This window comes from Sphingomonas sp. DC4900 (assembly GCF_049896485.1).
In the GTDB taxonomy this organism is placed as follows: Bacteria; Pseudomonadota; Alphaproteobacteria; order Sphingomonadales; family Sphingomonadaceae; genus Sphingomonas; species Sphingomonas aquatilis.
Window position 1 is genome coordinate 1 of the sequence record NZ_JAFCUK010000013.1, and the last position, 88,741, is coordinate 88,741.

Genomic DNA, 88,741 nt, shown 5'->3' on the forward strand with positions numbered 1-88,741 from the left:
AGTGGCGATGCGATCATAGCCCATGACGAGGTACGCGACACGTCACGTAAGCTCAGTGAAGGGATAGCTTGATTGCATATCTAAAAAATGCTTTCCTTCAAAGCACATCAATGGAGTGCAAGCAGTGGCATCCATCACAATCCGCAACGTCCCCGACGAAGTGCATCGCGCGCTGCGGGTGCGCGAGGCCAAGCATGGCTGAAGTGCCGAGGCCGTAATCCGCGTCATCCTGGAACAGGCCGCCAAACCGGAAGGCCGGATCAAGCTCGGCTCCTTGTTGGTGTCCATCGCCCGCGAGGCGGGTGGGCTGACCGATGCAGAGCATGCCCTCTTCGAGCGCGACAAGACGCTGGCCGAACCCATGAGCTTCGATGAATGATCGTTCTCAACACCAACGTGCTTTCCGAGCTGTGGAAACCCACACCCGAGCCAAAGGTGCTGGCCTGGATCGACGCCCAGCTCGTTGAAAGCCTCCACTTGTCCGCGATCACCGTGGCCGAAGTGCGCTTTGGTATGGCGGCTTTACCGGCCGGCAAGCGACGCACGGTCTACCAAGATCGCCTGGAGCGTGAAGTGCTGCCAGCTTTCAAGGGTCGCGTGTTGCCCTTCGACTTGGACACCTCGCAAACCTATGGCGAGCGCGCGGGCCGCCGGCCAGGCCATCAGCAAGGAAGATGGCTACATCGCCGCCACCGCCGTAGCACATGGCTTTGCCGTGGCCATGCGCGACACCAGCCCTTTGGAGGCGGCGGGTCTGACCGTCCTTGGAAAGCGGCATGATGCCGAAGGAAAGGCCATGGACACCGTTGGTTAGGAGAACCCCGTGATGTGTGTGCGTAACCTCGGCCTCGTTCTGGCCCTTTCCAGAGTCAGCTTGGCCAGCAGATGTTGCGCGAGAACGGCGATAAACTACCGGCGTGCATGATGCGCTGACCTACAGCCATGATGATCACAAGCGTAAGAACAACAACATAGTCCCTGTGGTACTTGATTTACTGACATTATTCTATTTGGTATCTTGATGCATAAAGTTTTGGCCAAATATATGTTGGATCAAGATCGTAATAATGAATGATATACTCGTGAGGCTACGGCTAAGGACTGATAAACAGCTATGGCAGTCACAATCGCTGAAATGCTGGTACGGACGCTGGCGGATGCCGGCATCGAACGGATATGGGGGGTGACCGGCGACAGCCTCAACGCGGTCAACTGGCAGCTCGGCAAGGACGGCCGCATTATCTTCATGCATGTTCGCCACGAAGAGGCAGGCGCGTTTGCGGCAGGCGCCGATGCGGCGGCGACGGGCAAGCTCGCCGTCTGCGCGGGAAGTTGCGGGCCAGGCAATCTCCATCTCATCAATGGTCTGTTCGATTGCCAGCGCAACCATGTGCCGGTGCTTGCCATCGCCAGCCACATCCCATCGAGCGAGATCGGCCTCGGTTATTTCCAAGAGACCCACCCGACCGAGCTGTTCCGCGAGTGCAGCCATTTCTGCGAGATGGTGACCAACCCGAAACAGATGCCCGAACTGCTCCACCGTGCCATGCGGACCGCCATCGGGCGGCGCGGCGTGGCGGTACTGGTGCTGCCGGGGGATGTATCGCTGCTCGAGGTGGATACGGACAGCGTGCCGGCCTTTGCCCTGCCCACGGTCACGGCACCCGAGCCCATGGCCGAGGATGTCGCGCAGGCTGCGGAGATTTTGTCCGGCGCCAAGCGCGTCACCATCCTTGCTGGATCGGGCTGCGCCGGAGCGCATGACGAACTGGTGGCATTGGCCGATCGGCTCGCAGCCCCCATCGTCCATGCCTTTCGTGGCAAGGAGCATGTCGAGTGGGACAACCCCTGCGATGTCGGCATGACCGGACTGATCGGCTTCTCGTCGGGCTATCATGCGCTCAAGGAATGCGACACACTGCTGATGCTGGGCAGTGATTTTCCCTATCGCAATTTCTATCCGACGGGGGCGAAGGTGATCCAGGTGGATCGTGACCCAGGCGCGCTCGGGCGGCGGGTGCCGCTCGATCTGGCGGTGGTCGCCGATGTTGGCCGGTTTGCGGCGGCGCTTGCACCGAAGATCGCGGAAGGCCGCAGTCGCACCTTTCTCGACAAGGCGCGCCAGCATTATGCGAAGACGCGGGCCAGCCTCGACGATCTCGCCCAGCCCCGCAAAGCGGGGCAGCCGCTCCATCCCCAATATGTCGCGGCCACGCTCGACAAGGTGGCGGCGCAAGATGCGATCTTCACCGCCGATGTCGGCACCCCGGTGATCTGGGCGGCGCGCTACCTCACGATGAACGGGATGCGACGCCTGCTCGGTTCGTTCAACCATGGCTCGATGGCGAACGCCATGCCGCAGGCACTGGGCGCGCAGGGGGCGTTCCCCGGCCGGCAAGTCGTCTCGCTCTCCGGCGACGGCGGGCTGTCCATGCTGATGGGCGAACTGCTGACCGCCGTGCAGCTCAAGCTGCCGATCAAGATCGTCGTCATCAACAATGGGACGCTGGGCTTCGTGGAGATGGAGATGAAAGCGGGCGGCTATCCCGGCACCAATGTTTCACTGGAGAATCCCAACTTCGCCGAGGTCGCAAGGACGATCGGACTGTACGGCGTTCGCGTGGAGGATTCAGCCGCTCTGGAGCCGGCCTTGCGCGCGGCCTTCGCGCATGATGGGCCGGCGCTGGTGGATGTCGTGACGGCACGCCACGAAATCTCGATGCCGCCGACGATCGCAGCGGCGCAGGCAAAGGGCTTCAGCCTCTACATGCTGCGCGCCATCATGTCCGGGCGGGGCGACGAGATCACTGATCTCGCCACCACCAACCTCTTCCATTGAAAGGTGGCGCCATGCGTGTCGCGTTGTTTGTACCCTGTTATGTCGATGCCTTCGAACCCGAGGTCGGAATCGCGACACTGAACCTGCTACGCCGGTTCGGTGTCGATCCCGAATACCCCTTCGACCAGACCTGTTGTGGGCAACCCATGGTCAATTCGGGCTGCCACACCGAGGCGAAGGCGACCGAGGAACTGTTCGTCCGCAACTTCTCAGGCTTCGATTATGTCGTCGTGCCCTCGGGAAGCTGCGCGCATCAAGTCCGGCGCAACATGACGGCCATCGAGCAGACCGAGGAGGTGCGCCACGTCCGCGAGCGAACCTATGAGCTGGTCGAGTTCCTCCACGACGTGCTAAAGGTGGATGGCTTCCCCTGGGCCGAATTTCCGCACAAGGTGAGCTACCACAACAATTGCAACGCACTGCGTGGTCTCTTCCATGGCAGCATGTCCGAACGGCGCGAGCCGGCACACTCCAAGCCGCTTGACCTGCTGCGCATGGTAAAAGGGCTGGAGCTGGTCGAAAAAGCCCGACCCGACGAGTGTTGCGGGTTTGGCGGCACGTTCAGCGTGTTCGAGCCGGCCGTCTCGGTCAAGATGGGGCAGGACAAGGTCCACGACCATGCCAAAGCCGGTGCTGACTATGTCGTCTCGGCCGACAGCTCCTGCATGCTGCATCAAAAGGGTTGCGCAGATCGGCTCGGACTTCCGCTCAAGTTCCGCCATATCGCCCAGGTACTGAACGGAGATGCCGCATGACCGGACCGGATGAACCGCGCCGCGCAGAGGATGGTCTGCCGGCCCTGCTCCATGAGGAATTGCACACGGCCGATGACGGCGCGGCACGCAGCGCCAGTGGCGAGCGGCTGAGCCACGGTGAGGGAACATCCCGGCCGTTGAGCCCGCCCGCAGCCGAGCCCCAACCACGCGGAGCGAAGCTTTACCACCGCAAGCCCGTCGATCACAACGAGGCGGCGATGCGTTTCATCGATGCGCCGCGCCATGCGGAGATGCATGACGAACGCCTCTGGGACCTGCGCCAGAAGCGTGACCGGCAAATGCACGGCCTTGTCGAATGGGAGGAGCTGCGCGAGCTGGCATCGGCCATCAAGCAACACACGCTCTCGAACCTTGGCGACTATCTCGAGCAGTTCGAGGCGCAGGCGCGGGCCAACGGCATCCACGTCCACTGGGCGCGGGATGGGGCCGAGCACAACCGCATCGTCCATGGCATCCTTGCCGATCATGGGGCGAAGAATCTCATCAAGTCCAAATCGATGCTGACCGAGGAAACCGGCCTGCGTGATTACATGGCCGGCGTCGGCATCGAGGTGGTGGAGACCGATCTCGGCGAGCGCATCCAGCAGCTCGACGACGAGGCGCCGAGCCACATCGTCGTGCCGGCCGTCCACAAGCTGCGCAGCGATGTGGCGCAAGTGTTCGCCGACAAGCTCGGCACCGATCCCGCCAACGACGACGTCCACTATCTCGCCGAGCAGCAGCGCGAGAAGACGCGCCCCCTGATTCTCGATGCGGATGCCGGCATGACCGGCGCAAACTTCGCGGTGTCCGAGACGGGGACCTTTGTCGTCTGCACCAACGAGGGCAATGCGGACCTGTCGGCCAACGTGCCGCCGCTCCACATCGCCTCGATCGGGATCGAGAAGCTGATCCCGCGCATCGCCGACCTGGGCGTGTTCATCCGCCTGCTTTCACGCTCCGCGCTAGGTTCGCCGATCACCCAATATACCTCGCATTTTCGAGGACCCCGCAACGGCGGTGAGATGCATATCGTGCTGGTCGATAATGGCCGCTCCGCACGGCTCGGCGAGCCGGAATTCTGGCAGAGCCTCAAATGCATCCGTTGCGGTGCCTGTATGAACACTTGTCCGGTCTATCGCCGCTCGGGCGGGCTTTCCTACGGCGCGACCTATTCCGGGCCGATCGGCCTGATCCTCGATCCGACCTTCAACCGGAAGCGCTATTCGACTCTTCCCTTTGCCTCCACTCTCAACGGCTCGTGCACCAATGTCTGTCCGGTGAAAATCAACATCCACGAGCAGATCTTCGCGTGGCGCAAGGCATTGGCGGAAACGCACGATATCGGCCTGGGCAAGCAGGCGCTGATGAAAGCGGCAGGCACACTCCTGTCACATCCCTCTCTCTACCGCACGGCCGTCGCGGCGGCCGACGGTGCGCTCAAGGTGCTGCCCAGCTTCGCGCTCGCCAATCCGCTCAACAGCTGGACCGCGCGCGGACGTGACATGCCGGATGCCCCGAAGGAAACCTTTCATCAATGGCATAAGCGAACCAATGGCGGAAAGGAGGGCCAATCATGAGCGCGCGCGAGAACATTCTGGCGGCGGTGCGGGCGAACCGGCCACTGGGCGATCATCCATTGCCCGAGCTGCCGATTTTTCCTTTCGAGGCGGGTGAGGGACTGGTTGCATCGTTCCTCCGTAACCTCGAAGCGATGGGTGGACACGGTATCGAGGGGCAGAGCATCGATGCCTTCCTGCAGGAGCAGTTCCCGCAGGCCAAGGTGATCGCCTCTGCTGTTCCCGAATATCGCGGCAACCGCGATCTTATGGGTGTTGCAGCCCCGCGTGATCTCGCCGATGTGGACATTACGATTGTGCGGGCCAGCTTCGGTGTGGCGGAGACGGGTTCCGTGCTGCTGCCGGACACGGCACTGGTCACAAACGCTGCCGCTTATCTCGCGCAGCATCTCGTCGTATTACTCGCCCCCGCTGCCATCGTGCCCACGCTTCAGGAGGCCTATCGGCGGCCGGAATTCCACGAGCATCGCTATGCCAGTTTTCATACAGGCCCCTCCGCAACGGCCGACATCGAGGGCGTGCTCATCCACGGCGCACAGGGGGTGCGGTCATTGACCGTGCTCCTGCTCGACGCGGCAGTGTGAGAAAGCACCGGCAGGGATCAGTCCGACGAAATCCCGGTCGTTCAGGGTCAAGCATGCCATCAAGAAAGGATTCCCAGGAAAGCCATTTCGCTTATCTTACGTCGCTACAGCAATCCGCCTTCAGCGTCCTCAAGAGCCTGCCGCTCAAGAGCCGCGTGGCGCAGGGTTTGCTGATGGCTCTGCGCGCTGTCTGTGGCGCGGGACTTGCTTACAGCATCGGCGTTGCCCTGCACACCGAACAGGCCTTTTGGGCCGCCATCACCGCCATCGCGGTCACCCAGCACGACTATGCGGACACGCTGAGCCAGTCGCGCGACCAGTTTATCGGCGCGCTGGCCGGCGCTGTCTGTGGCTTCGCGGCTGCCACGCTCGGCACGGAAAACATCGCGATCTATCTCGCGTCGGTGGCCGTGGTGATCGTCGTGTGCTGGTGCCTGAAAGTCAGTACGGCCGCGCGGCTTGCCGGTATTACGACCACCATCGTATTGCTCGTGCCCGCGCATGGCCCGGTCTGGACCGTCGCGCTGCTCCGTTGCGCCGAGGTCACCCTCGGCATGTTGTGCGCAATACCGGTGTGCGCCCTCTTCTCCTACGTCGAGCGCAGATGGCTGCATGTCTGAAACATGGTTCTTTCCGACCTGTTCATCCTGCCGAGTGCGACTTCGTGCACGCAAGGGCGAGGCCAATAAGGAGCCCATTTTGGAAAGTGTGACGATCGTTCTGATGCTGATGGTGGCCGTCGTCATAAGCGGTATCGTTGCGCGCATGGTGCCTGTCCCATTGCCACGCCCGCTGTTCCAGATTGCGCTGGGTGCGCTGATCGGCCTGATCGCCGACTGGCGGGTCACGCTCGATCCGGAAATCTTCTTCCTGCTGTTCCTGCCGCCGCTATTGTTCCTCGATGGCTGGCGCATCCCGCGGGAAGAACTGTTCAAGGATGGCAGGACGGTCCTGGGACTTGCGCTCGGCCTCGTCGTCTTCACCGTGGTCGGCATGGGCTTCTTCATCCACTGGATGATCCCCTCGATGCCGCTTCCCGTCGCTTTCGCGCTGGCCGCGGTCATCTCGCCGACCGACCCGATCGCCGGTTCGGCGATCGCTCAGCGCGTGCCCATTCCGAAGCGGATGATGCATATGCTGGAAGGGGAAGCGCTCCTGGACGATGCCTCGGGTCTGGTCTGCCTGCGTTTCGCGATTGCCGCCGCGCTCACCGGTGCTTTCTCGCTTCAGAATGCCGCCCTCAACTTCCTTTGGGTCGCGCTTGGCGGGATCGCCGTAGGCACCGGCGTGACCTGGCTTGTCACGCGCGCGAAAAGTTGGGTCGTTCGCCATTATAGCGAGGAAGGCGGGAGCCAGATTCTCATCTCTGTTGATTCCCTTTGGCTCCTACCTTCTCGCGGAGCATCTGCATTGCTCGGGCATCCTCGCCGCGGTCGCGTCGGGCCTTGCGATGGGGCCGTCCGAAACCGCAGGCGAGGTCGGCGCGATCACCGGCATCCGTCGCACTACCATCTGGGACACCATCCAATTCGCCGCCAACGGCATCATCTTTGTCCTTCTGGGCGAGCAATTGCCCGAGCTCCTTTCAGGAGCGGTGGCGATCGTCCAGTCCATCGGGCATCGTGATCCCTGGTGGCTGGCGCTCTACGTCGTTGCGATCAACGTCGGGCTCGCGGTGCTTCGCTTCCTGTGGGTTTGGCTGTCATTCAGCCTCACACTGTTCCGTCAGGGGCATTGGCGGCGAGTGCCCAACTGGCGGATCGTCGCGGCCATGTCCTTCTGCGGAGTACGCGGAGCGACCACGCTCGCCGGCGTCCTGACCTTGCCGCTTGCCATGAGCGATGGATCTGCCTTTCCCTCACGCGAGCTCGCGATCTTCCTTGCCATGGGCGTGATCATCACCTCCCTGATCGTCGCCAGCATCGACTTGCCGCTGCTCCTGCGCGGCCTTTCGCTGCCACCCGAGCCATCTCATCTCGCCCAGGAAAACGCGGTCCGGATCGCAGCGGCCGAGCCGGCGGTCGGGCTGTTGCTGGGCAAGTTGTTTAACAGCGGCGACGATGCATTGAAGATCCTGTTGCCGACATCTGTGCCGCTCGTGTTTCTAGCGGGTTTTGCCTGGCCACTCCAATCAATGCCGGGCTGGCTTTCTGCACTCGCCTGGTTTTCCCCCGCCACCTGCGCCATGCATATCTTCGTTCCAATAAATCAGATGGGTGCAAGCTTGGAGGACGTATTTGGTCCACTGGCCAAGCTTATGGCACTCTTGGCGCTTTATGGAGGGCTGAATATCTGGAGTGGCGCCAACAGCGCGCGTTGAATTTTTCAACAGCCACGGTCGTTTTTCTGGCGGTCCGACCGATCATCCGCGTGTTCCGACACTTAAGTTGCGGATCGCGACCCGCGCTTACCGAGGATCTATCGGACATTGGGAAATCGTATAGCCACTGCGATCGTGGCGTAATGTCATGGGGGGTAAGCGCGTCCGCATGCCGACATCGCCACCCCATGTCGGCGGTGGTCAGCGTTCCCTTGGAGCCACAAGCAGGGTGCTGAAGAAGGTTTCTCTGGGCCTAGTCTGCCTGATAGCCGCTACGACTTCACTCGGATTTCGCGCACCGGACCGAACAGACGAGCGTGCGCGAATGATTAGCTCGATCAACGCAGCGGCTGCTGACGTTCCGGCACTACGAGATGACCGCTTTTTCCAGGCAGCAGTTGCTGTGGAGGCGACGCTGCCACGCGAGGATTTCGTGCCTCGCGCTGCAAAGCCGCAAGCCTATATCGGGGCGCCCTTGGAAATCGGGTGGCAGCAGACGATTTCCGATCCTTACATCATGGCGATCATGACGGCTGCGGTGCAAGTGCAGCGCGGCTCCCGCGTTCTGGAAGTCGGGACGGGCTCGGGCTATCAGGCCGCGATCCTCGCCGAGTTGGGTGCAGAGGTATCCACGATCGAAATCGTCCCGCAGCTGGCGCGCCAAGCGGCCAGGGCGTTACGTCGGCGCGCCTATCGGAAGGTCCATGCCCGTGTCGGGGACGGCTTTGCAGGCTGGCCCGAGCGCGCGCCGTTCGACGCGGTGATCGTCACTGCGGGTTCTGCAAGCGTTCCAGCCCCGCTGCTCGATCAGTTGCGGACCGGCGGACGCTTGGTGATGCCGATCGGCCCCTCCACAGCGACCGAGCGGCTTGAGGTCTTCACGAAGCAGGCTGACGGTAGCGTCGTCGCATGTTCTCTAGGCTGGGCAATGTTCGTGCCCCTTACGGGCCGTGGGTATGCTCCCGATCGTCCAGGTATTGGCGATCACGGCAAGCCATGGTGCTTCGGGGCGTCGGTTACCTGATCGATCGCAGATGACAGACGGAAAGCGATCCGCACACACAAGCCCTCAGCGCCGCCCGGGATGGTGCACTTCGCCTGATGAAGGGCGGCGATGGCTGATACCAGCGCCAAGCCGAGACCCGCACCTTCCGTGCTGCGACTGGCATCCCGTCGGTAAAAGCGTCGAAACACCTTCTCGCGTTCATCGGAGGGGATGCCGGGACCGTTGTCGCATATCTCCGCCACGGCTTCGGTGCCGACGGTGCGCAGGCAGGAAACGATGCGCGTTCCACTCGGGGTGTGGACGATCGCGTTCTCGATCAGATTGGTGAATAGCTGCGCGAGAAGATCGGGGTCGCCGATGACGGTGACCCCTGCGCTATGGTCGGCAATGAACGTCTGCCCGGAGTCCTCGACCACGGGCACATAGGCCGCATGGATACGATCGAGCAGTTCGGTCAGGTCGACGGGACCGAAGCGACGTCGCCCGACACCTCCCTCGATCGACCCGATCCGCAGCAGGGCCTCGAACGTCGCGAGCAGTCCGTTGGTCTGCTCCACGGCCGCATCGATACTGTCGGGATCGCCGGCACCTTCCACCTGCATTCGTTCGAGCCGCTGATGGAGCCGGGTGAGTGGCGTGCGCAGATCGTGGGCGATATCCGTTGACACCTGCCGCAAAGCCTCCATCGCAGCGGCCTTCCGCTCGAGCATGCGATTGAGGTTCCGGGTGAGGTCGTCGAACTCCGGACCGAACCCGATCATCGGCAGCCGTTCCGCGCCGTCCCCATCGATGATCCGGTCGATGGCGCGATTGACTGTTGCGAGCCGACGCAGGAAGACGCGCCCCACCAGATACCCGCCGATCAATGCAAAGGCGGCGATGGCGATGCCGCTCCAGATCGTGAAGCGTCCGAGGCGGTGCCGCAATTGCTGCACGTCGAAGCTGTCGGTCGCCACGACGAGCAGCAATCCGTCGGGCAGCTGCGTTACTTGCGTTGCGAGACGTTCGACGTGTCGCGAGCCGTCGAAATCCTCGGGCACCGCAACGCTTCCTTGACCGATCCTGGCGGCTTGCAGCGGCAGGTCGCCGGACAGTCGGTGTCCCGCTTTGTCGGTCAGAAGATATCGATAGGGCGGATCAGCGTCGCTCCCCCGGTGCCGCGCGATGGCATCCGTCAGTCCCGAGAGACCCAGCTGGGCATATTCCGCGGACAGGACCGACGATTCCGCCCGCAGCATCCCATCGCTGGCTTCTCGGGCGAAATAACCGACCTGCCGCTCGACGGTGAACAACAGGGCGCCTGCGCCGAGCGCCACGACGACCGCCAGCATCAGCGCGAAGCGAAAGGCCGCGCTTCCGAATGCGGCCGGCATGAACGACCTAACCCGCATCGATCCGATATCCAGCGCCCCGAACCGTATGGATCAGTTCACGTCCGAAACCCCGATCGACCTTGGCGCGCAACCGGCTCATGTGGCTCTCGATAATGTTCGTCTTGGGATCGAAGTGAAATGACCAGACATTCTCGAGGAGCATCGTGCGCGTCACCACCTCGCCCGCGTGCAGCATCATATATTCGAGCAGCTTCAATTCCTGCGCCTGCAATTCCACCCGCTGGCCCGCGCGCGTGACGCTACGGCGGATACGGTCGAGGACGAGGTCGCCGACCGTGATCGTGGCGGCGACGTCCAAAATCGGGGGACGCCGAGCGAGCGCATTGATCCGGGCAAGCAACTCAGTCGCCGCGAACGGCTTCGCCAGATAGTCGTCGGCTCCCGCCTCGAGCCCTTCGACCCGGTTCTCAATGCCGTTCATGGCCGTCAAAAAGAGCGCCGGGGTTCGTATTCCCGCCGCCCGGATGGCCTTAAGCGCCGGCAGGCCGGAAATGCCGGGCACCATCCGGTCGAGGATCAGAACGGCGTAATCGCTGGAAGACGCCAGGAAGATCGCGTCCTGCCCGGTCGTACAGGCGTCAACGACATGACCTGCACTGCTCAGCACGCGCTCTAGATCCTCACGCGTCCTGGAATCGTCTTCAAGCAACAAGAGCTTCATCGACTGAGGATCCGGTTTTGCGCCGGCGACGGCAAGTTGGGCATAATCAATCTTGTCCTCACCTGCGGCGAAGGTTGCCGCTCCTACAAGGGCACGGTGTAACCTGCCTCAAGGAGTGTGTGTCATGAAAGACGTGCGATTGATGCTGGGTCTGCTGTCCGTCGCAGCGTTGAGTGGGACAGCCGCCGCGGCACCAACGAAACTGAAAGGACACCAATACGCCGCTGAGGCGAAAATCTCTCTCGCGACGGCTCGGCAGACCGCGCTCAAGGCGCGTCCCGGCAAGATTACCGACCAGGAATTGGAAAAAGAGAAGGGCGGCAGCGGCCTGCGCTATTCCTTCGACATCACCAGCCACGGCAAGCCTTATGAAGTTGGTATCGATGCGCGAAGCGGCGCGATCCTCATGAATGTTGCGGAGAGCAAAACCCCGGACTGACCAACATCGAGATGCCGGCGCATTGGCCAGCGTCACCGGTCATGAGGCGCGACAGAAAGATGCTGATCAGGGGGACCAGGAAGGGCGTTCAGCCCGTTATGCTCGCAGCGTTGCTGGCGGGATGCGCGCATTACACCCCACTTCCGCTCACGCGAGATTTACCGCTCGCGCCGTCAATCGGTGCGCTCCAGGGGGCCGCGGAGGATCATGGAGCGCTGTCGGTTGGCGATGTCGTTACGTTGGCGCTGGCGAACAACCCGGACCTTCGCGCGGCACGCTTGAAGCGGGGCATTGCCGAGGGCCAGGCCACGCAAGCCTCGATCCTCGCCAATCCGTCCCTGTCGGGCGCTTTCCTGCCTCTGCTTTCGGGGGCGGGCACTGTCCCGGCCTGGAATCTAGGGCTGGCGCAGGACATCAAGAGCCTCGTCACCTATCGTGCGCAACGCCGCGCTGCCACTGCGAGCACCCGGCAGGTCGCGGCCGATCTCGTCTGGCAGGAATGGCAGGTTGCCGGACAGGCGCGCCAGCTTGCCACCGACATCATTATCGGCACGCGCAGCCGCCCGACCTATGTCGCGGCCTACGATCTCCTGTCTGACCGGAACGGCAAGCTCGAGCGCGCGCTGGCGGCGCGAACCGTGACGCTTGTCACCGTCGCCCCGGACCGTGTCGCGCTTCAGGCGGCGCGGACATCGCTCAACACGCTCGACCAGACTTTGCTCTCACAGCGTCACCAGCTGAACGCCCTGCTGGGCCTGACGCCGGACGCGGTCGTGCCGCTCGCAACCGAGCCCGACCTGCCGCGGTTCGACCCTGCCACGATCCGTGCCGGGCTTGCGACACTCCCCGATCGCCGGCCCGATCTGCTCGCGCTACGCCTCGGCTATGACGCCGCGGACGAGCAACTGCGCGTCGCGATCCTATCGCAATTTCCCGACCTGATCCTTGGCGGCTCCGCATCGAGCGACAGTTCGAAGGTCATCAACGGCGGGCCGAACGCGCAGGTCGGTCTGCCCATCTTCGATCACAACCAGGGCAATGTCGCGGTCGCGCGGGCAACGCGGGCACAGCTTCACGCCGATTACGCGGCGCGGCTGGCGGCCGCTACCGGGACGGTCGGCGCGCTGCTGCGGGAATATGAACAGCTTGCGGCGCAACTCGCGATCGCGCGCCGTGATCTGCCTGCCGCTCGTACCGCCGCGGCCCGGGCGCAGGCGGCGTTCGGCGCCTCCAACATCGACGAGCGCGGCTATGTCGACCTCGTCTCCAACCGCTTCGCCAAGGAAGAGGAGATCATGACCCTGGAACTCGCGCTGTTCGATCGGCAGATCGCCATCCAGACGCTGGTAGGCGACGGCCTGCCGACGGCCGACCTGCCGCCAGAGCAAGCGGGCACGGTCCGGTGACTCCAATACCCACGAGGATCTCCGCTGCCCTTCTTCTGCTGCTGGTCGCAGCGTGCAGCGGAACGTCCACCACGCCGGATGCCAGCGATACCCCGACGCCCAGCGTCCTCGTCGGCACCGTCGCACCCCGCCAGGGTGCGCTGCCGGCGATCGTCACCGCTTACGGTTCCGTGGCACCGTCCGAGATCGGCACCCGCACCTTCAGCGAGGCGCAGCCGGGCCAGGTCACGCGGCTGTTCGTCGCGCCCGGCAGCGCCGTGAAGATGGGTCAGCCGCTGGCAACCTTCGTCACTGCGCCAACTTCGCGCAGCACCTACGAACAAGCGGTGAGCGCTCTCGCCGCAGCGCAGAAGGCGCGCGCCACCACGGCGCAGCTTCTAGCGCAGCAGCTCGCAACAACCGATCAGTTGGTGCAGGCCGACAAGGCGGTGTACGACGCCCGAACAGTGCTGGCCGCGCTTCGGGCAGAGGGCGCCGGGGCGCCGATTCATACCATCACGGCACCGTTTTCTGGCGTCGTCACCGCCGTAGCCGTGGCGCAAGGGGACCGCACCGCTGCAGGCGCCACGATCCTGACGGTCGCGCGGTCAGGCGGAATCGTCGTAACCGTGGGGATCGATCCTTCGCAGCGTGGAGGCGTCACCGTCGGCCAAGGTGCGTCATTGAAGCGCCTGTCCGGGGGCGGCACGCTCGAGGGTCGTGTCGTCCGGGTTGACGGCGCGTTGAACGCCGTGACCAAGATGGTCGACGTCGACCTGTCCTTTCCGGCGGGGGCGTTGCTGCCGGGTGAGCCGATGCAGGTCGACATCCGTACCGGCGAGGTCGGCGGATGGGTCGTGCCGCACGCGGCGGTGGTCACCGCGGGCGGTCGCCCGCGCGTCTTCCAGGTCCGGGACGGCAAGGCCAAGGCGGTTCCGGTCGCCGTCCGGCTTTCGTCTGACGCCGGCGACGTGGTCGACGGCGCCCTCTCACCGCGCCTCCCGCTGATCGTTGCAGGCGCCTATCAGGTCACTGACGGCGACGCGGTCCGGAGCCGGTAATGCTAGAGCGTCTCCTGCGCACCCAGTCGCGCGCGTTCGTCCTCGTCGGCCTGGCGCTGGCGCTCGCGGGGATCGTCGCAGCCTTATCGTTGCCAATTGGCCTCTTCCCGCAGGTGTCGTTTCCGCGGGTCGTGGTCGACCTGGACTCGGGGAGCCGCCCCGCCGACCAGACCGCGCTGACTGTCACCCGCCCGGTCGAGGAGGCAATCCGCGCCATCCCCGGCGTAAACAACGTCCGCTCGGAGACGGCGCGCGGGACGGCGCAGATCTCGATCGACTTCGGTTGGGGGCGCGACATGATCGCGAGCACGCTGCTGGTCGACACCGCGGTCGGCCGCATCCTGCCATCGCTGCCTGCTGGCACGCAGTACAATGTCCGCCGGATGGACCCGACCGTTTTTCCGATCATCTCCTATGCCCTGGTATCCGATACAGCGGATCCGGCCCAACTCCAGGATTTCGCGCGACTTCAGATCACCCCGCTGCTGTCCTCGATCACCGGTCTCGCCAGGGTCGGTGTGCAGGGTGGCGACACCGCGGAGGTCGAGGTACTCGCGGACCCGCAACGGCTCGCAAGCTACGGCCTGGCCATGGCGGACCTTGCGACCGCTATCCGCAATGGCAACGTGTTGAGTGCGGTCGGGCAGGTCCAGGATCGTGGTCGGCTCTCGCTTGTCATTGCCGATCGCAGTGTCGCCAGCGCGGCGCAGGTCGGTGACATCGTCGTCAAGGCGGCCCCGGCAGGGGTCGTTCGGGTGCGGGATGTCGCGACCGTGCAGACCGGTGCCGTGCCCGTCTGGCAGCGGATCGTCGAGGACGGGAAACCCGCGGTACTGTTCAACATCTACGAGCAGCCGGACGGCAACGCGGTCCAGATCGCAAGGCAAGTGCAGGTAAAGCTGGCGGGCGTGAAGCTGCCGGCCGGGGTCAGGCTGGTCAACTGGTACGATCAGAGCGAGCTGGTGACCCAATCGGTCGCGAGCGTGCGTGACGCTGTGCTGATCGGCCTCATGCTCGCCGCGCTGGTGCTCCTCCTGTTCCTGCGCAGCTGGCGCGTGACGCTCGTCGCCATCATCGTCGTACCGGCCACACTGGCGACCACGGTGCTGGTGCTGAGCATCCTCGGCATGAGCTTCAACATCATGACCCTCGGCGGCATCGCGGCCGCGGTCGGGCTGCTGATCGACGACGTCATCGTCATGGTCGAGCATATCGCCCGACGCGCCGGCGAGGTGACGCCGGGCGGAGACATCGCTGGCAACGCTGCGGTCATCCCGGCCGCGCGCGAGTTCATGGCACCGCTGACCGGATCGAGCATCGCGACGTTGATCGTGTTCCTGCCGCTGTCATTCCTGACCGGTGTGACCGGCGCCTTCTCCAAGGCGCTGTCAGTGACGATGGCGGCCGCGCTCGCCATTTCCTGGGCGATGACCGCTTTCGTCGTACCGGTCCTCGTGCGATGGCTGGTGGACTTCCGTACATGGCGAGACCCCGGCGTCGCCGGCGAGGGACGCCTCGCCGTCATTCACGACAAAGGCCTCGATCGCCTGTCAGCCCGACCGTGGCTGCTCCTTGTCATCCTCGTCCCGCTCCTGGCGGTCGGCTATATCGGCTATTCCAAGGTGCCGACAGGCTTCATGCCGAAGGTCGACGAAGGCGGCTTCGTCATGGATTACTACACCGCTCCCGGCACCTCGCTTGACGAAAGCGGGCGTCAGGTCGGTCAGATCGACCAGCTGCTGCGGGCCAATCCGGAGGTGCTGACCTTCTCCCGGCGGCTCGGCACCGGCCTCGGTGGCGATCTCGGCCAGAGCTATCACGGCGACTATTTCGTCCGGCTGAAGCCGAACCACAGCCGCCCGACCGAGGAGGTGGCCGCCAGCGTCGCCGACGAGATCGGGGTCAAGGTGCCAGGCGTCCAGGTCGAGGTCGCACAACTCATCGAGGATCTGATCGGCGATCTGACCGCCGTCCCGCAGCCGATCGAAGTCAAGCTCTACTCGTCCGACCCAACCGTGCTCGATGGCCAAGCGAAGAAGGTCGCTGCCCTGATCGAAAGGATCGATGGCGTCGTCGAGGTGAAGGACGGCGTTCAACTGGCAGGTGACGCGCTCGATGTCCGCGTCGATCCGGTCCGCGCCGGCGTGGAAGGGGTCGTGCCGTCAGACGTTGAGGCACAGCTGTCGACCGCCCTGAGCGGCACTGTCGCCACAACCCTTGCCCGACCCGATAAGGCCATCGACGTGCGCGTCCGGCTTCCGCAGGCGATGACGATCAGCCAGTCCGGGCTTGCGCAACTGCCCATCCGTGCCACCGACGGCCATGTGTTTCCGCTGTTGCGCGTCGCATCCATCGAGGCGGTCGTCGGACAACCGCAGATCGCCCGCGAGAACCTGGAACCGATGGTGGCCGTGACCGGTCGCATTCAGGGACGGGGGATAGGTGCTGCCATCGGCGACGTGACCAAGGCCCTCGACCAGCCAGGCGTACTGGCACCCGGTATCCGCTACGAGCTGGGCGGCCTCTATCAGCAGCAGCAGATCGCCTTCGCAGGCCTCATCAAGGTATTCGGCGCAGCCCTCGTCGCCGAGCTGGTGTTGCTCCTTGTGCTTTACCGGCGGTTCTGGTTGCCCGTCATTATCATCGGCTGCTCGCTGCTGTCGACCACGGCAGTATTCACCGCCCTGTGGCTCGCAGGCGTCGACCTCAACATCACGGCGCTGATGGGCATGACGATGATCATCGGCATCGGCACCGAGATGGCGATCTTCTACGTCTCCGAGTTCGAGGAACTCTGCCACACCATGCCGCCCGTCGTGGCGACGCGCGAAGCGAGCCGCAATCGCCTGCGCCCGATCACGATGACGACGCTGGCGGCGATTTTGACGTTGCTGCCGCTGGCGCTCGCGATCGGTCAGGGCTCGGGCATTCAGCAACCACTCGCAATCGCGATCATCGCCGGCCTGTTGCTGCAGTATCCGCTCGTACTCTTGGCAATGCCGATCCTCGTTCGGCTGACCCTACCCCATTCCGACCATGATCCTGCCATTCCAGAACAGGAACCTGCACGATGAAGCGCGTACTGACGACTGCCATCTTGGCGCTGACATCCTTCGCGGCGGGGGCTGCCCCGCCGGTGCCAGCCTACCGCATCGCAGCTACGATCTCCGGTCCGGACGGCGGGGGATGGGATTATGCCCGCGTCGATCCCGTCGATTACCGCCTCTACATTGCGCGGTCGACCTCGGTCACCGTCATCGACACCAGACGTGAGCGGGCAGTCGGCTCGATCGGCACCATCGCGCACGGTCATGCGGTCGTACCGCTTTCCGGCGGGCGCCTCATGGCGACGAGCGGCGACGATGCCTCGGTCCGCTTTCTCTCAACCTCCGATGGTCGCGAACTGGGCCGTGTCGCGGTCGGCGAAAAACCCGACGCTGCGATCGTCTCCGCTGATGGCAAGACCGGCTTTGTCATGAATGCCAAGGCCGGCTCGGTATCGATCATCGACACGACAGCGATGCGGACGTTGCGCACTGTGCAGCTCAAGCCCGGCCTTGAATATGCCGCGCTGACGCCGAACGGCACGCTGTTCGTCAACGACGAGGACGCAAACGAGATCGAGGTCGTCGACATCCGTCGCGGCACGGCCGCTGCGCCGATCGCCTTGCCAGGGTGCACCGAGCCGTCTGGCCTCGCCTATGACGCGAAAACGGATCGCCTCATCGCCGCGTGTGCCAACGGTAAGGCGGCCATCGTCGCTGGCTCGAACCGCAAACTTTCGCAGCTGGTTGACATAGGTGCAGGCCCAGATGCCGTCATTCTGGATCCGCAGCGTCGCTTGGCGTTCATTCCCTGCGGCAGGGATGGAGTGCTGGACGTGCTGTCTCTCGAAGGCCCCCTCGTGACGCGCGTGGGGCGTATCAAGACTGCCGTGGGTGCCCGGACGGGTGCACTCGATCCAGACAGCGGTGCCATCTACCTGCCGACGGCGTCGTTTGCCCCGCCAGCGCAGCCCGGCACCCGCCCGGTCGCAACGCCCGGCACATTCAGGGTCCTGGTCGTGAAGCCGGCGTGACGGTGAGCCGGGCAAAGGCGGCTATGCGGATTCTTGCCGGGGGCGCTCTGTTCGCATTTGGCGGAGCGCTTCTACTCGTAGTGGCGGCGTTCTTCGCGACAGGCCGGATGACGGGCTTCGACCCGGCCATCCTGCTGTGGATGCGCGAGCGCACCGGCGATCATGGTCCGCTCATCGTCATCGCCCGCGATGTGACCATGATGGGTAACAATTCGACCTTGTGGATCATGACCGCGATCGGGCTTGGATATCTGGCGATCAGGCAACGCTGGCGATTGTGCGCCTATCTTGCGAGCACGACCGCAGGTGGGGCCATTATCATCAGCGTTCTGAAGGCAATTGTAGACCGGCCTAGGCCGATGATTGTCGCGCATCTTGTTGATGTTCGAACGGCCAGCTTCCCGAGCGGGCACGCCATGGACTCCGCTTTCGTCTATGGCTCTTTGGCGATCGTCATGGCGGCGGAGGCTGGTGGCGATCGTGAGGGACAGTCGCGATCGTCGTTGCCATGGTGCTGATCTTCGCGATCGGGGCTTCACGGATCATCCTTGGCGTACACTGGCCAACGGATGTGGCCGCTGGCTGGGCAGTCGGTCTGGGTTGGACCGCCATCGTGACGCGGGTTTTCGCTTTGACCGATGACATGAATTCCGCGCCAAGCCGCTGGCCGTCTATCCGCTAGCTCATGATCGAAGACCCGACGCTTGCCGGTCATTTCAGGCGGCCAACGAGCGTTTGCACGCATTTGCGCAAGAAAACTCACGCGCCGAGGACACCAAAAAATGAATGGGCTCAGCAATTTCATAGCGACGCTAGCGGGCTGGATCGTCGCCGCGATCGCTGCGACCGGATATATCGGCATCATCGGCCTGATGGCTCTCGAAAGCGCCTGCATCCCTCTGCCGTCTGAAATCATCATGCCGTTCAGCGGCTATCTGGTCTCGACCGGTCGCCTCGACCTGTGGCTGGTAGCGATTGCGGGGGCGATCGGCTGCAATCTCGGGTCGGCCCTTGCTTATGAGGCGGGGCGCCGCGGCGGCCGTCCCATGGTCGCCCGTTACGGACGCTGGCTCTTGCTCACATCCGAGGATCTCGACCGATCGGAACGGTTTTTCGACCGCTTCGGCGGTGCGGCTGTTCTGATCGGTCGGATGATGCCAGGCATCCGCTCGTTCATCGCGCTACCTGCGGGGATCGCCCAGATGCCGTTGCTGCGCTTTCACCTTTACACGTTCATAGGATCACTGCCCTGGTGCCTGGGATTGGCCTATGCCGGCCAAGTGCTCGGGAGCCGCTGGAACACGGACCCGCGATTGTCGGCCTTGTTTCACAAGATTGACCTGTTCCTGCTGGGCGTGGCCGTACTGGCGGGAATATGGTTCGTGCGGCGTCGCCTGACGGGGGTGCGAGATTCACGGGCCGCAGAAACCGAATGAGAGTCGGGTATGACCTTCGGTCCCTTCGTTTTCAATCAGAGCGGGGCGCGGCTACGTTGGGATTTTGTATAGTCGGCTCCAGTAGCGCCCACTCTTTCGTGACTAAGCCGTCACGATGCGCCAGACCTTCCTTCTGATCCCGATCCTGCTCGCCGGTTGCGGCGAGAAGGCCGCGAAGCCGCCCGCACCGCCTGCCCATGCCGAGACGATCACGCATGAGAGCGAGCTGTTGAAGCTGACCCTTACACCCCAAGCTCAGGAGCGTCTCGGCATCGCACTAGCTAGGGTGGGTGGAGGATCGGCCTCCTCCTCGCGCGAGGTCGCCGGTGAGATCGTGGTGCCGCCGATCAGCCCCAACGGCGTGCCGGTCAACTCGACCACCAATCTCCAGCAGATCGGCAGCCAGCAGGCGGCGGCCGACGCCGAACTGGCCCGCGCTACGGCGCAAGCGAGGCTGGCGAGGATCGCGCTCGACCGGGCCGAGAGCCTGGTGCGCGAGGAGGCCGGCAGCGTGCGGGCACGCGATGAAGCTGCGGCTGCGCTGGCTGCGGCGCAGGCGGCGCTAGGCGCGGCACGTCAGCAGCGCCGTTTGCTTGGGCCGGCGGTCGCCTCGCTCGGTTCGCAAGCGGTACTGTGGGTCCGCGCGTCAGTGTTCGGCAGCGACATGGGGAATGTGCGTCGAGAGGCCGCCGCGACGGTCCGCACGCTCGGCGACGCCGGCGCGCCACGCAGCGCCCGTCCGGTGCAGGCGCCGCCATCGGCCAACACCGTCACGGGCACGGTCGATCTGTATTTCGCCATCGACAATCGCGACCGCGCCTTCCGCGTCGGCCAGCGGGTCGCGGTGGACCTGCCGCTCGCCGGACAGACCGAGGGATTGTCGGTGCCGTCTGCTGCGATCCTCCGCGATGTCTACGGTGGCGAGTGGGTCTATCAGCGGACCGCGCCCAACACCTTCGTGCGACAGCGCGTCGAGGTGGCATCGGAAAACGACGGACGGGCACTGCTGTCGCGCGGGCTGACGGCCGGCGCGCAAGTCGTCACCGGTGGTGCGGCCGAGCTGTTCGGGACAGAGTTCGGGGCGGCGCACTGATGCTCGGCCGACTCGTCCATTTCGCGCTGGCGCAGCGCGTCCTCGTCCTCGCGCTGGCCGCCTTGCTGGTCGTGCTCGGCATTCGCGCCGGGCGCGACGTGCCGCTCGACGTGTTCCCCGAGTTCGCCCCGCCGATGGTGGAAATCCAGACCGAGGCGCCAGGGCTGTCGACCGAGGAGGTCGAGAGCCTGGTGACGGTGCCGATCGAGACGGCGGTCAACGGCGTGCCCGGCCTGATGACGCTGCGATCCAAGTCGGTGCTGGGCCTGTCGTCGGTACAGATCCTGTTCGAGCGCGGGTCCGACGTAATCCGCGCCCGCCAGATGGTCGGCGAGCGGATCGCGCAGGTGCAGCCGCGGCTGCCGCTCGCGGCGCGTCAGCCGGTGCTGATGCCGCCGCTGTCGTCGACGAGCCGGGCGATGAAGGTCGGGCTGTCGTCGACGAAGCTCGACCAGATGCAATTGTCCGAGCTGGTGCGCTGGACCATCCGCCCGCGGCTGATGGCCGTCCCCGGCGTCGCGAACGTCGCGGTGTGGGGCCAGCGTGACAGGCAGTTGCAGGTGCTGGTCGATCCCGACCGGCTGCGCGCGGCCGGTGTGACGCTGGCGGAGGTGCGCGCGGCCGCCGGCGACGCCGTGCTGGTTGGGGGTGGCGGGTTCGTCGACACGCCCAACCAGCGCCTCGCCGTCCAGCAGACCGGCACGGTGCAGACCGCAGCCGAGCTGGCACAGGCGGTCGTCAGGCAGGCGGGCGAAGCACCGGTCAGGATCGGCGACGTCGCCCGCGTGGTCGACGGTTTCAATGCGCCGATCGGCAACGCCATCATCGACGACGGCCCGGGCATCATGCTGATCGTCGAGAAGCAGCCGACGGCCAACACGCTGGAGCTGACCCGCGCGGTCGAGGCCGCGTTCGCCGAGCTGAAGCCCGGCCTCAAGGACGTGAAGGTCGACACGACCATCTTCCGCCCGGCGACCTTCATCGAACGCTCGATCGATAATCTCACCCGCGCGCTGATGATCGGCTGCGCGCTGGTGGCGGCGGTGCTGTTCCTCTTCACCCGCGACTGGCGGCAGGCGACGATCAGCCTCGTCGCGATCCCGCTGTCGCTGCTCGGCGCGGGTCTGATGCTGCTCTGGTCGGGCGCGACGATCAACGTGATGATTATCGCCGGCCTCGTCATCGCGTTGGGCGAGGTGGTCGACGATGCGATCATCGACGTGGAGAATATCGCGCGCCGTCTCCGACTGAACCGCGAGGCGGCCGATCCGAAGCCGGCGTTCGCGTTGGTGCTCGCCGCCTCGCTGGAGGTACGCTCGGCGGTCGTCTTCGCCTCGCTGATCGTGATGCTGGTGTTCGTGCCGATCTTCTTCCTGGGCGGGGTCGCGGGCACCTTCTTCCAGCCCCTCGCCATCGCCTATGTGCTGGCGATCGGGATGTCGCTGCTGGTCGCGCTGACCGTCACGCCGGCGATGTGCCTTCTCCTGCTCCCGAACGCGCCGCTGAAGGCGGAGCGCGACACCCGCTTCGTCGCGGCGATGAAGCGCCGCTACGTCGGCTTCCTGCCGCGCGTGGTCGCTCAGCCGGCGATGGCGGTCGGGATCGTCGCGGGTGGGCTGCTGCTCGCCGGTGTCGGCTATGCGACGTTCAAGGACCAGTTCCTGCCCGACTTCCGCGAAACCGACTTCCTGATGCACTTCGTCGAGAAGCCGGGGACGTCGATCGAGGCGATGGACCGGATCACGATCCGCGCGTCGAAGGAGCTGCGCAGCATCCCCGGCGTCCGCAACTTCGGCGCGCATATCGGCCGCGCCGAACAGGCCGACGAAGTGGTCGGCCCCAACTTCACCGAACTCTGGATCAGCCTCGACGAGAACGCCGATTACGATGCGTCGGTGAAGCGGATCAAGGAAGTGGTCGAGGGCTACCCCGGCCTCTATCGCGACGTGCTCACCTATCTGCGCGAGCGGATCAAGGAGGTGCTGACGGGTGCCGGTGCGACCATCGTCGTGCGCATCTACGGCCCGGACCAGGCGGAGCTGCGCGCGGCCGGTGCCCGCGTCCGTGAGGCGATCAGTGGGGTTCCGGGCGTGTCCGACCTTAAGCTGGAATCGCAGGTGCTCGTGCCGCAGATCCGCATCCGACCACGTGCGGGCGAACTGGCGCGGTTCGGCCTCACCGCGGGCGAGGTGCGCCGGCAGGCGCAGGTGCTGGTCGCGCAGGCCAAGGTCGGCGAAATCTACCGCGACCAGCGCGCCTTCGACGTGGCTGTCTGGGGCGAGCCGGCGGTGCGTAACAGCGTCCACGCCTTGCGCGACCTGATGATCCAGGTGCCCGCGGCCGGCAATGCGGTCGCCGGGGCGCCGGTGCGGCTCGGCGATGTCGCCGATATCGAGATCGCACCCGCCCCCAACGAGGTGAAGCGCGAGAACGGCCAGCGCCGGCTCGACGTCACGATGAACGTCGCGGGCGCGGACCTCGGCACGGTCGCGCAGGCGGTCGACGCCGCGGTCGCCAGGGTGCCGTTCGCGACCGGCTATCATCCGCAGGTGCTCGGCGAATATGCCGCACTGAAGGAATCGCGCAGCCGCCTCTGGAGCATCGGCGCGTTATGCCTCGTCGGCATCCTGCTGCTCGTCTGGATGGAGTTTCGCTCGCGCCGGATCACCGCGCTGGTCGGTGTCAGCCTGCCCTTCGCGCTGGTCGGCGGGGTGGTCGCCGTGGCCGTCACCGGCGGGGTGCTGTCGCTCGGCTCGCTGGTTGGGTTCGTCACCGTCATCGGCATCGCCGCGCGCAACGGCATCATGCTGCTGTCGCACTATCAGCATCTCGAACGGCACGAGGGCATGACCTTCGGGCGCGAGCTGGTAATGCGCGGTGCGGAAGAGCGACTGGTGCCGATCCTGATGACGGCCGCCTGCGCGGGACTGGCGCTGGTGCCGCTGATCGTGGCGGGCAATGCGCCCGGGCACGAGATCGAGCATCCGATGGCGATCGTGATCCTCGGTGGCCTCATTTCGTCGACCGCGCTCAACCTGCTGCTGCTGCCCGCGCTGTATGCTCGCTATGGCAGGGACCGCACCGTGCCGCCTGCAACCGCAGCCAAGGAGGCACTGGCATGATCCGTCGTCTGGCCCCCGGTGTTGCCCTTCTCGCGTCCGCGTGCATGAGCGTGCCCGCACCTCCGCCGACAATCGCCCCGCCTAGCGCGACGGGCGAGTTCGCCCGGCTTCCCGTCGCGTCAATCGCGCCGGTGCCGGATGACTGGTGGCGGCTCTACGACGATCTGGTCCTCGACGGACTGGTGCGATCGGCGCTCGCCGCCAATGCCGATCTGCGCGTCGCCTACGCCAATTTGGACGGCGCTCGCGCCGCTCTGCGGCAGGCACGGGCGGCGCGGCTGCCGCAGACGACGATCGAGAGCGCGTTGGGGGTCGACAACCCCGCCTCGCAACCGAGCGCGTCGGGCAACGTGCCGACGACGGACTATGATATCGCCGCGACGGCGAGCTGGGATCTCGACCTGTTCGGGCGGCTGCGGTCCGCCGCGACCGCGGCGGGTGCGGATGCCGAGGCGCAAGCCGCGGTCGTCGATGGCTTGCGCGTTGCCGTGGTGGCCGACACCGTGCTCGCCTATGTCGACCTGTGCGGATCGACCCGCGCCATCGCGACCGCGCGCGAGGTCGCGGCGGCACAGGACCGGTTGGTCGCGCTCGTGCGCGAACAGTTTCGGGCGGGCGAAGTGTCGCCGCTGGAGGTATCGCAGGTCGCGACCATCGCGGCCGCCACCCGCGCCGCCATCGCCCCGTTCGAGGCACAGCGTGCCAACGCGCTGTATCGGCTCGCAACGTTGCAGGGGCGCCCCCCGGCGGAAGCGCGGGGCTATCGCTTCGCCTGCACCGCCGCGCCCCGGCTGCGCACCGCTGCGCCGGTCGGCGACGGGACCGCGCTGCTGCTCCGGCGCCCCGACGTTCGCGAGGCGGAGCGACGCCTTGCCGCTGCCGCGGCGCGGATCGGGGTGGCGCGGGCGGACCTCTACCCGCGCGTCAATCTGGGCGGAGCGCTCGGATTGCTGTCGGGCGGGTTCAAGGCCGTCGCATCGCCGCTCGTCAGCTGGGCGTTCCCCAATCAGGCGCCCGCCCGCGCGCGGCTGGAGCAGGCCCGCGCGACCGAGCGCGCGGCGATCGCCGGATGGGACGTGGCCGTCCTCCGTGCTCTGCGCGAGGTGGAGACGGCGCTGGCGGCCTACGATGCCGAGACGCGCCGCAACCGCGATCTGGCGACCGCGTCGCGCGAGGCGCAGGCCTATGCGCGCCGGGCGGGTGCGCGTGTCCGCCTCGGCGATGCGCCCGGCCTGCTTCAGGTCGATGCGCAGCGGGCCACAGCATCGGCGACGCTGCAACAGGTCCAGTCCGATCTGGCGGTGTCGCAGAACGAGGTGGCGCTGTTCCGTGCGCTGGGCGGCGGTTGGCGAACCGACGCCGGCAGGCGATAGTCGGGCAATGCGGATATTGATCGTCGAGGATGATGCCGACACCCGCGCCTTCGTGGCGCAGGGGCTGGGTCAGGCCGGGCACCAGGTCGCGGTCAGCGCGGACGGCCGGGACGGCCTGTTCCAGGCGACCGGGGGCGGGTTCGACGCGATCGTGGTCGACCGGATGCTGCCCGGCCTCGACGGCCTCGCCCTGGTCCGGGCGCTGCGCGCGGCCGGCGACGCGACGCCGGTCCTGATGCTGACCGCGGTCGGCGGGATCGCGGACCGGGTGGAGGGGCTGGAAGGCGGCGCCGACGACTATCTGGTCAAGCCCTTCGCCTTTTCCGAGTTGGCCGCGCGCCTCAATGCGCTGGCGCGCCGGCCGGTACCGCGCGGCGACGATGCCCACCTGCTCCGGGTCGGCGACATTGTGCTCGACCTGCATCGTCGCACGGTGGAACGGGCCGGACGGCGCGTGACCCTGCAACCGCGCGAGTTCGCGCTGCTCGCCGAGCTGATGCGCAACCCGCGCCGGGTGATGACTCGGACCATGCTGCTCGAACGCGTGTGGGACTTCGATTTCGATCCGAAGACCAATATCGTCGAGACGCATCTGAGCCGACTGCGCTCCAAGCTCAACGCCGGGTTTGACGTGGACGCGATCGAGACGGTGCGCGGGGCGGGCTACATGATCCGGGACGCGTGACGATGATCCGCCGCCTGTGGCGCTCTACCTTCGGCATCGTCGTGCTGGTCGCGCTGGCCTTCGCCGCGGCGACGCTCGCGATCGGCGCGGTCGCCTATGAGGTGACGCACGAGGCGCTGGAGGAACAGCTAGACCACCGCGTCGCGGTGGAAACGCGCGCGCTCGTTGCCGAGGCGAGCGAAGCGGGACTGGCGGGGGTCGCCGAGGCGATCCGTCTGCGCGAGGAAACGCGGAACGAAGCGAGTCTCGACTATCTGCTGGTCGGCCGCAACGGGCGGACGGTCGCCGCCACCATCGCCCCGCTTGCGCCGCCCGAACCCGGCTACCAGGAGCATTTCGGCTTTCGCCGCGGCGATATCACCGGCGTCGGCCAGGCGCTCGCCACGCCCTTGGCCGGTGGGCTTCTCGTCGTCGTCGCCGATCGTCGCGACCTAGACGCGATCGACAGCACGCTGGCGGCGCTGTTCGCCGGAGCGCTGGGCGCGGTGCTGGCGCTCGGGATCGGCGCGGCGATACTGGTCGGATGGCTGACGCGGCGCCGCCTGTCTCACATCGATGCCACGGCGCAGGCAATCATCGCCGGCGATCTGACGCAGCGGGTGCCGCGCGACGGGTCCGACAGCGAGTTCGATCGCCTTGCCGCGACGCTCAATCGGATGCTCGACCGTATGGCGGCGCTGATGGACAATCTGCGGCAGGTGTCGACCGACGTCGCGCACGATCTACGCACGCCGCTCACCCGCCTGTGCAACCAGCTCGATCGCGCCGCGGCCGGTGACCCAGGCGCGATCGATTCCGCCCGGCGGCAAGCCGACGACTTGCTGGAGATCTTCGCGGCGCTGCTCCGCATAGCTGAGGTCGAGGGGCTGGCTGAACGTCGAGCGTTGGGAACGGTCGATCTGTCGGCGCTGCTGGAGGACATGGCCGAAACCTATCGCCCCGACTTCGAGGCTGCCGGCCATGCCCTGACAGTCGACATCGTGCGCGGGCTGCATATCGAGGGCGACCGCCGCCTGCTCGCACAGGCATTGTCGAACCTGCTGGAGAACACGTTGCGGCACACGCCGGCAGGCACGGCCGCGATGCTCTCCGCCAGGTTGTTGCAGGATGGGATCGAGGTGACACTGGAGGATGACGGTCCGGGTGTTTCTCCCGCCGACGCCGGACGACTGTTTCAGCGGTTCGCTCGTACGGAGGTGTCGCGCACCACCGATGGACACGGCCTTGGCCTGGCGCTGGTTCGCGCCGTGGCTATTGGGCATGGTGGCGATGCTGCCCTTACGCGACCCGAGAGCGGTTTCGGCGTTACATTGAGACTGCCCGTCAAAGTTTGAAGGCGGATCAATGTGAGACCCCTCAGAATGCCAGTTGCGGCAGTTCTTGAGGTGGCGTTCAGCGTCCGCCGGAAATTTTCAACAGCCACGATCGATTTTGACGCGCCACCATGTGAGAACGTCTAGCAGGGGATGCGGGCGTATCAAACACATTCTCGATTGCTGGAGCCCATGCTAGGCACGCGAGATGAGTTTTGAGAACCTTCCATGCTGATCGGCTACGCACGGGTCTCGACCCCCGAACAGGATTTGACGCCTCAGCTCGATGCGCTGCGCGAGGCGGGCTGCGAGCGGACCTTCAGCGACAAGGCCAGTGGCGCCAAGGCGAACCGCGTCGGCTTGGCCGATGCGCTGTCGCACGCGCGCGCTGGTGATGTCCTGGTAGTTTGGAAGCTCGATCGTCTCGGCCGCACGATGAAAGGGCTGGTCGACCTGGCCGCTGATTTGGCCGAGCGAGGCATTGGGTTCCGGTCCCTGACCGACGGGATCGACACGGCAGGCACTGCCGGCAAGCTCGTCTTCCACATCATGGCCGCGATGGCGGAGATGGAGCGCGACCTTAATCGCGAACGCACGACGGCCGCCTTGGCCGTGGCGCGGCGTGAGGGGAGGGTAGGCGGCCGAAAAACGGTGATGACGCCCAAGCGGCTGGAGGCGGCTCGCAAACTCTTGGCGTCTGGTATGCCGATGCGTGAGATCGCGCCGGCGATCGGCGTCTCGGTGCCGACCTTGTACCGCCACCTTCCCGCACCGGAACAGGAAGCGATCGTCGCGGAAGGGTAAGGTACGAAATGACGGGCCAATGCGACTAGCCTGTCGCGATATATCCGCTATGCTGGATATATGGAAAGCGAGTCGGCTATCTCCGCTTTGAGCGCGCTCGCGCAAGCGACACGACTCGATGTCTTCCGCCTGTTGGTGCGGCATGAGCCAAGCGGCATGGCAGCCGGCGACATCGCTCGTCAGCTCGACGTGCCGCAGAACACCATGTCGGCGCATCTCGGTATCCTCGCCCGCGCCGGTCTCGTCCAATCCGAACGGCATAGCCGCTCGATCATCTATCGCGCTGACCTGGACGGTCTGCGCGGGCTGATGCTGTTCCTCCTCAAGGATTGCTGCGGCGGCAACGCGGAACTGTGCGCGCCGCTTGTCGCCGAACTCGCCCCCTGCTGCTGAAAGGACGCCCCGTGGCCGTCGATATCGTTATCTATCACAACCCCGAGTGCGGCACGTCCCGCAACGCCCTCGCCATGATCCGCAATGCCGGCATCGAGCCGCATGTTATTGAGTATCTGAAAACGCCTCCCTCGCGCGCGTTGCTGGTCGAGCTGATCGACCGCGCCGGCATTACGCCCCGCGATCTGCTGCGCGAGAAGGGCACGCCCTATGCAGAGCTGAGCCTGAGCGACACGTCGTTGTCCGACGAAGCGTTGGTGGACGCGATGATGGCGCATCCGATCCTCATCAACCGGCCCCTGGTCGTCTCGCCGCTCGGCGTGAAGCTGTGCCGCCCTTCCGAAGCCGTCCTCGATCTGCTGCCGAGCGGCCAGCTTGCCGCGTTCGCCAAGGAAGACGGTGAGCAAGTAGTGGACGCTTCGGGCCAGCGCGTCGCCTGATGCTCCTGGCCGTCCTGATCTTCGTCGCCACGATCGCGCTCGTCATTTGGCAACCCAAGGGCCTCGGCATCGGGTGGAGCGCGATGGGTGGGGCCGTCGTGGCGCTGCTCGCGGGCGTTGTCACCCTGTCCGACGTGCCGGTGGTATGGGGCATCGTCTGGAACGCGACGGCCGCGTTTGTCGCCATCATCGTCATCAGCCTGTTGCTGGATGAAGCCGGGTTCTTCGAATGGGCGGCACTGCATGTCGCGCGCTGGGGCAGGGGGCGTGGTCGCCGACTGTTCGTTATGATCGTCCTGCTGGGCGCGGCGGTGTCCGCACTGTTTGCCAATGACGGCGCGGCGCTGATCCTGACCCCGATCGTCATTGCCATGCTGCGGGCGCTCGGCTTCAAGGACAAGGCGACGCTAGCGTTCGTCATGGCGGCGGGGTTCATCGCCGACACGGCCAGCCTGCCGCTGGTCGTGTCGAACCTCGTCAACATCGTATCGGCCGACTTCTTCGGCATCGGCTTTGGCGACTATGCGTCCGTGATGGTGCCGGTCGATCTGGTGTCGATCGCCGCCACGCTGGGCGCGCTGCTGCTGTTCTTTCGGCGTGATATACCGGGAGCTTACGATGTGGGGGCGCTACGCACGCCCCGCGAAGCGGTCCGTGACGCCGCGACCTTCCGCGCCGGATGGATTGTTCTCGCTCTGCTGCTCGCCGGCTTCTTCCTGCTCGAACCGCTCGGTGTGCCGGTCAGCGCCGTTGCCTCTGCCGGCGCGGTTCTGTTGCTGGTGATCGCCGGACGCGGGCACGTGATCGAGACGCGGAAGGTGCTCCGCGGTGCACCGTGGCAAGTCGTGATCTTCTCGCTCGGCATGTACCTGGTGGTCTATGGCCTGCGGAACGCCGGTCTGACCGATCATCTAGCCGCGCTGCTCGATCGCACGGCGCAAGGCGGTGTTTTGGGTGCGGCCTTGGGAACGGGCGTGATCGCGGCCGTCCTCTCCTCAGTGATGAACAATATGCCGACCGTGCTGGTTGGCGCGCTGTCGATCGATGCGGCCCATGCCACGGGCGCGATCAAGGAGGCGATGATCTACGCCAACGTGATCGGCTGCGACCTCGGTCCCAAGCTCACGCCCATTGGATCGCTCGCGACGCTTCTGTGGCTTCACGTTCTCGGCCAGAAAGGCGTGCGGATCGGATGGGGCTATTACTTCCGGGTCGGTGTCACCCTGACGGTGCCGGTGTTGCTCATCACGCTCGCAGCGCTCGCGATCAGGATCAACATCGCGTGACGGCGCTGACGGTCACACGTCTCGAAGCGAGCGAGCTGGCAGGACTGGCGTCGTTCCTTGAGGATGCAAACCTGCCGAGCGCCGATCTCACGGAGCCTGCTCGTGTCTTCTTCCGGTTCGATGCGGATACCCTGGTCGGCTATGGGGGTTTGGAAGGTGAGGGCGCCGATCGTCTACTTCGCTCCATCGTAGTCCTGGCGGATCGCCGCGGCGCCGGCATCGGCCGCGCACTGATCGCGGCTCTTGAACAGGAAGCGCGTGAGTTGGGCGTACAGCGGCTCCACCTGCTGACAACGACCGCGGCCCCGTTCTTTAGCACGATGGGTTATGCGCCTTCCGATAGGCACGCGGCGCCCCCGGCGATCGCCGCCTCGCGCGAGTTCACCTCGCTCTGCCCCGCTTCGGCGGCCTATCTCGTGAAAGCCCTTTAATGCCGCTTCGCACACTCGCCGATCCCGACATCCTGCCAGCGCTAGATCCAGCCTATATTCGCTCGCGTCCTGCCGAAGGCCTGGGGCCGACCGAGCCGCCCCCGCGCATTCTGCTGCTCTATGGCAGCTTGCGCGAGCGCTCGTTCTCACGCCTTGCAACCGAGGAAGCGGCACGCCTGCTGCGCCTATTCGGCGCTGAGACGCGCATCTTCGACCCTTCTACTCTGCCGCTCCCCGATCAGATCGCGGGGGACGATCATCCGGCCGTCCACGAATTGCGCGAGCTCTCTATGTGGTCGGAGGGCCAGGTCTGGTGCAGCCCGGAACGACACGGCCAAATCACCGGCATCATGAAGGCGCAGATCGATCATCTTCCGCTCGAGATGAAGGGAATGCGCCCGACGCAGGGGCGCACGCTAGCGGTGATGCAGGTGTCGGGCGGATCGCAATCGTTCAACGCGGTCAACACGCTCCGCCTGCTCGGCCGCTGGATGCGGATGTTCACCATCCCCAACCAATCCTCGGTTGCGATGGCCTACAAGGAGTTCGACGAAGCAGGACGCATGAAGCCGTCGAGCTATTACGACCGCATCGTGGACGTGATGGAGGAGCTGGTGCGTTTCACCGTCCTCTTGCGCCCCCACGCAGCGCAGCTCGTCGACCGCTACTCGGAGCGCAAGCAGGCAGGGATCCCCGTGGATCCGCAGACTGATCTCTCCAGCATCGCCATCGCGCGCTGACCCTCAAGAACGATCGAACGCCGTAAGGATCGGACACGGCCCGACTGAGCCGCTTCCGCACTCGCGCGCGAGTTCGCGAAGTGACGCGCGCGCTCGCTCAAGCTCCTCGATCCGGACGTCGAGAGCGGCGATTTGCGCTCGCGCCAGCTCCCGCGCCCGCGCACGATCGTCAGTGGCGTCGAGGGCCAGCAATTCGCTGATCTGCTCCAGCGTGAACCCGGCTGCCTGCGCCGATCGGATGAACCGTAGGCGGCGCACGTCATCAACCCCGTAACGCCGGATACCCCCGGCCAAGCCAGAGCCCCCGCGCCGATCCGGCGTGTCGAGCAAGCCTCGGCGCTGGTAGTAGCGCACGGTCTCAACACCGACGTCCCCCTCACGCGCGAGACCCGCAATTGTCAGCGATGACATGCCTTGACTCCGTACCATAGTACGGAACCTATATAGGCTCCGCGAACAGGACGGAGAAGTGAGATGGCGACAGCGGCGCCCAAGAAAGCGACGATCTACCGGATGGTGATGCCGGCACACACCTGCCCTTATGGCGTAAAGGCAAAGGACCTGCTGCGCCGCCAAGGTTACGAGGTCGAGGATCACTGGCTGCGCACTCGCGAGGAAACCGACGCGTTCAAGGCAGAGCACGGCGTGAAGACCACACCGCAGACCTTCATCGGGGGCGAGCGGGTAGGGGGCTATGACGATCTGCGTCGCTTCTTCGGCAAGGCGGTGCGAGATCCTAAGGCCGTCACCTATCGACCGGTGATCGCGGTGTTCGCCATGACGGCGCTGATGGCGCTCGCCGCCAGCTATGCCGTGCTCGGCACGCCGTTCACCGTTCGCACCGGCGAGTGGTTCATTGCCTTCTCGATGTGCGTACTCGCCATGCTCAAGCTCCAGAATGTGGAGAGCTTCTCGAGCATGTTCCTCAACTACGACCTGCTCGCCAAGCGCTGGGTGCCTTATTCCTATGTCTACCCCTACGCGGAAGGTGCGGCGGGCGTGCTCATGGCGGCGGGCGTGCTGACCTGGCTCTCGGTCCCGATCGCACTGGTCATCGGAACGATCGGCGCCGTGTCCGTCATCAAGGCGGTGTATGTCGACAAGCGCGAACTCAAGTGCGCCTGCGTCGGCGGGGACAGCAACGTACCTCTCGGCTTTCTTTCACTGACCGAGAACGTGATGATGGTCGCGATGGCGCTGTGGATGGTGGCAGCCCCGGCCGTTCTTTCGATGCCGTACTGAGCTTCCCGACGGCTGCCGCTCAAGGCAGCCGTCGGGAAACCTGCAATCCATCCCGCATCACTGCGGCGTGATCGCTATCACCTCAGCGTTCATGCCCTGTGCCTTTGCTGTGAAGCCGACCCGCTGCCCTGCCCGCAGGTTCTTGAGCAGCGCAGGCGGCGAGGCACGAAAGGTCATCGTCATTGCGGGCCAACCGATTGCGCCGATCGGGCCGTGCTTGATGGTCACGGTGCCACCGCGAGGGTCGAGAGCCGTGATCGTACCGACGCCTTTGCCGACCTTCGCGGCCGAAGCCGGGGGCGATGCTGGAGCGGCCATAGCGTTCGCAGTGAGGGGGGTGAGGAGCAGGACGAGACCGGCCCGAAGCGTAGACGGCATTTTCATGATGCACTCCTTTTAGCGCTGGTGAGACCTCGTTGCCGCAACAGCATGTAGGCGGCAGGCAAGATGAACATGGAGAGGAGGGGAGCAGTCAGCATTCCGCCGATCATTGGCGCCGCAATACGGCTCATGACTTCGGAGCCGGCACCGTGCCCGACGAGGACGGGAAGCAGGCCCGCGATGATGACCGCCACCGTCATCGCCTTGGGACGAACCCGCAACAGCGCCCCCTCCCGAATGGCTTCGACCACCTGTTCCCGAGAAGGCGTCGGCCCGCGCTCGGCGAGGGCGTGCTTCAGATAGATCAGCATCACGACGCCGAACTCTGCGGAAACACCCGCCAGGGCGATAAACCCCACTCCAGTCGCAACTGACTGCGCATAGCCGAGCAGCCAAAGGATCCAGATCCCGCCTGTCAGGGCGAAGGGCAGGGTGCCCATGACGAGCGCCGCTTCGTCGAGCCGTCCGAACGTCATATAGAGCAGCAGGAAGATGATCGCGAGCGTCGCCGGAACGACCAGCATCAGCCGGCTTTCGGCACGTTGGAGATACTCGAACTGCCCCGAATAGGCGATCGATACGCCGGGGCTGAGCCGCACCCCTTTCACCACGGCGCGCTGCAAATCGGCAACGGTGGAGGCCAGGTCACGGCCGCGGACGTCGACGTAGACCCATGTCGATGGTCGACCGTTCTCGGTCTTGAGCATCGGCGGCCCTTCGGCAACCGACACTGTAGCGACGGTGCCGAGCGTGATCTGCTGACCCGTGGCGGTGACGATGGGGAGGGTGCGCAGTCCCTCAAGGCCGTCGCGCAACTCGCGCGGGTAGCGGACGCTGATCGGATAGCGCGCCAGACCCTCGACGGTTTCCCCGATTGTTTCCCCGCCGATCGCACCTGAGACGATCTCCTGCACATCGGCGATGTTGAGGCCGTACCGGGCGGCGCTCGCGCGATCGATATCCACGTCGACATAGCGCCCCCCGGTCAATCGTTCCGCCAAGGCTGAACTGACGCCCGGGACGGTCTTGGCGATCCGCTCGACGTTGGCCGCAATCCGGTCCAGCTCGGCGAGATCGGCGCCCGACACCTTCACGCCGATCGGGCTTTTGATGCCGGTCGCGAGCATGTCGATCCGGTTGCGGATGGGCGGCACCCAGACGTTGGTGAGGCCGGGTACGCGTACCGTCCGGTCCAGCTCCTCTACGAGCTTCGCCGGGGTCATTCCTGCCCGCCATTGGCTACGTGGCTTGAACTGGATGGTCGTCTCGAACATCTCCAACGGCGCCGGGTCTGTCGCGGTCTCGGCGCGTCCGGCCTTTCCGAAGACGGTTGCGACCTCCGGCACCGTTTTGATGAGCCGGTCGGTTCTCTGCAGCAGCTCGGAAGCGCTCGCGGCTGAGAGGCCGGGCAACGCCGATGGCATATAAAGCAGGTCGCCTTCATCCATCGAGGGGATGAACTCGCCCCCGAGACGGGAAAGGGGCCACGCTGTCGTCGCCAGCACTGCGGCGGCAATCGCGATCGTCACCCAAGGGCGCGCCATCACCCGATCCAGGGCGGGGCGGTAAAGGCGGGTCAGGCCCCGATTGATGACGTTGTCTTGCTCGGCGGGAATGCGCCCCCGGATGAGCCAGCCCATCAACACCGGGACGAGCGTGACCGACAGGATGGCGGCCGCCGCCATCGCATAGCTCTTGGTGAAGGCGAGTGGGGCGAACAGCCGTCCCTCCTGTGCCTCTAAGGTGAAGACTGGCACGAACGAGAGCGTGATGATGACCAGGCTGAAGAACAGCGCAGGACCGACTTCCGCAGCCGCTTCGGTGATGACCCGCCACCGCTCCTCGCCGGCGAGCGTTCGGTCGGGGTTCTCATGCTCCCAATGCTCGATCCGCTTATGCGCGTTCTCGATCATGACAATGGCCGCATCCACCATCGCGCCGATCGCGATGGCGATGCCGCCCAGCGACATGATGTTGGCGTTGACCCCCTGAACCCGCATGACGAGCAACGCGGCGAGCACCCCCAGCGGCAAGGTCACGATCGCGACCAGGGCCGATCGCACGTGCCACAGGAACAGCCCGCAAACGAGGGCGACGACAACGAACTCCTCGACGAGCTTGCCGGACAGGTTCTCCACCGCGCGATCGATCAGTTGCGACCGGTCGTAGGTGGTGACGATCTGCACGCCGGGAGGGAGGCTCTGCCTCAACTCCGCGAGCTTCGTCCTGACCGCCTCGATCGTCTCGCGGGCGTTCTTGTCCTGACGCAAGACGACTACGCCTCCTGCGACCTCGCCCTCGCCATCGAGCTCGGCGATCCCGCGGCGCATCTCGGGGCCGACCTGGACCGTGGCGACGTCGCCCAACGTGACGGGCACGCCAGCTCCGGCAACCTTGAGGGGTATCGCGCGAAAATCGTCGGGCGTGCGGAGATAGCCCGATGCGCGGACCATATACTCGGCCCCACCCATCTCGAGCACCGAACCACCAGCTTCCTGGTTGGCGCGTCGTATGGCTTCTACCGTCTGCGCGTGAGTGATGCCGAGCGCGGCAAGCCGGGTCGGATCGAGAAGGACCTGATACTCCTTCACCATGCCCCCGATGCTCGCCACTTCAGCGACGCCGGGGAGCGTCTTCAGTTCGTAGCGCAGAAACCAGTCCTGCAGCGACCGGAGCTGAGACAGATCGTGACGGCCGCTGCGATCCACCAGCGCATATTCGTAGATCCAGCCAACCCCGGTAGCGTCCGGACCAAGCGCGGCTTGTGCCCCTTGTGGCAGCCGGCCTTGGACCTGGCTCAGATATTCGAGCACGCGGGAGCGCGCCCAATACAGGTCGGTGCCCTCGTCGAAGATCACATAGACGTAGCTGTCGCCGAAGAAGGAGTAGCCCCGCACGGTCTTGGTCCCAGGCACGGACAGCATGGTGGTCGTCAGCGGGTAGGTGACTTGGTTCTCGACGATCTGCGGCGCCTGACCCGGCCAGCTCGTCCGGATGATGACCTGTGTGTCCGACAGATCGGGCAAGGCGTCGACGGGCGTTGCCCGCATTGCGACGACACCGGCGATCGCGAGCGCGATGACAGCCAGCACGACAAGGAAGCGGTTGGCAACTGACCAACGGATGATCGCCGCGATCATCGGCTACCCTCCTGCACAATACGGCGAAGCGTCGGCCCTTCCGAGGGCTGATCGAAGCCGAACCGGACGCGGTCTCCCTTCTTGTAGCCGCGCAGCAGGGCGGGATCGGCAACGCGGAAGGTCATCGTCATCGCCGGCCACCCGATCGCCGGCACCGGCTGATGCGACAAAGTGATCGAGCTGGCGTCCATTGCCTCGACCTGACCGACCGTCTCGTAAACTTGACCGGCAGGAGCTGATTGCGGTTTCGGCCGCGCTGTTGCGTCACCGCCAATCGGCCGCGCCTCGAGACCTGCAAGGCTGGCCTCGGAATCGATCAGGAATTGACCCGACGCGACCACCTTCTCGCCTTCGGCGAGCCCGGCGAGGATTTCGGTTTTCCCGCCGCCCTCGGCGCCGGTTCGCACCTCGGCGGGTCGGAACCGCCCGCCGGAGTTGGCGAGCATGACGAGGGTTCTGCGACCTGTGCGGATCACGGCTTCGCTCGGCACCAGCAGCCTGTCGCGTGCTCCCTGGCCCAACCTCACGCTGGCGAACATGCCGGGCCGGAGCCTGCCCCCCTTGTTGGCAAGCTCGATGCGAACAGTGAGCGTTCGGGTTTCGGTCTGCGCCTGGGGGAGAATTGCGGCGATGCGGCCCGCGAAGGTTTCGCCTGGAAAAGCCACAAGCGTGGCGGCCACTGGCGTGCCGACCCGCACGCCGCCCATGGTCGCTTCCGGCACGGCCGCATTGAGCCAAACCGTCCCGAGCCCATTCACCTCGGCGAGAGTCTGCCCCATGGTCAAGGTCATCCCCTCCCGCACATTCAGCGTCTTGATGACCCCGCCGATCGGCGTGCGGATCGTCGTGCGCCCGCCCGACGCGCCGGTCATGCCGAGGAGCGCCATGCGCTGGCGCGCAGCGCGCGCCAGCGCAGCATCGCCCGTGCGACGGACGGCCTCGTATTCGGCACGGGCACCTGCCCACTCGGGGACAAGCAGATCCGCCAGAGGCGCCCCAGCGGGGACCACGTCACCGGGAGCACGCGCATAGACGCGCTGAACGAAGGCGGCGCTGCGCGACTGGATCACCGCCAGGTTGCGCTCATTGAAGTCGATGCTGCCGGTCACGGTTACGGCGTTGGTGAGCGTTCCGCGCTCGACAGGCACGATCCGAGCGCCAAGGCGCTGGACGCTGCCCGGGTCGATGGTCACGCCCGGCCCGACGTTCGCGCTGCCCCCCTCGTCGGCATAGCGGGGGATCAGCTTCATCCCCATCGACGACAGCCCCGGACCATCATGGTGCTCGGCCGGGATCATTGGATCGTACCAGTAGAGGATCTTGCGCTGATCGGTCTGGGTCTGCCCGGATGGCGCGCTGGCTGTATGTTCGAGCCGCGCGATGCCGAAGCCAATGCCGCCTGCCACAAGGGCGAGCGCAGCCGCGGCCGTTGCGAGGCGCGTGCGGCTGATCGTCGTGTCGCTCATCGATCCTCGCTCCCGAAAGCAATAGTGAGGCGGATGGCATCGGACGCGACCTCGGCTTCCCGATCGAGCACCGTCAGCTCGGCGTCCGCGAGCGATGCCTTGGCATCGACGACGTCGGTAAGGCTCGCCCGACCGGCCGAATAGCTGGCGGTCTCCAGCTCGGACCGTTCCCGCGCAAGCGGTAGAAGCACGCGTTGTGCCCGCTGCCACTGGCTATGATGCATCTGATGGTCCGCAAGAGCAGCTTCGAGGTCGGCCGCCAGCGTCCGTCGCGTTTCCTCGCGTTCCGCCTCGGCTTGCGCTCGGGCGGACTGACGCGCAGCGATGCGGGGATCTTGGCGCGAGCGCGCGAACAACGGCAGGCTCATTGTGACCCCGGCCGACATCATGTCCCCGTAGCGTGGGTCGCGGCGCTGATACGCCACTTCAAGGCCCCAGTCCGGACGCTTCTCGGCCCGCGCTGCATCCACGTCGGCTTCAGCCCGGCGGATGCCCGCATCGGCTGAAACGATGTCGGGATGCTGTTCAAGCGCCGCGCGCAGCCGTGCCGGCGCCAGATCGATGGCCGGCACGTCGCCAACCGTTTCCGGAGCCTGTACGCCGGTCCAGCGGGCCAGCATCGCGCGCGCGCGCGCAACCCCAGCCACCAGCTCGTCGCGCCGATCCTCCAAGCCGGCAATGGCTTGGTCGATGCCTAGACTCTGGGCTGGGCGCGCCGTCCCTGATGCCACGGCGGTTCGCGCGACCGCCGGCAGGGCACGGAGCGAATGAATGATGCCGTCGAGTGCGGTCAGCCGTCGCGCGGCATAGGCGAGATCAATCCACGCCTGACCCGCACCCAGCCGGATTTGGCGGACCTTGGTCGCCTGGGCAGCTTGCGCGGTCTCGACGGCTGCTCGCGCCTGCGCCTGTGCGGCGTGGCGCTTCGCGAGGTTGGGAAGGTCCTGCTGGAAGCCGACCCTCTTCATCGTCATGCTATCTCGCGAAAGCGAGAAGGCCGGTGGGCCCGAGACTGGATAATTCTCAACCCCGACCGACACACGCGGGTCTGGGAGGCTCCCGGCGGCACGAGCCTCGGCTTGGGCGGCGGTCACCCCCGCGCGCTCGGCGACCGCTCCGGGAGCATTAGCGGCCGCTTCACGTAAGGCTTGGTCATAGGTAAGTGTCTGTGCCTGCGCGGCGCTCGTCGATAGCGCGGCGGTAGCCAGCATCATGGATGCACGCATCGTTGCTCTTTCAATCGCGAATGGAAGATCCGAGACGGAGCACGGGAGCGCTCCGCCTCAGAACCGGATTGAGGGCGGGCTCAGCCGACCTTCTCATCCTTCATCGACATGCAGGCTTTGGGAGCGTGCTTCATCGTGGGGCATGCACACGCGGTTTCGGGTGCCGCGTCGGCAACCCATTCGCGTCGCTGACCCGGGGTTGAGCGTGGCCCGAACTGGGGTGCTGGGCGCCATTCCCAATGCCCCGTGACCCCCTGCGACGGCGTAGCAGCCGAAGCCGATGCCGACGATACAGCAACAACGGCGGACAAAGCCGCCACGAGTATCTTGTTCATAGCAAATTCCGTTCCGAGCTGAATATGTGACCGGGTTCTCGCCGCCCGGAGGCGGAAAGAGAGCGCTAGGTCGGGTTCGTCAGCTCAGACGGTGGGAGGCTCTGGCTCTGGCGGCACGTCCCGTCCGGTCAAGAACGTGACCGCCGCGGCATGGAGCGCGAGCGGGACAGTGGCAGGTGGCGTAACTAGCGGCAGCCGATCCTGCAACGTCATCGGGATGACACATCCCATCTGAGCGATACAGGCCAGCGTCAGCCCTTTGCAAGGCGCCTCATGCGACGCCTTCGGCATTTCCTGCGCCTCGGGGCAGCCTATGCCCGACGGCATGGTGTGGCTCGCTTCCATCATTGGCGCGAAGGCAGGGCCTCCGGCATACGCGGCCTGTTGGCCGAGAAAGCCAAAAAGCGCTCCTAAGAGGAGAAAGAGGGAGACGCGCCTCATCACAACCTTAGGAGCATCGGCCACGAACTTGGAGGTGTCAACGACTATCCGCCGTGGCGCGCGAAGACGCGCTTACCGCCGGGGCCGAATGCAACGACGTCATAGGGCTGCGCTTTCATGCCCGGCATCTTCATGCCCGGTGACCCCATCGGCATTCCGGCGACCGCAAGGCCGGTGACGCCCTTTGGATGCGTCGCCAGGGCGCGCTTCATGTCGGCGATCGGAACGTGACCCTCGAAGGCCATGCCGCCGATGATGGCCGTGTGGCACGATGCGAGGTCTGCAGGGACGCCCATCTTGCGCTGGAAAACATCGCGACGCGCATCATCGATGATCTGAACCTTCCGGCCGAACTGCTGGCGCACCTGCGCAGCCCACTTCTCGCAGCAACCGCACCCTGGGTCGCGGTGCATGGCAATATCGGCAGCGGATGCCATCGTCGGAGAGAGAACTGTTATGGCCATCAGGCCAGCCTTTTTAAGCATTAATCGACTTCCTCGTTAGCCAATTTACCGGCACAGCAGTTTATCTCAACAGCTCTGGGCACTATCGGACAGGAGAACAAGCCTGTGATTACTCCCAGTTGCTTGCAGATGCTCGCTTCGCCGGTCTGATTGGGCAATGACATTATAATACGCGGCTCCCGGGCGCATCCCTCACTGTTTCCCAATGTTTTTTGCTTGGTGCGGGAATAGGAAACCGATCCCAGTTGGGCGGAGTTGTCCCAGCGCTACCAGCGCTACCAGCCGAAAGGACTATCATGAAACTCCCTCGCTTCACATTGGCCGCAACCGCAGCCGCGATCGCGCTGACGGGCGGCGTCGCAATCGCCCAACAGGGCGGCAGCATGCACTCCATGCCCGGCATGGACATGAGCCACATGCAGAACATGACTCCTACCCGGCGTGAGATGATGGGCGTCATGCAAAAAATGAATCAGGGAATGATGCAGGGCATGATGGACCCTGATCCCGGCCGGGCCTGGATGAAGAGCATGGCTGCGCACCACCAGGGCGCCATCGATATGTCCGAGCTGATTCAGCATCATACCAAGGATCCGAAGGTGCTTGCTGAGGCACGAAAGACCGCAGCAGAGAACCGTAAATCCCTCGCCGAACTCAGGGCGAAGATGTAAATCTGCCGTTCCGACCATCGGTAATGGCAAGTGGGGAGCTGGTAGTTGTCCGGCTCCCCACATTCCAAGGAAGCGGAACGGCATCCCGCCCCCTAACAACGTTTAGATGAAGAGCAGATCCGTGCCCGCGTACGTAATCGCAGGATTGTTCACAAACGCGCCCCCTTCGACGCTGCTGAACATGAAATCGTCCTGCGACATATCAGCCGCGTAAACGCCCTCGATCAGGACCGATCCCTTGCCTGTGTCGGTGGACCAGGACACCAGTACACCGTTGCTTTGATCCTGGACGCTTACCTGGTTCGGCAAAATGTCTTCGAACGCAATGTGATCGAACGCTCCCGGGCCGGCATCGAAACCGCCGAAGATCATGTCGTTGCCACTGTCAGGGCGCACAACGAAAGCATCCGCTCCGTCGCCGCCATTCAATCTATCGTTGCCGGTCCCACCGTCGATCATGTCATGGCCGGCCCCCGCGTAGATCGTGTCGTTACCGGCTTCACCCATCAAGCCATCGGCCATGGCACCGCCATAAAGCTTGTCGGCGCCATCGCCCCCCTTGAGCATATCGCCACCATCGCCGCCATCGAGCACGTCTCGCCCTGCGCCGCCCTCCAGGTGATCCTCACCGGCACCGCCGAATAGCTTGTCGTCCCCGGCAAGGCCGAAAAAGACGTCGCGGTCACCCGTGGCTTGGAAGGTGTCGGCCCGCGCGGAGCCGTATTTCACATCGAAGTCGTCAAAGCTGTATGCTGCGCTCGGGTCCGTGGCGCCGGTTGCTGCGGGTGCCGAGACGTCGCCGCCTTCCTCTTTGGCGAAGCTGGTGGCCTGCAACCGGTCCGCACTCGCGTCCGCGGGTTGGAGAAGGTAGCGATCGTCGGTGAACATGAAGTCGTTCTGGGCCAGCTCGCTCTTGGCCACGCCGACCAGCAGCACCGAACTCGCACCCTCATTCCAGCTCACACGGGTTCCGAAGGCGGTTTCCTCGAAGCGCAACTCCTCAGGCGAGATGTCGCGCAGCGCGAGGTGGTCGAACATACCGGGACCAGGCTTGAAGTCATAGATGATGTCGTTGCCGCTATCACGGTCGACAACGAAGGCGTCGGCGCCGCGGCCGCCCATCAGGATGTCGTCACCCTTGCCGCCTTCGATATCCCCATGGCCATCGCCTTCGCTGAGGAGGTCGCGCTCGTCCCCACCTCTGAGCGTGTCGTCCATTGCACCCCCGAGCAGCACATCGCTCCCCGCCCCCCCATCGAGATAGTTCATGCCGTTCCCGCCAAGCAGGAAATCGGCACCACGACCGCCCCAAAAGGCGTCATCGATCACACCGCCGGTGAGCACGTCGCTGCCGCCCCGACCGAAGGATATGTTCATTTTGCCGCTTTGCCCAAGTTCCACGTCGGAACCAGCGTCTCCGATAGTGAGGTGGTAATCATCGATCACCCGATCAACGCGCGAACCACCACGATCCTGCTTCCAAGTCATCGTCTGTCTCCCGTATTGGTGCGCCCACATCTTTCAAAGAAGCGCGATTCACAGAATACCCCGAAGGTCTTACAGTTCCTCCGAGCGCTGCCAGACAGCAGGCATCGCAGACTATACCAATATAAGTTTCAAGCCTTAGCAGAGGTCCTTCGCGGCGGCTGAATACAAGTGGTCACGCCCGCCCGCCTAGTCTTTACGGCGGGTCGTAATCTCTTCCATCTAGCGCGCGAGAAGGTCCCTATCCCTCACGTTCGCGCTCAAAACCTTATACGCGGCCCGAGGGTCCAACCCTCATCGGCCATGCAAAATTCACGGGAAAGGGGAGGGCGCACGCCCATCAACCCTGGCCGCTTGCCAGCGGAGAGCGGCGCCCGTCCTATCCCGGACGGCCGCCGCCCCAGCCTCACGCGACAGCGTTGGTTGCCCCGGAGCGGACCCGTTCAGCGCATCGGCTGAAGGCTATTGATGCCGGTGCTTTCGTCCGTTTCAGGTGGCGGAGGAGCAACGCCCTTGTCGCGATAGGACGGCAGGTCCGGCGCACCGTCAGGCGTTGGTTGCGCCTCGAGTTTGGCGATCATTCGCTTCATCTGCGTGATCTCGCGCACCTGAGCGTCGATGATGCCATCAGCAAGTTTGCGGACCTCGGGGTCCTTGATGTGTGCCCGCTCGCTGGTCAGGATCGCGATCGAATGGTGCGGGATCATCGCCTTCATGTAAGAAACGTCGTCAACCGTTTCCTGGCTGCGGACCAGCCAGAGCGCTGCGGCGAACACCACGATGCTTCCACCCAGGATGAAGGCGTTGGTTCGCTTGTTTCTGTACATCGACCACATGAAGCCGACCATGATGAGCGCCATCGTCGAGCCCATGACGAACGCCATCCAGAACCGCGTTTGGCTAAATTCGATGTGACCGAGCGCATAGACGTTGACGTACATGAGGCCGAACATCACGACCGTGGAGGTCGCGATCATCGCTGCGAACCGGCCATAGCCCATGCCCATGTTCATTTTATCGTCGTTGTGATCCATCACGCATTCCCTTGCTGAAGACGGGTTTGCCCCCCGGCGTTACGACGCGACCGCTTCGGCCAACGCATGTAGAGAAGCACGGCGCCGCCAAGCCAAAGGGCGAGGCCACCGAGCGCGAACCCTAGGAGCCACGGCGTGTTGAAGTCCTCGTGGTTCTTCCAATCCATGATATGGAGGCCCCAGAAGAAGTCGTAGAGCCGCCACGTGCCGGTCCTCACCGCCACAATCCGGCCAGTGTCGGCCGTGACGAAGACACGGGTGGAATCCGGATCCGTGAACGTCACCCGCCAGGCGGGAAGCGGGCCGCGATACTCGGCGCTGGCGCGCTTGATCAGCTCCACCGTCGCCCTCGGTCTGCCTTCGCCGCGCCAAGCTGTCCTTGCGACAGCCTGGACCTGGGCTGCGGTCGGGGCGGGTAACAGTATCCCCGTCCTCGCATCGAATAGCCGCGCCCCTTCAGCCGTCGCCACCTCGGCCACTGGGCGGCCAAGCCACATGCGGTAGGTCACGGAGTTGATCGGCGTTCCACTCGCCGCGATGATCGCTGAGGGCGACGCGAGCACGACGCCGCCAGGCAGGGACGCGACGGCCTTGCGGTCCACCAGGTGATCTCCATGCACACGATCGATGGGCAAGAAGCTCATCAACGCGCCACTCATGAACCATAAGAGGAGCTGCGCACCGACGATGATCGCGAGCCACTTGTGAGTGCGGCTCGCAAGAAGGTGCAGCCGAAGTTTGGTGCTTCTCAGGGTCGGCTCTCCATCCGTGCCGGGCTCATTTCATGCCCGGCATATCCTTCATCATCTCGTCGTGGTCGGCAGGTGCGCTCGCGACCAGCGACTTGTACTGTTCAGGCGTCATCCCCGGGAGCTTGCGCACGAACGCTACCATGTCCCAGATCAGCGGATCAGAATGGGTTTTGCCCCAAGCGGGCATAGCGCTGAGCTTTACCCCGTGCTTGATCGTCCAAAAGGCCTCCGCCGGATCGTGCGTATGCTCGGCTTTGGCCAGCTCGGGCGCGCGCGGGTAAAGACCCTGGCTCATCTCGCTTTGCTCAACGCCTGGACCGAGGTGACAGCCAGAGCACATCTCACCGTAAAGTCCGGCGCCGATCCGGACGCGCTCGGGGGCGTCAAGATCGGGTGGGGGCTTGATGCCACGCGCACGCACAGTGATCGAGCGATCCCGCAGCGTCTCGAGCAGTGCAAAGACCGGTCGCGTGTGCGGCTGATCCGCCGCAACATCATAGACGCCGAGGTAGATGAACACTGCCGCGCCTATGGCTACCAGCGTTGTCAGCACGGCGACAAAGGACAAGCTCGGCAGGTGCCGTCGCAGCATGCCAGACCTCTCCCTTTCCATGCCTTTCCCCTTTTATCGGTTAGCTAGAGGCTAATCTTGCAGCGTAAGAGCGACCTCAGAACCACATGCGGACGCCGGCAACGATGCTTTTGGACGTGGCCTTGTCGCCCTCCGCCCGAGCATAGCGGGCGGTGTCGCCAAACCGACGATCCCACGACACGCCGATATAGGGCGCGAACTCACGTCTGATCTCGTAGCGAAGCCGCAATCCCAATTCGGCATTGCTGAGGCCTGATCCGATACGATTCTCTGGCACATCCTGAGCGGCGAAGTTCAGCTCGGCACGCGGTTGCAGGACCAATCGCTGGGTAACGCGTTGATCGTAATATCCCTCTAGCCGGCCTAGCACGTCGCCCTTGTTGGACAGGAACAGCGCCCCTTCGAGTTCAAAAAACCCGGGTGCCAGCCCCTCCACTCCGACAGTGGCGTAAGTGCGCTTCGGCGATGGTCCTAAATCCTGCCGGACACCTGCCTGTAAGTTGAAATAAGGGCCGATCGCCCGGCTATAGAGCGCTTGTACCTCTGCACTTTCGATGCCCTCGCGAAAGGCACCTTCGCCCTCGGACTTGACGAACAGGCGGTTGATGTCCCCACCGAACCACGCTTCTCCATCCCAACGATAGCCATCGCGGCCGTTGCGGAACTGGTACTCTGCAAGGTTCAACAGCACCTGGTTGAAGTTTTGGCCGCCGTGATGCTGCTGAAGATGATGACGGCCCATCGCCATCGCGTCGGAGCCATACACATTGTCAGCGGCATGGTCCGTCGGGAGCGGGGGAGGCGGTGCATTTCCCGCGGGGAGCGCAGTGCCTGTCTGCTGCATACCCTCCATCGCCATACCCGGCATCCCGGGCATTCCCTGCATCTGGCCGCTGCCCTGGTCAGCCGGCATCGTCATGCCCGGCATCGTGGAATGATCCATGCCTTGCATCGGCTGCTGCGCGCCCTGGGAAGGCGTCTTATCGCTTCCGGGCATCTGCATCCCCGGCATCGATTGCATGTCATGCTGAGAGCCTTGCGGGGCAGCTTGGCCCATGCCGGGCATGGTCGAATGATCCATGCCCGACATGGCTCCGTGATCCATGCCCTTCATACCTGCCATCGGAGCAGCGGTCCGCTTTCCGGGCGCCGTCTTCCGTCTGGTCGCGACCTTAGCCTTGCCCTTCGTCGCGGCCTTTGCCGCCGGTTTCTTCTTGGCCGGCATAGGCATCGTCATGCCCGGCATGTTCATACCTTGCATCGACTGAGCCGCGGCGGGAGCGGCGATGCCAAGCACGGACGTGGCGGCGAGCGCCGAAATCAGCCGATTCATGCGGCCGCTCCTTCAAGCGGCCGAACGGTCACAACACGCATCATGCCCGCGGTCATGTGATAGAGATTGTGGCAGTGGAACGCCCAATCCCCCGGTGCGTCGGCGGTGAGGTCAAAGGTCATCTTGCCTCCGGGCGGCACGTTGACGGTGTGCTTGCGCGGTGCGTGGTCGCCGTGGCCCGTCACCAGCTCGAAGAAGTGGCCGTGGAGATGGATCGGGTGCGGCATCATCGTGTCGTTCACCAACGTGACCCGCACACGCTCGCCGTTGCGAAACGGAATGGGATCGGCCGGATCGCTGAGCTTCTGGCCGTCAAACCCCCACATGTAGCGTTCCATGTTGCCGGTCAGGTGTATCTCCAATTGACGCGTTGGGGCACGCACGTCCGGGTTGGGCTGCAGTGCCATAAGGTCGCGGTAGGTGAGGACACGATGATCCAGGTCTTCCAAACCCTGAGGCGGTTCGCCGCTGCGATCCTTGGGCATGGGAGAGATGGTCTGGACGCCCGGTCCCATCTTGACCCCCGGGGCATTCTTCGGGTCACGCATGTCCATGCTCATGCTGCCGCCTGAGCCATGATCCATGCCAGCCATGCCGCCGGCTTGGCCAGAGCCGCCCTGCATGGCGCCGTGGTCCATGCCGGCCATAGAGGCACCGCCTGCCGCCATCTGGCTGTGATCCATTCCGGCCATGCCGGACATGCCCATCTGCCCGTGATCCATGCCAGCCATGCCGGACATGCCCATCTGACTATGGTCCATGCCGGCCATGCCTGCCGCCGCTGCCCCTACCGCGACAGTTCCGTGATCGGTCGGTGCCTTCCAGCCAGTGAGCTTCCACAAATTGCGCGAGGCATTCTGCACCAAAGTGGGATCCAGCCCGCGCTCCTTGACCGGGCTCTCGTCCGACATGCCGGACATGCCCTGCATGCCCCCCATGCCGCTCATGTCCATGCCCATATCGGTCATGGTCAGCAGCTTGCGCGGGCGAAGCGGTGGAACCGGAGCGACCATCCCTTCGCGCGGAGCGAGCGTCGCCCGGCCCATGCCCGAGCGGTCGATCGCCTCGGAAACAAAGCTGTAGGCCCGGTCCTCGGGGGTCACGATCACGTCAAACGTCTCGGCAACCCCGACCTGAAACTCGTCAACCTTGACCGGGCGCACATTCTGCCCATCCGCCTGCACGACCGTCATCGGCAGGTCGGGAATCCGGACGTTGAAGTTGGTCTGGGCTGCAGCATTGATGATCCGCAAGCGAACGCGCTCGCCCGCCTTGAACAACCCGGTCCAATTGTCATACGGGCCATAGCCGTTAACCAGAAAGGTGTAGGTCGAGCCGGTCACGTCGGCGATGTCGGCGGGGTCCATCCGCATCTTACCCCACTCGATACGATCCTTCAGCTTCATCTCCCGGCCTGCAAGCAGACCGGCAAGCGTCGGGCGCTGATAATTGAAATAAGCGCCGCCCATCTGCTTCAGCTTGCGAAAGATTTCCGCGCCGGTCATCTGGCTGTGGTCGGACAGTACGATCACGTGCTCGCGGTCGAACGCGATCGGATCGGCACCTGCCGGGTCGATCACGATCGGGCCGTAAAGGCCGTCTTGCTCCTGCTCACCCGAGTGACTGTGATACCAATAGGTGCCCGACTGGACGATCGGGAACTCGTAAACGAAGGTCGAGCGCGCCTTGATGCCGGGGAAGCTGATGCCGGGAACCCCGTCCATCGGGAACGGCACGAGCAGCCCGTGCCAGTGAATGGAGCTGTCCTCGTCGAGATTGTTGGTAACGGAAAGGCGAACCTTCTGCCCCTCCTTCAACCGGATGAGAGGGGCCGGCACAGTGCCGTTGACGCCAATGGCGGGCGTCGATTTGCCGTCGACAGGAAGTTTGAAACTGTCGATCGTCAGCGCAATGTCGGTGCCGCTGACGGTCGGGAGAGGTTTTACGATCCCGCCCGACACGGGCTGAGCCCAAGCGGGCATATAGGCGCTTAGCGCCATGCCGCCGCCCACCAGGGCGGCGCCGCGCAGCACTTGGCGACGATCGATATTGCGGCTCATGCAGTCCTCAAGGCTCCCGAAGAGAATGTCTCTCTAGCCTTGATACGCGCCGCAGCGCGCCGCCCCTCATCACTTTCGATCGAGGAGCGGCAGTGCTCGCTACCGTCTCCCTGTCATCGCCTAGCGAAAGGCTCGGGCGGCTTAGTAGCCGTAGCGGCCGGCATAATCCCGGTCGTGGTCATAGCCGTGCTCCCTCCTGAGATCGCGGTGCTCGTCGCGGTGCTCATGGCGTAGGTCACGATGAAGCTGACGATGTTCGCGGCGCGTCAGCCCGTAGGCGTGCGCCTCGGCATGCTCATCCTGGAGGGCATCGTGGTCGTCGTGATGCTCGTCGCGCAGTTGCTGGTGCTGCCCGGCGTGTCGCCAGTCGCGTTGATACCGCCAATCTTGATCGTAGGCCATTGCGGGAACGGCAATGCCAACGGTTAGTCCTAGTCCCAGCGCAGCCTTGCTGAACAAATTCATGACACCTCTCCTCACGATGAAGAGACTTGGGCCGTCGCTCTTGAACCGCCATTGAAGTCGATCGTAACGGTCTGTTCATGCCGGGGCGGAACGACCGCTCGCGGCAAGCCTGTCCGCCAGGGTACGCCGCGCCCGATAGAGGCGGGTCTCTACCGCCTTTTCGCTGATCCCTAGGACATCTGCCGTCTGGGCCTGGCTAAGTCCTTCGATCGTACGAAGCACCAGCGGTTCCTTCAGGTTCGCCGGCAAGGCGGAAATAGCGCGCGTAACTCGGTCCAGCTCCTGTCGATCGCTGGCAGCATCGTCGATCCCCACCTGATCATCCGCGACCGCCTCGGCCTCTGGGCCGATCGGGGTAGCGAACGTCAGGAAGCGCCGCACGGTCCTCTTGCGCCCCCAATCACGACATTTGTTGATCGCGATCGCCGACAGCCAGGCACGCATCGAACGATCGCCGTCGTAGCGGGATAGAGCGTGATGAGCTGCGACGAACGTCTCCTGCAGCAAATCCAGCGCCTCGTCGGCCTCGCCGACGCATGCGCGCACGACGCGGAAGACCGACTGCCGATGGCGGCGCATGATTTCGGCGTAGGCGGCTTGCCTGCCCGCAATGCTGAGTGTCGCCAGCTCCGCGTCCGATAGCGTGGTCCAGTCGAGGCTCATCGATCCGGCGCGGCTCAGCGCTGATCGTCGGTGAGCGCCTTCACCACGGCCTGGTCGAACTGGGCAGTCTGATTGGGTCTCAGAAGCTGCCGCATCGCGAAAATGTGCGCAAGCGTCGCCTTCTGAAGCTCACCCATGACCGCGTGGCTACGGTCGACCGCCGCAGCAACTCGCGGTCCATTCCCGTGTTCGGTTTCGATCGCTTCGGCAAGCCTGGCGTTGTCCGCCCTTAATTCCAACTCGAATGCGCGCCGTTGAACGGCGAAACGCTGCTCCAAAACCGCCAGGCGCGCTTCCTGATTAGCATCCAGCGCCAGCTTGTGATGCAGCACGTCGTGCAGCTCCGATCCCGGCTGCGCACGCGCCGGGATTAGCGCTCGCCCTACGAACACGCCAATGATTGCCGCGATGAAGCACGCGAGGACCCCAAGCAGGAAGCGGGTGCGCCCGCTCATGGCTCGCCAACGAGCAGCGTAGAAGGGGCAAGGGGCGATACCGGTCCTAGGGGGGATAGCGACGCCGCACTGGCCTCCTTCGCCGGTACGCCGGCGCCGAATATGCCCATCACGAGCGCCGCCGTGATCGCCATTGCGCCAATGCCCATCCCGGCGCGCGCAGCCGGGCGTACGGCGATGCGCGCGAGCACGCGGTCTTCAATCCCATCAAGGCTCGCAGGCGTGGGTGCCTGCGCCAGCCTCATCAATACTGCGTCGAGGTCCATGTCGTTCACTCCACCCCTCTAGCATAGATTACGCAGGCGATGCCCCTATCCCTCAAATCGGACCGTGAGGGGTCCGCGAGCGGCACGCGTAATGAATGACAGGAACCCTCAGTTGAAAGGCCCCACATGCGTCGCGTATCTGTTCTCACTGCTGCTGCCGCTCTCGTCATGGTTGCCGGCACGGCGAATGCGCATCCCAAGCTCGTCTCAGCATCGCCGGCCGCGAACGCGACGGTTGCGAAACCCGCTCGTCTCCAACTTCATTTCAGTGAGAAGCTTGTTCCCGCCTTCTCCAAGGCCGATCTGATCATGGCCGCAATGCCCGGCATGCCGGAGATGAAGATCGCCAGCACCGCGGCGCTTGCCTCGGATGGCAAAACCCTCGTCGTCACGCCGAAGGCGCCACTCCATCCCGGCCGCTACAATGTCGCTTGGCATGTCGTCTCGACCGACACGCACAAGGTCGCTGGGACCTACGCCTTCGCGGTGAAGTAAGACGATGAGTGACTGGTCGCTGATCGGCGTCCGCTTCGCGCTTTATCTGACGCTGGCGGCGCTGTTTGGCCTCTCGGCATTCAGCCTCTACGGCTTGCGTCTGCGCGAGCGCGGCAGCGCGCTCGCGCTTCGCCCATGGCTTGTTGCCAGCGGCGCCCTTGGCCTGCTGTTCTCGGCCGCCTCGGTTGTGATGATGGCCTCGTCGATGGCAGGGACGCCTGTCTGGCCGGTTGACCATGAAGCGGTCACCGCGCTGCTCACGGGGTCTGCCATTGGGGCGGCATGGAAGCTTCGCATGGTCATGCTCGTCCTGGCGACCGTCGCGGCAATGTTCGTGGCCGGCCGCACCGTCTGGCTAAGCGCCGTCGCACTTTGTTCAGCGGTCGCTCTCGCGACGCTCGCATGGACCGGGCATGGCGCGATGGATGAAGCTGCCATGGGCTGGGCTCATCTCATCGCCGACATCCTTCATCTGCTTGCCTCGGGTGTGTGGGTTGGCGCGCTGCTTGGGCTGGTCCTGCTCGTTTCCCGGCCCGCGGCGCGCGTCGACGCGGCGCACCTCGGGCTGACCCATCGAGCACTGCACGGATTCGGCGTGGTCGGAACGATCGTGGTGGGAACGATCGTTCTTACCGGTCTCGTCAACGGATGGATGCTGGTCGGCGTCGGCAATCTCACCATCCTCGCCACAACGCTCTACGGCCAGCTCCTGCTCGCCAAGTTGCTGCTGTTCGCCGCGATGCTGGGGCTCGCCTCCCTCAATCGCTTCCGGCTAACGCCGGCTTTCGAGCGGGCAATCGCCGTTGCCGATCAGAGGCGCGCCCTTGGCGGGCTTCGGGCGAGCCTCGGGATTGAGACTGCCTGTGTTGTCGCGATCCTCGCGCTGGTCGCCTGGCTTGGAACACTCGCTCCTCCTGCATCGGCGATGTGATGCACAGCCGGGGCACCCTCGTGCTTCCCGGCTTGCCAGGCTCCCACGCCTGATGGATCAATCGATCCTCCTCGACGAAACGGGCAGGATGCTGGCCGTGACAGGCCTGATCTGCGTCGTGCTGCTTGTGCCGATGATGATCATAGGGCTGATCATCAGCATCATTCAGGCGGCGACCTCGATCAGCGAACAGACATTGAGCTTCGTCCCCAAGCTGATCGCGTTGGGAGTGTGCCTAGTTGTATTCGGAAGCGCGGCAGTAGAATTGCTGACGAAGTTCACCGGCGAGCTGTTCGCCGTGATCGCGCGAATGGGGCAGTAGACCCCGCAATGCGCGGGCGGTCGGACCACCCGCGCACGCGCGGCCTAGGCTGCCATTCTGTCGCAAGCGTCGGCGCACCTGCGGCACGCCGCAACGCACTCCTCCATCCCATCGAGCCCTTCGCAGCTCGCTGCACATGCCCGACAGATCTCGGCGCACTCACGGCAAATATGCTGATGGTGAGTGGACTTGCGTGCCATAAAGTCGATCGCGACGGCGCAAATCTGTGCGCAATCGAGCATGATCTTGAGGTGCTCGGGCGCGGCGTGCTGTCCGCCCATCTCGAGGCAGTGGTTCATCGCCATATGGAGACAAGTCACGTGACATTCGTGGCAGGCGTCCATGCACGCCTTCATGTCAGGGTCGATCTGGTGCATCGGTCTTTCTCCGTCTGAGCCCCCGCCCACCCTTATGTACGCACCCTGCGCGAAAACCCCTTGTCGCCGGCTTCCTGCAGCGTAGCTCAGCACTACATCGTCCAGCGGCCGAACAGCGTCGCGAGAATGATGCCGCCCGCCAGCATCAACAACGTCAGCACCGTCATAGCCACGATCTGTGCGCCGGTGACTTCGGGCTCCATCGCCATGCTTTCCACGGTCTTGGCTCCGCTATGTCCTACCCCATGTGTCATGCCCGGCATCGCGGTCAGGGCGCCCTCGGCCGCCATGTCGTGCCCGCCATGACCGAGTGCCCGCACCGTGCCCATTCCGTGCTTCAACCGGACCCCGACAAGCCAGAGATTGACGGGGTAGGCGATTGCAAAGCCTACAAGCGTCGCGAGCGACATGACGCCCCAGAAGCGAAGCGAGCTGGCGTGCATCGCCGCCATGTCGCGGCTCATCAGCATCACCATCGTCGGGATCATCCCTGCCATGACGGCATTCATCGAAAGCCACTCGGGGATGAAGGACATGCGGAGCGCGCCCCAATAGGAGCCGCCCGCCATGTCGCGCATGAACAGCGCCTGGAAGATGAGCAGGCCGAACGCGAAGCCGAACACATATTCCGCCATCACATCCTGCCACATCGGCAGGCCGAGCGCTGTGGTGATCGCAGCCGCGGCGATGACGCCCGTAGCGTCCCCTGCCAAGCAATGGATCGACGAGCCGAACGCCTGCTTCCACAAGGGGCGAACGAAGTCTTCATGCCGCTGGTTGAGCGGCTCCTGGCACGACAGGACATAGGCCGCGGCCATGATTGGGCCGCCGTAGAGCGTGACCAGAAGCCACCCCCACTTCATCACCTTCAGCTCGGGGTTACGCGTGAAGGCATCCCACGCAACGTAGGCAACGGAGAGCGCCGTCAGCACGAACCACGCGACCAGCACTGAGTCGAGCCAGGGGCTCGGGGGCGGCATCGTCACGGCAGCACTCCTCTACATGCTAGAGGATACGCGGCTCTCCGGATCATCCCTTGCGCGGAGCGGGCTAGGCGAGCTTGCTGGAAACGGCCTTGATCGCTTTCAGTCCCGATCCGAACCGCGCGATGGCCTCCCGGTTCTTCTCCAGCTCGCCATAGGGCAGGTAGGATATGTCGAGGTCGGCTACGCGGCTGAACGCGGGGCGCTGCAGTTGCGCACGCACATCTGCTTCGCGCGCATCGGGCGCCACAAGGAACAGCCCTGCTGTCGCGTGAAGGTCACTACCGCTCAACGCCAAGTCCAGCATCCTGACGATGCCGGAGTAGATGGACGTCGAATGCTCCACCTCGAACGCCGCCGCGACGTGATCGCCGCCCCGTTCAAGCCAAAGCACATCGATCAACCGGATCGAGTCCGCACCTTTTGAGGTCGCGATCGTGTCGGGCAATCGCTCGAGGCACCCGTGTCCCAGGGGCGCTCCGGCAAAGCTCCGGCTGCGGTCATTGGCCGCAATCCATACATCGTAGCCTAGCGCGAGCCCCAGATCGCGAAGCCAAGCCTGGATCTCGGTATGGGTGCGCTCGTTCTCGCCATCGCGCTGGGCCGCCTTGCTAAGTGTGCGCGCTTCCTCGCGCGCTGCTTCGAGCCGCGTGCTCCAATCGCCGATCTCGGCGCCGTCCAGGGGCGGGGCCGGATAGCGCTTCGAGCCCACGTCGAACAGCAAGCCCCCGATGGCGCCCAAGTCATTGGACAGGAGGTCGCGGTGCCGGTCGTTGAGGTCGAGGATGCCTGTTCGCATCGCCAGGAAGTGCTCCCAGCTTCCCAACTTCACGTTCGCGCCGGTGAGCGCGTTATAGCCGTTCACGATGGCGGTGTTGAAAGGCGGCACCAGCGTGGGATGAAGGAAGTAGAGGAGGTTCGCGACCGCCGGTCCAAGCCCCTTGATCTTCAACCGATCGATCGCATGGATATGGCCGATGATCTCCTCGGCAGTGTCGCAACACGAGCACGCGTCGAGGAGCCGCCCGAAAGCCCGCTGATTGTCGGGATTCTCGTATATGTCGGGGATGCGGAGCTTCGGCTTCCACAGGAAAGCGTGGTCGGCACCTTTGAAGATCTGCCGCTGTTCGGCAACAGAATGGACGACGGTTTCAAGAGAAGAACCACGATAGGCGACCCCGAACGTGCCCCGCTCGATCTCGCCCACAACCTGGGTGATCCCGCGCCGGATCGAGCGGAAGTTCTTCAGCCGCTCATCCCACAGGAACCAGCTTCGGTAAGTCGCCCCCGGATCGTCACGCCAGCGGGCAATTAAGCGGCGCACCAGGCCGTCATGGTCGGTGCCAGTAGAAAGACTGTCGATCTGCGCTGCCATATGTCCCCGATTGCCCCCGGCCCGCGTTTGGCGAGCTAGTAATAGACCTAAGCTGCGGCCCTTATGGCGTCGAGGGTGTAGAGCTGGCCCCCGCAATATGAGGGCAACGCCGCTCCCGCGCGTAGATTCAACATACACGCCAGCGGTGCCGACAGGGCCTTGACCCTAACACGGTGTCATACCCTACATGCTCTCGGGTCGAAGGAGTCTTGCCATGAACGACCCTCATTCCCATTCCCAAGCCGGGGGTTGCGGCTGTTCGAAGCCTGCGCCTGAATCGGTCTCCACGCCCTCATCCTGTTGCGGGGGCGGCTCGGCCGCTCCCGCAAAGATCGAGCACGAACATCATCACACCGAAGCGGGCGGCTGCTGCTCGGGCAGTAAGGACAACGATGCCGCAGCAGCAGTGATCGACGCGGTGTGCGGCATGACGGTCGATCCCGCAAAAACGACACACCATGCCGAGCACGCTGGTCATGCCTATCATTTCTGTAGCGCAGGGTGCCGGAGCAAGTTTGTCGCCAATCCTGACGCCTATCTGAGCGATAAGCCGAAACCGGAGCCGATGGCGACGCCGGGGGCGATGTGGACGTGCCCGATGCACCCGCAAATTCGCCAGGAAGGGCCGGGAACTTGCCCAATCTGCGGCATGGCGCTCGAACCCGAAGAACCGTCGCTCGACGATACTCCCAACCCTGAGCTGGTCGACTTCACGCGCCGACTGTGGGTGGCGGGCGCGCTCACGATCCCGCTGCTCGTCGTCTCGATGTTCGCGGAGATGTTAGGCCTGCATGTGGTTAGCCCTGCGGCCTCGCCTTGGGTCCAGCTCGCACTCACCGCGCCGATCGTGCTGTGGGCGGGCTGGCCGTTTTTCGAGCGGGGGTGGACATCGCTTCGTACCCGCCATCTCAATATGTTCACACTGATCGCGATCGGCGTAGGTGCCGCCTTCCTCTATAGCGTGGTCGCGACGCTCGCGCCGGGCATCTTCCCAGCGACCTTCCGCACGCATGGGAGCATGGTTCCCGTCTATTACGAGGCGGCCGGCGTCGTGGTGACACTGGTGCTGCTCGGGCAAGTGCTCGAACTGCGCGCTAGGGCGGCGACAGGGCGCGCGATCCGCGCTCTCATGGATCTCGCCCCCAAGACGGCGCGACGCTTGCAGCCTGACGGTTCTGAAGAAGAAGTCGGGCTTGCCGACGTGGCAACCGGTGACCGGCTGCGGGTCCGCCCCGGTGAAGCCATCCCGGTCGATGGCGTCGTGGTCGAGGGTCGTTCGTCGGTCGACGAAGCCATGCTCACCGGCGAACCCGCGCCGGTCCTCAAGGAAGTCGAGGCGATCGTTACCGGGGGCACCGTCAACGGGACGGGCAGCCTGGTGATGGAAGCCCGCGCGGTTGGTTCGGACACGATGCTCGCGCGTATCGTCCGCATGGTCGCGGAAGCGCAGCGAAGCCGCGCCCCGATACAGGCGGTCGCCGATCGGGTTTCAGGATGGTTCGTGCCGCTCGTCGTGCTGATCTCGATTGCGACCTTCATCACTTGGTCGCTGGTCGGCCCTGAGCCGCGCATGGGCCATGCCCTGCTTAACGCCATCGCAGTGCTGGTGATCGCCTGCCCGTGCGCGCTCGGGCTCGCCACGCCCATGTCGATCATGGTCGGCACGGGACGCGGCGCTCAGGCCGGCGTGCTGGTGAAGAACGCGGAAGCCTTACAGGGGCTGGAAAAGGTCGATACCCTTGTCATCGACAAGACGGGTACGCTCACGGAAGGCAAGCCCAAGCTGATCGCGGTCGAGACGGTCAGCGCGGTCGGAGAGAACGACATGCTCGCGCTTGCCGCGGCCGTCGAAGGCCAATCCGAACATCCGCTCGCGCACGCAATCGTCGTTGCCGCCAAAGAACGAGGATTGCAGCTCGGCACAGTCGCGGACTTTGCCTCGCAAACCGGGCTGGGTGTCAGCGCCACGGTGGGCGGCCGCTCGGTCGTGATTGGCAATGCGGTGCAAATGAGCCGGATCGGCGCTGATCTCAAGCCGGTCGACGCCGCGGCCGATCGTCACCGTGGCGAAGGCGCGGGCATCATCCTCGTCGCGATCGACGGGGCGCTCGCCGGTCTGCTCGCAGTCGCCGATCCGGTGCGCGCATCGGCGCGCGACGCTATTGCCGCGCTTCGCAAGGAGGGCCTGCGGGTCGTCATGCTCACCGGCGACAATCGTGGGACGGCCGATGCTGTCGCGCGCGCCGTGGGCGGTCTTGATGACGTGCGCGCCGATCTGCTGCCGGAAGACAAGGCGCGTATCATCGGCGAGCTGAAAGCGAGCGGCGCAAGGGTCGCAATGGCGGGCGATGGGATCAACGACGCCCCGGCGCTCGCCGCCGCGGATGTCGGCTTGGCGATGGGAACGGGAACAGACGTGGCGATCGAAAGCGCCGGCATGACGCTCACGCGCGGCGATCTCTCGGCGATCGTGCGCGCCCGCAAGCTCGCTCGCGCGACAATGCGAAATATCCGCCAAAACCTGTTCTTCTCGTTCTTGTTCAACGGAATCGGCGTGCCGGTTGCGGCCGGCGTGCTTTACCCGGTTGCCGGTATCCTGCTGTCGCCGATGCTGGCCGGTGCAGCGATGGCGCTCTCGTCCTTCACCGTGGTCCTGAACGCACTGCGGCTCAACGCGGTAAAGCTGTGAACATCGGAGCGGCGTCGGACGCCAGCGGCGTCTCCCAACGCATGATCCGCCACTATGAAAAGATTGGTTTGGTGCCCGCGCCGCCACGGCGCGGGAACTACCGGGACTACGCCGACGCTGACGTTCATCGGCTGCGATTTATCGCCAACGCGCGCGACCTGGGGTTCCCGATCGAGGAAATCCGCACGCTGCTGGGGCTGTGGTCGGATCGCGATCGGTCGAGCGCGGAAGTGAAGACGCTGGCGGAAGCCCGCGCTGCCGAACTGGGCCGCAAGGTCCGCGTCTTGGACGCCATGCGCCGCTCGCTTACCGGGCTCGCCCAAGCCTGTCATGGCGATGATCGGCCTGATTGTCCGATCATCGAACGCTTGGCTGAATAACTTGCGCGGCTAACTTTTACTCCACTTGAGCGTGATCGTGCGTCGCACCGTTTCACGCGTTTCGCGTTGCGGCTTTGCCGCACCCCTCGATCGCCGCGCGGTTGGCCGTCACGATCCTGTCGGCCCCGACGATGGCGCGGAACGCGGTGGGACTGGCGCTCTGGATCATACGCTGCCCGGCTTCCCAGCGGGGCAAGTCGAGCGTCCGCGCCGCCATGCGCTCGGGCCATTGCCAGCTCGCCGGTGCGATCTCGCGCGCGACCAGGCCCGGCACGATCGCCCATGCGAGGATGCCGGCCGCCACCCCACCCAGGGCAAACCATAGCTGCCGATTCTTCTGGTCGGCGCGTGTCCATGCGGACCCGGCGATGGCGCGAAGATCGGCCATGATGCGGGCCTTGTCCTCGCCCGCCTTGGCGAGCGCCGCCTGATCCTCGCGCCGGGCGGCGCTGCCCGCCGCGGCGATGCGCTGCGCCATCTGCTCCGGCGTCATCGCCAGCGCCGGGGCCGCTTTCAGGAATTGGCCGATGCGCGCGACGTTCTCGCCTGCCGTGTTCACGTTCTGCTGGAGCACGCCAAGCGTCTCGGTATGGTCGGGTATGTCGATCGCCGCGCTCGGCCGCCAAGCCCTCCACGGCGCAGCGCCAGCTCGCCGCGCATGGCCTCGAACGCCTCGGCCGCGCCTGCTCCGCCCTGATCGTCCTCGTTCGTCACCTGTCGTGAGCCTGCAACCCGTGATATTCCTCCGAGTTAATCAAAGGAGACCCAACAATCACCGGACCGGTCATGCCTAAGACACCACACACGAAAGGCCCGGACGAAACCCTTTCTCTCCTCGCCGATCCCTATCGGTTCATCTCCAGGCAGTGCCAGCGCCTAGGCGCAAACGCTTTTGAATCCCGTTTCCTGCTGAAAAAGACCAACTGCCTTAAGGGGGCCAAGGCCGCCGAAATCTTCTACGATACGACCCGCTTCGAGCGCGAAGGTGCCATGCCGGTCGCTATTCAGAAGACACTGCTGGGCCAAGGCGGCGTTCAGGGTCTGGACGGCGAGACCCATCGGCACCGCAAGCAGATGTTCATGGGCCTGATGACACCAGAGCGCGTGCGGGCGCTGGCGCAATTGTTCGAGGCCGAGTGGCGCAGGGCGGTGCCGGGCTGGACGCGCAAAGGAGAGATCGTCTTCTATGACGAGTTGCATGAGCCGCTGACGCGAGCGGTATGCGCTTGGGCGGGAGTTCCTCTTCCGGACGATGAAGCCGGCAACCGCGCGGGCGAGCTGCGGGCGCTGTTCGACGCCGCCGGCTCGGCGAGCCCAAGGCATCTTTGGTCACGGCTGGCCCGTCGTCGCGTCGACGCATGGGCGAAGCGGATCATTGAAGGCATTCGGGCCGGGAGCATCGGCTCGGGCTCGGGGACCGCGGCTTACGCGATAGCCTGGCATCGCGACCGGCACGACGATCTTCTTTCGCCGCACGTCGCAGCGGTCGAACTGGTAAATGTCCTTCGCCCGACCGTCGCGATCGCAGTGTACATCACCTTCGTCGCCCACGCGCTGCAAACCTGTTCAGGGATCAGGGCGGCCTTGGTTCAGCAGCCGGACTATGCCGAGCTCTTCGTCCAAGAGGTCCGCCGATTCTATCCCTTCTTTCCCGCTGTGGTGGCGCGCGCGAGCCAAGATTTCGAGTGGGAGGGGATGGCCTTTCCGGAAGGGCGTCAAGTGGTGCTAGACCTTTATGGGAGCAATCACGACGCAGCGACCTGGGCCGACCCCCAGGAGTTTCGCCCTGAGCGTTTCAGGGCTTGGGACGAAGACTCCTTCAACTTCATTCCGCAGGGCGGCGGCGATCACTATCTCGGCCATCGCTGTCCCGGCGAATGGATCGTCCTCGCGATCATGAAGGCGGCGGCACACCTCCTCGTCAACGCGATGCGCTATGACGTACCGGACCAAGACCTGAGCATCGATTTCGCCAGGCTGCCAGCGCTTCCGAAAAGCGGCTTCGTGATGCGCAACGTCCACATAGGTGGCTAGGGCCGCGTGCCGTGGTGATGGTGATCGGCTCCGTTATCGACCGTTTGCGCGAGTACGGGGTGCGATGCGACATCTACGCAGTCGAATGTTGGTTCAGCAAGTCGATCACGGCGCACCTCGCCGCCCCGTCGCCTTCGCAACGGTCGATGGTCGCAGCCAGCAGGCTTTCTAGTTGCGCCAGATCCTCCATCTTAGCGCGCACACGCTCTAGATGGTGAGCCGCGATCTCGCGGACCTCACTGCATGACGCCTGCGCAGAACCGCCAAGAGACAGGATCGCGCGCACCTCGGCCGGGGAGAAGCCGAGTTCGCGCGCGCGACGGACGAACCCAAGTGCGCGGACGTGACCGGTCCCATATACCCGCCGCCCGCCGCTTGTGCGGGGTGGCGTTGCGAGAACACCAACGCGCTCGAAGTACCGGATCGTCTCGATATTCACGCCAGTCCGGCGAGACAGCTCGCCGATCGCAATGCTTTCCTCAACGCGCATATACCGCTTGCTCCTGTAGTCACTACAGGATGCATAACGGGCTAACCCGCTAGAGGCGATAGATGAACCAAGAGAGCATCCCGCGTGAAACCCTAAGCGCACCAACGTCACGACGTCGCGCCGACACGGGGCTATCCGCCCTCGGCGCGCTTGCGAGCTTAGCCGCTGTTCTAGCTGCGGCGTCATGCTGCGTCCTGCCCCTCGCACTCGCGGCGCTCGGCCTGGGGGCGGGCCTGTCCAGCAACTTCGCCGCGCTGATGCCACTAAGGTGGCCGCTAACGGCGACCTCGCTCATCGGCTTGGCTGCTGGGTGGTGGGCCTACGCGCAGCGTCGGAGGTCCTGTGCTGGGGACCGGTCCTGCACAATGCCGCTGCCCTCGCGCGCGACACCTATCCTGCTCGCGATTGGAACGGTTCTGACGCTTATCGCGTTCGCCTGGGACCTCCTAGAAGCGCCGCTGATGAACGCGCTTTCCTGATGCAGCTCACCTCAACCCTGACCTGTCCCAAATGCGGCGGGGTGGCCACCGAAAGGATGCCCACCAACGCCTGCCAGTTTTTCTATGATTGCCGGCATTGCGCGGTGGTGCTGCGGCCCTTGGCCGGCGACTGCTGCGTGTTCTGCTCATTTGGCGATGTCCCATGCCCTCCAATCCAGGAGGCGAAAGCAAACGGGACTGTGACGGGCTGCTGCGGGTGAGGCGATAGCTTCACGTTCCTTCGTGAACTGGGGTCCTGCTCGCCCAAGGTCGCGCAAGCGGAAGTTGCCTACTTCGGTCTTATTCGACCGGTTCTGACCTGCCTCAACTGCTCATTTTCGAGAGGGCATTTGAACAGGATAGCATTTCGGGCGCTTAAAAAGCCCTTGCTCCTCCAGTGGCTGGAGCATGTAACCGCAATTTGCTCTCCTGCGGACGGGGGGCTGGAGGTGGCTTTTTGACGGCCCGTGCTGAAGCAATCGGTATGTCTCGACGCTCATTAGTGGCGCGGCTGCTGGCCTGTGGAACCGGCTTGGTGCTCGGTTCTCCAACGCTCGCGCGACGGACTTCCCGGTCTGCGGGCTCGTGGAACTTTGGCGCGGCTCACCTCGAATGGGAGCCGCTGGAAGTCGGCACGGGTGATACCCTGCTTGTTTTGGCGCAAGTGGGCGGCGTGCCGGTGCGGGCGGTGCTCGACAGTGGCAGCGGCGCGTCGATCATGAGCACGGCGCTCGCGGCGAAGCTCGGCTTGAACAATGGTGAGCGGCGCATGATTAGCGGGCTGAGCGCCAAGGCCCCGGTGCTGCTGGTCCGCGACATCGACGTACAGCTCGCCCGCGAAACCCGTCGTCTCCCCTTTGCTGTTGTCGGTGATCTAGGTGCTGTGTCGGCGGCCTTCGGACGACCGATCGATATTCTCCTCGGTGCCGATATGTTCACGGGCAGCTGCATCGCGCTCGATTTCGCGAACAGGCGTATGGCGGTCGTCAAGTCGGGGACGTTCCTCGCCGGCCCTGATTGGCGCGCTGCCGCGCTCGGGCGCGGTGCCAAGCAGGAGCTGTTCATCCGGGCCTCCGTCGAGGGCCTGTCTCCCGTGCCCTTGATGATCGATCTTGGCAGCTCGGCCGCGCTGATGCTCTCGTCGGCCTATGCCCGCGATCAAGGGCTGTTGAACGGGAAGCTCGTCTCGACCGCGGCGATCGGCGGCGTCGATGGCGTGCGAGTCAACGATGCTTTCACAACCCAGAACATCAACATTGAAGGGCTTGGCGTCTCGAACGTCCCCACACTCGGGATGAGAGCTTGGCTCTCCACCAGCACGGTTGGCAATGTCGGCCTACCGCTGATCGCTCAATTCGACGTGGTATTCGATGTGACGGCCGGGTTCGTGTGGCTCCGGCCGATCGATCCTCGTCACCGTCTGCCGATGCTGAAGGATCGTAGCGGTCTTGGCCTCGCAGCTTCACCAACGGCGCTTACCGTCGTTCATGTCGCGGCGAACAGTCCTGCGGAAAAGGCTGGCTGGGCGGTCGGCGACCGGATCGTGGCGGTGAACGGCCATTCGATCGATGCGAACTATACGCGTGGGGAGCTCTGGCAAGTGCGCTCCCGGCCTGCTGGCACCCTCGTAAAGCTGACGATGGCCTCGGGTGATGTGCGCGACCTCAGGCTAGCCGACTATTACTGATCGGCTTGAGGGTGGCCTTTGCCGATCGCCTTCATGATCCGACAATCGGCCATGCGCGCCTTGGTGCAGCTCTGGCTGAGCATTGCCAACTCATCCCGCAACACCGCGAGTTGCGCCAGCCTCTCCTCCACATCCTTGAGGTGCTGAGCAGCGATAGCTGAGGCGGCACCACAATCCTGGTCCGGGTTCTGCGCCAGCCCCATCAACGATCGTATTTCGTCGACCGAAAAGCCGAGCCGGCGACCGTTGCGGATGAAGTGCAAACGCTCGATGTCGCTGGCATCATAGGTTCTACGGCCCGACGCCGTGCGCGGGGCGGAGCGCAGCAACCCGATCGACTCATAAAACCGGATCGTCGTCACTTTTGTCGACGTCTCGCTGGCGAGCTGCCCAATCATCACCGGCTTCATCATGCCATCCTTGCTAATGCGAACGTGTCGCACATTTCGCTTGCTTCTACAGCGACTGGAGGTGGTAAGGAAGGCCGCATGAATGCTTCTACCGAAAGCTGCGGGTGCCACGGGGAGCCCGCGCGCGCGCAAACCGATCCGGCCTATCGCCGTGCGCTGCTGACCGTCGTGGTGCTCAACCTCGGCTTCGGAGTCGCCGAGCTGTTCGGCGGGTTCATCGCCGATAGCCAAGCGCTGAAAGCGGATTCCCTCGATTTTCTCGGGGACGGGTCGATCAGCCTTATCGGTCTTCTCGCGCTTGCCTGGTCCGCACGGGCGAGGGCAAAGGTCGCGCTGACGCAGGGGTTGTTTCTCGGTGCGCTTGGCGTGGGCGTAATCGGTTTCGCGATTTGGCGCGCCCTGAACGCAACCGCGCCGGATGCCGAACTGATGGGCACAATCGGCGTTGTCGCGCTCGCGATCAATGTCGTGTCCGCCTTGGTGCTTGCGCGTTTCCGGGAAGGGGACGCCAATGTTCGCGCGATCTGGCTGTTCAGCCGCAACGACGCGCTCGCCAATGTCGCGGTGATCGCCGCGGCCGGTCTGGTGGCGTGGACAGGAAGCGCCTGGCCGGACCTCGCCGTCGCCGGCCTCATCGCCCTCCTGTTCCTCCACTCCGCTTATGAAATCGTCACTGGCGCTCGGCGCGAACTGGGAGAGCGGTAGTGCGTCTGCTCACCTTGATCCGGGCAATGCTCTCGCTGCGGCTGCTCGCCGCGCTCGCTGCGCTGCTGATCCCTGCTGCGGCATTCGCCGAACCCGGCGACGTGCAAACCGCATGGCGGCTGCTCGACTATATGGCCGTCGATTATGGAGGCGCGGTCGCGAACGGTCGGATCAAGAGCGCGTCGGAATACGCCGAAATGAATGAGTTTGCCGCGTCGGTCTCGACACGGCTTCAAGGCCTGCCGGCGAAGCCGGAGCGCCAAGCCCTCATTCAGCGGGCCGCCAACCTCCAAGCGGTAATCGCGGAAAAGGGATCGACTGAACAGGTGGCAACACTGGCGCACGGGCTCGCGGCCGATCTGCTGCGCGCCTACCCGGTGCCGCTCGCGCCCGATAAGGCTCCGAACCTCGTCTCCGGCCATGCCCTGTTCCAACAATCCTGCGCGTCCTGTCACGGCATGACGGGCAACGGCCGTGGCCCCGACGCCGCCAAGCTCGCGACACCCCCGATCGCCTTTACCGATGCCGAACGTGCGCGCCAGCGCAGCGTCTTCGCGCTCTATCAGGTGGTGACGCAGGGCATCGACGGGACGGCGATGCAGAGCTTCGCCGATCTGCCGAACGATCAGCGCTGGGCGGTAGCATTCCGAGCCGGGAGCTTCGCCTTCACGGACGCGCAGGCGCGCGAAGGCGAGCAGCTTTGGAAATCCGACCCGACACTTCGCCGGCGCATTCCGGACCTGAAAGCCCTGGTCGCGCTCACCCCGGCCGGGCTCGGCGCGGCAATCGGCGGCGCCAAGGCTGAAGCCGTGCTCGCGTTCCTGCGTCGTCATCCCGAACAGGTGATGCAACAGGCTCCCGGCTCGCTCGTGGTCGCCCGCGCCAAGCTCGCCGAAAGCGTGGCCGCTGCCCGGCGTGGCGATGCGCGCATGGCGAAAGAGCTGGCGCTCTCGGCCTATCTCGATGGGTTCGAGCCGATCGAACCAACGCTCACCGCGCGCGACGCGACGCTGATGGGCCGAATCGAGGGCGCCATGGGGGAGTTCCGCGCCGCGATCGACCGGGGCGCATCGCCCGATGATCTCGCGGAGAAGGTCACGGTGCTGGGCGGCTTTTTCGATGATGCAGAAGCGGCGCTCGCGCCCGATGCCGCCACCGAGGCGTCCACGTTCCTGGGCGCGTTCACGATCCTGCTGCGTGAAGGGCTTGAGGCCCTGCTCATCGTCGTCGCCATGATCGCATTCCTGCGTAAAGCCGACCGCGGCGAGGCGCTGCGCTACGTTCATGGCGGCTGGGTCAGCGCGATCATCGCGGGCGGAATCACCTGGGCGGTCGCCACCTATGCAATCGGGATCAGCGGCGCGAGCCGGGAGCTGACCGAAGGGTTCGGCTCGCTGTTCGCCGCGGTCGTGCTGCTCTCGGTCGGGATTTGGATGCACGGTAAGGCGCAAGCCGATCAGTGGCAGCGCTATATTCGCGAGAAGATGTCGCGGGCGCTCTCGGGCGGGTCGGGCTGGTTCCTGTTCGGACTCGCCTTCGTGGTCGTCTATCGCGAGGTTTTCGAGACGATCCTGTTCTATGCCGCGCTTTCGGCGCAAGGTGACAACGGGATGCTTCTCGCGGGGGCCGGGTCGGCGATTGGACTGCTCAGCCTGATCGCTTGGGCCATGCTTCGCTACAGTCGCAAGCTGCCGATCGCGCAGTTCTTCCGCTATAGCTCCTGGCTCATGGCCGTTCTGACCGTCGTGCTTGCGGGTAAAGGCGTCGCCGCGCTCCAGGAAGCCGGCCTTATCAACATCGCACCGCTCGCGGACGTGCCACGGCTGTCGATGCTCGGCGTGTTTCCCACTTGGCAATCGGTGCTGGCGCAACTCCTGATGGCGGTCGCCATTGCGGTCGGGTTCGCCTGGAACGGGCGCGACCGATCCCGCTCGGGTTCCGGCTCAGTGACCCTTGGTTCGAATTAGTGCAATGACATGAAAACCCTTCCGTGATAGAGGCAAGCTAGTGCGAGCCTTTTTGCCTTTCCTGACATGCCTGATGCTGGTCCTGACCAGCTTCTCCGGCATGGCCCATGCCGCCGATCTGGCGGGGGGAAGCATCGCGGGCGTTGAGTTCACGGTCCATACCGCCGGTGACATCGATCAGGTGCCATCGGACTCGGACAAGAATGTCCCGCATCATCACAATTATTGTCACGGACACGACGTCGGCGCGCCTGCGCGCACGACGATGGAATATACCCCCGTCCTCACAGTGCCCAAGCCGACAATCTCCGCCTCTGCGTCGCTCGACGGCCGCACCGGCATGGTCCATTTGAGGCCCCCCCAAGCCTGACGTCCGATTTGGGCGTGCGTTGGCGCGCCCTGTCGATCATCGTCAGGAGTCCTATTTTCATGAATCGTATCCTCGCGGCCATGCTGGCCGCAGCGTCTTGCGCCACGATGGCGCAGGCGCAGGTCGGACCGTCCGCGCCTGTTGCGCAGGATGCGCCGGTCTACACGCTTGACCAAGCGGTCAGTGCAGCGGGCGGTTCGGCCCCTGCTGCGGAAGCGGCGACAGCTGGAATCGACGCGGCCCGTGCAGGTCGCACAGTCGCCGGCTTGCGGCCCAATCCGGTGGTTCAAGGCCAAGTCGAGAATGTCATCGGCTCCGGGCCGTATCGGGGGGTCCGCAGCGCGGAAACCACGGTCGGCTTTGCGATCCCGATCGAGCTAGGCGGCAAGCGCGGCGCCCGCGTCGCGGTCGCCAATGCGCAATTGTCCCGGGCCGAGATCCAGGCCGCGATCATCGCGGCGGATGTCCGGCTTCAGGTAACGCAGCTCTATGTCGAAGCGGTCGCGGCCGATCGCCGGGTAATGACAGCCCGCGATCAGGCCCGGATCGCCAGCGATGCGCTGCGGGCCGCGAGCGTTCGCGTGCAGGCAGGGCGGGCATCGCCACTCGAGCAACAGCGCGCGGATGTCGCGCGTATCAATGCCGACGCCAATGTGGAACGGCAGCTTCGCTTGGCCGAGGCGGCCCGCGCCAATCTGGCGCGTCGGATCGGACGGCCGATCGACGGCCTGCTCGATGACACGCTGCTCGATCGCCTTCCCGGTGTGAACGTCTATGGGCCGTTGGCACCGGTCAACACGACCGGCACACTCGCGCTGGCGGCAGCCAACGCGGATTTCTCCATTGCCGAAGCCGGCGTGCGGCTCGCGCGCGCCAATCGCGTGCCTGACCTGAACGTCGGGCCGTCGATCCGCCGCCTGGAAGCGACCAACGACATGGCGGCGGTGTTCAGCGTGTCGATCCCGATCCCGGTGTTCAACAATGGTCGCGCCGCGATTGCGCAGGCGACCGCGCAGCGGACCCAGGCGGATGCGCAGCGCCGCGTGACCGCGCTCGACATCGAACAGGCGATCACGGACGCGCAGGCGCAGGCGGCCAATGCCGCAACGACGGCTCGTGCGGCGTCGGGGCCGGCGCTGGCGGCTGCACAGGAGGCCGCCCGCATCGCGCGGATCGGCTATCGCGAGGGCAAGTTCGGCCAGCTCGAATTGCTCGATGCTGAACGCACGCTCGCCGAAACGCGGGTCGCCGCGATCGACGCGCTTGCCAATTACCAGAATGCCCGCGCGCAAGTGGAGCGACTGACCGCTCCTGCGCCCAATGGGGGGAATCAGTGATGAAGAGCTTTTATCTCGCGGGCGCGGCGTCGCTCGCCCTGCTCTTGGCTGCCTGCGGCGGCAAGGATGGCGGAAACGAGGCAACTGCCGAAGGCGCAGCTGCCAATGAGACGGCAGCGGGCACGGAAAAGGGCGGTGCTGAAGGCGGTCATGCCGGTGAAGGCGTTGTCACATTGGGTGCCGACCAGATCGCCACAGCGGGCGTCCAGGTCGGACGGCCGATCATCGGCGGGGCCGGGACGATCGAGCTGCCCGCGATCATCGAGGGCGACCCACAGGGAACGCAGGTCGTCTCGGCCGCAATTGCGGGACGCGTGGTCGCGCTCACCCGTAACCTCGGCCAATCGGTCGGACGCGGCCAGACCATTGCTGTCATCGAAAGCCGCGAGGCGGCGCAGATCAAGGGCGAGGTCGAGGCGGCGCGGGCGCGGCTTCAGCTCGCTAATTCGAACCTCGCGCGCGAACAGCGGCTGTTCGCGCAGAGAGTCTCCCCTGAACAGGATCTGATCGCCGCCCGCACAGCGGCGACGGAGGCGCGGATCGCCCTGACGCAGGCGCAGAGCATGGTTTCGGCGGCGGGTGTCGGCGGCGGCGGGCTCAACCGGCTCGGCATTGCCGCGCCGATCTCGGGCCAGATCATTGCGCGCCCCGTGACGCTGGGACAAACGGTCGCGGCGGATGCCGAACTCTATCGCATCGCCAACCTGAGCCAGGTGTCGATCGCGCTTAATCTCAAGCCCGAGGATGCGGGCCGGGTGCGTCCCGGCAATACGGTGCTGGTGAAGGCGGCAGGCCGTCAGGCGACCGCCCGCGTGACCTTCGTGTCGCCGGCGCTTGATCCGCAGACGCGGCTCGTGCCGGCGCTCGCCACGCTCGACAATCGCGGTGGCGAATGGCGGGTCGGCGAGCCTGTGACGGCAGCCGTGCAGCTCACGGGCAGCGGCGGGAGCGGGGCGGTCCGCGTGCCGACGACGGCGGTCCAGAGTTTCGAGGGCAAGTCGGTCGTGTTCGTGCGCACGCCCACCGGCTTCAAGGCGACCCCGGTCCAGCTCGGCGATGCGTCGGGCGACACGGTGATCGTCCGGTCGGGCCTGACCGGCAACGAACAGATCGCCACCACCGGAAGTTTCACGCTCAAGGCCGAGATCGGCAAGGGCGAAGCGAGCCACGAGGATTAAGCCATGATCGCCCGTATCGTAACCTGGGCGGTCGAGAAGCGCTGGCTAGTCCTGCTCCTCACCGTCATCGTCGCCGCCATCGGCGCCTTTTCCCTCTACCGGCTACCGATCGACGCGGTGCCGGACATCACCAACAATCAGGTCCAGATCAACGTCCGCGCGCCTGCCCTCTCGCCCGAGCTGGTCGAGAAGCAGGTGTCGTTTCCAATCGAAACCGCGCTCGCCGGCACCCCCGGCCTGGAATATACGCGCTCGTTGAGCCGCAACGGCTTCGCGCAGATCACGGCGGTCTTTTCGGACGCGACGGACATCTATTTCGCCCGCCAGCAGGTGGGCGAGCGTCTGCGGGGCGTGCAAGAGAATCTGCCCGACGGCGTGAACCCTGAAATGGGTCCGATCGCGACAGGCCTGGGCGAGGTGTACATGTACACCGTTCGTCTCGATCATCGCGAGGACGACAAGCACAAGCCCGGTGAACCGGGCCAACAGCCCGATGGCAGCTACATCACGCCAGAGGGCGAGCGACTGACGACCGAAGAGGACAAGGCGACCTACCTGCGCACCGCGCAGGACTGGATCGTGACGCCGCTTCTGAAGACCACACCGGGCCTCGCCGGTGTCGACTCGATTGGCGGTTACGCCAAGCAGTTCCTCGTCGTGCCCGACGTGCAGAAGCTGGCCTCGCTCGGCATCACGCTGACGGACCTGGGAAATGCGCTGGAGCGCAATAACACCAGCGTCGGCGGTGGCTTCGTCAATCGCAATGGCGAAGGTCTGGCTGTTCGCTCGGATGCGCTCGTTCGCAATGCCAGCGAGTTGGCCAGGACCGTGATCGCGACACGTAACGGCGTGCCGATCACGGTCGAACAAGTTGCGACTGTGAAGACGGGTCAGGCGATCCGCATGGGTTCGGCATCGGAGAACGGTACCGAAGTCGTCGTCGGCACGGCGATCATGCGGATCGGCGAGAACAGCCGCATCGTGTCGACCGCGGTCGCTGAGAAACTGAAGACGATCAACGCTTCGCTGCCTCCTGACGTCGTAATTCAGCCGGTGCTGAACCGCACCGAGCTAGTCAATTCGACGATCAAGACGGTCGCGAAAAACCTGTCCGAAGGCGCGGTGCTGGTCATCGTCGTGCTCTTCCTGCTGCTCGGCAACTTCCGTGCGGCCCTGATCGCGGCGCTGGTCATCCCGATTACCATGATGCTGACCGGCTTCGGGATGCTGCGTGCCGGTGTCTCCGCCAATCTGATGAGCCTCGGCGCCTTGGACTTCGGTCTGATTGTCGATGGCGCTGTCATCATCGTCGAAAACGCGCTGCGCCGGCTTGCCGAGCAACAGCATCATGAAGGACGATTGCTCAGCGTCAAGGAACGGCTCGCGACCGTGGCTTCCGCTGCGCGTGAGATGATCCGTCCCTCGGTGTACGGGCAGGCGATCATCATCCTTGTCTATGTGCCGCTGCTCACGTTGACCGGCGTGGAGGGCAAGACGTTCGTGCCGATGGCGCTCACCGTCATCATCGCGCTCGCCTTCGCCTTCATCCTCTCTCTCACCTTCGTGCCGGCGATGATCGCGATCTGGCTATCGAAGAAGGTTGAGGAGAAGGACGGCCGCATTATCACGTGGCTGAAGAAGCGCTACGAACCTGGTCTTGATCGGGCGATGAAGCGTCCGACCGTGACGATCGGGGCGGGTGTCGCGAGCCTTGTGGTGGCGGCGCTGGCCTTCACCACGCTCGGCTCGGTGTTCCTGCCGCAGCTCGATGAAGGCGATTTGCTGATCCAGTCGCTCCGTATTCCGGCGACGTCGGTCCAGCAGAGCCAGGCGATGCAGGTGCCGATCGAGCGAATGATGTCGAAGCAGCCGGAGGTGCAGTTCGTCTATTCCAAGACGGGCACCGCCGAGCTGGCGGCCGACCCGATGCCGCCGAACGCAACCGACATGTTCGTTATCCTGAAGCCGCGCAAGGATTGGCCGAATCCTGAGCTTCCCAAGGAGGAGCTGGTGAGCCGGATCGAGGGTAAGCTCGCGAAGATCCCGGGCAATGCCTACGAGATCACCCAGCCCATCCAGATGCGCTTCAATGAGCTGATCGCCGGCGTGCGCGGTGACATCGCGGTGAAGGTGTTCGGGGACGACTTCAACCAGATGAACCGGACGGCCGAGCAAATCGCTGCGACGCTGCGTAAGACGCAGGGTGCCGCGGACGTGAAAGTCGAGCAAACGACAGGTCTTCCCATGCTCGACATCCGCGTCAATCGTGACGCGATGGCGCGCCTGGGCGTCACGGCGCAAGACGTGCAGGACACCGTGACTGCCACGATCGGCGGGCGGACCTCGGGCCAGATCTTCGAGGGCGATCGTCGCTTCCCGGTGGTGATCCGCCTGTCTGAGGCGCAGCGCGCCGACATCGGCCTGCTCCAGCAGGTGCAGGTGCCGGTCGCAGGCGGCGGCTATGTGCCGCTGTCCAGCGTCGCCGAGATCAAGGTGGTCGACGGTCCCAACCAGATCAGCCGCGAGAACGGCAAACGGCGCGTGGTGGTGCAAGCCAACGTGCGTGGCCGCGACGTCGGATCGGTGGTTGCGGATGCGCAGGCAGCGATCGCCAGCCAGGTTCGGCTGCCTGCCGGTACCTATCTCGAATGGGGCGGCCAATTCGAAAACCTGCAATCGGCAAGCGAGCGGCTGAAGCTGGTTATTCCGGCCTGCTTCATCCTGATCCTGTTGCTGCTCTATGGCGCATTGGGATCGGTCCGCGATGCCGCGATCGTCTTCACCGGCGTGCCCTTCGCGCTGGTGGGCGGTGTCCTGCTGCTCTTCTTGCGAGGCATGGACTTTTCGATTTCGGCGGCGGTGGGCTTCATCGCCCTGTCGGGCATCGCGGTCCTCAACGGCCTCGTGATGGTCAGCTCGATCCAGGATCTGATCCGGTCGGGGCTATCGCGCGAAGAGGCGGCCCATGTCGGCGCAATGCAGCGTCTGCGGCCTGTCGTCATGACCGCGCTTGTCGCCAGCCTCGGCTTCGTGCCGATGGCGCTTGGCGAGGGCGCGGGCGCGGAGGTGCAGAAGCCCTTGGCGACCGTCGTCATCGGCGGCCTGATCTCGGCGACGCTGCTGACGCTGTTCGTTCTGCCGACGCTCTATGCCCGGTTCGGGCAGAAAGTGATCGAGAATCCCGAGCACTACAATGAGGAGCATGAAGGGGACGACCACGGTCAGACCTTCGTGAACAACTTGGCCTGATGGGTGAGCGGGGCGGTCCGCGATCGCCCCGCTCATCTCTGGGAGATGGGGATATGCCTCGCACCATAACCAGCTCAATGCTTCACGGCGGGCCACTGCGGATCTGGTCGGCGATCACCGATCCGGATCATCGTCGGGCTTGGAGTCCGCTCGCATTCCTCGACAACCCGTGCCTGCTTGGCGAGACGGAATGTACCTTCGCGATCCAGGGCATCACCCGGCCAATTCGGACGCCGGCCCGGGTCGATCAATTCGATAAGCCGCACGCCTTCGCTTGGTCCTGCGGCATCCCTTATCTGTTCACGCTCGAAGAGCGGTACGAGCTGGCAGGGGACGATGGTGGCACCAGGCTAACACATAGCTGCACGCTGCGCGGGGCGCTCTCTCTGCCGTTCGCGGCGATGATGTTGCGCCGCCTGCGGTCCCTGATGATCGAGGCCGACGACCGCCTCGCAACCTATCTGCGCTGGCGGGTGGGTCAGCCTGCCCGTGAGATCAATCGTCAGCGCGTCCCCTCCCGCTACAGGAGGAAGGCGCGATGATGCCTGGGATCCGGGTACTACCCGCCCTCATCCTCGTTGCCGGGTTGGCAGCTTGCTCGGAAAGCAAGCCGCCGGCTCCCCCAACGGAGCAAGAAATCCATTCGTCCGACAGCGCTGTGGCGACTGGGGAAATGGGGCGACACCCCTATCGCTGTTCCGACCGGGAACCGCTGTTCGTCGATTTCAAGGACAACGGCCTGCAGATCGATTTGCGGCGTTCTGGCAGCGGGACGCCCGTGACACTGACCGCTCCAGCGCAGGGCCTCCAGTATGTCGGCGAGACGGCCACCGCGACCTTCAAAGGAACGCAGCTCACCATCGTGGAAGGCGATGGCCGGACCCGGACCTGCGAACGGGAGGGCGCCAGATGAACCGTCCTGTCTTCCGACACGTCGCGCTGCAACGGGAGAGAAGCGATGTCTGACACGTCGATCTCGAATGTGATGGTCATTCGCGCCGAAGTGATCGCGCGAAGCCGCGCTTTGCGCGAGGCACAGCCGACGGCACCGCCCGGCGTGACGCCCACCGCTCCGGCGTCGAACTTCGCCGACACCCTCAATGCCGTGGTCGCGAAGGTCAACGAGACCCAGGAGCAAGAGGATGTCGTCACGGAAGCATATGAGCGTGGCGAAACCACCGACATTGCAACCGTCGCGCTCATCCAGAGCCGCGCATCCATAACTTTCGAAGCGACCCTGCAAGTCCGGAACAAGCTGCTGTCCGCTTATCGGGACATCATGAACATGCCGATTGGATAACGATCGCAAAGGGATTTAGGGCAAAGTTGATATGATTGTTGGCGCGAGACCACGGTTTAGGCAGATCATTGTCGAGGTTTGGAAGCCGCTCACGATCTTGTTCGTGTGGGACGTAGCCGTGACGGCATTCCACATAATGACCCCGATTAAGGAACCGCCTTTGCCGACGGCGCTTTTCGGCACTGCCATCGCGCTCTTCATGGGGTTCCGCACCAACGCTGCTTATGCTCGCTGGTGGGAAGCGCGAACCCTTTGGGGCGCGCTCATCAATGCGTCGCGCAGCCTGGCCCGGATCACGCGCAGCCTGACCAAGGGGGAACCCGAGGGCAGTGAGATGCGGCACAACATCATTCTGCGGCAGATCGCCTTTGCGCACTCGATGCGCTGCCAGCTTCGCCGACAGTCGCCCTATGAAGAGATTGCTCGGGTCGCCGGAACGGACGTCGCCGATATGGCGGTCGGTCGCCTGAACCCTGCCAACGCGCTCTTGGAAGACATATCGGGCATCTACGCCGACGCGCTCGCGGAAGGTCGGACCACTGAGATCCAGCAGGCAACTGTCGAGCGCGTCCTGATCGACATCGCCAATGCCCAAGGCGGCATGGAGCGGATCAAGAACACGCCGCTGCCTAATGGCTTTAGGTTCTTCCCGAACCTTTTCACGCGCGTGTTCTGCGTGCTGCTCCCGATCGCGCTGGTCGAATCTCTGGGCCTTGCCACGCCGATCGGATCGACGCTGATCGGACTCGTCTTCCTCGCGGTGCTGAGCATCGGCGAGGATCTGACCGATCCGTTCGCCAATAGCGTCCACGATGTCCCACTCACGGCCATGTGCCGCACGATCGAGATCGACCTTCTTCAGACGGCGGGACTGCCAGCCCCTGAGCCGCTGACGCCCGATCACGGCGTGCTGTGGTGAGTGCGGTGCGCGCTTTGCGTTACCTGCCTTGCCTGACAGCCGCGCGCATCGGCGCCGTTCTGTTCGCGGGTATGGTCGCCGGAGCGTGCAATCCCGCGCCGAGCGAACCTGTCGAGCCGGCGCATGAAACGCATCTGACGCCCCGATTGATCGCGCAACGCATCATGTATTGCGACGACGGATCGCGCGCCGATGTCGACTTCATCGACGACGGCCTGAAGATGGCTGTCACCTGGCTGCCCAACGGCAGGACCGAGATCCTGCACGCGCAACGAACGGGCGATGAGTTTCGCGGCGACCGGTCGCGGGCAGTCGTGGCGGGTGGGTCGATCGCCTTCACGCAGGGCGGGAAGATCCGCGTCTGTCACCGAACCCCGGAGGGATCATAGCATATGCAAGCATTGCTCTACACGCTTGCGCCTGTGCTGGCGGTCGTGCTCGGCGCGATCATTGCGAGCCGCACCAAGTTGAATCCTGGCCTCGTGGCGGGCCTACAGCATCTCGCCGCCGGCGTCGTGTTTGCGGCGGCAGCGACCGAAATCCTGCCGCAGGTCAAGCATGAGGCTTCGCCCAGCGCGACGCTGATCGGTGGGGCGGCGGGTGTCGCGACGATGTTGGGGCTCAAGGCTTTCGAGGCCCGCTTCAAGGGACCGATGGCGTTGCTGGCGGCGATCGGCATCGACATTCTGGTTGATGGCCTGGTGCTCGGCCTCGCGTTCGTCGCGGGCGAGAAGGCAGGGTTCCTGCTGACGATCGCGCTTACGCTCGAAGTGCTCTTCCTGGGTCTGACGCTGACCGACGAGCTGGCGGAAACCTATCGCTCGCGCCTGCGCATCATCGTGATCGTTTCGGCATTGGCGTTGCTGCTGCCGATCGGCGCGCTCGCGGCCGTTCCTGTCGCCACGCTTTCGCCGGTAATGGTCGCTGGCTTCCTGAGCTTTGGTCTGATGGCGCTGCTCTATCTCGTCACGGAGGAGTTGCTGGTCGAGGCGCACGAGAAGCCTGACACCCCGCTCATCAGCTCGATGTTCTTCGTGGGGTTCCTCGCCCTGCTGACGCTTGAGGAGATCATGGGATGATCCCGAACAATGACAATAATGGCGGGCGAGAGCGTCGTACGCTCTGGATTGTCCTGCTGCTGAATGCGGCAATCGCGGCTGGCTTCTTTATTTCCGGCTTCTTCGCGGATTCGAGCGCGCTGATCGCCAACGGCGTCGACAACCTGTCGGATACCGCCGTGTACGCGCTGAGCCTCGTGGCGCTCACCCGGGGCGAGACATGGAAGACGCGAGCGGCGACGGCCTCCGGCGTCATGCTGCTGATCTTCGCGGGCGGCATCCTGATCGACGTTGGCCGGCGCTACCTTCAGGGCAGCGAGCCGATCGGACCGACCATGATGGTCATGTCGGCGATCGCTGGCGTCGTGAACTACCTGTGCCTGCGGCTGCTCCAGCGGCTCAAGGATCCGGACGTCAACCTTCGGGCCGCCACCACCTTCAGCTTCAATGACTTCATTTCCAATGGCGGCATCCTGATCGCCGGCGTGCTGGTGCTGTGGCTGGGCACCAACTGGCCGGACCTGCTGGTCGGCTTCGCCACTGCCATCATCGCCATCAAGGGCGGTGTCGAAATCCTGCGCGACGCGCGCGCCGAAACCAAGAAAAGGGAAAGGAGGTCGTCATGAACGACAAGCTCGAACTCGATATTCCGGTCCTGCTGCCCGACCTTCCTGACGCGGCCGACGCTTGTCTGGACCGTCTCGTGTCGACCCTGTCGAAACGCGAAGGCGTCGAGCGGGCCCATGTGATCTGCGTCGACGGCGACACGCCGGCGGCGCTGTGCATCCATTTTGACGCCGCCAAACTGCCGCTGCCCCGCTTGCGCGAAATGGTGCGCGCCGCTGGTGCCGAAATCACCGAACGCTACGGTCATGCGATCTGGCAGGTGACGGGTATCAATCACGCGCGCCGGGCGCGGACCGTCAGCGATGCGCTGTGCGCCTTGCCCGGCGTCGTCCAGGCAAGCGCCAGCACCAGCGGCTCGGTTCGGGTCGAGTATGATCGCCGGGAGACCACCGAAGAGGAGGTCCGCGCCGCACTTCGCAAGCTGAAGGTCGGTGTAGGCAAGCGGGTCGCGGCTGACGACCATGCTGGCCATGACCACGGGCCGGGTGGCCACGGCGCGGACGAGGAGAAGCACGGTCCTGGCGATGGCCACGACCATAGCCATGCCGAGTTTCTTGGCCCCAACACCGAGCTGATCTTCGCGCTCGCCTGCGGCGCACTGCTGGGGATCGGCTATGCGATCGAGAGGCTGGTTGCCGGCGTACCGGAGTGGCTGCCCACCGCCTGCTATGTCGCGGCCTATTTCTTCGGCGGATTCTTCACGCTGCGCGAGGCGATCGACAACCTTCGGATGAAGAAGTTCGAGATCGACACGCTGATGTTGGTCGCTGCCGCCGGCGCCGCGGCGCTGGGCGCATGGGCCGAAGGCGCGCTGCTGCTGTTCCTGTTCAGCCTTGGCCATGCGCTTGAGCATTACGCGATGGGCCGCGCCAAGAAGGCGATCGAGGCGCTGGCGAAGCTCGCGCCCGAAACCGCGACCGTGCGACGCGACGGGCAGACCAGCGAAATCCCGGTCGAGCAGATGGTCGTCGGGGACATTGCCATCGTCCGCCCGAACGAGCGCCTGCCTGCTGACGGCTTCGTCATCAAAGGCACCAGCGCGATCAACCAGGCCCCGGTGACGGGTGAAAGCATCCCGGTCGACAAGGTGCCGGTCGCCGATGCCGCAGCGGCGCGGGCAAAGCCTGATGCAGTGGACGCGGAAAGCCGGGTTTTTGCCGGTACAATCAACGGCGGCGGCGCGATCGAGATCGAGGTGACACGCCGTTCCAATGAAAGCGCGCTTGCTAAGGTCGTGAAGATGGTGAGCGAAGCGGAGACGCAGAAGTCGCCGACGCAGCGCTTCACCGATCGGTTTGAGCGGATCTTCGTACCTGCTGTCCTGATCCTGTCGGTGCTCCTGCTATTCGCATGGGTGGTCGTCGACGAGCCGTTCCGCGACAGCTTCTATCGCGCGATGGCGGTGTTGGTGGCGGCAAGCCCGTGCGCGCTCGCAATCGCAACGCCGAGTGCCGTCCTGTCGGGCGTTGCCCGTGCAGCGCGGGGCGGCGTGCTCGTGAAGGGCGGTGCACCACTCGAAAACCTCGGGTCGCTCAAAGCGATCGCTTTCGACAAGACGGGCACGCTGACCGAAGGTCGTCCGCGCATCACTGATGTCGTGCCCGTCGATGGTGCCGATGAAGGCGAGCTGCTGGCGCTGGCCGTCGCCGTCGAAGCGTTGAGCGACCATCCTCTGGCCCAAGCGATCGTCAAGGACGGCCGCGAACGTTTGAACGATCGTGCCGAGCCGATTGCCGGCGACCTCAAAAGCCTGACCGGTCGGGGCGTCACCGCGAGCGTGGATGGCAAGACGGTGTGGATCGGCAAGGCCGAGATGTTCGGGAAGGAAGGTATTCCGGCGCTGGGGCAGGGGGCGCAGGACGCGATCGCGAAGCTGCGCGAGAACGGCCGCACGACGATGGTCGTCCGCAAGGGAGATCGCGACCTGGGTGCGATCGGCCTGATGGATACACCCCGCGAAGCTGCCAAGACCGCGCTGCGCCGGCTGCACGAGATGGGCGTGTCGCGGATGATAATGATCTCGGGCGATCACCAGAAAGTCGCCGAAGCGATCGCCAACGAAGTCGGGATCGATGAAGCGTGGGGCGACCTCATGCCTGAAGACAAGGTTGCCGCGATCAAGAAACTCGCCGGCGAAGATAAGGTCGCGATGGTGGGCGACGGCGTGAACGACGCGCCAGCGATGGCAAGCGCCACAGTCGGCATCGCGATGGGCGCGGCGGGGTCGGATGTTGCATTAGAGACAGCCGACGTTGCCCTGATGGCTGACGATCTGGCGCACCTGCCATTCGCGGTGGGCCTTAGTCGGCATACCCGTGGAATCATCCGGCAGAATGTCTTTGTCAGCTTGGGTGTCGTCGCCTTCCTAGTGCCTGCCACCATCCTCGGTCTCGGGATTGGGCCGGCGGTAGCGGTTCATGAGGGATCGACACTGCTCGTCGTCATCAATGCGCTCAGGCTGCTCGCCTACCGCGATCCGGCGACTAACGCTGCTTGAGGGCGCGCATCTAACATGGCGACCCTGCTGAATTGCCTATTGCAAATTGCATTCAGCTCTGGAGTAATCACAATGCAAAAGATTTCTCTATTTGCATTACTTATTATCTTCACCATCAATGTAGCATGCTCGCCTTCTATATTAACTGAGCGCATAAATACCAGCAAATATCCCAACATGGTCATTTCATCAGAAATACATGCGAAGGGAAATGGCATTAAGCTTATTGGTGACGTTCGTCACTCTATCGGACACTATCCGACTCACGGATATATGAGAGCTTGCGCCACGTGGTCCTCCGGAAATCGCGAATGCAAAGAGCGTTTTATATTGATGGTTGATGGTCCCCGTCGACGGGAAATCGGATTCTCGTTCACGTTCAACAAGTCGCCTTATGAATTGGTGAGTATGAAATTAGACTTTATTGGACCCGAAAAATCTCGGTCCAAATGAAGTCTATTGATCTGCTGACGGGCTCGGGGACGAACGAATCTAATCGAACGATATGAGGGCTGAAGCGGAGAGAGGCCTGAAGGAAAGGGAGTGTAGAATCGTGACTGAGAGAAAAGGACCGCCCTTGAAGGCGACGTTCCGGAACGCTGCCGGATCTCTCGGTCAATCCGGACGGCGCAACAGCAATCAACGTGACCAGAAGAGGGGTGGACGGACATGTTTCAGAGCTCTTGGGGGGAGATAACCACTCATATCGTCAGCCTCGCCGTGGCCTATGCGCTCGCTTTTCCTGTTGGCTGGGATCGCGAGAAGGACGCCCGCAGCGCAGGCATCCGCACATTCCCGTTGGTTGCCATCGCCAGTTGCGGCTTCGTGCTGGTGGGCATCGCGATCCTCGGCCGCACGTCTCCAGCGCAAGCCAGGTTGCTCGAAGGTCTGATTACGGGCGTCGGCTTCATTGGAGGCGGCGCGATCCTGAAAAAGGGCGGCAAGGCGTCAGGCACGGCGACGGCGGCCAGTCTGTGGGCGACTGGGGCGCTCGGCGCGGCCGTGGGCTACGGCCTATACGACATCGCCTTCATCCTGAGCGCCACCACCTTCCTCACCCTGCGCTGTTCTCGTCCGCTCAAGCGCGCCACCAATGGCAACGTCGGCACCTCGGCGAGCCCATGACGACCTCTTGGGCGAGCCGATGGATGTGGCCTGCGCGACCCCTTACCCGGCGCCGGGCACCGGCGAGGACCACCGCGGCGCGGGACCGCCAACATCGCTTGCTGCGCTGGGCGACACTGCTGGAGCGCGATCCCCACCAGATCATCGGTCTGCTGTCCCCCTCTTGGGCGTGCGGTGACGCGCGCGGCGCGATGGTCGATCGGCTGAGCGCGATCGATGTCGCATGGAACGACGTGGTGCTGCGGGTGATGGGGTCGGCGGGACGACCGCGCGGTGACGCGAAATCGTTCTTCGGGTTGTCGGATGCCGAGCTGGATCGGATCGTAGCCGGTTCGTGGCGGTGTCCGGTCCGACCCGCTTGGCAGGTCGCCGCGCGGATCAGCAACGTGGAATGTCCGCGCCTGGAAAATAGGATCGTCGGGTCGGTCGTCGCCCTTCTGCTCGTGATTTGCGCGATCTCCTATTGGATCTTCTGACGAGGCTGGTTTGTGTTTGACATCATAACATCGATCCTCGCGTCACTCGGCGGCTTTGGCGTTTTCCTGTTGATGCTGGCCGAGAACGTCTTTCCGCCGATCCCGTCGGAAGTGATCCTGCCACTTGCCGGCTACACCGCTGCGCAGGGGCGCGGCTCACTGTGGGTGGTCGCGATCGCTGGCACCCTCGGCTCGGCTGCAGGGGCGGTGCTGTGGTACTATGTCGGCCGTTGGATCGGCATCGATCGATTGAAGCGCTTTGCTGCCCGTCACGGCCGATGGCTGACGTTGACGCCCGTTGAGGTCGATCATGTCGACCGCTGGTTCGACCGCTACGGTCGTCGGGCGGTTCTGTTCGGGCGCATGGTTCCGGGGGTCAGGACCCTGATTTCAGTACCCGCAGGGGTCAGCGGGATGCCCCTCGGCCCGTTCTTGGTTTCGACGCTCGCCGGCTCGGCCATATGGACCGTTATCCTCGTGCTGGCGGGCTATGAGTTGGGCGAGCGCTATAGCCAGGTGGCGAGCGTCATCGAACCGATCAGCAACGCCGTGCTCGCGCTGGCTGCCATCTGGTATCTTTGGCGGGTCGCGATGTTCGGGCGATCAAGGGATGGCCATTAATGGCTGGCCTACGGCCGATGTTTCCTGCCGGCCTTTGGCTCATGGCAGCTTCGATGCTTATCCGCATCACACGTTTCGCTCGTGCCTTTCGCCTGATCTCCCCAACTAACGCGATCGTTCTTATCAGGTGGGTTGGAAGGCTTCACCGCAGCGGATTTCAATCATGGCGTCGCAACGGAGGAAAGTGGCGTTGGGCCGGGATATGGAGAGGATCAACATAATGGGAAACAGTAAGTAGCGGGTGCTCATCACCGCTGAACCCTTCTCGCCCTTGCGGACGCAGCCGCCCGTCGCAAGCGCCTGCACGAGGGTCGGCCAGTGCGGCGAGGGTGCCGCTGACGGAGTTTTGCGAGTTCACGTCTGACAAGCACGACTTGGGCGACGGCAAACGGCCGCTGACGACCCCAACACGTTCGTAGACTCGATCCACCCCAAGGCGATAATTACGATCCTCGATCCCGAGGACATCAATACGTGGCTGCACGGTACCTATGACGAGATCGTCGCCCTGCAGAAGCCCTATGACCCCGCCAGGATGACGGTACGCGGGCCGGTCTTTCCGACCCGACGCCCCGAACGCTAAGGCGAAGCCTAACGGCTCCGATCCTTGCCACGATCCGGGGGCGGCGTGCTCCGGTCGGGCGGCGGGGCGGACGCCCCTTCGAGCGCGGCCCCGATCTTGATCCGGTCGGCGACAAGCTGGCGAGTGGATTCCCCGACCGTGTTGATCATGCGCGCGCTTTCGCCGCCCTCGCGCGCCTTCTGCATGGCGTCGTCGACGATCGTCTGGGCGGGCGCGAGACGTGGGTCGGCGTGGTTCTTCTCGGCCGTGTTCTTCAGGAACAGCTCGGCGAGCCGCTCCTGACCTGGTGAAGCCCCAGGCGGTAGGATCGGCCGCTCCAGCGAGCGAACCACGCGCTGGAGCTGCGCTGGCTGCTGCGAATTGATCTGGACGCCGAGAGCCGCGCCGATCTCGCGGACGCGCTCAAGCGGGGTCTGCTGCGGGGTGATGACCGCATCGACCTGACGCACGCCAAGATAGGTGAGAAGGTGTGACTGGTAGATCGGGCCTTTGGCGTGGCGGACATAGGCCAGCTCGGTGCGGGCGTTGGCGATGACCGGGGAGGAGGCGCCTTCTCGAATGAGGCTGCGTAGCCGGTCGGCCGCCTGCTGGCGGGCGCCGGGAGATAGCGATCCAGTTCCTCGCGGGCCTTGGTCAGCGTCACCCGGTAGCGCTGCCCTTCGGGCGGCGCACGTTGAGGCAGCAAGGCTATCCCGGCGGGACCGATCCGCGCTTCGGGCGCAAGGTCGCGACGGATCGCCGCCTCGGCGAGCACCGCGGCCATAGGCCGATGATCGCCGGTGAGGAAGCCATGCCGGGACGCGTCCATCCACGCGGTCTTGTCGATCGAGGCGATCCTGATGGGATGGCCGGCATCGCGGGCGAGCTGCGCCGCGTGGTGGCGCATCGTCCGCCCGTTTCCCTCGCGGAAAGGGTGGATGGCATTGATCTCGTTGATGTGGTTGCCGAGCCGGTCGAAAAACTCGTCGCGGGCGAGGCCCTTCAGCGCATCGCCCGCCCGCGTATCGGCAAACCGCTTATCGAGCTCGCGCGCGATGTAAGGCACGTGCGCGAAACTGGAGCCGCCCTTGGCGATATTGACGGTGCGATCCTGACCCGCCCAGTCGTAAAGGTCCTGGAAGAGGTGCCGATGTAGGGCGCGATAGCCGTCCGCCGTCGCTGGAAAGGTGAGGCGCGCGGCTTCTGCGCCGCGCGCCAAGGTCAACCTCCGCTCGGCCTCCATGAGGGTCTTGTCGTCCGTGATCCCAAGCCGGTTCCGGAGCGTGTCCGTACCGGGGTAGGTGTAGGGATCGTCTGCCAAGGTCAGGCCGCGATCTGGTGGGTTCCTGGCTTGTAGAGGCCGAGGATGATGGACGGCATGAGCGAAGGGGGAACACCCTCATCGAGCATCATGGCGAACATGGCATCTTCGTCACCGGTCGGCGTCATGTCCTCGATGACGAGGTTGGCGCGCGCCTCTGCTACGTCCTCGCGCCACAACGCGATCTGCTCGGGGGTGCCGCGTTGGAAGTCCATGGAGCGGATGCGCTCGCGCAGCGTGTCGAGATTGATCTGGGCCATCGCGTCATCCTTTCGCCGTTAACCCTACGCGCTCCCTCGCGATTTCTCAACAAATCACGTTGGCGAAGGTCCGTTTCGGCAGGGTTGATCCGCGCTCAATCGAGCGCGGATCGCTACGCCATAGGCGTTAGTATTCGCTGGCCAGCATGATCGTCAGCACCCGTTTAGTCTGCTCGGAATTCCACGGAGCGTCACTGCCGTAGGTGAGGCTCGTGTCGTAATAGTCGATCTTCCAGAACACCGTCTGCACGATCGCCTTTGCATCGTCGGGCGGTCCTGCGTCCACGCGCCGCTTGCGAGTTTATAGACCGCGCCGAAATCGTGCTCACCATAAGGGTCGTTGTCGCCGTCAAACTTCGTGAACCGGGTGATCGCGAACAGCGCGGCGAAACGGTCCAGCTCGGAGAGTGCCTGGAACCCCATCGTAACGTTGGCGAGGCTCGCGAGGCCGGGGTGGGTACGCGCCGCGTCGTTGAGGCGCCGGATGGTGTCGATTTGCTCGGGGGTCGGCATCGGGTGATCCTCCTTGTTGGCATGGGCCGCAAGGCCGCTCGGCCTCACGGCCCTGCCTGTCCGGCGAGGACGGGATGGGGAGGGGGAGCGAGAATCTTGGGAAGCTGGCGCGGGCGAGCCGCCCTAGCGCGGCCGGGGCTTCACCCCGGGTGCCGCGCTTGGCGGATTACACGGGCGGCAAGATTGTCGTTCGGGAACGAAAGGGCGGCGCCCTTGGCGTTCCCCGCGGCGTCTGCCGCCAACAAACGAGCCCGCCTCGGCGGCCATCATGGTGCCGGTCGCCAATCCGGGATCGCGCGGGTATTCACACGATCTGATTTGGGAGAACACCATGAACAATGCCGAACTCGCCGAAACGCTGGTTGCCAATCACGCCTTGAGCAAAGCCGACGCCCGTAAGGCGGTGGATGGCCTGCTGGCGGCGATCGTCGCGGCCGCGGCGAAGGGGGAGGAAGTATCCTTGTCCGGCTTCGGCAAGTTCAAGATCAAGGATAGCCCGGCGCGCGAGGGCCGCAATCCCTCGAACGGCGAGACCATCCAGATTGCCGCCTCGAAGAAGCTGACGTTCGTGCCGGCCAAGGCGGTCAAGGACGCGCTGAACGGCTGAGCCGTATGTGGCTGCGTGATCTGCGCAGCCACCTTCGCCAGCATACATTTTCTGCTTTCGTTCCGCCCGGTCCTGACTCATAGAATCGTCATGCCGATCATGCCGGAACATCGCTGGCTCTACCCGATCGACTGGCCCGAACTGTCGAAGCTGATCCGGTTTGGCCGAGCTGGAGGGCGGTGCGAGCATTGCCGGCGGCCGCATGGGGCACGTGTCTTCCACCTCGGCGATGGCCGCTGGTGGGATGCCGATCGCCGGCAGTGGCGCGATGGGCGAGGGCGTCGCATCCGTGTGGCAGGCGCAAATGTCGCCGAAGCGGTTAGGCTGACGCGGGTCTATATCGCCTGCGCACACCTCAACCACGACCCGACCGATAATGGGCCGCGCAATCTCGCTGCGCTCTGCCAGCGCTGCCACATGATCCACGATGGGGCCGAACATCGTCGGCGCCGCTGGTACAATGCGTATCGACGTCGCGCGCTGGGAGATCTGCTGGCGATGCTCGACGACCGGGCAGCGTTGCCGATCACAGGTGTACCACGTGGCACACCTGTGCGTCTCACCGCCTGAGTGCGAAGTCACGAGAAGTCACTTTCGGAGCAACAGCCTAGCCTTCCTCCACATATCCGCTATGCTGGATATATGGAAAGCGAGTCGGCGATCGTGGCATTGGGGGCCTTGGCGCAGGGCACGCGCCTGGACGTGTTTCGTCTGCTGGTCCGGCACGAGCCTGCCGGCTTGGCGGCGGGGGAGATCGCCCGACAGCTCGATGTGCCGCAGAACACGATGTCGGCGCATCTGGGTATCCTGGCCCGTGCCGGCCTCGTCCGCTCCGAACGGCACAGCCGCTCGATCATCTACCGCGCCGACCTCGGCGGGCTGCGCGCGCTGACGCTGTTCCTGGTCAAGGATTGCTGTGCCGGCAACGCCGAATTGTGCGTCCCGCTCGTCGCCGAACTCGCCCCCTGCTGCTGAAAGGAAGCCCCATGAGCCGGACTGACTCGGCCGTCGATATCGTCATCTACCACAATCCTGAGTGCGGCACGTCGCGCAACGCGCTTGCCATGATCCGCAATGCCGGCATCGAACCGCACGTGGTCGAATATCTGAAGACCCCGCCCTCGCGCGCGATGCTGGTCGAGCTGATCGAGCGGGCGGGCATCTCGCCGCGCGACCTCTTGCGGGAGAAGGGCACACCCTATGCGGAGCTGGGGCTCGGCGACACTTCGCTGTCCGACGAGGCGCTGGTGGACGCGATGATGGCGCACCCGATCCTCATCAACCGCCCGCTGGTCGTCTCGCCCCTGGGCGTGAAGCTCTGCCGCCCGTCCGAAGCCGTCCTCGATCTGCTGCCGAGCAGGCAGCTCGGCGCCTTCGCCAAGGAGGACGGCGAACAGGTGGTGGACGCGTTCGGCGAGCGGGTTGGCTGAGCCCATGTCGACGATCGCCCCCGTCGCCGGACCTGCGCCGGCGCGCCCCGGCATCGGCACCTTCGAGCGATACCTGACGCTCTGGGTGGCGCTCTGCATCGTTGCCGGCATCGGCCTGGGGCACCTTTTGCCCGGCCTGTTCGCGCGCATCGCCTCGGCCGAGGTCGCGCGCGTCAATCTCATCGTCGCGGTACTGATCTGGCTGATGATCGTGCCGATGCTGCTCAAGATCGACTTCGGCGCGCTCGGGTCGATCCGCCAGCATTGGAAGGGGGTGGGCGTCACGCTGTTCATCAACTGGGCGGTGAAGCCCTTCTCGATGGCAGCACTGGGCACATTGTTCATCGGTTGGCTGTTCGCGCCGCTCCTGCCCGCAGGGGAGGGGCCGTCCTACATCGCCGGCCTGATCCTGCTCGCTGCGGCACCGTGCACCGCCATGGTGTTCGTATGGTCGAACCTGTGCGAGGGCGAGCCGACCTATACGCTGTCCCAGGTCGCGCTGAACGACGTCATCATGGTGTTTCTGTTTGCGCCGCTCGTCGGGCTGCTGCTCGGCGTTGCCTCGGTGACGGTGCCGTGGGACACGCTACTGATCTCGGTGCTGCTCTACATCGTCGTGCCGGTCATCGCCGCCCAGCTCGTTCGCCGGGCCGTGCTGGCAAACGGCGGACAGTCAGCGCTCGACCGGCTGCTCGGTCGCCTCGGCCCGGTATCGCTCGTTTCGCTGCTGGCGACGCTCGTCCTGCTGTTCGGCTTTCAGGGTGAGGCGATCGTGGCGCAGCCGCTGGTGATCGCGCTGCTCGCGGTGCCGATCCTCATCCAGGTCTATTTCAATGCAGGGCTAGCCTACTGGCTGTCGCGCCGCTTCGGCGTTGCATGGTGCGTGGCGGCGCCTGCGGCGCTGATCGGCGCGTCCAACTTCTTCGAATTGGCCGTCGCGGCCGCCATCTCGCTGTTCGGGCTCACGTCGGGCGCGGCGCTGGCGACGGTCGTGGGCGTGCTGGTCGAGGTGCCGGTGATGCTGTCGGTCGTCTCGATCGTGAAGGCGTCGCGGGGCTGGTACGAGCGCGGTGCGCGCGCGTGACCGGCCTCCGCGTCACGTGTCTCGCGCCGGGCGCGCTGGATGATCTGGCCGGCGCGCTGGCAGCCGCCAAGCTGCCGACCGCCGACCTCGCCGAACCCGGCCGCGCCTTCGTCCGCTTCGACGACGACGCTGGGTTGGTCGGGTTCGGCGGGATCGAGGGCGAAGGGTCGGACCGCCTGCTCCGCTCGCTGGTTGTCGTGGCCGATCACCGGGGCGCCGGCATCGGCCGCGCGATGCTGGCGCTGCTCGAGGGCGAGGCGCGCCGGCTCGGCGTCGAGCGGCTCCGCCTTCTGACCAACACCGCAGCGCCGTTCTTTCGGGTGAACGGCTATGCCGGGGCCGATCGCGCTGCGGCACCGCCCACGGTTGCCGCCTCGCGCGAGTTCACCGCGCTCTGCCCGGCGTCGGCCACCTATCTCGTGAAAGCTCTTTGATGCCGCTCCGTACGCTTGCCGATCCCGACCTCCTGCCGGCACTCGATCCAGCCTACATCCGCGCGCGGCCCGCGTCGGGGCTCGGACCGCTGGAGCCGGCCCCCCGGATACTTCTGCTTTACGGCAGCTTGCGCGAGCGCTCCTTCTCGCGGCTCGCCACGGAGGAAGCGGCGCGCCTGCTGCAATCCTTCGGCGCGGAAACGCGGATCTTCGATCCCTCGACGCTGCCGCTCCCCGACCAGGTGGCAGGCGACGATCATCCGGCCGTTCACGAGCTGCGCGAACTGGCGATGTGGTCGGAGGGCCAGGTCTGGTGCAGCCCGGAGCGGCACGGCCAGATCACCGGCATCATGAAGGCGCAGATCGATCACCTTCCGCTCGAGATGAAGGGCATGCGTCCGACCCAGGGCCGCACGCTCGCGGTCATGCAGGTGTCGGGCGGATCGCAATCCTTCAACGCGGTCAATACGCTGCGCCTGCTCGGCCGCTGGATGCGCATGTTCACGATCCCGAACCAGTCCTCGGTAGCAATGGCGTACAAGGAGTTCGACGAGGCCGGACGCATGAAGCCGTCAAGCTATTATGACCGCATCGTCGACGTGATGGAGGAGCTGGTCCGCTTCATCGTGCTGCTCCGGCCGCACACGACGCAGCTCGTCGACCGCTATTCGGAGCGCAAGCAAGCCGGGGTGGCGGTCAATCCGGCTTTGGACCCATCGGCGATCGCGATCGGCGCATCGAGCGCCCGGGCATGATGGCGACGCGGCCCGCTTTCCCCTCGAAGGTAGGGCGGCCGTCAGCCGCCCGTTGCCGCGCGCGGGCCGAAGAAGATGATCGCTGCTCCGACAAGGCAGACTGCCGCGCCGATTAGATCCCAGCGATCGGGCTTGGTACCCTCCGCGATCCAGAGCCACAACACGGCCGACAGGATGTAGACGCCCCCATACGCCGCATAGGATCGGCCAGCCTGATCGGACGCCGGTAAGGTGAGCAGATAGGCGAATAGACAAAGGGACAGGATGCCGGGCGCGACCCACCAGGGCGACTTGCCGAGCCTGAGCCACGCCCAGAACGCGAAACAGCCGGCGATCTCCGCCAAGGCGGCGCCGAAGAATGCAAAAGCGGTCATGGGGGCTTATATCTCAGCACGCTGCGCTCACCGGAAGTTGAGAAGTTGTCCACGGCGCTGCCCGACCTCGTGTTAGGCGGCGCTACGCGGGCTGAAAGGGGAACGGGCGCGCCGGCCCTACAAAGGCCGAGTAATCGCGCCGGGGCGACTCTTCCCCTCAAGGTTGACGCTGGTGGCATGCCGACCACGGCAGTGGCGCTATGGACGCTGACAGCGCATCGGAGCAGGCAGAGTGTGCCACGTGGCACACCTTTGCTGGCCCTGGTGGCCTGATCCGACGAGCGACGCGGCCCAGCCTCGTCATGGACGGTCAATCGTGGTAAAAGGCGGTCATCGCCGACCAAGGCCCGAGCATGTCGGCGGCTGAGAGCAACTGGAAAGCTCCCGCTTCAAGACGGAGCTCTTCCCATGCTCGATTTCGACTATTGCGGGCGCCGCGCGCGCGACGAGCGTGCGATCGCCCTCGCCAGCCCCTGCGCGAAGGCGCGCGCGATCCATTTCGAACTTGCGACGCTCTACGATCGAAGGGCGCAGCAGCCACTCCGCAGTCTTCGCATCCTGGTCGTCGAGGACGAATATCTGATCGCGAGCGAGATCGAGGAAACCCTGGCCGGGAAAGGGGCCGAAATCGTCGGCCCTGCCGGTTGCGTGGAGACGGCCGACGAACTTCTCTCCGCCACGGCGGTGCAGGCGGCGGTCGTCGACCTTCGTCTCGGCGGCGAGATGGCGTTCGATCTGCTCGACCGTCTCGCCGATCGCCGTGTGCCTGCCGTGTTGGTCACCGGCTACGACAGGGAAGCGATCCCTCCGGCCTATCGGGCGCTCCAGCTTATCCAGAAGCCCATTTGCGCGGATGCCCTCACTGAAGCATTAGTGGCTCCTGCCGGCTTGAGGTTCGACAACCTCGATCTTCGTGCTTTCGATGACTTACATTCGGCGCGCGACCTGAACGGTGCAGCTTTTGTTAACAAGAAGGCCGCCCCTTGATGCGTTCAGCATCAGAGGGGACGGCCATGTTAGCGTCCTTATATCTCGTCACGTGAAGACTTGAAAGCCGGCCGTGAACCAATCTGGCTTTCAATCGACCACCTGCCTACTCCGCCTTGGTCGCGATCAGTCCAGCTCCGCTGCCTGCCGCGCTATGGGCTTGAGGAGATCGATACGTTGATCGAGGCGCAGTCGGCCCTTCAGGGCACCGAGACCTCGAACGATCACAGTCCTTCCTGTCCTCGAGTCTTGCACGGGAGCAGGGTTGGGAGCCTGAGTCATCGAACGAGCCTACCACAGTGCCGAGCAATGCTTTTTTCATTGAGCACCTCAGGGCCCCCCAACACAACTGCGCTGACGGTTGGCGCGGCCCGGCCGCGACCGGTCAACAAAAGCACGAAGTCGCGAGCGGTTTGGAGCGTCGCCTAGTATGAGAAAGGCAGCGGCACGCTGCAAGGTTCGTGCTTTCATTGACCGCAGCCAAGCTGGTAACGATCTCGCGTCCGGCGTCGCTCGGCGGCCGGTCGCCAAGGCTACAGCGGGGCGAGCTTATCTCCTCTTTTAGAGCTCGAGAATGATGGATGGCATTACGGACGGGAACGCCTTCGTCGAGCATCAGCGCAAAGAGATCATCGTCGTCCGAA

General features: G+C 64.7%; 94 protein-coding genes and 3 pseudogenes. 66 read left to right on the forward strand and 31 right to left on the reverse strand.

All coding sequences use genetic code 11. The annotated features are described in order from the left end of the window. The first annotated feature begins 124 nt into the window (after positions 1–124). The 10 genes and pseudogenes from ACP690_RS13900 to ACP690_RS13945 all read left to right on the forward strand — a co-directional run bounded on the left by ACP690_RS13900 (position 125) and on the right by ACP690_RS13945 (position 9,102). Positions 125–202 carry a FitA-like ribbon-helix-helix domain-containing protein gene (locus ACP690_RS13900; protein WP_426289874.1) on the forward strand — a complete coding sequence of 26 codons (78 nt, stop codon included), beginning with the start codon at positions 125–127 and terminating at the stop codon, positions 200–202. Positions 203–375: 173 nt separating this feature from the next. Next, positions 376–780 carry a PIN domain-containing protein gene (locus ACP690_RS13905; protein WP_241889928.1) on the forward strand — a complete coding sequence of 135 codons (405 nt, stop codon included), beginning with the start codon at positions 376–378 and terminating at the stop codon, positions 778–780. A gap of 334 nt (positions 781–1,114) precedes the next feature. Continuing rightward, positions 1,115–2,839 (forward strand): ubiquinone-dependent pyruvate dehydrogenase, encoded by a 1,725-nt coding sequence (poxB, locus tag ACP690_RS13910; protein WP_426261872.1) that lies wholly within the window; start codon positions 1,115–1,117, stop codon positions 2,837–2,839. An 11-nt stretch (positions 2,840–2,850) separates the two neighbouring features. After that, positions 2,851–3,594: a (Fe-S)-binding protein gene (locus ACP690_RS13915; protein ID WP_039248845.1), complete on the forward strand. Its 744-nt coding sequence runs from the start codon at positions 2,851–2,853 to the stop codon at positions 3,592–3,594. Further along, positions 3,591–5,174, forward strand: coding sequence for a lactate utilization protein B (locus ACP690_RS13920; RefSeq protein WP_285139020.1), 1,584 nt, complete (start codon positions 3,591–3,593; stop codon positions 5,172–5,174). The genes ACP690_RS13915 and ACP690_RS13920 overlap by 4 nt, the downstream gene beginning before the upstream one ends. After that, on the forward strand, positions 5,171–5,758 hold the full coding sequence (locus ACP690_RS13925) for a LutC/YkgG family protein (protein WP_039248839.1): 588 nt from the start codon (positions 5,171–5,173) through the stop codon (positions 5,756–5,758). Before ACP690_RS13920 ends, ACP690_RS13925 begins: the two co-directional genes overlap by 4 nt. A 53-nt stretch (positions 5,759–5,811) precedes the next feature. Then, complete coding sequence (locus ACP690_RS13930; protein ID WP_066759997.1) at positions 5,812–6,378, forward strand: FUSC family protein; 567 nt, start codon at positions 5,812–5,814, stop codon at positions 6,376–6,378. A gap of 79 nt (positions 6,379–6,457) precedes the next feature. Beyond that, positions 6,458–7,781 (forward strand): annotated as a pseudogene (locus tag ACP690_RS13935) (Na+/H+ antiporter); the annotation flags it as partial. A 54-nt stretch (positions 7,782–7,835) separates the two neighbouring features. Next, positions 7,836–8,078, forward strand: coding sequence for an ABC transporter permease (locus ACP690_RS13940; RefSeq protein ID WP_426289875.1), 243 nt, complete (start codon positions 7,836–7,838; stop codon positions 8,076–8,078). 325 nt (positions 8,079–8,403) lie between these two features. Continuing rightward, positions 8,404–9,102 (forward strand): protein-L-isoaspartate(D-aspartate) O-methyltransferase, encoded by a 699-nt coding sequence (locus ACP690_RS13945; protein ID WP_426261871.1) that lies wholly within the window; start codon positions 8,404–8,406, stop codon positions 9,100–9,102. Here ACP690_RS13945 and ACP690_RS13950 read toward each other — a convergent pair. Both ACP690_RS13950 and ACP690_RS13955 read right to left on the reverse strand, forming a co-directional pair. Continuing rightward, on the reverse strand, positions 9,063–10,457 hold the full coding sequence (locus ACP690_RS13950; protein ID WP_426261870.1) for a sensor histidine kinase: 1,395 nt from the start codon (positions 10,455–10,457) through the stop codon (positions 9,063–9,065). The genes ACP690_RS13945 and ACP690_RS13950 overlap by 40 nt on opposite strands. A gap of 7 nt (positions 10,458–10,464) precedes the next feature. Next, positions 10,465–11,139 (reverse strand): winged helix-turn-helix domain-containing protein, encoded by a 675-nt coding sequence (locus ACP690_RS13955; protein WP_426261869.1) that lies wholly within the window; start codon positions 11,137–11,139, stop codon positions 10,465–10,467. Positions 11,140–11,263: 124 nt separating this feature from the next. Between ACP690_RS13955 and ACP690_RS13960 the strand changes: the two genes are divergently transcribed. From ACP690_RS13960 to arsH (ACP690_RS14050), 19 genes are all read left to right on the forward strand, one after another. Next, entirely contained in the window at positions 11,264–11,578 is a 315-nt protein-coding gene (locus ACP690_RS13960; protein WP_426261868.1) for a PepSY domain-containing protein, read from the forward strand. Between the two features lie 98 nt (positions 11,579–11,676). After that, positions 11,677–12,984: a TolC family protein gene (locus ACP690_RS13965; protein ID WP_426289864.1), complete on the forward strand. Its 1,308-nt coding sequence runs from the start codon at positions 11,677–11,679 to the stop codon at positions 12,982–12,984. Continuing rightward, positions 12,981–14,024, forward strand: coding sequence for an efflux RND transporter periplasmic adaptor subunit (locus tag ACP690_RS13970; RefSeq protein ID WP_426261584.1), 1,044 nt, complete (start codon positions 12,981–12,983; stop codon positions 14,022–14,024). Before ACP690_RS13965 ends, ACP690_RS13970 begins: the two co-directional genes overlap by 4 nt. Beyond that, positions 14,024–17,098 (forward strand): efflux RND transporter permease subunit, encoded by a 3,075-nt coding sequence (locus ACP690_RS13975; RefSeq protein WP_315463122.1) that lies wholly within the window; start codon positions 14,024–14,026, stop codon positions 17,096–17,098. Before ACP690_RS13970 ends, ACP690_RS13975 begins: the two co-directional genes overlap by 1 nt. After that, complete coding sequence (locus ACP690_RS13980; RefSeq protein ID WP_285139014.1) at positions 17,095–18,102, forward strand: YncE family protein; 1,008 nt, start codon at positions 17,095–17,097, stop codon at positions 18,100–18,102. The genes ACP690_RS13975 and ACP690_RS13980 overlap by 4 nt, the downstream gene beginning before the upstream one ends. Positions 18,103–18,209: 107 nt before the next feature. Next, positions 18,210–18,620 (forward strand): phosphatase PAP2 family protein, encoded by a 411-nt coding sequence (locus ACP690_RS13985; protein WP_426261585.1) that lies wholly within the window; start codon positions 18,210–18,212, stop codon positions 18,618–18,620. Further along, positions 18,611–18,784, forward strand: a complete 174-nt coding sequence (locus ACP690_RS13990) for a phosphatase PAP2 family protein (RefSeq protein WP_426261586.1) — start codon at positions 18,611–18,613, stop codon at positions 18,782–18,784. The genes ACP690_RS13985 and ACP690_RS13990 overlap by 10 nt, the downstream gene beginning before the upstream one ends. A 100-nt stretch (positions 18,785–18,884) precedes the next feature. Next, the gene (locus ACP690_RS13995; RefSeq protein ID WP_241889970.1) at positions 18,885–19,538 is read left to right on the forward strand and encodes a DedA family protein; all 654 of its coding nucleotides are present in this window, start codon (positions 18,885–18,887) and stop codon (positions 19,536–19,538) included. A gap of 115 nt (positions 19,539–19,653) precedes the next feature. Further along, positions 19,654–20,631: an efflux RND transporter periplasmic adaptor subunit gene (locus ACP690_RS14000; RefSeq protein ID WP_426261587.1), complete on the forward strand. Its 978-nt coding sequence runs from the start codon at positions 19,654–19,656 to the stop codon at positions 20,629–20,631. Beyond that, positions 20,631–23,753, forward strand: coding sequence for an efflux RND transporter permease subunit (locus ACP690_RS14005; RefSeq protein ID WP_426261588.1), 3,123 nt, complete (start codon positions 20,631–20,633; stop codon positions 23,751–23,753). Before ACP690_RS14000 ends, ACP690_RS14005 begins: the two co-directional genes overlap by 1 nt. Then, the gene (locus ACP690_RS14010) at positions 23,750–25,126 is read left to right on the forward strand and encodes an efflux transporter outer membrane subunit (protein ID WP_426261589.1); all 1,377 of its coding nucleotides are present in this window, start codon (positions 23,750–23,752) and stop codon (positions 25,124–25,126) included. The genes ACP690_RS14005 and ACP690_RS14010 overlap by 4 nt, the downstream gene beginning before the upstream one ends. Positions 25,127–25,133: 7 nt before the next feature. Then, positions 25,134–25,811, forward strand: a complete 678-nt coding sequence (locus ACP690_RS14015; RefSeq protein ID WP_241889972.1) for a response regulator transcription factor — start codon at positions 25,134–25,136, stop codon at positions 25,809–25,811. A 2-nt stretch (positions 25,812–25,813) separates the two neighbouring features. Next, on the forward strand, positions 25,814–27,145 hold the full coding sequence (locus tag ACP690_RS14020) for a sensor histidine kinase (protein WP_426261590.1): 1,332 nt from the start codon (positions 25,814–25,816) through the stop codon (positions 27,143–27,145). Positions 27,146–27,352: 207 nt separating this feature from the next. Then, the gene (locus ACP690_RS14025; RefSeq protein WP_114688966.1) at positions 27,353–27,928 is read left to right on the forward strand and encodes a recombinase family protein; all 576 of its coding nucleotides are present in this window, start codon (positions 27,353–27,355) and stop codon (positions 27,926–27,928) included. A gap of 60 nt (positions 27,929–27,988) precedes the next feature. Then, complete coding sequence (locus tag ACP690_RS14030; protein ID WP_114688967.1) at positions 27,989–28,321, forward strand: ArsR/SmtB family transcription factor; 333 nt, start codon at positions 27,989–27,991, stop codon at positions 28,319–28,321. A gap of 11 nt (positions 28,322–28,332) precedes the next feature. Then, positions 28,333–28,761 carry an arsenate reductase (glutaredoxin) gene (gene arsC, locus ACP690_RS14035; protein ID WP_114688968.1) on the forward strand — a complete coding sequence of 143 codons (429 nt, stop codon included), beginning with the start codon at positions 28,333–28,335 and terminating at the stop codon, positions 28,759–28,761. Continuing rightward, positions 28,761–30,047: an arsenic transporter gene (locus tag ACP690_RS14040; RefSeq protein WP_114688969.1), complete on the forward strand. Its 1,287-nt coding sequence runs from the start codon at positions 28,761–28,763 to the stop codon at positions 30,045–30,047. The genes arsC (ACP690_RS14035) and ACP690_RS14040 overlap by 1 nt, the downstream gene beginning before the upstream one ends. After that, positions 30,044–30,478 carry an arsenic resistance N-acetyltransferase ArsN2 gene (gene arsN2, locus ACP690_RS14045; RefSeq protein WP_239017977.1) on the forward strand — a complete coding sequence of 145 codons (435 nt, stop codon included), beginning with the start codon at positions 30,044–30,046 and terminating at the stop codon, positions 30,476–30,478. Before ACP690_RS14040 ends, arsN2 (ACP690_RS14045) begins: the two co-directional genes overlap by 4 nt. Further along, on the forward strand, positions 30,478–31,218 hold the full coding sequence (arsH, locus tag ACP690_RS14050) for an arsenical resistance protein ArsH (protein ID WP_114688970.1): 741 nt from the start codon (positions 30,478–30,480) through the stop codon (positions 31,216–31,218). The genes arsN2 (ACP690_RS14045) and arsH (ACP690_RS14050) overlap by 1 nt, the downstream gene beginning before the upstream one ends. Before the next feature lie 3 nt (positions 31,219–31,221). On the opposite strand, the gene ACP690_RS14055 is transcribed toward arsH (ACP690_RS14050), so the two are convergent. Next, positions 31,222–31,629: a MerR family DNA-binding protein gene (locus tag ACP690_RS14055; RefSeq protein ID WP_114688971.1), complete on the reverse strand. Its 408-nt coding sequence runs from the start codon at positions 31,627–31,629 to the stop codon at positions 31,222–31,224. Between the two features lie 63 nt (positions 31,630–31,692). Between ACP690_RS14055 and ACP690_RS14060 the strand changes: the two genes are divergently transcribed. Then, positions 31,693–32,460, forward strand: coding sequence for a MauE/DoxX family redox-associated membrane protein (locus ACP690_RS14060; protein ID WP_114688972.1), 768 nt, complete (start codon positions 31,693–31,695; stop codon positions 32,458–32,460). Positions 32,461–32,517: 57 nt separating this feature from the next. Here the strand turns inward: ACP690_RS14060 and ACP690_RS14065 are convergent, their stop codons facing one another. The 5 genes from ACP690_RS14065 to ACP690_RS14085 form a co-directional block, all read right to left on the reverse strand. Beyond that, positions 32,518–32,844, reverse strand: a complete 327-nt coding sequence (locus ACP690_RS14065; RefSeq protein ID WP_114688973.1) for a copper-binding protein — start codon at positions 32,842–32,844, stop codon at positions 32,518–32,520. Beyond that, positions 32,841–35,981: an efflux RND transporter permease subunit gene (locus ACP690_RS14070; protein WP_114688974.1), complete on the reverse strand. Its 3,141-nt coding sequence runs from the start codon at positions 35,979–35,981 to the stop codon at positions 32,841–32,843. The genes ACP690_RS14065 and ACP690_RS14070 overlap by 4 nt, the downstream gene beginning before the upstream one ends. Further along, positions 35,978–37,447 carry an efflux RND transporter periplasmic adaptor subunit gene (locus ACP690_RS14075; protein WP_114688975.1) on the reverse strand — a complete coding sequence of 490 codons (1,470 nt, stop codon included), beginning with the start codon at positions 37,445–37,447 and terminating at the stop codon, positions 35,978–35,980. The genes ACP690_RS14070 and ACP690_RS14075 overlap by 4 nt, the downstream gene beginning before the upstream one ends. Then, the gene (locus tag ACP690_RS14080) at positions 37,444–38,673 is read right to left on the reverse strand and encodes a TolC family protein (protein ID WP_114688976.1); all 1,230 of its coding nucleotides are present in this window, start codon (positions 38,671–38,673) and stop codon (positions 37,444–37,446) included. Before ACP690_RS14080 ends, ACP690_RS14075 begins: the two co-directional genes overlap by 4 nt. An 820-nt stretch (positions 38,674–39,493) precedes the next feature. Beyond that, positions 39,494–39,913, reverse strand: coding sequence for a DUF411 domain-containing protein (locus ACP690_RS14085; RefSeq protein WP_426261591.1), 420 nt, complete (start codon positions 39,911–39,913; stop codon positions 39,494–39,496). Positions 39,914–40,209: 296 nt separating this feature from the next. Between ACP690_RS14085 and ACP690_RS14090 the strand changes: the two genes are divergently transcribed. Then, positions 40,210–40,584, forward strand: a complete 375-nt coding sequence (locus ACP690_RS14090) for a DUF305 domain-containing protein (protein WP_114688979.1) — start codon at positions 40,210–40,212, stop codon at positions 40,582–40,584. Between the two features lie 102 nt (positions 40,585–40,686). Here ACP690_RS14090 and ACP690_RS14095 read toward each other — a convergent pair whose 3' ends face one another. The 10 genes from ACP690_RS14095 to ACP690_RS14140 form a co-directional block, all read right to left on the reverse strand. Further along, complete coding sequence (locus ACP690_RS14095; protein ID WP_181814887.1) at positions 40,687–42,072, reverse strand: calcium-binding protein; 1,386 nt, start codon at positions 42,070–42,072, stop codon at positions 40,687–40,689. Positions 42,073–42,512: 440 nt separating this feature from the next. After that, positions 42,513–43,103: a DUF305 domain-containing protein gene (locus ACP690_RS14100; protein WP_426261592.1), complete on the reverse strand. Its 591-nt coding sequence runs from the start codon at positions 43,101–43,103 to the stop codon at positions 42,513–42,515. Further along, complete coding sequence (locus ACP690_RS14105) at positions 43,103–43,855, reverse strand: PepSY domain-containing protein (RefSeq protein WP_114688981.1); 753 nt, start codon at positions 43,853–43,855, stop codon at positions 43,103–43,105. Before ACP690_RS14105 ends, ACP690_RS14100 begins: the two co-directional genes overlap by 1 nt. A 25-nt stretch (positions 43,856–43,880) precedes the next feature. Next, complete coding sequence (locus tag ACP690_RS14110) at positions 43,881–44,447, reverse strand: c-type cytochrome (RefSeq protein WP_239017979.1); 567 nt, start codon at positions 44,445–44,447, stop codon at positions 43,881–43,883. A 76-nt stretch (positions 44,448–44,523) separates the two neighbouring features. After that, positions 44,524–45,780, reverse strand: a complete 1,257-nt coding sequence (locus ACP690_RS14115) for a copper resistance protein B (protein WP_114688983.1) — start codon at positions 45,778–45,780, stop codon at positions 44,524–44,526. Continuing rightward, positions 45,777–47,840 carry a copper resistance system multicopper oxidase gene (locus ACP690_RS14120; RefSeq protein ID WP_114688984.1) on the reverse strand — a complete coding sequence of 688 codons (2,064 nt, stop codon included), beginning with the start codon at positions 47,838–47,840 and terminating at the stop codon, positions 45,777–45,779. Before ACP690_RS14120 ends, ACP690_RS14115 begins: the two co-directional genes overlap by 4 nt. 141 nt (positions 47,841–47,981) lie before the next feature. After that, positions 47,982–48,305 carry a hypothetical protein gene (locus ACP690_RS14125; protein WP_147276298.1) on the reverse strand — a complete coding sequence of 108 codons (324 nt, stop codon included), beginning with the start codon at positions 48,303–48,305 and terminating at the stop codon, positions 47,982–47,984. Between the two features lie 75 nt (positions 48,306–48,380). Then, positions 48,381–48,968 carry an RNA polymerase sigma factor gene (locus ACP690_RS14130; RefSeq protein WP_114688986.1) on the reverse strand — a complete coding sequence of 196 codons (588 nt, stop codon included), beginning with the start codon at positions 48,966–48,968 and terminating at the stop codon, positions 48,381–48,383. A 14-nt stretch (positions 48,969–48,982) separates the two neighbouring features. Continuing rightward, positions 48,983–49,423, reverse strand: coding sequence for a periplasmic heavy metal sensor (locus tag ACP690_RS14135; RefSeq protein ID WP_114688987.1), 441 nt, complete (start codon positions 49,421–49,423; stop codon positions 48,983–48,985). Beyond that, the gene (locus ACP690_RS14140) at positions 49,420–49,689 is read right to left on the reverse strand and encodes a hypothetical protein (RefSeq protein WP_114689003.1); all 270 of its coding nucleotides are present in this window, start codon (positions 49,687–49,689) and stop codon (positions 49,420–49,422) included. The genes ACP690_RS14135 and ACP690_RS14140 overlap by 4 nt, the downstream gene beginning before the upstream one ends. A gap of 126 nt (positions 49,690–49,815) precedes the next feature. Between ACP690_RS14140 and copC the strand changes: the two genes are divergently transcribed. Genes copC through ACP690_RS14155 form a run of 3 tightly spaced genes read left to right on the forward strand, consistent with a single transcriptional unit; the run spans position 49,816 to position 51,437 of the window. Beyond that, entirely contained in the window at positions 49,816–50,184 is a 369-nt protein-coding gene (copC, locus tag ACP690_RS14145) for a copper homeostasis periplasmic binding protein CopC (RefSeq protein WP_114688988.1), read from the forward strand. A 4-nt stretch (positions 50,185–50,188) separates the two neighbouring features. Continuing rightward, on the forward strand, positions 50,189–51,115 hold the full coding sequence (gene copD / locus ACP690_RS14150) for a copper homeostasis membrane protein CopD (RefSeq protein WP_114688989.1): 927 nt from the start codon (positions 50,189–50,191) through the stop codon (positions 51,113–51,115). Positions 51,116–51,167: 52 nt separating this feature from the next. Further along, positions 51,168–51,437, forward strand: a complete 270-nt coding sequence (locus tag ACP690_RS14155; RefSeq protein WP_114688990.1) for a flagellar biosynthetic protein FliQ — start codon at positions 51,168–51,170, stop codon at positions 51,435–51,437. Between the two features lie 469 nt (positions 51,438–51,906). Here ACP690_RS14155 and ACP690_RS14160 read toward each other — a convergent pair whose 3' ends face one another. Then, a complete protein-coding gene (locus tag ACP690_RS14160) occupies positions 51,907–52,794 on the reverse strand; it encodes a DUF4396 domain-containing protein (protein ID WP_239017982.1) in 888 nt (295 codons plus the stop codon). A 70-nt stretch (positions 52,795–52,864) separates the two neighbouring features. Beyond that, positions 52,865–54,172 carry a type II restriction endonuclease gene (locus ACP690_RS14165; RefSeq protein WP_114688992.1) on the reverse strand — a complete coding sequence of 436 codons (1,308 nt, stop codon included), beginning with the start codon at positions 54,170–54,172 and terminating at the stop codon, positions 52,865–52,867. A 331-nt stretch (positions 54,173–54,503) separates the two neighbouring features. On the opposite strand from ACP690_RS14165, the gene ACP690_RS14170 reads away from it, so the two are divergent. Both ACP690_RS14170 and cueR read left to right on the forward strand, forming a co-directional pair. Then, positions 54,504–56,861 (forward strand): heavy metal translocating P-type ATPase, encoded by a 2,358-nt coding sequence (locus ACP690_RS14170; protein WP_371262954.1) that lies wholly within the window; start codon positions 54,504–54,506, stop codon positions 56,859–56,861. After that, entirely contained in the window at positions 56,858–57,241 is a 384-nt protein-coding gene (cueR, locus tag ACP690_RS14175; protein WP_017980795.1) for a Cu(I)-responsive transcriptional regulator, read from the forward strand. The genes ACP690_RS14170 and cueR overlap by 4 nt, the downstream gene beginning before the upstream one ends. A 52-nt stretch (positions 57,242–57,293) precedes the next feature. Here cueR and ACP690_RS14180 read toward each other — a convergent pair whose 3' ends face one another. Further along, positions 57,294–57,815, reverse strand: a complete 522-nt coding sequence (locus ACP690_RS14180; protein WP_115381674.1) for a DUF6118 family protein — start codon at positions 57,813–57,815, stop codon at positions 57,294–57,296. A 212-nt stretch (positions 57,816–58,027) separates the two neighbouring features. Between ACP690_RS14180 and ACP690_RS14185 the strand changes: the two genes are divergently transcribed. Next, positions 58,028–59,275 (forward strand): cytochrome P450, encoded by a 1,248-nt coding sequence (locus tag ACP690_RS14185; protein WP_426261593.1) that lies wholly within the window; start codon positions 58,028–58,030, stop codon positions 59,273–59,275. A gap of 73 nt (positions 59,276–59,348) precedes the next feature. On the opposite strand, the gene ACP690_RS14190 is transcribed toward ACP690_RS14185, so the two are convergent. Next, positions 59,349–59,765, reverse strand: coding sequence for a MerR family transcriptional regulator (locus tag ACP690_RS14190; RefSeq protein ID WP_426261594.1), 417 nt, complete (start codon positions 59,763–59,765; stop codon positions 59,349–59,351). A 62-nt stretch (positions 59,766–59,827) separates the two neighbouring features. Between ACP690_RS14190 and ACP690_RS14195 the strand changes: the two genes are divergently transcribed. The 3 genes from ACP690_RS14195 to ACP690_RS14205 all read left to right on the forward strand — a co-directional run bounded on the left by ACP690_RS14195 (position 59,828) and on the right by ACP690_RS14205 (position 61,931). Then, entirely contained in the window at positions 59,828–60,244 is a 417-nt protein-coding gene (locus tag ACP690_RS14195; protein WP_063690260.1) for a mercuric transporter MerT family protein, read from the forward strand. Continuing rightward, positions 60,244–60,465: a GDCCVxC domain-containing (seleno)protein gene (locus ACP690_RS14200; RefSeq protein WP_078462360.1), complete on the forward strand. Its 222-nt coding sequence runs from the start codon at positions 60,244–60,246 to the stop codon at positions 60,463–60,465. The genes ACP690_RS14195 and ACP690_RS14200 overlap by 1 nt, the downstream gene beginning before the upstream one ends. Positions 60,466–60,728: 263 nt before the next feature. Further along, on the forward strand, positions 60,729–61,931 hold the full coding sequence (locus ACP690_RS14205; RefSeq protein ID WP_338056400.1) for an aspartyl protease family protein: 1,203 nt from the start codon (positions 60,729–60,731) through the stop codon (positions 61,929–61,931). Here ACP690_RS14205 and ACP690_RS14210 read toward each other — a convergent pair. Continuing rightward, the gene (locus ACP690_RS14210) at positions 61,925–62,344 is read right to left on the reverse strand and encodes a MerR family transcriptional regulator (protein WP_007406847.1); all 420 of its coding nucleotides are present in this window, start codon (positions 62,342–62,344) and stop codon (positions 61,925–61,927) included. The genes ACP690_RS14205 and ACP690_RS14210 overlap by 7 nt on opposite strands. A 75-nt stretch (positions 62,345–62,419) precedes the next feature. Between ACP690_RS14210 and ACP690_RS14215 the strand changes: the two genes are divergently transcribed. The 18 genes from ACP690_RS14215 to ACP690_RS14300 all read left to right on the forward strand — a co-directional run bounded on the left by ACP690_RS14215 (position 62,420) and on the right by ACP690_RS14300 (position 79,770). Continuing rightward, positions 62,420–63,046, forward strand: a complete 627-nt coding sequence (locus ACP690_RS14215; protein WP_004212870.1) for a cation transporter — start codon at positions 62,420–62,422, stop codon at positions 63,044–63,046. Further along, positions 63,046–65,013, forward strand: coding sequence for an FTR1 family protein (locus ACP690_RS14220; protein ID WP_063690266.1), 1,968 nt, complete (start codon positions 63,046–63,048; stop codon positions 65,011–65,013). The genes ACP690_RS14215 and ACP690_RS14220 overlap by 1 nt, the downstream gene beginning before the upstream one ends. A gap of 73 nt (positions 65,014–65,086) precedes the next feature. Beyond that, positions 65,087–65,383: a hypothetical protein gene (locus ACP690_RS14225; RefSeq protein WP_007406840.1), complete on the forward strand. Its 297-nt coding sequence runs from the start codon at positions 65,087–65,089 to the stop codon at positions 65,381–65,383. 59 nt (positions 65,384–65,442) lie between these two features. Continuing rightward, positions 65,443–66,720 carry a TolC family protein gene (locus tag ACP690_RS14230; protein WP_017980803.1) on the forward strand — a complete coding sequence of 426 codons (1,278 nt, stop codon included), beginning with the start codon at positions 65,443–65,445 and terminating at the stop codon, positions 66,718–66,720. Next, positions 66,720–67,898 (forward strand): efflux RND transporter periplasmic adaptor subunit, encoded by a 1,179-nt coding sequence (locus tag ACP690_RS14235; protein ID WP_004212877.1) that lies wholly within the window; start codon positions 66,720–66,722, stop codon positions 67,896–67,898. The genes ACP690_RS14230 and ACP690_RS14235 overlap by 1 nt, the downstream gene beginning before the upstream one ends. Before the next feature lie 3 nt (positions 67,899–67,901). Then, a complete protein-coding gene (locus ACP690_RS14240; protein ID WP_017980804.1) occupies positions 67,902–71,147 on the forward strand; it encodes an efflux RND transporter permease subunit in 3,246 nt (1,081 codons plus the stop codon). Between the two features lie 53 nt (positions 71,148–71,200). Further along, on the forward strand, positions 71,201–71,689 hold the full coding sequence (locus ACP690_RS14245; RefSeq protein ID WP_017980805.1) for a polyketide cyclase: 489 nt from the start codon (positions 71,201–71,203) through the stop codon (positions 71,687–71,689). After that, positions 71,686–72,060 (forward strand): hypothetical protein, encoded by a 375-nt coding sequence (locus ACP690_RS14250; RefSeq protein ID WP_024310663.1) that lies wholly within the window; start codon positions 71,686–71,688, stop codon positions 72,058–72,060. Before ACP690_RS14245 ends, ACP690_RS14250 begins: the two co-directional genes overlap by 4 nt. Positions 72,061–72,105: 45 nt before the next feature. Beyond that, positions 72,106–72,447 (forward strand): flagellar hook-basal body complex protein FliE, encoded by a 342-nt coding sequence (gene fliE / locus ACP690_RS14255; RefSeq protein ID WP_017980807.1) that lies wholly within the window; start codon positions 72,106–72,108, stop codon positions 72,445–72,447. 31 nt (positions 72,448–72,478) lie between these two features. Continuing rightward, positions 72,479–73,366 carry a bestrophin family protein gene (locus ACP690_RS14260; protein ID WP_024310664.1) on the forward strand — a complete coding sequence of 296 codons (888 nt, stop codon included), beginning with the start codon at positions 72,479–72,481 and terminating at the stop codon, positions 73,364–73,366. Continuing rightward, positions 73,363–73,755 (forward strand): hypothetical protein, encoded by a 393-nt coding sequence (locus ACP690_RS14265; RefSeq protein ID WP_020486675.1) that lies wholly within the window; start codon positions 73,363–73,365, stop codon positions 73,753–73,755. The genes ACP690_RS14260 and ACP690_RS14265 overlap by 4 nt, the downstream gene beginning before the upstream one ends. A 3-nt stretch (positions 73,756–73,758) precedes the next feature. Beyond that, positions 73,759–74,445 (forward strand): ZIP family metal transporter, encoded by a 687-nt coding sequence (locus ACP690_RS14270; protein WP_017980810.1) that lies wholly within the window; start codon positions 73,759–73,761, stop codon positions 74,443–74,445. Then, positions 74,442–75,050, forward strand: coding sequence for a cation transporter (locus ACP690_RS14275; protein WP_017980811.1), 609 nt, complete (start codon positions 74,442–74,444; stop codon positions 75,048–75,050). The genes ACP690_RS14270 and ACP690_RS14275 overlap by 4 nt, the downstream gene beginning before the upstream one ends. Next, on the forward strand, positions 75,047–77,548 hold the full coding sequence (locus ACP690_RS14280) for a heavy metal translocating P-type ATPase (protein WP_017980812.1): 2,502 nt from the start codon (positions 75,047–75,049) through the stop codon (positions 77,546–77,548). The genes ACP690_RS14275 and ACP690_RS14280 overlap by 4 nt, the downstream gene beginning before the upstream one ends. A 15-nt stretch (positions 77,549–77,563) precedes the next feature. Continuing rightward, complete coding sequence (locus tag ACP690_RS14285) at positions 77,564–78,001, forward strand: hypothetical protein (RefSeq protein ID WP_147276299.1); 438 nt, start codon at positions 77,564–77,566, stop codon at positions 77,999–78,001. Between the two features lie 216 nt (positions 78,002–78,217). Further along, the gene (locus tag ACP690_RS14290) at positions 78,218–78,673 is read left to right on the forward strand and encodes an MgtC/SapB family protein (RefSeq protein ID WP_017980813.1); all 456 of its coding nucleotides are present in this window, start codon (positions 78,218–78,220) and stop codon (positions 78,671–78,673) included. 98 nt (positions 78,674–78,771) lie between these two features. Continuing rightward, on the forward strand, positions 78,772–79,149 hold the full coding sequence (locus ACP690_RS14295; RefSeq protein ID WP_017980814.1) for a hypothetical protein: 378 nt from the start codon (positions 78,772–78,774) through the stop codon (positions 79,147–79,149). Between the two features lie 12 nt (positions 79,150–79,161). Further along, positions 79,162–79,770, forward strand: a complete 609-nt coding sequence (locus ACP690_RS14300; protein ID WP_017980815.1) for a DedA family protein — start codon at positions 79,162–79,164, stop codon at positions 79,768–79,770. Positions 79,771–79,893: 123 nt separating this feature from the next. Here the strand turns inward: ACP690_RS14300 and ACP690_RS14305 are convergent, their stop codons facing one another. The 6 genes and pseudogenes from ACP690_RS14305 to ACP690_RS14330 all read right to left on the reverse strand — a co-directional run. Further along, the gene (locus ACP690_RS14305; protein ID WP_026151876.1) at positions 79,894–80,076 is read right to left on the reverse strand and encodes a hypothetical protein; all 183 of its coding nucleotides are present in this window, start codon (positions 80,074–80,076) and stop codon (positions 79,894–79,896) included. A gap of 285 nt (positions 80,077–80,361) precedes the next feature. After that, positions 80,362–80,802, reverse strand: coding sequence for a hypothetical protein (locus ACP690_RS14310; protein ID WP_426261595.1), 441 nt, complete (start codon positions 80,800–80,802; stop codon positions 80,362–80,364). A gap of 476 nt (positions 80,803–81,278) precedes the next feature. Further along, positions 81,279–81,575: pseudogene (locus tag ACP690_RS14315) on the reverse strand (Fic/DOC family protein); the annotation flags it as partial. An 80-nt stretch (positions 81,576–81,655) separates the two neighbouring features. Next, positions 81,656–81,913: a hypothetical protein gene (locus tag ACP690_RS14320; RefSeq protein ID WP_017980819.1), complete on the reverse strand. Its 258-nt coding sequence runs from the start codon at positions 81,911–81,913 to the stop codon at positions 81,656–81,658. 127 nt (positions 81,914–82,040) lie between these two features. Continuing rightward, positions 82,041–82,199: a DUF3768 domain-containing protein gene (locus ACP690_RS14325; RefSeq protein WP_017980820.1), complete on the reverse strand. Its 159-nt coding sequence runs from the start codon at positions 82,197–82,199 to the stop codon at positions 82,041–82,043. Between the two features lie 77 nt (positions 82,200–82,276). After that, positions 82,277–82,426 (reverse strand): annotated as a pseudogene (locus ACP690_RS14330) (DUF3768 domain-containing protein); the annotation flags it as partial. Between the two features lie 268 nt (positions 82,427–82,694). Between ACP690_RS14330 and ACP690_RS14335 the strand changes: the two are divergent. The 7 genes from ACP690_RS14335 (at position 82,695) to arsH (ACP690_RS14365) (ending at position 86,736) form a co-directional block, all read left to right on the forward strand. After that, positions 82,695–83,033 carry an HU family DNA-binding protein gene (locus ACP690_RS14335; protein WP_017980821.1) on the forward strand — a complete coding sequence of 113 codons (339 nt, stop codon included), beginning with the start codon at positions 82,695–82,697 and terminating at the stop codon, positions 83,031–83,033. 90 nt (positions 83,034–83,123) lie between these two features. Next, positions 83,124–83,603, forward strand: a complete 480-nt coding sequence (locus ACP690_RS14340; protein WP_078462361.1) for a hypothetical protein — start codon at positions 83,124–83,126, stop codon at positions 83,601–83,603. 72 nt (positions 83,604–83,675) lie between these two features. Beyond that, the gene (locus ACP690_RS14345) at positions 83,676–84,008 is read left to right on the forward strand and encodes an ArsR/SmtB family transcription factor (protein WP_017980823.1); all 333 of its coding nucleotides are present in this window, start codon (positions 83,676–83,678) and stop codon (positions 84,006–84,008) included. An 11-nt stretch (positions 84,009–84,019) separates the two neighbouring features. Then, on the forward strand, positions 84,020–84,463 hold the full coding sequence (arsC, locus tag ACP690_RS14350; protein WP_017980824.1) for an arsenate reductase (glutaredoxin): 444 nt from the start codon (positions 84,020–84,022) through the stop codon (positions 84,461–84,463). A gap of 4 nt (positions 84,464–84,467) precedes the next feature. Then, positions 84,468–85,547 carry an ACR3 family arsenite efflux transporter gene (gene arsB, locus ACP690_RS14355; protein WP_017980825.1) on the forward strand — a complete coding sequence of 360 codons (1,080 nt, stop codon included), beginning with the start codon at positions 84,468–84,470 and terminating at the stop codon, positions 85,545–85,547. Then, entirely contained in the window at positions 85,544–85,981 is a 438-nt protein-coding gene (gene arsN2, locus ACP690_RS14360; protein ID WP_017980826.1) for an arsenic resistance N-acetyltransferase ArsN2, read from the forward strand. Before arsB ends, arsN2 (ACP690_RS14360) begins: the two co-directional genes overlap by 4 nt. Further along, positions 85,981–86,736 (forward strand): arsenical resistance protein ArsH, encoded by a 756-nt coding sequence (gene arsH / locus ACP690_RS14365; protein WP_017980827.1) that lies wholly within the window; start codon positions 85,981–85,983, stop codon positions 86,734–86,736. Before arsN2 (ACP690_RS14360) ends, arsH (ACP690_RS14365) begins: the two co-directional genes overlap by 1 nt. 41 nt (positions 86,737–86,777) lie before the next feature. Here arsH (ACP690_RS14365) and ACP690_RS14370 read toward each other — a convergent pair whose 3' ends face one another. Continuing rightward, complete coding sequence (locus ACP690_RS14370; protein ID WP_017980828.1) at positions 86,778–87,110, reverse strand: YnfA family protein; 333 nt, start codon at positions 87,108–87,110, stop codon at positions 86,778–86,780. Between the two features lie 408 nt (positions 87,111–87,518). Here ACP690_RS14370 and ACP690_RS14375 point away from each other — a divergent pair, with 408 nt between their 5' ends. Next, positions 87,519–88,097, forward strand: coding sequence for a response regulator (locus ACP690_RS14375; protein WP_017980829.1), 579 nt, complete (start codon positions 87,519–87,521; stop codon positions 88,095–88,097). A gap of 385 nt (positions 88,098–88,482) precedes the next feature. On the opposite strand, the gene ACP690_RS14380 is transcribed toward ACP690_RS14375, so the two are convergent. Further along, on the reverse strand, positions 88,483–88,741 hold a 259-nt coding region (locus ACP690_RS14380; RefSeq protein WP_426289873.1), incomplete at its 5' end, for a hypothetical protein.

Bases quoted from the DNA above. Each gene is read 5' to 3' on its own strand.
- ACP690_RS13905 (WP_241889928.1), top strand. From the start codon at position 376: ATGATCGTTCTCAACACCAACGTGCTTTCCGAGCTGTGGAAACCCACA.
- poxB (WP_426261872.1), top strand. From the start codon at position 1,115: ATGGCAGTCACAATCGCTGAAATGCTGGTACGGACGCTGGCGGATGCC.
- ACP690_RS13915 (WP_039248845.1), top strand. From the start codon at position 2,851: ATGCGTGTCGCGTTGTTTGTACCCTGTTATGTCGATGCCTTCGAACCC.
- ACP690_RS13920 (WP_285139020.1), top strand. From the start codon at position 3,591: ATGACCGGACCGGATGAACCGCGCCGCGCAGAGGATGGTCTGCCGGCC.
- ACP690_RS13925 (WP_039248839.1), top strand. From the start codon at position 5,171: ATGAGCGCGCGCGAGAACATTCTGGCGGCGGTGCGGGCGAACCGGCCA.
- ACP690_RS13930 (WP_066759997.1), top strand. From the start codon at position 5,812: ATGCCATCAAGAAAGGATTCCCAGGAAAGCCATTTCGCTTATCTTACG.
- ACP690_RS13945 (WP_426261871.1), top strand. From the start codon at position 8,404: ATGATTAGCTCGATCAACGCAGCGGCTGCTGACGTTCCGGCACTACGA.
- ACP690_RS13950 (WP_426261870.1), bottom strand. From the start codon at position 10,457: ATGCCGGCCGCATTCGGAAGCGCGGCCTTTCGCTTCGCGCTGATGCTG.
- ACP690_RS13955 (WP_426261869.1), bottom strand. From the start codon at position 11,139: ATGAAGCTCTTGTTGCTTGAAGACGATTCCAGGACGCGTGAGGATCTA.
- ACP690_RS13960 (WP_426261868.1), top strand. From the start codon at position 11,264: ATGAAAGACGTGCGATTGATGCTGGGTCTGCTGTCCGTCGCAGCGTTG.
- ACP690_RS13965 (WP_426289864.1), top strand. From the start codon at position 11,677: ATGCTCGCAGCGTTGCTGGCGGGATGCGCGCATTACACCCCACTTCCG.
- ACP690_RS13975 (WP_315463122.1), top strand. From the start codon at position 14,024: ATGCTAGAGCGTCTCCTGCGCACCCAGTCGCGCGCGTTCGTCCTCGTC.
- ACP690_RS13980 (WP_285139014.1), top strand. From the start codon at position 17,095: ATGAAGCGCGTACTGACGACTGCCATCTTGGCGCTGACATCCTTCGCG.
- ACP690_RS13985 (WP_426261585.1), top strand. From the start codon at position 18,210: ATGACGGGCTTCGACCCGGCCATCCTGCTGTGGATGCGCGAGCGCACC.
- ACP690_RS13990 (WP_426261586.1), top strand. From the start codon at position 18,611: ATGGTGCTGATCTTCGCGATCGGGGCTTCACGGATCATCCTTGGCGTA.
- ACP690_RS13995 (WP_241889970.1), top strand. From the start codon at position 18,885: ATGAATGGGCTCAGCAATTTCATAGCGACGCTAGCGGGCTGGATCGTC.
- ACP690_RS14000 (WP_426261587.1), top strand. From the start codon at position 19,654: ATGCGCCAGACCTTCCTTCTGATCCCGATCCTGCTCGCCGGTTGCGGC.
- ACP690_RS14005 (WP_426261588.1), top strand. From the start codon at position 20,631: ATGCTCGGCCGACTCGTCCATTTCGCGCTGGCGCAGCGCGTCCTCGTC.
- ACP690_RS14010 (WP_426261589.1), top strand. From the start codon at position 23,750: ATGATCCGTCGTCTGGCCCCCGGTGTTGCCCTTCTCGCGTCCGCGTGC.
- ACP690_RS14015 (WP_241889972.1), top strand. From the start codon at position 25,134: ATGCGGATATTGATCGTCGAGGATGATGCCGACACCCGCGCCTTCGTG.
- ACP690_RS14020 (WP_426261590.1), top strand. From the start codon at position 25,814: ATGATCCGCCGCCTGTGGCGCTCTACCTTCGGCATCGTCGTGCTGGTC.
- ACP690_RS14025 (WP_114688966.1), top strand. From the start codon at position 27,353: ATGCTGATCGGCTACGCACGGGTCTCGACCCCCGAACAGGATTTGACG.
- ACP690_RS14030 (WP_114688967.1), top strand. From the start codon at position 27,989: ATGGAAAGCGAGTCGGCTATCTCCGCTTTGAGCGCGCTCGCGCAAGCG.
- ACP690_RS14040 (WP_114688969.1), top strand. From the start codon at position 28,761: ATGCTCCTGGCCGTCCTGATCTTCGTCGCCACGATCGCGCTCGTCATT.
- arsH (WP_114688970.1), top strand. From the start codon at position 30,478: ATGCCGCTTCGCACACTCGCCGATCCCGACATCCTGCCAGCGCTAGAT.
- ACP690_RS14055 (WP_114688971.1), bottom strand. From the start codon at position 31,629: ATGTCATCGCTGACAATTGCGGGTCTCGCGCGTGAGGGGGACGTCGGT.
- ACP690_RS14060 (WP_114688972.1), top strand. From the start codon at position 31,693: ATGGCGACAGCGGCGCCCAAGAAAGCGACGATCTACCGGATGGTGATG.
- ACP690_RS14065 (WP_114688973.1), bottom strand. From the start codon at position 32,844: ATGAAAATGCCGTCTACGCTTCGGGCCGGTCTCGTCCTGCTCCTCACC.
- ACP690_RS14070 (WP_114688974.1), bottom strand. From the start codon at position 35,981: ATGATCGCGGCGATCATCCGTTGGTCAGTTGCCAACCGCTTCCTTGTC.
- ACP690_RS14075 (WP_114688975.1), bottom strand. From the start codon at position 37,447: ATGAGCGACACGACGATCAGCCGCACGCGCCTCGCAACGGCCGCGGCT.
- ACP690_RS14080 (WP_114688976.1), bottom strand. From the start codon at position 38,673: ATGCGTGCATCCATGATGCTGGCTACCGCCGCGCTATCGACGAGCGCC.
- ACP690_RS14085 (WP_426261591.1), bottom strand. From the start codon at position 39,913: ATGGCCATAACAGTTCTCTCTCCGACGATGGCATCCGCTGCCGATATT.
- ACP690_RS14090 (WP_114688979.1), top strand. From the start codon at position 40,210: ATGAAACTCCCTCGCTTCACATTGGCCGCAACCGCAGCCGCGATCGCG.
- ACP690_RS14095 (WP_181814887.1), bottom strand. From the start codon at position 42,072: ATGACTTGGAAGCAGGATCGTGGTGGTTCGCGCGTTGATCGGGTGATC.
- ACP690_RS14100 (WP_426261592.1), bottom strand. From the start codon at position 43,103: ATGGATCACAACGACGATAAAATGAACATGGGCATGGGCTATGGCCGG.
- ACP690_RS14110 (WP_239017979.1), bottom strand. From the start codon at position 44,447: ATGCTGCGACGGCACCTGCCGAGCTTGTCCTTTGTCGCCGTGCTGACA.
- ACP690_RS14115 (WP_114688983.1), bottom strand. From the start codon at position 45,780: ATGAATCGGCTGATTTCGGCGCTCGCCGCCACGTCCGTGCTTGGCATC.
- ACP690_RS14120 (WP_114688984.1), bottom strand. From the start codon at position 47,840: ATGAGCCGCAATATCGATCGTCGCCAAGTGCTGCGCGGCGCCGCCCTG.
- ACP690_RS14125 (WP_147276298.1), bottom strand. From the start codon at position 48,305: ATGAATTTGTTCAGCAAGGCTGCGCTGGGACTAGGACTAACCGTTGGC.
- ACP690_RS14130 (WP_114688986.1), bottom strand. From the start codon at position 48,968: ATGAGCCTCGACTGGACCACGCTATCGGACGCGGAGCTGGCGACACTC.
- ACP690_RS14135 (WP_114688987.1), bottom strand. From the start codon at position 49,423: ATGAGCGGGCGCACCCGCTTCCTGCTTGGGGTCCTCGCGTGCTTCATC.
- ACP690_RS14140 (WP_114689003.1), bottom strand. From the start codon at position 49,689: ATGGACCTCGACGCAGTATTGATGAGGCTGGCGCAGGCACCCACGCCT.
- copC (WP_114688988.1), top strand. From the start codon at position 49,816: ATGCGTCGCGTATCTGTTCTCACTGCTGCTGCCGCTCTCGTCATGGTT.
- copD (WP_114688989.1), top strand. From the start codon at position 50,189: ATGAGTGACTGGTCGCTGATCGGCGTCCGCTTCGCGCTTTATCTGACG.
- ACP690_RS14155 (WP_114688990.1), top strand. From the start codon at position 51,168: ATGGATCAATCGATCCTCCTCGACGAAACGGGCAGGATGCTGGCCGTG.
- ACP690_RS14160 (WP_239017982.1), bottom strand. From the start codon at position 52,794: ATGCCGCCCCCGAGCCCCTGGCTCGACTCAGTGCTGGTCGCGTGGTTC.
- ACP690_RS14165 (WP_114688992.1), bottom strand. From the start codon at position 54,172: ATGGCAGCGCAGATCGACAGTCTTTCTACTGGCACCGACCATGACGGC.
- ACP690_RS14185 (WP_426261593.1), top strand. From the start codon at position 58,028: ATGCCTAAGACACCACACACGAAAGGCCCGGACGAAACCCTTTCTCTC.
- ACP690_RS14190 (WP_426261594.1), bottom strand. From the start codon at position 59,765: ATGCGCGTTGAGGAAAGCATTGCGATCGGCGAGCTGTCTCGCCGGACT.
- ACP690_RS14195 (WP_063690260.1), top strand. From the start codon at position 59,828: ATGAACCAAGAGAGCATCCCGCGTGAAACCCTAAGCGCACCAACGTCA.
- ACP690_RS14200 (WP_078462360.1), top strand. From the start codon at position 60,244: ATGCAGCTCACCTCAACCCTGACCTGTCCCAAATGCGGCGGGGTGGCC.
- ACP690_RS14205 (WP_338056400.1), top strand. From the start codon at position 60,729: ATGTCTCGACGCTCATTAGTGGCGCGGCTGCTGGCCTGTGGAACCGGC.
- ACP690_RS14210 (WP_007406847.1), bottom strand. From the start codon at position 62,344: ATGATGAAGCCGGTGATGATTGGGCAGCTCGCCAGCGAGACGTCGACA.
- ACP690_RS14215 (WP_004212870.1), top strand. From the start codon at position 62,420: ATGAATGCTTCTACCGAAAGCTGCGGGTGCCACGGGGAGCCCGCGCGC.
- ACP690_RS14225 (WP_007406840.1), top strand. From the start codon at position 65,087: ATGCTGGTCCTGACCAGCTTCTCCGGCATGGCCCATGCCGCCGATCTG.
- ACP690_RS14230 (WP_017980803.1), top strand. From the start codon at position 65,443: ATGAATCGTATCCTCGCGGCCATGCTGGCCGCAGCGTCTTGCGCCACG.
- ACP690_RS14235 (WP_004212877.1), top strand. From the start codon at position 66,720: ATGAAGAGCTTTTATCTCGCGGGCGCGGCGTCGCTCGCCCTGCTCTTG.
- ACP690_RS14240 (WP_017980804.1), top strand. From the start codon at position 67,902: ATGATCGCCCGTATCGTAACCTGGGCGGTCGAGAAGCGCTGGCTAGTC.
- ACP690_RS14245 (WP_017980805.1), top strand. From the start codon at position 71,201: ATGCCTCGCACCATAACCAGCTCAATGCTTCACGGCGGGCCACTGCGG.
- ACP690_RS14250 (WP_024310663.1), top strand. From the start codon at position 71,686: ATGATGCCTGGGATCCGGGTACTACCCGCCCTCATCCTCGTTGCCGGG.
- fliE (WP_017980807.1), top strand. From the start codon at position 72,106: ATGTCTGACACGTCGATCTCGAATGTGATGGTCATTCGCGCCGAAGTG.
- ACP690_RS14260 (WP_024310664.1), top strand. From the start codon at position 72,479: ATGATTGTTGGCGCGAGACCACGGTTTAGGCAGATCATTGTCGAGGTT.
- ACP690_RS14270 (WP_017980810.1), top strand. From the start codon at position 73,759: ATGCAAGCATTGCTCTACACGCTTGCGCCTGTGCTGGCGGTCGTGCTC.
- ACP690_RS14275 (WP_017980811.1), top strand. From the start codon at position 74,442: ATGATCCCGAACAATGACAATAATGGCGGGCGAGAGCGTCGTACGCTC.
- ACP690_RS14280 (WP_017980812.1), top strand. From the start codon at position 75,047: ATGAACGACAAGCTCGAACTCGATATTCCGGTCCTGCTGCCCGACCTT.
- ACP690_RS14285 (WP_147276299.1), top strand. From the start codon at position 77,564: ATGGCGACCCTGCTGAATTGCCTATTGCAAATTGCATTCAGCTCTGGA.
- ACP690_RS14290 (WP_017980813.1), top strand. From the start codon at position 78,218: ATGTTTCAGAGCTCTTGGGGGGAGATAACCACTCATATCGTCAGCCTC.
- ACP690_RS14320 (WP_017980819.1), bottom strand. From the start codon at position 81,913: ATGGCCCAGATCAATCTCGACACGCTGCGCGAGCGCATCCGCTCCATG.
- ACP690_RS14335 (WP_017980821.1), top strand. From the start codon at position 82,695: ATGGTGCCGGTCGCCAATCCGGGATCGCGCGGGTATTCACACGATCTG.
- ACP690_RS14340 (WP_078462361.1), top strand. From the start codon at position 83,124: ATGCCGATCATGCCGGAACATCGCTGGCTCTACCCGATCGACTGGCCC.
- ACP690_RS14345 (WP_017980823.1), top strand. From the start codon at position 83,676: ATGGAAAGCGAGTCGGCGATCGTGGCATTGGGGGCCTTGGCGCAGGGC.
- arsC (WP_017980824.1), top strand. From the start codon at position 84,020: ATGAGCCGGACTGACTCGGCCGTCGATATCGTCATCTACCACAATCCT.
- arsB (WP_017980825.1), top strand. From the start codon at position 84,468: ATGTCGACGATCGCCCCCGTCGCCGGACCTGCGCCGGCGCGCCCCGGC.
- arsH (WP_017980827.1), top strand. From the start codon at position 85,981: ATGCCGCTCCGTACGCTTGCCGATCCCGACCTCCTGCCGGCACTCGAT.
- ACP690_RS14370 (WP_017980828.1), bottom strand. From the start codon at position 87,110: ATGACCGCTTTTGCATTCTTCGGCGCCGCCTTGGCGGAGATCGCCGGC.
- ACP690_RS14375 (WP_017980829.1), top strand. From the start codon at position 87,519: ATGCTCGATTTCGACTATTGCGGGCGCCGCGCGCGCGACGAGCGTGCG.